Source organism: Luteibacter sp. PvP120 (assembly GCF_054055715.1).
In genome coordinates this window covers 115,344-230,686 of the sequence record NZ_JBSRXP010000001.1, presented here as the reverse complement: position 1 = coordinate 230,686, position 115,343 = coordinate 115,344, and the positions used below count along the sequence as shown (strand labels likewise).

At 65.7% G+C, this 115,343-nt stretch carries 100 protein-coding genes and 3 pseudogenes (1 of these 103 only partly in view); 50 read left to right on the top strand and 53 right to left on the bottom strand.

Features of this window, described 5'->3' with window-relative positions:
- Positions 1–534 precede the first annotated feature (534 nt).
- Positions 535–1,620, bottom strand: a complete 1,086-nt coding sequence (locus ACVKN3_RS01005; protein WP_354513104.1) for an acyltransferase family protein — start codon at positions 1,618–1,620, stop codon at positions 535–537.
- 119 nt (positions 1,621–1,739) lie between these two features.
- On the opposite strand from ACVKN3_RS01005, the gene ACVKN3_RS01000 reads away from it, so the two are divergent.
- Positions 1,740–2,963, top strand: coding sequence for a PQQ-dependent sugar dehydrogenase (locus ACVKN3_RS01000; protein ID WP_354513106.1), 1,224 nt, complete (start codon positions 1,740–1,742; stop codon positions 2,961–2,963).
- A gap of 26 nt (positions 2,964–2,989) precedes the next feature.
- Here the strand turns inward: ACVKN3_RS01000 and ACVKN3_RS00995 are convergent, their stop codons facing one another.
- Positions 2,990–3,568: a helix-turn-helix domain-containing protein gene (locus tag ACVKN3_RS00995; RefSeq protein ID WP_036141387.1), complete on the bottom strand. Its 579-nt coding sequence runs from the start codon at positions 3,566–3,568 to the stop codon at positions 2,990–2,992.
- Between the two features lie 2 nt (positions 3,569–3,570).
- Positions 3,571–4,020, bottom strand: coding sequence for a YybH family protein (locus ACVKN3_RS00990; protein WP_285404818.1), 450 nt, complete (start codon positions 4,018–4,020; stop codon positions 3,571–3,573).
- A gap of 302 nt (positions 4,021–4,322) precedes the next feature.
- Between ACVKN3_RS00990 and ACVKN3_RS00985 the strand changes: the two genes are divergently transcribed.
- Complete coding sequence (locus tag ACVKN3_RS00985) at positions 4,323–6,632, top strand: TonB-dependent receptor (protein WP_354513108.1); 2,310 nt, start codon at positions 4,323–4,325, stop codon at positions 6,630–6,632.
- Positions 6,633–6,636: 4 nt separating this feature from the next.
- Here ACVKN3_RS00985 and ACVKN3_RS00980 read toward each other — a convergent pair whose 3' ends face one another.
- The 4 genes from ACVKN3_RS00980 to ACVKN3_RS00965 all read right to left on the bottom strand — a co-directional run bounded on the left by ACVKN3_RS00980 (position 6,637) and on the right by ACVKN3_RS00965 (position 10,075).
- Positions 6,637–6,984 carry a zinc ribbon domain-containing protein YjdM gene (locus ACVKN3_RS00980; protein WP_285404814.1) on the bottom strand — a complete coding sequence of 116 codons (348 nt, stop codon included), beginning with the start codon at positions 6,982–6,984 and terminating at the stop codon, positions 6,637–6,639.
- 59 nt (positions 6,985–7,043) lie between these two features.
- Complete coding sequence (locus ACVKN3_RS00975) at positions 7,044–8,141, bottom strand: hypothetical protein (protein ID WP_285404812.1); 1,098 nt, start codon at positions 8,139–8,141, stop codon at positions 7,044–7,046.
- A gap of 62 nt (positions 8,142–8,203) precedes the next feature.
- Positions 8,204–8,377 (bottom strand): hypothetical protein, encoded by a 174-nt coding sequence (locus ACVKN3_RS00970; RefSeq protein WP_185754377.1) that lies wholly within the window; start codon positions 8,375–8,377, stop codon positions 8,204–8,206.
- Positions 8,378–8,494: 117 nt separating this feature from the next.
- Positions 8,495–10,075 carry an SDR family NAD(P)-dependent oxidoreductase gene (locus tag ACVKN3_RS00965; protein ID WP_456991012.1) on the bottom strand — a complete coding sequence of 527 codons (1,581 nt, stop codon included), beginning with the start codon at positions 10,073–10,075 and terminating at the stop codon, positions 8,495–8,497.
- Positions 10,076–10,400: 325 nt separating this feature from the next.
- Between ACVKN3_RS00965 and ACVKN3_RS00960 the strand changes: the two genes are divergently transcribed.
- Both ACVKN3_RS00960 and ACVKN3_RS00955 read left to right on the top strand, forming a co-directional pair.
- Complete coding sequence (locus tag ACVKN3_RS00960; protein ID WP_354513113.1) at positions 10,401–14,357, top strand: amino acid adenylation domain-containing protein; 3,957 nt, start codon at positions 10,401–10,403, stop codon at positions 14,355–14,357.
- A gap of 12 nt (positions 14,358–14,369) precedes the next feature.
- Positions 14,370–15,647, top strand: coding sequence for a glycosyltransferase (locus ACVKN3_RS00955; protein WP_354513115.1), 1,278 nt, complete (start codon positions 14,370–14,372; stop codon positions 15,645–15,647).
- On the opposite strand, the gene ACVKN3_RS00950 is transcribed toward ACVKN3_RS00955, so the two are convergent.
- Positions 15,648–16,298, bottom strand: a complete 651-nt coding sequence (locus tag ACVKN3_RS00950; RefSeq protein ID WP_285404806.1) for a DsbA family oxidoreductase — start codon at positions 16,296–16,298, stop codon at positions 15,648–15,650. It abuts the gene before it with no gap.
- A 91-nt stretch (positions 16,299–16,389) separates the two neighbouring features.
- Here ACVKN3_RS00950 and ACVKN3_RS00945 point away from each other — a divergent pair, with 91 nt between their 5' ends.
- The 6 genes from ACVKN3_RS00945 to ACVKN3_RS00920 are packed head-to-tail and all read left to right on the top strand — an operon-like array spanning position 16,390 to position 22,991.
- A complete protein-coding gene (locus ACVKN3_RS00945; RefSeq protein WP_354513117.1) occupies positions 16,390–17,139 on the top strand; it encodes a class I SAM-dependent methyltransferase in 750 nt (249 codons plus the stop codon).
- Positions 17,140–18,132, top strand: coding sequence for a phosphotransferase enzyme family protein (locus ACVKN3_RS00940; RefSeq protein WP_354513118.1), 993 nt, complete (start codon positions 17,140–17,142; stop codon positions 18,130–18,132). It abuts the gene before it with no gap.
- Complete coding sequence (locus ACVKN3_RS00935; RefSeq protein ID WP_354513120.1) at positions 18,132–18,974, top strand: radical SAM protein; 843 nt, start codon at positions 18,132–18,134, stop codon at positions 18,972–18,974. The genes ACVKN3_RS00940 and ACVKN3_RS00935 overlap by 1 nt, the downstream gene beginning before the upstream one ends.
- A complete protein-coding gene (locus ACVKN3_RS00930) occupies positions 18,971–20,011 on the top strand; it encodes an asparagine synthase-related protein (protein ID WP_285404799.1) in 1,041 nt (346 codons plus the stop codon). The genes ACVKN3_RS00935 and ACVKN3_RS00930 overlap by 4 nt, the downstream gene beginning before the upstream one ends.
- Positions 20,011–21,789: an asparagine synthase (glutamine-hydrolyzing) gene (asnB, locus tag ACVKN3_RS00925; RefSeq protein WP_354513122.1), complete on the top strand. Its 1,779-nt coding sequence runs from the start codon at positions 20,011–20,013 to the stop codon at positions 21,787–21,789. The genes ACVKN3_RS00930 and asnB overlap by 1 nt, the downstream gene beginning before the upstream one ends.
- Complete coding sequence (locus tag ACVKN3_RS00920) at positions 21,786–22,991, top strand: glycosyltransferase (RefSeq protein ID WP_354513124.1); 1,206 nt, start codon at positions 21,786–21,788, stop codon at positions 22,989–22,991. The genes asnB and ACVKN3_RS00920 overlap by 4 nt, the downstream gene beginning before the upstream one ends.
- On the opposite strand, the gene ACVKN3_RS00915 is transcribed toward ACVKN3_RS00920, so the two are convergent.
- Complete coding sequence (locus ACVKN3_RS00915) at positions 22,948–23,637, bottom strand: cephalosporin hydroxylase family protein (RefSeq protein WP_354513126.1); 690 nt, start codon at positions 23,635–23,637, stop codon at positions 22,948–22,950. The genes ACVKN3_RS00920 and ACVKN3_RS00915 overlap by 44 nt on opposite strands.
- Before the next feature lie 14 nt (positions 23,638–23,651).
- On the opposite strand from ACVKN3_RS00915, the pseudogene ACVKN3_RS00910 reads away from it, so the two are divergent.
- Positions 23,652–24,377 (top strand): annotated as a pseudogene (locus ACVKN3_RS00910) (phosphotransferase enzyme family protein); the annotation flags it as partial.
- Positions 24,378–24,613: 236 nt separating this feature from the next.
- Here ACVKN3_RS00910 and ACVKN3_RS00905 read toward each other — a convergent pair.
- Entirely contained in the window at positions 24,614–25,210 is a 597-nt protein-coding gene (locus tag ACVKN3_RS00905) for a polysaccharide deacetylase family protein (RefSeq protein ID WP_456991007.1), read from the bottom strand.
- Positions 25,211–25,242: 32 nt separating this feature from the next.
- The gene (locus ACVKN3_RS00900; protein ID WP_354513130.1) at positions 25,243–26,292 is read right to left on the bottom strand and encodes an SDR family oxidoreductase; all 1,050 of its coding nucleotides are present in this window, start codon (positions 26,290–26,292) and stop codon (positions 25,243–25,245) included.
- A 104-nt stretch (positions 26,293–26,396) separates the two neighbouring features.
- Here ACVKN3_RS00900 and ACVKN3_RS00895 point away from each other — a divergent pair, with 104 nt between their 5' ends.
- Positions 26,397–27,296 (top strand): LysR family transcriptional regulator, encoded by a 900-nt coding sequence (locus tag ACVKN3_RS00895; RefSeq protein ID WP_354513132.1) that lies wholly within the window; start codon positions 26,397–26,399, stop codon positions 27,294–27,296.
- Positions 27,297–27,312: 16 nt separating this feature from the next.
- Here ACVKN3_RS00895 and ACVKN3_RS00890 read toward each other — a convergent pair whose 3' ends face one another.
- A complete protein-coding gene (locus tag ACVKN3_RS00890; RefSeq protein ID WP_354513134.1) occupies positions 27,313–28,890 on the bottom strand; it encodes an adenine nucleotide alpha hydrolase family protein in 1,578 nt (525 codons plus the stop codon).
- 91 nt (positions 28,891–28,981) lie between these two features.
- Entirely contained in the window at positions 28,982–29,152 is a 171-nt protein-coding gene (locus ACVKN3_RS00885) for a hypothetical protein (protein ID WP_185754379.1), read from the bottom strand.
- A gap of 454 nt (positions 29,153–29,606) precedes the next feature.
- Between ACVKN3_RS00885 and ACVKN3_RS00880 the strand changes: the two genes are divergently transcribed.
- A complete protein-coding gene (locus ACVKN3_RS00880; RefSeq protein ID WP_354513136.1) occupies positions 29,607–31,070 on the top strand; it encodes a neprosin family prolyl endopeptidase in 1,464 nt (487 codons plus the stop codon).
- A gap of 11 nt (positions 31,071–31,081) precedes the next feature.
- Here the strand turns inward: ACVKN3_RS00880 and ACVKN3_RS00875 are convergent, their stop codons facing one another.
- Positions 31,082–31,384 carry a hypothetical protein gene (locus ACVKN3_RS00875; protein ID WP_354513138.1) on the bottom strand — a complete coding sequence of 101 codons (303 nt, stop codon included), beginning with the start codon at positions 31,382–31,384 and terminating at the stop codon, positions 31,082–31,084.
- A gap of 342 nt (positions 31,385–31,726) precedes the next feature.
- Between ACVKN3_RS00875 and ACVKN3_RS00870 the strand changes: the two genes are divergently transcribed.
- The 5 genes from ACVKN3_RS00870 (at position 31,727) to ACVKN3_RS00850 (ending at position 39,106) form a co-directional block, all read left to right on the top strand.
- Positions 31,727–33,001: an MFS transporter gene (locus ACVKN3_RS00870; RefSeq protein WP_354513397.1), complete on the top strand. Its 1,275-nt coding sequence runs from the start codon at positions 31,727–31,729 to the stop codon at positions 32,999–33,001.
- Complete coding sequence (locus ACVKN3_RS00865; protein ID WP_354513140.1) at positions 32,998–33,711, top strand: TorF family putative porin; 714 nt, start codon at positions 32,998–33,000, stop codon at positions 33,709–33,711. The genes ACVKN3_RS00870 and ACVKN3_RS00865 overlap by 4 nt, the downstream gene beginning before the upstream one ends.
- 163 nt (positions 33,712–33,874) lie before the next feature.
- Positions 33,875–35,011 carry a phosphatidylinositol-specific phospholipase C1-like protein gene (locus ACVKN3_RS00860; protein WP_354513141.1) on the top strand — a complete coding sequence of 379 codons (1,137 nt, stop codon included), beginning with the start codon at positions 33,875–33,877 and terminating at the stop codon, positions 35,009–35,011.
- Between the two features lie 85 nt (positions 35,012–35,096).
- Positions 35,097–37,832: a TonB-dependent receptor gene (locus ACVKN3_RS00855; RefSeq protein ID WP_456991003.1), complete on the top strand. Its 2,736-nt coding sequence runs from the start codon at positions 35,097–35,099 to the stop codon at positions 37,830–37,832.
- Positions 37,833–37,846: 14 nt separating this feature from the next.
- The gene (locus ACVKN3_RS00850) at positions 37,847–39,106 is read left to right on the top strand and encodes a histidine-type phosphatase (RefSeq protein ID WP_354513143.1); all 1,260 of its coding nucleotides are present in this window, start codon (positions 37,847–37,849) and stop codon (positions 39,104–39,106) included.
- Here ACVKN3_RS00850 and ACVKN3_RS00845 read toward each other — a convergent pair.
- Entirely contained in the window at positions 39,085–40,719 is a 1,635-nt protein-coding gene (locus ACVKN3_RS00845) for a Na/Pi cotransporter family protein (RefSeq protein WP_354513145.1), read from the bottom strand. The two genes, ACVKN3_RS00850 and ACVKN3_RS00845, sit on opposite strands and share 22 nt — an antisense overlap.
- Before the next feature lie 386 nt (positions 40,720–41,105).
- Between ACVKN3_RS00845 and ACVKN3_RS00840 the strand changes: the two genes are divergently transcribed.
- The 10 genes from ACVKN3_RS00840 to ACVKN3_RS00795 all read left to right on the top strand — a co-directional run bounded on the left by ACVKN3_RS00840 (position 41,106) and on the right by ACVKN3_RS00795 (position 53,971).
- Positions 41,106–41,558: a hypothetical protein gene (locus ACVKN3_RS00840; protein WP_354513147.1), complete on the top strand. Its 453-nt coding sequence runs from the start codon at positions 41,106–41,108 to the stop codon at positions 41,556–41,558.
- Between the two features lie 147 nt (positions 41,559–41,705).
- Positions 41,706–42,545 (top strand): tetratricopeptide repeat protein, encoded by an 840-nt coding sequence (locus tag ACVKN3_RS00835; protein WP_354513149.1) that lies wholly within the window; start codon positions 41,706–41,708, stop codon positions 42,543–42,545.
- Between the two features lie 142 nt (positions 42,546–42,687).
- Positions 42,688–44,478, top strand: a complete 1,791-nt coding sequence (locus ACVKN3_RS00830) for a peptide-N4-asparagine amidase (RefSeq protein ID WP_354513151.1) — start codon at positions 42,688–42,690, stop codon at positions 44,476–44,478.
- Between the two features lie 105 nt (positions 44,479–44,583).
- Entirely contained in the window at positions 44,584–46,455 is a 1,872-nt protein-coding gene (locus ACVKN3_RS00825) for a beta-ketoacyl-[acyl-carrier-protein] synthase family protein (RefSeq protein WP_354513153.1), read from the top strand.
- Positions 46,456–46,570: 115 nt separating this feature from the next.
- Positions 46,571–47,089, top strand: a complete 519-nt coding sequence (gene pilV / locus ACVKN3_RS00820; RefSeq protein ID WP_285404760.1) for a type IV pilus modification protein PilV — start codon at positions 46,571–46,573, stop codon at positions 47,087–47,089.
- On the top strand, positions 47,086–48,378 hold the full coding sequence (locus ACVKN3_RS00815) for a PilW family protein (RefSeq protein WP_354513155.1): 1,293 nt from the start codon (positions 47,086–47,088) through the stop codon (positions 48,376–48,378). The genes pilV and ACVKN3_RS00815 overlap by 4 nt, the downstream gene beginning before the upstream one ends.
- A complete protein-coding gene (locus ACVKN3_RS00810) occupies positions 48,375–48,959 on the top strand; it encodes a pilus assembly PilX family protein (RefSeq protein WP_354513157.1) in 585 nt (194 codons plus the stop codon). Before ACVKN3_RS00815 ends, ACVKN3_RS00810 begins: the two co-directional genes overlap by 4 nt.
- 8 nt (positions 48,960–48,967) lie before the next feature.
- Entirely contained in the window at positions 48,968–52,924 is a 3,957-nt protein-coding gene (locus ACVKN3_RS00805; RefSeq protein WP_456990998.1) for a pilus assembly protein, read from the top strand.
- Between the two features lies 1 nt (position 52,925).
- A complete protein-coding gene (locus tag ACVKN3_RS00800) occupies positions 52,926–53,357 on the top strand; it encodes a type IV pilin protein (protein ID WP_354513161.1) in 432 nt (143 codons plus the stop codon).
- Between the two features lie 5 nt (positions 53,358–53,362).
- On the top strand, positions 53,363–53,971 hold the full coding sequence (locus tag ACVKN3_RS00795; protein ID WP_354513163.1) for a GspH/FimT family pseudopilin: 609 nt from the start codon (positions 53,363–53,365) through the stop codon (positions 53,969–53,971).
- 9 nt (positions 53,972–53,980) lie between these two features.
- On the opposite strand, the gene ACVKN3_RS00790 is transcribed toward ACVKN3_RS00795, so the two are convergent.
- Positions 53,981–54,517 (bottom strand): YaeQ family protein, encoded by a 537-nt coding sequence (locus ACVKN3_RS00790; protein WP_036141506.1) that lies wholly within the window; start codon positions 54,515–54,517, stop codon positions 53,981–53,983.
- 114 nt (positions 54,518–54,631) lie between these two features.
- Between ACVKN3_RS00790 and ACVKN3_RS00785 the strand changes: the two genes are divergently transcribed.
- Together ACVKN3_RS00785 and ACVKN3_RS00780 are read left to right on the top strand one after the other, a co-directional pair.
- Positions 54,632–55,474, top strand: coding sequence for a class I SAM-dependent methyltransferase (locus ACVKN3_RS00785; protein ID WP_354513165.1), 843 nt, complete (start codon positions 54,632–54,634; stop codon positions 55,472–55,474).
- A gap of 70 nt (positions 55,475–55,544) precedes the next feature.
- A complete protein-coding gene (locus tag ACVKN3_RS00780; protein ID WP_354513167.1) occupies positions 55,545–56,297 on the top strand; it encodes a hypothetical protein in 753 nt (250 codons plus the stop codon).
- Here ACVKN3_RS00780 and ACVKN3_RS00775 read toward each other — a convergent pair.
- Positions 56,268–56,816, bottom strand: coding sequence for a DUF2878 domain-containing protein (locus ACVKN3_RS00775; RefSeq protein ID WP_354513169.1), 549 nt, complete (start codon positions 56,814–56,816; stop codon positions 56,268–56,270). The genes ACVKN3_RS00780 and ACVKN3_RS00775 overlap by 30 nt on opposite strands.
- Positions 56,817–56,966: 150 nt before the next feature.
- On the opposite strand from ACVKN3_RS00775, the gene ACVKN3_RS00770 reads away from it, so the two are divergent.
- Positions 56,967–59,525 carry a bifunctional diguanylate cyclase/phosphodiesterase gene (locus tag ACVKN3_RS00770; RefSeq protein WP_354513171.1) on the top strand — a complete coding sequence of 853 codons (2,559 nt, stop codon included), beginning with the start codon at positions 56,967–56,969 and terminating at the stop codon, positions 59,523–59,525.
- 27 nt (positions 59,526–59,552) lie between these two features.
- Positions 59,553–60,209, top strand: coding sequence for an HAD-IA family hydrolase (locus tag ACVKN3_RS00765; RefSeq protein WP_354513173.1), 657 nt, complete (start codon positions 59,553–59,555; stop codon positions 60,207–60,209).
- Between the two features lie 69 nt (positions 60,210–60,278).
- Here the strand turns inward: ACVKN3_RS00765 and msrA are convergent, their stop codons facing one another.
- The 3 genes from msrA to zwf form a co-directional block, all read right to left on the bottom strand.
- The gene (msrA, locus tag ACVKN3_RS00760; protein ID WP_285404743.1) at positions 60,279–60,779 is read right to left on the bottom strand and encodes a peptide-methionine (S)-S-oxide reductase MsrA; all 501 of its coding nucleotides are present in this window, start codon (positions 60,777–60,779) and stop codon (positions 60,279–60,281) included.
- Positions 60,776–61,237: a peptide-methionine (R)-S-oxide reductase MsrB gene (msrB, locus tag ACVKN3_RS00755; RefSeq protein WP_354513175.1), complete on the bottom strand. Its 462-nt coding sequence runs from the start codon at positions 61,235–61,237 to the stop codon at positions 60,776–60,778. The genes msrA and msrB overlap by 4 nt, the downstream gene beginning before the upstream one ends.
- A gap of 97 nt (positions 61,238–61,334) precedes the next feature.
- Positions 61,335–62,822, bottom strand: a complete 1,488-nt coding sequence (gene zwf / locus ACVKN3_RS00750; protein ID WP_354513177.1) for a glucose-6-phosphate dehydrogenase — start codon at positions 62,820–62,822, stop codon at positions 61,335–61,337.
- Between the two features lie 193 nt (positions 62,823–63,015).
- Between zwf and ACVKN3_RS00745 the strand changes: the two genes are divergently transcribed.
- The gene (locus ACVKN3_RS00745) at positions 63,016–63,762 is read left to right on the top strand and encodes a glucose 1-dehydrogenase (protein WP_354513179.1); all 747 of its coding nucleotides are present in this window, start codon (positions 63,016–63,018) and stop codon (positions 63,760–63,762) included.
- Positions 63,763–63,833: 71 nt separating this feature from the next.
- Here the strand turns inward: ACVKN3_RS00745 and ACVKN3_RS00740 are convergent, their stop codons facing one another.
- The 3 genes from ACVKN3_RS00740 to ACVKN3_RS00730 all read right to left on the bottom strand — a co-directional run bounded on the left by ACVKN3_RS00740 (position 63,834) and on the right by ACVKN3_RS00730 (position 68,262).
- Positions 63,834–65,744, bottom strand: coding sequence for a methyl-accepting chemotaxis protein (locus ACVKN3_RS00740; protein ID WP_354513181.1), 1,911 nt, complete (start codon positions 65,742–65,744; stop codon positions 63,834–63,836).
- Between the two features lie 80 nt (positions 65,745–65,824).
- Entirely contained in the window at positions 65,825–67,465 is a 1,641-nt protein-coding gene (pgm, locus tag ACVKN3_RS00735; protein ID WP_354513183.1) for a phosphoglucomutase (alpha-D-glucose-1,6-bisphosphate-dependent), read from the bottom strand.
- A 104-nt stretch (positions 67,466–67,569) separates the two neighbouring features.
- On the bottom strand, positions 67,570–68,262 hold the full coding sequence (locus tag ACVKN3_RS00730) for a response regulator transcription factor (protein WP_285404731.1): 693 nt from the start codon (positions 68,260–68,262) through the stop codon (positions 67,570–67,572).
- Between the two features lie 72 nt (positions 68,263–68,334).
- On the opposite strand from ACVKN3_RS00730, the gene ACVKN3_RS00725 reads away from it, so the two are divergent.
- The gene (locus ACVKN3_RS00725; protein ID WP_285404729.1) at positions 68,335–69,174 is read left to right on the top strand and encodes an ATP-binding protein; all 840 of its coding nucleotides are present in this window, start codon (positions 68,335–68,337) and stop codon (positions 69,172–69,174) included.
- A 33-nt stretch (positions 69,175–69,207) separates the two neighbouring features.
- Positions 69,208–70,029 (top strand): NAD-dependent protein deacetylase, encoded by an 822-nt coding sequence (locus ACVKN3_RS00720; RefSeq protein WP_354513401.1) that lies wholly within the window; start codon positions 69,208–69,210, stop codon positions 70,027–70,029.
- A 15-nt stretch (positions 70,030–70,044) separates the two neighbouring features.
- Here ACVKN3_RS00720 and tadA read toward each other — a convergent pair whose 3' ends face one another.
- The 6 genes from tadA to ACVKN3_RS00690 form a co-directional block, all read right to left on the bottom strand.
- Entirely contained in the window at positions 70,045–70,533 is a 489-nt protein-coding gene (gene tadA, locus ACVKN3_RS00715) for a tRNA adenosine(34) deaminase TadA (protein ID WP_354513185.1), read from the bottom strand.
- Positions 70,534–70,607: 74 nt separating this feature from the next.
- Positions 70,608–71,180, bottom strand: coding sequence for a DNA-3-methyladenine glycosylase I (locus ACVKN3_RS00710; protein WP_354513187.1), 573 nt, complete (start codon positions 71,178–71,180; stop codon positions 70,608–70,610).
- 30 nt (positions 71,181–71,210) lie between these two features.
- A complete protein-coding gene (locus ACVKN3_RS00705) occupies positions 71,211–71,672 on the bottom strand; it encodes a nuclear transport factor 2 family protein (RefSeq protein WP_354513189.1) in 462 nt (153 codons plus the stop codon).
- Positions 71,673–71,795: 123 nt separating this feature from the next.
- Positions 71,796–72,959, bottom strand: a complete 1,164-nt coding sequence (locus ACVKN3_RS00700) for an NADH:flavin oxidoreductase/NADH oxidase (protein ID WP_354513191.1) — start codon at positions 72,957–72,959, stop codon at positions 71,796–71,798.
- An 85-nt stretch (positions 72,960–73,044) separates the two neighbouring features.
- The gene (locus ACVKN3_RS00695; protein WP_354513193.1) at positions 73,045–73,554 is read right to left on the bottom strand and encodes a helix-turn-helix transcriptional regulator; all 510 of its coding nucleotides are present in this window, start codon (positions 73,552–73,554) and stop codon (positions 73,045–73,047) included.
- A gap of 477 nt (positions 73,555–74,031) precedes the next feature.
- Positions 74,032–74,958, bottom strand: a complete 927-nt coding sequence (locus ACVKN3_RS00690) for an AraC family transcriptional regulator (RefSeq protein ID WP_036141543.1) — start codon at positions 74,956–74,958, stop codon at positions 74,032–74,034.
- A gap of 95 nt (positions 74,959–75,053) precedes the next feature.
- On the opposite strand from ACVKN3_RS00690, the gene ACVKN3_RS00685 reads away from it, so the two are divergent.
- On the top strand, positions 75,054–75,803 hold the full coding sequence (locus ACVKN3_RS00685) for an SDR family oxidoreductase (protein ID WP_354513197.1): 750 nt from the start codon (positions 75,054–75,056) through the stop codon (positions 75,801–75,803).
- 27 nt (positions 75,804–75,830) lie between these two features.
- On the opposite strand, the gene ACVKN3_RS00680 is transcribed toward ACVKN3_RS00685, so the two are convergent.
- The 5 genes from ACVKN3_RS00680 to ACVKN3_RS00660 form a co-directional block, all read right to left on the bottom strand.
- A complete protein-coding gene (locus ACVKN3_RS00680) occupies positions 75,831–76,076 on the bottom strand; it encodes a DUF4166 domain-containing protein (protein WP_354513199.1) in 246 nt (81 codons plus the stop codon).
- A 1,057-nt stretch (positions 76,077–77,133) separates the two neighbouring features.
- The gene (locus tag ACVKN3_RS00675) at positions 77,134–77,793 is read right to left on the bottom strand and encodes a competence protein CoiA (protein WP_354513201.1); all 660 of its coding nucleotides are present in this window, start codon (positions 77,791–77,793) and stop codon (positions 77,134–77,136) included.
- Between the two features lie 43 nt (positions 77,794–77,836).
- On the bottom strand, positions 77,837–79,636 hold the full coding sequence (locus ACVKN3_RS00670; RefSeq protein WP_354513203.1) for an ATP-dependent helicase: 1,800 nt from the start codon (positions 79,634–79,636) through the stop codon (positions 77,837–77,839).
- A gap of 2 nt (positions 79,637–79,638) precedes the next feature.
- On the bottom strand, positions 79,639–81,777 hold the full coding sequence (locus ACVKN3_RS00665) for an AAA family ATPase (RefSeq protein WP_354513205.1): 2,139 nt from the start codon (positions 81,775–81,777) through the stop codon (positions 79,639–79,641).
- A 217-nt stretch (positions 81,778–81,994) separates the two neighbouring features.
- Positions 81,995–82,255: a hypothetical protein gene (locus ACVKN3_RS00660; protein WP_354513207.1), complete on the bottom strand. Its 261-nt coding sequence runs from the start codon at positions 82,253–82,255 to the stop codon at positions 81,995–81,997.
- Between the two features lie 145 nt (positions 82,256–82,400).
- Here ACVKN3_RS00660 and ACVKN3_RS00655 point away from each other — a divergent pair, with 145 nt between their 5' ends.
- A complete protein-coding gene (locus ACVKN3_RS00655; protein WP_354513208.1) occupies positions 82,401–84,002 on the top strand; it encodes a hypothetical protein in 1,602 nt (533 codons plus the stop codon).
- A 28-nt stretch (positions 84,003–84,030) separates the two neighbouring features.
- Here the strand turns inward: ACVKN3_RS00655 and ACVKN3_RS00650 are convergent, their stop codons facing one another.
- Positions 84,031–85,179 carry a DUF3800 domain-containing protein gene (locus tag ACVKN3_RS00650; protein ID WP_354513210.1) on the bottom strand — a complete coding sequence of 383 codons (1,149 nt, stop codon included), beginning with the start codon at positions 85,177–85,179 and terminating at the stop codon, positions 84,031–84,033.
- A gap of 570 nt (positions 85,180–85,749) precedes the next feature.
- Between ACVKN3_RS00650 and ACVKN3_RS00645 the strand changes: the two are divergent.
- A pseudogene (locus ACVKN3_RS00645) lies at positions 85,750–86,025 on the top strand (TrbI/VirB10 family protein); the annotation flags it as partial.
- On the top strand, positions 86,022–86,276 hold the full coding sequence (locus ACVKN3_RS00640) for a DUF2274 domain-containing protein (RefSeq protein WP_287756447.1): 255 nt from the start codon (positions 86,022–86,024) through the stop codon (positions 86,274–86,276). The pseudogene ACVKN3_RS00645 and the gene ACVKN3_RS00640, both read left to right, overlap by 4 nt.
- Here the strand turns inward: ACVKN3_RS00640 and ACVKN3_RS00635 are convergent.
- Positions 86,265–87,395 carry a hypothetical protein gene (locus tag ACVKN3_RS00635; protein ID WP_354513212.1) on the bottom strand — a complete coding sequence of 377 codons (1,131 nt, stop codon included), beginning with the start codon at positions 87,393–87,395 and terminating at the stop codon, positions 86,265–86,267. The genes ACVKN3_RS00640 and ACVKN3_RS00635 overlap by 12 nt on opposite strands.
- Before the next feature lie 19 nt (positions 87,396–87,414).
- Between ACVKN3_RS00635 and ACVKN3_RS00630 the strand changes: the two genes are divergently transcribed.
- Positions 87,415–87,801 carry a helix-turn-helix transcriptional regulator gene (locus ACVKN3_RS00630; protein WP_354513214.1) on the top strand — a complete coding sequence of 129 codons (387 nt, stop codon included), beginning with the start codon at positions 87,415–87,417 and terminating at the stop codon, positions 87,799–87,801.
- Positions 87,802–87,809: 8 nt separating this feature from the next.
- Here the strand turns inward: ACVKN3_RS00630 and ACVKN3_RS00625 are convergent, their stop codons facing one another.
- The 6 genes and pseudogenes from ACVKN3_RS00625 to folD all read right to left on the bottom strand — a co-directional run bounded on the left by ACVKN3_RS00625 (position 87,810) and on the right by folD (position 94,326).
- Positions 87,810–88,334 carry a helix-turn-helix transcriptional regulator gene (locus ACVKN3_RS00625; RefSeq protein ID WP_014160867.1) on the bottom strand — a complete coding sequence of 175 codons (525 nt, stop codon included), beginning with the start codon at positions 88,332–88,334 and terminating at the stop codon, positions 87,810–87,812.
- Between the two features lie 3 nt (positions 88,335–88,337).
- A complete protein-coding gene (locus ACVKN3_RS00620) occupies positions 88,338–88,613 on the bottom strand; it encodes a hypothetical protein (RefSeq protein ID WP_287756445.1) in 276 nt (91 codons plus the stop codon).
- Between the two features lie 63 nt (positions 88,614–88,676).
- A pseudogene (locus tag ACVKN3_RS00615) lies at positions 88,677–89,930 on the bottom strand (tyrosine-type recombinase/integrase).
- A 300-nt stretch (positions 89,931–90,230) separates the two neighbouring features.
- A complete protein-coding gene (guaA, locus tag ACVKN3_RS00610) occupies positions 90,231–91,787 on the bottom strand; it encodes a glutamine-hydrolyzing GMP synthase (protein ID WP_354513216.1) in 1,557 nt (518 codons plus the stop codon).
- A gap of 119 nt (positions 91,788–91,906) precedes the next feature.
- Positions 91,907–93,361, bottom strand: coding sequence for an IMP dehydrogenase (gene guaB / locus ACVKN3_RS00605; RefSeq protein WP_036141552.1), 1,455 nt, complete (start codon positions 93,359–93,361; stop codon positions 91,907–91,909).
- A 71-nt stretch (positions 93,362–93,432) separates the two neighbouring features.
- Positions 93,433–94,326, bottom strand: coding sequence for a bifunctional methylenetetrahydrofolate dehydrogenase/methenyltetrahydrofolate cyclohydrolase FolD (gene folD, locus ACVKN3_RS00600; RefSeq protein WP_354513218.1), 894 nt, complete (start codon positions 94,324–94,326; stop codon positions 93,433–93,435).
- Between the two features lie 81 nt (positions 94,327–94,407).
- Here folD and ACVKN3_RS00595 point away from each other — a divergent pair, with 81 nt between their 5' ends.
- The gene (locus ACVKN3_RS00595; RefSeq protein ID WP_354513220.1) at positions 94,408–95,001 is read left to right on the top strand and encodes a GNAT family N-acetyltransferase; all 594 of its coding nucleotides are present in this window, start codon (positions 94,408–94,410) and stop codon (positions 94,999–95,001) included.
- Here the strand turns inward: ACVKN3_RS00595 and moeB are convergent.
- From moeB to ndk, 8 genes are all read right to left on the bottom strand, one after another.
- The gene (gene moeB / locus ACVKN3_RS00590; RefSeq protein WP_354513222.1) at positions 94,962–96,131 is read right to left on the bottom strand and encodes a molybdopterin-synthase adenylyltransferase MoeB; all 1,170 of its coding nucleotides are present in this window, start codon (positions 96,129–96,131) and stop codon (positions 94,962–94,964) included. The genes ACVKN3_RS00595 and moeB overlap by 40 nt on opposite strands.
- Before the next feature lie 26 nt (positions 96,132–96,157).
- Entirely contained in the window at positions 96,158–97,555 is a 1,398-nt protein-coding gene (gene der / locus ACVKN3_RS00585; protein ID WP_354513224.1) for a ribosome biogenesis GTPase Der, read from the bottom strand.
- Positions 97,556–97,578: 23 nt separating this feature from the next.
- Positions 97,579–98,778 carry an outer membrane protein assembly factor BamB gene (gene bamB, locus ACVKN3_RS00580; protein WP_285404706.1) on the bottom strand — a complete coding sequence of 400 codons (1,200 nt, stop codon included), beginning with the start codon at positions 98,776–98,778 and terminating at the stop codon, positions 97,579–97,581.
- Entirely contained in the window at positions 98,775–99,425 is a 651-nt protein-coding gene (locus ACVKN3_RS00575) for a YfgM family protein (protein ID WP_036141569.1), read from the bottom strand. Before ACVKN3_RS00575 ends, bamB begins: the two co-directional genes overlap by 4 nt.
- A gap of 151 nt (positions 99,426–99,576) precedes the next feature.
- Positions 99,577–100,554 carry a helix-turn-helix domain-containing protein gene (locus tag ACVKN3_RS00570; RefSeq protein ID WP_081916901.1) on the bottom strand — a complete coding sequence of 326 codons (978 nt, stop codon included), beginning with the start codon at positions 100,552–100,554 and terminating at the stop codon, positions 99,577–99,579.
- Positions 100,555–100,643: 89 nt separating this feature from the next.
- Complete coding sequence (gene pilW, locus ACVKN3_RS00565; RefSeq protein WP_354513227.1) at positions 100,644–101,414, bottom strand: type IV pilus biogenesis/stability protein PilW; 771 nt, start codon at positions 101,412–101,414, stop codon at positions 100,644–100,646.
- A complete protein-coding gene (gene rlmN / locus ACVKN3_RS00560) occupies positions 101,404–102,528 on the bottom strand; it encodes a 23S rRNA (adenine(2503)-C(2))-methyltransferase RlmN (RefSeq protein ID WP_285404700.1) in 1,125 nt (374 codons plus the stop codon). Before rlmN ends, pilW begins: the two co-directional genes overlap by 11 nt.
- Before the next feature lie 8 nt (positions 102,529–102,536).
- Positions 102,537–102,962 carry a nucleoside-diphosphate kinase gene (ndk, locus tag ACVKN3_RS00555; protein WP_036141578.1) on the bottom strand — a complete coding sequence of 142 codons (426 nt, stop codon included), beginning with the start codon at positions 102,960–102,962 and terminating at the stop codon, positions 102,537–102,539.
- Between the two features lie 244 nt (positions 102,963–103,206).
- Between ndk and ACVKN3_RS00550 the strand changes: the two genes are divergently transcribed.
- The 3 genes from ACVKN3_RS00550 to ACVKN3_RS00540 are packed head-to-tail and all read left to right on the top strand — an operon-like array spanning position 103,207 to position 107,548.
- A complete protein-coding gene (locus ACVKN3_RS00550; protein ID WP_051938820.1) occupies positions 103,207–103,881 on the top strand; it encodes a TetR/AcrR family transcriptional regulator in 675 nt (224 codons plus the stop codon).
- 37 nt (positions 103,882–103,918) lie between these two features.
- Positions 103,919–106,288: a 3-hydroxyacyl-CoA dehydrogenase/enoyl-CoA hydratase family protein gene (locus ACVKN3_RS00545; protein WP_354513229.1), complete on the top strand. Its 2,370-nt coding sequence runs from the start codon at positions 103,919–103,921 to the stop codon at positions 106,286–106,288.
- 51 nt (positions 106,289–106,339) lie between these two features.
- Positions 106,340–107,548, top strand: a complete 1,209-nt coding sequence (locus ACVKN3_RS00540; RefSeq protein WP_036141583.1) for an acetyl-CoA C-acyltransferase — start codon at positions 106,340–106,342, stop codon at positions 107,546–107,548.
- Between the two features lie 250 nt (positions 107,549–107,798).
- Here the strand turns inward: ACVKN3_RS00540 and ACVKN3_RS00535 are convergent, their stop codons facing one another.
- The gene (locus tag ACVKN3_RS00535; RefSeq protein ID WP_036141586.1) at positions 107,799–108,134 is read right to left on the bottom strand and encodes a tRNA-binding protein; all 336 of its coding nucleotides are present in this window, start codon (positions 108,132–108,134) and stop codon (positions 107,799–107,801) included.
- A 229-nt stretch (positions 108,135–108,363) separates the two neighbouring features.
- Between ACVKN3_RS00535 and ACVKN3_RS00530 the strand changes: the two genes are divergently transcribed.
- Positions 108,364–108,888: a 3-hydroxyanthranilate 3,4-dioxygenase gene (locus ACVKN3_RS00530; RefSeq protein WP_354513231.1), complete on the top strand. Its 525-nt coding sequence runs from the start codon at positions 108,364–108,366 to the stop codon at positions 108,886–108,888.
- Positions 108,889–108,961: 73 nt separating this feature from the next.
- Here ACVKN3_RS00530 and ACVKN3_RS00525 read toward each other — a convergent pair whose 3' ends face one another.
- The gene (locus ACVKN3_RS00525; RefSeq protein ID WP_354513234.1) at positions 108,962–109,525 is read right to left on the bottom strand and encodes an NUDIX hydrolase; all 564 of its coding nucleotides are present in this window, start codon (positions 109,523–109,525) and stop codon (positions 108,962–108,964) included.
- Positions 109,526–109,666: 141 nt separating this feature from the next.
- On the opposite strand from ACVKN3_RS00525, the gene ACVKN3_RS00520 reads away from it, so the two are divergent.
- The 3 genes from ACVKN3_RS00520 (at position 109,667) to ACVKN3_RS00510 (ending at position 113,884) form a co-directional block, all read left to right on the top strand.
- On the top strand, positions 109,667–110,638 hold the full coding sequence (locus ACVKN3_RS00520; protein ID WP_354513235.1) for a hypothetical protein: 972 nt from the start codon (positions 109,667–109,669) through the stop codon (positions 110,636–110,638).
- Positions 110,639–110,855: 217 nt separating this feature from the next.
- Complete coding sequence (locus ACVKN3_RS00515; RefSeq protein WP_285404693.1) at positions 110,856–112,352, top strand: amino acid permease; 1,497 nt, start codon at positions 110,856–110,858, stop codon at positions 112,350–112,352.
- Between the two features lie 89 nt (positions 112,353–112,441).
- Entirely contained in the window at positions 112,442–113,884 is a 1,443-nt protein-coding gene (locus ACVKN3_RS00510; protein ID WP_354513237.1) for an amino acid permease, read from the top strand.
- Between the two features lie 224 nt (positions 113,885–114,108).
- On the opposite strand, the gene ACVKN3_RS00505 is transcribed toward ACVKN3_RS00510, so the two are convergent.
- The gene (locus ACVKN3_RS00505; RefSeq protein WP_354513239.1) at positions 114,109–114,441 is read right to left on the bottom strand and encodes a high-potential iron-sulfur protein; all 333 of its coding nucleotides are present in this window, start codon (positions 114,439–114,441) and stop codon (positions 114,109–114,111) included.
- A 168-nt stretch (positions 114,442–114,609) separates the two neighbouring features.
- Here ACVKN3_RS00505 and ACVKN3_RS00500 point away from each other — a divergent pair, with 168 nt between their 5' ends.
- Complete coding sequence (locus tag ACVKN3_RS00500) at positions 114,610–115,254, top strand: methylthioribulose 1-phosphate dehydratase (protein WP_354513241.1); 645 nt, start codon at positions 114,610–114,612, stop codon at positions 115,252–115,254.
- A protein-coding gene (locus ACVKN3_RS00495; RefSeq protein WP_285404689.1) for a 1,2-dihydroxy-3-keto-5-methylthiopentene dioxygenase crosses the window boundary here: on the top strand, positions 115,251–115,343 show its beginning. The gene runs 483 nt beyond the window's last position; the window shows 93 of its 576 coding nt (coding positions 1–93); its start codon is at positions 115,251–115,253; its stop codon lies off the right edge, out of view. Before ACVKN3_RS00500 ends, ACVKN3_RS00495 begins: the two co-directional genes overlap by 4 nt.

Below are 115,343 nucleotides of genomic sequence, written 5' to 3'. Positions count from 1 at the left end.
CGTCGACATACGCGTGATGTCTTCGTGCCAGCTCTGTACGGCTTGCGGAAGCACCATCGATGGCGCTTGCGCCGTGTCGTCGCCGAGAGGTGCCGCGAAGGCGGCGGGTACGCAGGCTGCACAGGCAAGGCTGGCGACGACGGCGAGCTTAATACGTCGAACAGCAACGGAAAGGATGTTCACTGGCACGTTGTTCTCCCGTGGAAACGCGTTGGTTTAGCGGTGAAAGCCGGATGATCCGGACCCCCCGTTGTTTCCGACATAACATGCGGCCCTGAAGTGCACCTCCTTGTGCGCCGGGATGTAACCACGAAATATCGACGTCACGCCACGCGCCTAAAAACGAAAAATGTTCCGTTTTAGGCGTAAAAATATGATGTCACGAACGTATTCAGCACTTTTGAAAGTGCTGCCGGCTGAATTGGCGATCCACGCCGCGGAATAATGCCTAGCCGTCGCGACCTGGCGTTTCGCGTCGGTTTTTTGGCAACGTGCGCGTGCCGAAAAAGCTTCGAACTTGTTGCTCTCCCCCGATCACCGGCTCCTGTTCATCAGGTATCGCCTCAACGGAAGATCGAAGTACCTCATGACCACGTAAGCGAAAGCGATCAGGGCAACCGTGCTTACGGCGATCACCAGCGTCAGTGCCCCGGCGTCCGGCTTGGTCGACCGATAGTAATCGCCGAAGATATACATGACGGAATAGTGGGTCATGTACAGCGGATACGAGATATCCCCGGCGATTTTGCAGAATCTCACCGACAATCGGTCGAGCACGGATCCCGCGCCCAGCATCACGATGAGCGGAAAATAGAGGACGATCACAACGACTTCGCGAATCCACCCGCGGTCGGCATACGGCATGACGAGGGGCAGGATCAGAAGCAACGCCAGGCCCGGAAAGCCAATACGCGTCCGCAGCATCCATTTCCGGCGGTATACCAGCAGACCGGCAAGAAAGGAGAACGTCACCCTTGCAACACCGACCCAGAACGTGTCGCCATTGAAGCCGCCCCACAGGTTACCTTCGTGATAGCCCACAACACACAGGACGATCGCTGCGGCTGCCGTGGCCACGCCCAGCGAGCGGCGACCCAACCGGCACAGCACGAGCGCATAAGCGACGTTCGCCATGTATTCCGAGAACAGCGACCAGGCGGGCGAATTCAGGCCGAAGAGACTGAACCCGGCCTCCGGCATCGTCGGATAAGGAATCAGGAAGATCGACGTCAGTAGCAGGAGCGCGAGCGAACCGGGATCGTACGGCAGCGGATCGACGCGAAGAGGATTCGCGCACAGCGTGAGCAGGCCCAGCAGCGAGCCGAACACGACCATCGGATGCAGGCGTATCAACCGGACCTTGAAGAAGCCCCAGACACCCATCGATCCGACGCGGTCGTCGTAGGCGTAGCCAATGACGAATCCGGAAAGACAGAAAAAGAAATCGACGGCCAACCACCCATGGCCGATGAAGAGATGGCTGTAGTCGCCGTTCACCATTTCCATGAAGTGAAAGATCACCACGGCGACGGCGGCCACGCCGCGCAACCCGTCGAGGGCCGGGAAGTGCTGTTTGGTGGAAGGCCCTGACTGGGTGCGCGAAGCATCCGCGATCGTCATCGTGTGATCGTCCTGTCTGTCGTCATCTGGAATAGATGCATTGTAGATCGGCGGATGGCAGACTGAACCTTGCGACCATCCAGGCCAGGCGCAGACGCCGGCCGCGAGGAAACATGCCCATGAAGCACCTGACGAACGCGCTCCTGCTTGGCGCCTTGCTCACCGGCGCCGCCGCCCATGCACAGACCAACGCAGGCGACCAGAAACCCGATCCCGACCTCCCTTTCACTGTTACGAAGGTAGCCAGCTTCGACCTGCCCTGGCGCATCGCCTTCCTGCCCGATGGCCGGATGCTGGTCACCGAAAAAGTCGGCCGGGTCGACCTGGTGACCCAGCAGGGCGCCAAGACCGAACTCAAGGGCGTTCCGTCCAGCTACGTCGAAGGCCAGAACGGCATGCTTGGCGTGTTCCTGTCGCCGCATTACGCCAGCGACCACTACGTCTACCTCACCTACGTCGCCCCCGGTGATTACGGCGGCGGCCTGGCCATGGGGCGCGGCCGCCTGGTCCTGGATAACGACCAGCCGCGACTGGAAGGCTTCCAGGTGCTGTGGCAGCAGATGCCCACCGGCAAGGGCGGCCAGCCCGGTGCCCAGATCGCGTTTTCACCCGATGGCAAGTACCTCTTCCTCACCGTGGGCGACCGGCAGCGTTTCACCCCCGCGCAGGACCCCGACCAGCCGGAAGGCAAGATCCTCCGCCTTACGCTGGATGGCAAACCCGCTCCAGGCAATCCATGGGCAGGCAAGGTCGGTGCCCGCACCATCCCGCTGATCGATCCGCCTGCCGATACCGAGGCGGCCAAGACGGCGCCGGTCGTCAGTACCTATACGTTCCCCGGTCCCAACCTCACCCCCGCCGAAACCTGGAGCACCGGGCACCGCACGCCGTACGGCCTGGCCTTCGCTCCCGATGGTCGGCTCTGGGAGCTCGAGCACGGCCCCTTCGGCGGTGACGAGCTGAACCTGATCCAGCGTGGCAAGAATTACGGCTGGCCGCTGGTGTCCTATGGCGCCAACTACAACGGCGTGCCTATTCCCAGCCCGGATACGCGCCCGGATCTCGTCAAGCCGGTCATCTACTGGAAGCCGGTGATCGCGCCGGGCAACATCATGTTCTACAAGGGCGACCTGTTCCCGGACTGGAAGGGCAGCGCGCTGATCAGCGGCCTGGTCAGCAGCGGACTCATTCGCGTCACCGTCGACGACAAGGGCGGCGCCACCGCGGTCCAGCGCTGGAGCATCGGCAAGCGCATCCGCGATGTCGAGGAAGCGCCGGACAGCTCGCTCTGGCTGCTGGAAGACGCGCAGCCCGGCGGCCTGTACCGGCTTGCCCCGAAATAAGCTTCGGGGATTCGTGAGGGCGCCGGTCAGTCCCTGAAGATGGCCGGCGTTCCTACCCAGATCATCCGAACCTCGTCCTTGCCTGCATTGCGCATGCTGTAAGGATGCCGCTGGTCGAAGTGGGCGCTGTCCCCCGCGTGCAGCACGAACGTCTTCCTGCCCACCGTCATTTCGAGCGAACCACTGAGGAGGTACCAGAACCCCTCCCCTTCCCTGTGGATCGTCGGCGCCACGAGCCCTGCCGGCACGGTCAGGCGTAACGCTTCCATCTTGCGCTCGGCATGTCGCCCGCTCAGGCGTTCGTAGACCACGGGCGACTCGAGGTCGATCCGGTCGTGCTCATCGGCGCGACAGACGATCTGCCCTGGTGTGGGTACCCCGACGAAGTAATCGACGTCCACCTCCAGGGCATGAGCGATGGCCTCAAGCGAGAGCAGCGAGGGATGGGCGAGGTTCCGCTCCACCTGCGACAGGAAAGGAACGGATAGCCCGGAGCGGTTGGCCAGGGCTTGCAGGGTCAGGCCCAGGCCACGTCGTCGATCCCGGATCGCGGAGCCTATGCTCAGGCCATCGGCTTTGTCCGGCGTCCCCTGCGCGCCCGCCATGATTAGGAGCTGTGGTCGCTGCTGATCAGCCAGCGCGTGCCGACCTTGTGGAACAGCAGCGAAGTGAAGCCCGAGACCTCGCCACCGGTATCCGGCTTGAGGTGGTAACGCCCGATGACGAAGGCGTATTGGGTGCCCAGGGGCTTGACGTCGACGATGTCCACGGTCAACTTGCCCAGGCCGGCACCGGGTGTCCGGAAGCGTGACGCGTACATCGCCTCGATCGCCTCGTACCCTTCGACGATACCGCTCGAACCCACGTAGCGCGTGCCTGGCGCGCGCTCGTAGCACTCCATGAAGGTCTTCAGGTCGCCGGCGGACCATGAGGCGGCACTGGCATCGAGTGTCTGCTTGATGGCCTGGGCGACCGGTTCGGCTGGGGCTTCAGCCGCCATGGAGGCAGTCGTCACCACGGCGCCCAGGGCGCAGAAAAGAACGGACAAGGTTTTCATGGCACCCCTGGAACATGTGGGAAGTTGCCCTTCCGCCGACACCGGCAAGCATGGCCGGATGGCAGCGGTCGGTCCGTTGGCAGACTAACGTAAAAGCTTGACTCCATCAAAACTTTTTGATCTGATCGAAACAGGGCTCGCTGCACTGCCGCAAAAAAGCGGTTCAGACGGCTATACGTCCGGCGCCAGGGGGCGCAACGCACACTTGCTCGAGAACACGCTCGCCATGGCGGCGCGCGTGCGCGAAGGGTATGCCTGTTTCTCAAGACCGTCTTCCATCCAGCCGATCGGCAGGGGCTTCCATGAACCAAGATCTCAAGCGCACGCTGCTCTACACCGCCCTGCTCTCCGTGGCGCTGGCCACGGGCGCGGCCGCCGCGCAGGACGCCACCGATCCGGCCAACGGCAAGAAAAAGACCCAGGCGTCCGACACCCCGCAGAGCCTCGAGGGCATCACGGTCACCGCCGCCAAGCGCGAGCAGGACATCCAGAAGGTGCCTATCAGCATGACCGCGCTGACCGGCGAGCAGCTCGAACGCCAGGGCGTGACCAGCCTCGTCGACCTGGCGCGTATCGCGCCGTCGCTCACGGTCGCCTCCTCGGGCCCGGGTTCCAACAACCTGATCATCCGCGGCATTTCCTCGAGCGCGGGCTCCGCCGCCACGGTGGGCTATTACCTCGACGACGTGCCCATCGCCGCGTCGAGCAATGCCGCGCTGCTGTCCACGCGTGGCGTCATCGATCCCTCGGTGTTCGATATCGAGCGGGTGGAGGTGCTGCGCGGGCCCCAGGGCACGATCTACGGCTCCAGTTCGATGGGTGGCACGGTCAAGTACGTGACCAACCAACCCGACCTGGACTTCGTCGAGGCGCGCATCCGAACGGACGTTTCGGGCACGTACCATGGCGGCCCCAATGCCAACGTCAATGGCGTGCTCAACGTGCCGCTGATCAAGGACACCGTCGCGCTGCGCGTGTCCGCCTACTACCGCGACGACGACGGTTATATCGATCGCTACCCGATCTCGCCCGCCAACTACCTGGCGGCGGACCCGGATGGCAGGAAGAAGGACAACGTCAATACGTACAAGACGTATGGGGCCCGCGTGGCCATGCTGATCAAGCCGGACGATTCGCTGACGATCACGCCCAGCGTCATCTACCAGTATTCCCGACTGGGTTCTCCGTTCACCTACGACAAGATTCCCGCGTCGCTCGACAACCCGTACCAGGTGCGTGACGTCAACGAGACCAACATCCAGAAGTCGACGATCTCCAACATCGCCATCCACAAGCAGTTCGACGCTTTCGAACTGATGTCGTCCAGCTCGTACTTCACCCGCGACATCAGCATCCGTGACGACAGTTCCAAGGTGATCAACTACTTCTTCGGCCTGCCCAGCGTCTACCCGACCACCATGTACGGCAGCTACAAGAACAAGGAGTTCACAGAGGAAGTCCGCGCCACCAGCAAGTTCGATGGCCCGGTGCAGGCCATCCTGGGTGCGTTCTACCATGACGTGCGCGCGCCGCTGAACTCGTCCATTCCCTACCCGGGTGGCTTCAACCAGACCTTCGGCACCCCGTTCCCGGCCTACTCCACCATCTACCAGGGCGGTCGCAACGCCACCCTCGACGAGTATGCGGTGTTCGGCGAGTTGTCCTGGAACATTACCGACAAGCTGAAGGCCAGCGCGGGCATCCGTGCTTTCGAGGTCAAGCAGGGCTTCTCGCAGACCGGCGATGGCCTGCTTAACGGTGGCCCGAGCGCGGTACAGAGCAAATCGAAGGATTACGGCAGCACGCCCAAGTTCACGCTGCAGTACCAGGTCACGCCCGACGACATGGTCTACGCCACGGCCTCCGAAGGGTATCGGCCCGGCGGCCCGAACAACCCTGCCCCGGCCACGCTGTGCGGTTCGGAGGTCTCGGGGCTGGGCCTCAGCCAGTCGCAGCTGAACAAGTACAACCCGGACACCCTCTGGAACTACGAACTGGGCTTCAAGAGCGCCTTGCTCGACCGCAAATTGCTGGTCGACGCGTCCGTGTATCACATCGACTGGAAGCACGTGCAGCAGCAGATCGTGCTCGGCTGTGGCTACAACATCACCGCCAACTTCGGTAGCGCGGTCAGCCAGGGCGCGGAACTGGAACTGAAATTCCTGCCCGTCAATGCCGTGACCCTGAGCGCCGGCTTCAGCTACAACGATGCCTACCTGAAGAACGACGTGCCCGGCACCTCGGCGAAGGACGGCGACCGCCTGGTCAATGTGCCCCGCTTCACCGGCTCGCTGGCCGGCGAGTATCGCCACCGGGTCAACGCGCAGTACGACGGCTTCATGCGTGCTGACATCAGCTACGTGGGCGACTCCAACTTCCTGTACGACCGCGAAAGCCCGTTCTACCGTCGCAAGGGCTTTGCCACCACCAATATCCGCGTGGGTATGGAAGGCCGCAACGGTTTCGATATCTCGCTGTACGCCACCAACCTGTTCGACAAGCGCGGCGAGACCGACCTGCCGGTGGCCATCTCGGCCGACCTGCCGACGACGCGCCGCGTGGCGTTGAACCAGCCGCGCACCATCGGCGTGACGATGCAGTACCAGTATTGAGCGATCAGGCTTTCTTCAAGAAGCACACCTTGAGCACCAGCCCCTTGATCTTGTCCGAGCTCCCTTCGATGTGCTCCGCGTCGCCGTCCACCAGATGGATGTTGCGTATCACGGTGCCCTGCTTCAACGGGATGGAGGATCCCTTGACTTTCAGGTCCTTGATGACGACGACGGAGTCGCCTTCGTTGAGCACGTTGCCGTGGACGTCGCGCACGACAGCTACGCCTTCGTCGGCAGCAGCCGACTGCTGCGGCCACTCATGGGCGCAGTCCGGGCAGATGTACATCTCGCCATCGGGGTAGGTGTTTTCCATGCCGCAGACCGGGCATGCGGGGATATCGGAGTTCGGCACGAGGCGGCTCGCTTACAAAAAAGGTCGAGCCCGCCATTATACGGGTCAGCGCTGCCAACCTACTCCACCGTAAACAACACCCGCTCCGGCGGCGCCTCATCGACCGCCTCGCGCAACCGGTCGAACCGATCCGACGCCCAGAAGCCCTTCATCGAAACATCGCCGACGTCATCCAGCGCATAGTCCACCCGCCCGGTGACCAGCATCGCCGTCATGGCCCGCAGGATCGGGCAACCCGGCAGCATGTCCTCGACGAAGAGGAACTGCCCCGCCTGGTTCACTTCAAGGAAATGGAAGCCGCCCTCGGCGTCCATCACCAGGTCGATGCAACCGAAAACGAGCCCCAGCTCCCGCATGAACGCCCGCAGTCGCGCCTCCAGCGCCTCGGGCAACACGATACCCTCCGCGCGCAGCTCGGGATCGCCCGCATGCGTGCGCCAGTCCACGAAGCCGCCGCCCTGGTCCTTGCGGATGGCCAGCGCGAACATACGGTCGCCGATCACGGTGACGCGCACGTCGCAGGTCTTCTCGATATAGCGCTGGTAGATACCCGGGCACACGGCGATCGCCTCCGCCGGCAGGTCGCTGTCGCCGTCCAGCAAGGTGACGCCGACCGCGTGCATCTTCCCGCTGTCTCGCTCTTCCCACTGGTGGACCAGGAAACTCTTGAAGACGATCCGGCCCCAGCGCGCGCGCATGGCGTGTACCTCGGCCGCGTCGGTGGTCACCACGGTGTCGGGGAAGGGAATGCCCAGGCGCCGGCACACGCTTAGCTGCACCAGCTTGTTCTCCGCGTGGCGCGCCGCGTCCATCGGGTTGACCCAGAGGGGGCGCGCAAACGTGCTGTCCAGGCTGAACACGCTGCGCTGGAACATTTTCCATTCCCAGGCGGCGAAAGTGCGGTCCGCCTCCGCGCAATGCGGCTTCGGCTCCTGGAACCGTCGGTTCCACACGGCCGTGATGCCCCCGGCCAGGTCGAACGGCGCATCCATCGACTCGCCGTCCGCGTCGATGTGGAAGCGGTAATGCGAACCAGGCGCCGTGGGCAGGGCCGCGAACCACAGCGGCTCCACACCCTGCTGCTCGATCGCCCACGCCAGCGCGCTGGCGTGCGGATCGCTGTGCGGCGCGAGGATGAGCGGACGTGTCCCGGTCATGCTGTCTCTCCCTAAACGAATGCGCCCCGCGAAAGGCGGGGCGCAAGGTGCGGACAGGTGAATCAGCCGCCGATGATGCCGACTTCCGGCTCGGGTCGATCCGGATCGGTATAGACGGTGAGGAATACGTTGCCGCGGTTCTCTTCCTTCAGCGTGGGGGTGACTTCCGTGGCACGAAGGCGGGCGAAGGCGCGGGGAGCGGAAAGATCGTGGGACGACGAGGCATGGCATGTCATGGCAAAACGTCTCCTGGGAGCGGCGGAAGGGCCGCGATTCACCCTAAGCGATCCCCGGAAGCCATGCGTGAAAGCCTGCCGAAAATGCATGGTGGTCCCAGGCGACGTCCCCTGCGCTTACCAGTCCGTCGGCCGATAGTCCTTGAGGAATTGCCCCCATACATGCTCGCCCGTGTTGATCCCGCTGATGATCGGATCGACGATACGCGCGGCCCCGTCGACGATGTCCAGCGGCGGGTGGAACCGTTCTTCCCGCACCTTCTTCGCCGCCAGGTCGGCCGGATCTTCATCGGTCACCCAGCCGGTGTCGACGCTGTTCATGTGGATACCGTCGTTCTGGTAATCCGTAGCCGAGGTACGCGTCATCATGTTGAGCGCCGCCTTGGCCATGTTGGTGTGCGGATGGCGGGTGGTCTTGAAGTTGCGATAGAACTGCCCCTCCATCGCCGAGACGTTGACGATGTGCTTGTCGCGCTCGGGCGTGCGCAGCATCAGCGGCTTCAGCCGCGCGTTGATGATGAACGGCGCGATGGCGTTGACCAGCTGCACCTCCAGCAGTTCCACCGACGGCACCTCGGCCATCAGCAGGCGCCATGAGTTGCGCTCGCGCAGGTCCACCTGCTGCAGGTCCTGGTCCAGCCGGCCCTCCGGGAACAGGTGGCTCTGCGCCAGCAGTTCCTCGGGCAGCAGCGGTAGCTGCGAGAGCTCGGCGGCCCGGGTCAGTCCCGGCAACGGTGCCCGCTGGCCGGCGAGCCCACCGGACGAGGCGGCGGCATCGGGCAGGATGTGCGAGCCGCGCAGGCCCTCGTAATGACCGACCAGCTTGCGCACGTGCTCGGGCATGTCGTGCAGGGCGGCCGTCTCACCCTCCATCATGTGCGCATAGAAGTCCGGCGGACGACGCACGGTCTGGCACGCATTGTTGATGATGAAATCCAGGCGTGGCCGCGTGGCGACCAGTTCCTGGCAGAACGCTTCCACACTGGGCGTGTGCCGCAGGTCCAGCCCGTAGACCTGGAGGCGGTGGCCCCATTCGCCGAAATCCGGCTCTTCGGCGTAACGCGCCGCGGAATCCCTCGGGAAGCGCGTGGTGACGATCAGCTCGGCGCCGGCACGCAGCAACTTCAGGCCGGCCTGGTAGCCGATTTTCACGCGACCGCCGGTCAGCAGCGCCACGCGACCGCGAAGGTCCACCAGCTCGGTGCGCTTGGCGTAGTTGAATGCCGCGCACGTGGGGCACAACTGGTCGTAGAAGAAATGGATGGCCGAGTATTTCTGCTTGCACACGTAGCAGTGCTTCGGTTCGATCGACTCGCGCGGTTGCGCGGCATCGGCGTCGGGCCCGATATCGTTGGCCTCGAACCCTTCGGGTGCGAAGACGTTGGGCGTGGTGAACACCGGCTTGCGCCGCAGCGCACGGATGCCGGTCTGGTTGAGCACATCGTCCTCGGCCTTGATCTTTTCGGCATGACGCGCTTTTTGGGCAACTTTCAGCTTGATGCGGCGCTCACCCGGGTCGGGGTGATAGACCTGCGCCACCGCCTGGTACAGGCGTTGACGATCGTCGGCTGGCAAACCGTCAAGCAGCAGCCTGTCGGCCGCGACGGACTCGAGCAGCTGCGTCGCCGCACGCAGACGCTCCAGCAGCGCGGTATCGGCGGTGACGTCGGCCAGGGGGGCGGTAGTGTCCAAAAGCATGATCCGTAAAGAGAAAGAGGAAAACCGGAGCGATGCGCCACACAGCCGTGGAGCGCGTCCAACCCGCTATTTTGCCTGTAATGCCACCCAGGGTGGTAACCGCGCGATCAAGCCGTTTCGGCAGCACGCCGGAAAACGCTTATACGCCACGACTACCCGATTCGCCGTCTGCATGGCGGCATGCCGTGACTGTGATGCGCGACACAGCGTCCGACCACGCAGTGTCATATTCACTCTCAACACTACTTAAGAAATCTTTTTTCTTTCAGACGGCCAAACGAGATCGGCGGATATCGTCCTGCCTGTCGTTAACGCGGGGAACACCATGCATACCGAACGACAAGGCAAGCTGCCGCTGACCACGGCACAACGGGGACTGTGGGTGGGACACAAGGTCGGTGCACCCGGCTCCACCATGAATATCGCGGAGTTCGTGGAGATCGAGGGCACGCTGCACCTGGAGCATTTCAGACGAGCGCTGCTCCAGGTGACCGACGAAGCACAGACGCTGCGCGTGGGTATCGACGAAGACAATGGACGTCCGTTCCAGTTCGTTCGCGATGTCTATAACGGTACGTTTCCATGCATCGATCTTCGCGGCGTGACCGACCCACGCACGGCGGCTGAGGCGTGGATGCTCGACGAGCTGAGCCAGCCCGTCGACCTTGCACGCGATCCGTTGTGGGTCAGCGCGATTTTCCTTCTCGACGGCGATCGCTTCTACTGGTACCAGCGTGCCCACCATGCCGTGTACGACGGCTACAGCGGCGGCAAGGTAGCGCAGCGCGTGGCGGAGCTATACACGGCGTTCGTGCGGAATGAGGCTCCGGGTCCCTGCCACTTCGGTGCGCTGGCGGAACTGGTCGATGCGGAGGCCGCATACCGATCGTCGTCCCGCTTCGGACGCGACCGCGACTACTGGACGGCGCAACTGGCAGGACTGCCCGATGCCGTGACCCTCGCCCGCAGGCGACCGCAAGGCAGTGCGGGCGGCTTGCTCCGGAGTGTGGGCCATCTGTCCAGCGCCACGGTGGATCGCCTGCGCCTGCTGGGTCAGCAGCATTCGACCAGCCTGCCCCAGGTGCTGATCGCCCTGGTCGCCGCCTACTACTACCGACTGACCGGCGCCGAAGACCTGGTGTTCGGCATGCCGGTGTCCAGCCGGATGGGCGATGTGTGGCGGCGCACGCCCGGCATGGTGGCCAATGCGGTCACCATCCGCCTGGCGCTGTCGCCCGAGATGACGGCGGGCCAGCTCTTCGCCCAGGTGGCCACCACGGTGCGCAGTGCGCTGCGGCACCAGCAGTACCGCTACGAGGACGTGCGGCGCGACCTGGGGCTGGTCGGCCAGGGCCAACACCTGGCCCGGCTGGGCATCAATATCGAGCCCTTCGATTACGCGCTGGATTTCGCCGGTGGATCGGCCAAGGCGCACAACGCATCGAACGGGTCCGCCGAGGATCTGACCGTGTTCGTTTATGACCGGGGCAACGGCGCCGACCTTCGTTTCGATTTCGACGCCAGTCCCGCGCTGTACGACATGGCCGAGCTGGACGAGCACCGGCATCGACTGGTCCGGATGATCGATGCGGTGCTCGACACACCTTCGCAGCCGCTCGCCGCGATCGACCTGCTCGAGCCCACCGAGCGTCGGCGACTGATGCACGACTGGAATGCGACGACATGCCCTGTCGATGCGCGCCCCCTGCCGCAGCTGCTGGCGGCGTGGTCGGCGCGCACGCCGGATGCCGTGGCCATACGCTCGGAACGAAGACAAGTGACCTATCGCCAGTGGCACGACCGCAGCGCCGCGTATGCCCAGCAGCTCATCGACGACGGCATCGAGCCGGGCGACATCGTGGCACTGGCGCTACCAAGGGACGAACGCCTGCTGGTGCTGCTGCTGGCCGTCATGCGTGCGGGAGCGACTTACCTGTTGCTCGATCCGGAGGGACCGGTCGAGCGCGTGAACGACATGCTCAACGATGCGAAGCCGCTGGCCCTGGTGACCACGCGGGACATCGGCGAGCGGCTGCCGCATGGCGGCATGCTGCTCGTCCACGTCGAGGACGAACCCCTGCCGGTATCGCGGCATCCCGACCGGTGCCAGGCCAGCGGCATCGCCTACGTGCTTTACACCTCCGGCTCGACCGGCAAGCCGAAGGGCGTGCAGGTGACCCACTCGAACCTGTCGCATTTCCTGCAGGCGATGGTCCATGCGCTGGCGCCGGAACAGCGTGAGTGCTTCGTCGCACTCACGGGGGTGACCTTCGATATCGCCGGATTGGAGTTCTACCTGCCGCTGGTGGTGGGTGCGCAGGTGGTGGTGGCCGATACGGCAACGCTCCGGCAGCCGGCCGCCGTGGCACGGCTGATCGACGAGGAAGGCGTCACCGTGGTGCAGGCCACCCCGTCGTTGTGGCGGATCCTGCTGGCCCACGCGGCGTTGCGGCTCGACACCGTGCACGCACTGGTCGGCGGCGAGGCCCTGACCGAGGACCTTGCCGCCCGACTCTTGCAGCGCGCGCGCAGGGTCACCCAGCTCTACGGCCCCACGGAAACCACGATCTGGTCCACGGTGGCCGACCTGGATGCCGGCGATATCTCGCCGCCGCCGATCGGTCGTCCCATCAGCAACACCCAGGTGTATGTCCTCGACCGCCAGCGCCAGCCGGTGGTACCCGGTGCCACCGGCGAGCTGTACATCGCCGGTGCCGGCGTGGCGGCGGGTTACCTGCGCCGCGCCCCGCTCACCGCCGAGCGGTTCGTCGCCGATCCCTTCGCGGCAACGGAAAGACGGATGTACCGCACCGGCGACCTGGTGCGCTGGCGTGACGACGGCCAGCTCGAATTCGTCGGTCGTGTCGACCAGCAGGTCAAGATCAACGGCTACCGGATCGAGCCGGGCGAGATCGAGCACCGCCTGCTGGCCCTGCCGGGTGTGCACATGGCCGCGGTAGTCGCGCGTCCGGACGAGTCCGGCAAGACCGTGCTGGTGGCTTATGTCGTGCCGTCCGCGGATCGCCCCTTCGACGAGGCCCGGTTGCGCATGGGACTGGCGCGCCACCTGCCCGAACCGGTCCTGCCCGCCTATATCCTCCGCCTGGACAGCATGCCGTTGACGGCCAGCGGCAAGCTCGACCGCGCGGCACTGCCGGCGCCGACGCTGCTGCGCCAGGCCACCTACGAGGCGCCGCGCACCCCCACGGAAGAGCAGTTGGCCGGCCTGTGGCGCGACATCCTCGGCGTGGAGCGGATCGGTATCCACGACAACTTCTTCGCCCTGGGCGGCGACTCGCTCGCCGCGGCGGAGATGGTCGCGCGCTGCTCGTCCCAGTTGGGAACCGAACTGTCGCTGGCCAGTCTCTTCGACGCATCCACGATCGCCGGGCTCGCCCGTGTCCTGGAGCGCGCCGAACATCACGACGCCAGCCCGCTGGCGCCCCTGCTCCGGTTGCGTGCCGGCGGTGACGTCCGGCCCCTGTTCTGCATCCATCCCGCCGTGGGAATCAGCTGGAGCTACGGTGGGCTGCTACGCCACCTGGATGCCCACCAGCCGGTGTTCGGCCTGCAGTCCCGCGCACTGGTCGCTGCCGCCACGCACGACACGATCGAGGACGTGGCCGACGATTACGTCGCGCAGATCCGGCAGGTGCAGCCGGAGGGTCCGTATCGGCTGCTGGGCTGGTCCATGGGCGGACTGATCGGGCATGCCATGACGGCGCGCCTGCAAGCGGAAGGCGAGTCCGTCGAGTTCCTGGCGATGCTGGATGCCTATCCCTTCACCGCATCCGACCTGCCCGTGGACGACGCCGACGAGGTACGCGCCGTGCTGCATTTCCTCGGTCTGCACGAGTTCGCGGGCGAGGATGCACCGGTGTCGATGGATGCGCTGGCCACGCTGCTATGCGATTCCTACGACGTCTTCAACCTGCCGGTGGTGCGAGCCCTGAGCCAGCGCGATCCGGACCTCATCGCCCGTGTCATCGCCCTCACCCGCCAGCACCTGGCCATGGCCCGCCGCTATCGACCGGCCCGTGTGGATACCGACGTCATCTTCTTCCATGCGACACGCAAGACCGCGATCGCGTCGTCCGAGGTGTTTCATCAGCATCCGGACGCCTGGCAGCCGTGGGTCGGCGGCAACTTCCATGTCCATGACGTCGACTGCCACCACCAGGCGATGCTGGAGCCCGCCCCCGCCATGGAGATCGCGCGGCACCTACGCCATCGGCTGGGCGAAGCGCGCTTTTCCCCGGCGCGCGTCACCGCCACCACCTGAGGAGGCGGTCCGGTGATCGTTCTGTTCACCCTGGGAACGCGGGGCGACATCCAGCCGTACGTGGGGCTCGGTGTCGGCCTGCAGCGCGCGGGCCACGCCGTGCGCATCGTGACCAGCGAGTCTTTTGCGCCGATGATCCTCGCGGCCGGGCTGGCGTTCGCGCCGCTCACCGGCGACTTCAAGGCGACACTGGCGAGCGACCCCACCCTGTCCGCGCGTCCCGATCGGCTTGTCACGGTGGCCAGGATCTTTCGCGCCCGCTACGCCCAGTGGGCCCGTGACTGGATCGCGCAGGGCCGGGAGGCTTGTCGCTCGGCCACGCTGCTGATCGGCTCGGGCAGTGCCACCCTGCTCGCACGGTCCCTGGCCGAGGCGCACGACCTGCCTTTCGTGGCGGTGCAGTTGCAACCGCTTGCACCCTCGCGGCGGCTGCCGCCGCTGACGTTGGGGGGGAACGGGTTATCCCTGCCCGGCGGCGTCAACCTGGCCCTTTACCGCCTGCTGCGCCTGCTGGTGTGGCGGGTCATGTGCCCCGCGGTGAACGGCGTGGTGCGCCCGGCGCTCGGTCTGCCCCGCTTTCCCTGGCGTGGGCCGCCGCAGGACGGCGTGCATGGGCACGACAAGGTGCTCTACGGCTTCAGCGAGCAGGTGCTGCCCCGTCCGGACGACTGGGAAGATCGCAGCCAGGTGGTCGGCTACTGGTTTCATGACGATCCGTCCTGGGCACCGCCGTCCGCGTTGCAGGCGTTCCTCGATGCGGGGCCGCGTCCGGTCTACATCGGTTTCGGCAGCATGGTCGGTGCGCGATCCCGCGAATTCACCGACACGCTGCTGGACGGCCTGCGCAAGAGTGGGCAACGCGCCGTCCTCGTGACCGGCTGGGGCGGCCTGTCGCCACCGGAGGACATCGACCGCGAACGGGTCTTCGTACTGGACCATGCGCCGCACGACCGACTGCTGCCGCTGATGTCCGCGGCGGTTCACCATGGCGGGGCGGGCACGTCGGCGGCGGCCGCGCGCGCGGGCATTCCGTCGGTGGTGATTCCCTTCTTCGGCGACCAGCCGTTCTGGGCCAGGCGATTGCACGGCCTGGGCGTGGCGCCGCCCCCGCTAGACCGGCGCCGGTTCACCGGCGACGACCTTGCGCACGCCCTCCGCACGACGCAACAGCCCACCATGCAAACGGCGGCCACGACGCTCGGGCAGGCCATCCGGGCGGAAGACAGCGTGGCGCGAACCATCGACCAGCTTCATCGATGGCAGCTGCTGCCGGCCCACGCGGTCGGTTAGTCAGGGCGACTCCTGCGCGATCTTGCGCAGCTGTCGCTCGAATTCCTCCGGCGGCTGCCCGCCGGAGATGAGGTAACGGTCATTCACCACCACGGCCGGCACACCGGTGATGCCACGGCTCTGCCACAACGCTTCGTCGCGACGCACGTCCTCGGCGTAGCGCCCCGTGTCGAGCACTTCCCGCGCCGCCGCGGCATCCAGCCCGACCTCCGCCGCTGCCGCGACCAGCACGTCGCGGTTGCCCGGATCGGCCTGTTCGGTGAAGTTCACTGCGAGCAGCCGCCGCTTCAACGCGTGCTGCATGCCCTGTTCTGCGGCCCAGGCGAGCAGGCGATGCGCATCGAAGGTGTTGTAGATGCGGCTGTCGTCGGAGGTGTTCATGGCGAACCCAACGTCGGCGGCGCGCGCCGTGATGCGTTCCCGGTTCATCCGTACGTCGTCCACCGACATGCCGTACTTGGCGACGATGTGTTCCAGCGTGTTTTCCCCGCCGGGCGGCATCTGCGGGTTGAGCTCGAAGGGATGGAAGGTGATCTGTGCGTCGACCTCGCCGGCCAGCCGCTCCAGCGCGCGCTCCAGCCCACCCAGGCCGATGGCGCACCAGGGGCACGCGATATCCGATACGAAGTCGATCTTCATGGGTTTTGACATGTCGTCACCTGTTCGTCGATGACACGATCGTACACGCCGCGCCGTTATCTTCGATATCATGCCGGCCACGTCACGCAGCCGTCGGCAGGCCATGTCCGCAGGGATTCCACCACTCGACCTGTCGCGTCTGGCTCCCAGCCTCTACGCGCAGGGCACCGAGGAAGCCATCCTCACACGCATCCTGGACCGTGTCGCGCCAGCCAGTCGTTACTGCGTCGATATCGGCGCGAGCGACGGCCTGCGCAACAGCAACACGGCGCTGTTGCTGCGCGAGCAGGGCTGGCTGGGCACCCTCGTGGAAGGCTCGGCATACCGCTTCGGGCGCCTGAAGGAGACCTACGGCGACGCGGGCAACGTGCGCCTGGTCGGCGAGCGCGTCCAGCCCGATACGGTGGACGACCTGCTCGACGCCGCCGGCGTGCCGGCGGTGTTCGACCTGCTCTCGCTGGATATCGACGGCAACGATTACTGGGTATGGCAAGGCATGCAGCGCCATCGCGCACGCCTGGTGGTCGTCGAGTACAACCCGTATTACCCACCGCCGGAGCGCTGGGTCATGGCCTACGACCCCGAACACCACTGGGATGGATCGACTCACTACGGAGCCAGCCTGGCATCGCTGGTGGCCCTGGGCGCCACGCGGGGTTACGAGCTGGTGTGTTGCGACGACATGGGCAACAACGCGTTCTTCGTCGATCGCGCGCTCTACCCCCTGCTGGGCATCGCGAACAACGAGCCGCGCATGCTGTTCCGCCCCGCGATGTACAACCTGCGCTACGTGGGCCACAACCGCTTCCTCACCGGCCATCCCTACCGTTACGGCCCGGGCGAGGCGATCTGAGTGACGTCGTTGCCCACCCTTCCCGCCGCCTACGACCTGCGCCTGCGCGGCGACGGCCAGGCGGTCACCACACGCGTGGCGCGCTGGCGGAGCGACATCGGCGAGGTCGCGGTGAAGACGTTCGCGGCCGCCGATCGGGCACGCGGCGAATGGGAAGCCTGCGTCCTGGCCTTTCTCGGCGAGGGCCCGGCGAGCCCGGACATCCGTGTCCAGACCCTTGTACCCACACGTGACGGTGCAGCATGGGCCGGGCAACCGGACGGTGGCTGCGTTCTGATCACGCAGTGGGAGACGGGCCGTTACCGTGCCTACGACACCTACGCCACGCACGAGTGGGCCGCGCTGGGCCGTGGCCTGGGCGCCCTGCACGCGCGCCTGGACGCGATGCCGGGGCAGGCTCCGCAGACGCTCTCCGCGCGATTGGCCCATATCGATCCCGCGGTGGAGCGCGCGAAGCTGGAGCTGGCGGAGCGCCCGCTTCCTTCCCATCCCCGGATCGACGCCGCCTGGGTGGCGCGCTATCTGGCCCTGTGCCGCGAGATGCTGGCGGCGTGTTATCCCGGGGCCATCGAAGGCTTCCCCACCGACGATACCCAGCGGCCCATCCACAACGACTACAACCAGTTCAATTACCTGTTCGGCGACGCGCTGCCGCCGCTCGTCATCGACTGGGAGGCATCCATCGGCGCACCGCGCGAATTCGAGGTGGTGCGCTGTCTCAACCATCTTCCGCTGCAGGCTCCTGCGCTGGCGCGGGCCTTCGTCCATGCCTATCGGGAACGCCGTCCGCTGCGCGCCGGGCACATGCGCTGGGCGGTGGACGTGGCCTGCCTGATGCACGCCACCAAGCACTGGGTGTTGCAGGGCTGGCTGGACGGCCTGCCGGGCTTCGACCAGCGGCTGCTGGGTGCGATGGAGATGGTGACGCTGCTGGCGCGCGGGCGCGAGCGCCTCGGCGCGTTCTTCGTCGACACCATAGAGGGATCGCACTGATGTCCAGCGAACGGCAACACGTGTTTCCGCCTCCCATGGAGCGGCATTACCCCATCGTGGACGGACGCATCCGCACACGGTCGCTCGAGGCGCACATCGTCGACCACTGCAACCTGACCTGCGTGGAGTGTTGTTCGCTGTCGCCCTTGCTGCCGGCGTGGACAGCCGATCCGGAGACGCTCTGCGCCGACCTGCGCCGCGCCGCGCGCGTGCTGCAACCCCGTGTGTTCAAGCTGGTGGGCGGCGAGCCGACCCTGCATCCCGCGCTTGTCGATATCCTGCAAGCGGTGCGCGGCACCGGCATCGCGCCCACGATCTCGGTCACCACCAACGGGTTGCTGCTGGACAGGATGCCGGACGCGTTCTGGGCCGGCGTGGACGCCCTGACCATCTCGCTGTATCCGCGGCCCCGCCTGTCAGACGAACGCATACGGCACGTGGAAGCCATGGCCGCGCGCTTCGACGTGCGCCTCAATTGGAAGCCGCAGGCGCAGTTCGTCCGGATGACGCGCGACCCCGCCTCCACGGATGTCGCGGAAACGCAGGCGATCTACCACGACTGCTGGCTGCGGGAACGGTGCCACCTGCTGCGCGACGGCATCTTCTACACCTGTACCCGCCCCGCGCATTTCCACACCCTTCACCGCGGGCGCGACGACTTCACGCAGGATGGCCTGCCGCTGCACGATGGCCCCTCGCTCGCCGACGAGATCCACGCGTACCTGTCGCGCGAGGCGCCGCTGCGCGCATGCTTCCACTGCCACGGCGGCAGTGCCGTCATGGAGCCGCACCGCATGATGGGGCGGGCCGAACTCGACGCCGCAAGGGCGCGCTTCGCATGATCCTTCGCGAGCGCGATCCTTTCGGGATCAGGCAGGTCGTCTACCATTCCCGCAGCGCGACGTTCGGCGGCGGCATCCGCGAGCTGTTGCGCCAAGCGCAGCTGCCAACGGGGCCGCTGGACAGCCAGGCGATCGGCGGTTATCTCACCGGCGCACGGTATGCCGATCGCACGATCCTGGCCGACGTCCGGGCTGTGCCTCCCGGCCACGCCCTCGTCGAGGCGAGCGAGGGGCTGGCAGTGATCGAGCGCCCGCTGCGCCGCACCGCGGGCGACCTGGAAACGCTGCTGCTCGACGCCCTGCGCGACGTCCTGGCCGATGGGCGCCCTACCGCCGTCGCACTCAGTGGCGGCCTGGACTCCGCCCTGATCCTGGGCCTGCTGCATGCCCACGGCATCCGTCACCTGCCGGTCTACGTCCTCGCCACCGGCCTGCCCGGCTACGACGAGCGCGAGGCGGCCTGCGACACCGCACGCCGCCGGGGCGTCGAGGTGATCGTGGTCGAGGCCGGTGCGCAGGCCTTCGTCGACGCCCTGCCCGAGGCCATGCGTCATCTGGAGGAACCGCTGTACAACCTGCATCCGGTGGCGAAGCTGCTACTGGCCCGGGCCATGGCGCGCGACGGCATCGTGCGGGCCATCACCGGCGACGGCGTGGACCAGGTGCTGAGGCGTGATCGCTCCGCCGACTACCTGCCTTTGTGCAGGACCCTGTTCGAGGCGGCCGGCGTGCAACTGTCCGCGCCGTTCCTCGCTACGCCCGTGGTGGCGCACCTGTGCTCGTCGCCCGCCGATCCGGACAAGCGCTGCATCCGGCGTCTCGCCCGGCATCACGGTGTATCGCGCGCCCTGACCGAGGGCCCCAAGCGTGCACGACTGGCACCGCCGATGGACCTCGGGCACCTGCTGCCAGCGGCACCCATCCTCGCGCTGGCCTCCGTGCTCGGCCTGCCGTTACCGACACTGGCGACGGATGCGGAACGGGTGCAGTGGGCCACGCTGCTCCTGCTGCTGCGCGACCTGGGCGTTACCGCCTGATGTGCGGCCTGGCGGGGCTGATCCGTTTCGATGGCGGCGCGCGGGGGCAGATCGCGCGCGTGCTGGCCGTGCGTGATCGCCAGCGTCACCGCGGACCGGATGGCGAAGGCCTCTGGCACGACGAGCATGCCGTGCTTGGCCATACCCGGCTCGCCCTGCTGGATGCGCCACATGGCGCCCAGCCCATGGCGAGCCCGGATGGTCGCTACGTGCTCGTCTACAACGGCGAGGTCTACAACCATGACGCCCTGCGCCGCGAGTTGGCGGCGCACTGGTCGTTCCGCTCGTCCAGCGACAGCGAAGTGGTGCTGGCTGCCTACGCCACCTGGGGCGAAGCGTGCGTACCGCGCTTCAACGGCATGTTCGCCTTCCTGGTCTGGGACACGTGGCAACGGCGGGCATTCGCCGCGCGCGATCGCCTGGGCATCAAGCCGTTCGTCTTCATGCAGGACCACGACGAGTTCGTCTTCGCATCGGAAGCCAAGGCGCTCCTGCCCGCCATGCGTACCCGTCCGCGAGCCCACCGGGAAGCAGTGACCGAATACCTGGTGGCGCCGTTCTTCAGCGGCGTGGCGCGACCGATGTTCGACGGCATGGCCTACCTCGCGCCGGGCCACGTGCTGCACCTGACCGCAGACGGCATGCGCACCCGGCCCTGGTGCGTCGAACGCGACCCGCCGCGCACGCGGGCCTCGTGGGCCGACACCGCGCATACGCTGCGCCACCACCTCGACCAGGCCGTGCGGCGCACCCTCATCGCCGACGCGCCGGTGGGCCTGTTCCTCAGCGGCGGGCTGGATTCCACGCTCATCGGTGCGTTGGCGAAGCAGGCAGGCGCGACACCGCAAAGCTTTACCCTCGCCTTCGAGGGGCATGCCACGTACGACTACGCGGCCTCGTTGATCGTCGGTTCGGACGACCAGCCCTACGCGGAACTGGCATCGACGCAGCTGGGCCTGCCACGCACGGACGTCGTACCCCTGCGCGCCACCTTCGCCGACAGCGTGCGTGATGTAGCCATCCAGAACGACGCCCTGCCCGCCTGGGAGCAGGAGGTGGCACAGCACCACCTGGCCCGCACCGCTAGCCGCCGGGTGAAGGCGGTGATGGTCGGGGATGCGGCCGACGAAACGCACTTGGGCTACCACTTCCTGCTCGATCCGCACGCCGTCGCCGATCCGCTGCACGTGTTGCAGCGGCTCACCGGCGATCCGTACCTGCGCCCGGGCCTGCTGGACGCACCACTGGTCCATTTCGCCGGGCTGTATCGCCAGCTGGCCGTGGACGCCGGCCATGCATGGTCGACACCGGGGGATGTCCTGCGCGCCACGCAGTGGCTGGTCCGGCACCGCTGGCTGCAGCGGCTGCTGCACAACGGCGATATCCACGGCATGGCCCATGGCCTGGAAGCCCGCGTGCCGTTCGGCGATACGGATCTGCTGGAGGTCGCCGCATCGGTCTCGCCCGACGACGCGCTGCGCCACGGCGTGGAAAAGGCGCTGCTGCGCGAGGCGGCGCGCGGCCTGGTGCCCGAAGCCATCCGTTGTCGGCGCAAGTCCGCGCTGCCGAAAGACCAGGGCACGGGCGAAGCGATCCGGCGGCACGCGCGCGACACGCTGGCCACCCACGGCGAGCCGGTCGCCGCCGTCATGGACGTGCCGCGCCTGTTGCGCCGCTGTGCGGATGCCCGGCCGCTGGACGAACACGAGCGCGCCGTGATGTTCCGCGCCGCCTCGCTGTCGCACTGGGCGACCCTGCACGACGTGGACATCGCATGAGCCGCATCCTGTTCTGCGTGGTGCCCGAGCGCGGCCACGTCAATCCCTGCATCGGGCCCGCGCTGGCGCTGAAACACGGCGGTCACGCCGTGGCGTTCCACGCACCGGGCGACATTCGTCCACAGCTGGCGCGTGCGGGCGGCTTCGCCTGTTTCGGACCCATCGAATCGCCCCGCCCGGCCGATTGGCGACGTGGCGCCGGCTTCGCCCGGCAGGTACGCGATCCGGCCTGGCTGAGGACGTGGGTCACCTCGCTGTTGCTCGATGGCGTCGAAGCAGAGGTGGCGCGCATCCGCGAAAGCATCCACGCATGGCGCCCGGACGTCGTCGTCATCGATCCGTTGCTCTACGCCGCCGCGATCGCCGCCGGGGCGGAGGGCCTGCCATGGGTCGCGATGTCCAACTCGCTCAACCCCGTGCTTCCGGCGTCGCTGGATTCCGAGCTGCTGCGTACCGTGGCGTCGCTGGCACCACGGCGCGCGGCGTTGTTCGCCGCGCACGGCATGGCGCCCCGGTTCCGCGGCTGCGACGTGCTCTCGCCGTGGCTGACGCTTGCCTTCGCGACCGAGCACTTCGTCGGCGTTGCACCGGCGGGTGTCACGCTGGTGGGCCCGTCGCTTCCGCCGGGCGCACGCGGCGACGAGCCCGCGTTCGACGGCGACAGCCTCGATAGCAGCCTGCCGCTGGTCTATATGTCGCTGGGCAGCCAGATCTACTACCAGCCAGGGATGTTCGCGACGGTGATCGACGCCGTGCGCGACCGGCCGCTGCAACTGCTGCTGTCCGTGGGCGACCTGATCGACACGGATGTCTTGCCACCGTTGCCCGGCAACGTGCGGGCCGTGCGCTACGCGCCCCAGCTGGCGATGCTGGAACGCGCCTCCCTTTTCATCACCCACGGGGGCGCCAATTCGGTCATGGAAGCGTTGTCCTTCGGCGTGCCGATGATCGTCTCCCCGCTGTGCAACGACCAGTTCCACCAGGTGCACTTCATCGAACAGGCGGCGGTGGGACGGCATCTCGACCTGCGCCATGCGTCGGTCGGACAGACCGCACAGACCATCGAAGCGATGCTCGGCTTGCCCGGGCTACGGGAGAACGCTGCAAGGGTCGCGCACGGCTATCGCCGCTCCGGTGCCGACGAGGCGGCGCGCCTGATCAGTCGGCTCGCCGAAGAAACCCGTCGGGCGACAGGGTCATGATCACCCGGTCCTCGATCTCGTGATCCACGACGAAGCGCGGGTCTTCCGCCAGGAACGCCTGAGTGGCCGTGGCCGGGTTGTTGCCCCTGCCGTACGGCTTGCCGGCAAAGGTCTCCGGCGGCAGGTGTTCCATGATCGTATCCATCACCACGACATAACTGCCCGGTGTGACCCAGGGCGCATAGGTGCGCAATTCGCCCAGTACGTGCTCGTGGGTGTGCGTGAGGTCCAGCACGAGCATGACCGGCGACCGCTCACCGACCAACGTCTTCACCGCGGCCACCGTGGCGTCCTCCAGCGGGTGGCCTTCCACCAGGTGTATCCGCTCGGCCAGGCGATGCGCCGCGAGTCGCTCGCGCACCTCGGGGCGAAGCCGCGGCTCGATCGCCACGACGATACCGTCCTCGCCCACCAGCTCCAGCATCGAGGCAGTGAACACCGCACCGCCACCGGCCGCGACGCCGGTCTGCACGATGCAGCGTGGCCTGATGCGCCAGACCAGTTCCTGGATGGCCAGCATGTCGCCCGGAAGATGGAAGAACCGCTCGCCCAGCCAGCGGGTGTGGAACAGGTGATCGGTTTCGCCCGCGCGGGTCAGCCAGGCGAGGGTGAGATCGCGCATGCGCGTGGCGATGCGTTCGGACATGGCAAGGGGCTTCCATGGACGGCGTGACGGAGGGCGCATTGCGCCAGATGCTGCAACGCGCCTGGGGATGGGGCGAGGTGCGTCTGGTCCCTCTGACGGGCGGTCATACTAACAGGTCGTTCCTCGTCCACGGCGACGCCCCGCCCTGTGTCGCGCGCCTGTCGTGGGCGGGGAAAGCGGCGGCCCAGGTGGATCGGGAAGCGCGGATGCTCGCGCTGGTCGCCCAGGGCCTGCACGCGATCGCCGTGCCCACCACCGTTCCCACGCTGCATGGCGCCGGCCATGTCACGACGGCGGCAGGTCAGTGGCTGCACGTCTTCGAACGCATCGAGGGAACCAGCGGCTTGCCGTCCGGCGTGCCGGACGCCTGCGTGCAGGCCATGCGTGCCCTGGCGTCGTTGCATGACGTGCTGGCACGCGCCGACATCGATACCGGCAACCCTGTTGCATGGCTGCTCACCCGCTACCGACGGGTGCGCTCGCGCGGCATGCCGCCCTGCATGGACGGCCTTGTGCCGGGGCGCGAGTACGACGATGTGCTGACGCACGCAGGTGACTGCCTGGCCCGGGCATCGACATCGGCATGGGCCGCGCAGCGGATACAGTGGCTGCATGGCGACGTCCATGCGGGAAACCTGCTCTTCGACGGAGGTCGGCTACGCGGGATCGTCGATTTCGACGAGGTGGGGCAAGGTTCCGCGTGGCTGGAAGCGGCCTTCGCGGCGTTTGCACTCAGCCGCGACGCGACCTGCGAGGACGCCTTCCGCTTCGATGCGATCGCCTGGGAACGATCGATGGGCAGCTACGCGTGGTCCCGAAGCATGGGCGATGTGGCGATGTGGATCGCCCACCGTGATGTCCTGGCTACGCTGTTCTGTGTCGACCAGGTGCTGATCCACCTGGAAGCCGCGCAACGCGGCCTGTGGATACCCGGTCCCGGCATGGGTTTCCTCGGCGGCTGGCAAACGCTGCTGGCTCAGGCCTCACCGGCCAGTGCCGCCGGCGACGCCAGCCAGCGTCGCACCGCTTCGACCGTGACATCCCTCGTCTCGGCGCAGGGCGACCCATCGTGCAGGCAAACGACCGCATCCTCGCCGGCCGCCGACTGATCCGTCACATGCGCACGCAGCCGGCCGGCAAGCTGCGCCGGGCAAGGCGCGGGCTGTAGCCAGTCTTCGAACAGGGCCGTCCACCCGACGTGCTCTCGACCCAGTCGTGCCAGCACACGCAACCGTGTATCGCCGTCCTGCGCCCCATACGGCAACCGCAGGGGAACGACGGCCGGCGGCTTCCTGCCTGTCGCGGCGTAGACACCGTGAATCAATGCATCGGTGGCCGCGATCTCCTCGGCCAGTGACGCGTCGGTCAGTTCGCCATCGCGTGCATGCGACCAAGTGTGATTGCCTATCGCATGGCCCTCGTCGAGCATGCGCACGAGCACGTCGCACCGCTCGGCCGCATGCCGACCGAGGACGAAGAAGGTCGCCTGCCGACCGGTGTCGCGAAGCACATCCAGCAAGGCGGTGGTCGACGGGCCGGGGCCGTCGTCGAAGGTCAGGCGGATCGCTGTCATGCGCTGATGGTAGCGCGCCTCCCGTGCCGCCATCAGGGGATGATCCCGCGCTCCCGGAACCGCGAGAACAGGCGGAAGAACATCGCGGCGGTGTCCTCGTAGGCGTGGAAGCCCGCACGCCGCGCCTTCGAACCGTCGCCGAACATGTCCCATGTCCACGAGAACACGAAGTCCGCGAAGGGCCAGGCCGCCACGTGATCCATGGGCAGCGGCGGCAGGCCATGCCGCTCCCGCAGCGCATCCCAGGTGCCGGCCCTGTCCGGCATCACCTCGGCCAGCGACATCGCCATCGGCGGCGCGGCCTCCATGCCGAACCATGCGGCCAGGCGGGGCCACAGATCGCACCAGCGCACCACATCGCCGTTACCGATGTTCCATGCCTGGTTACCCGGCGCGTCGGTGGCGGCCCAGCATGCCGCATTCGCCAGCAGGCCGGCGTCGGTGAATTCGATCAGGCGGGTGTAGGCCTGGGCATTGCCGGGGAAACGCAACGGCACGTCCAATGCCTTCGACACGGACGCGTAGACGGCGATGGCCAGCGCGAGGTTGAGCGGGCTGCCCACCGCATCGCCGCCGACCACGGCCGGACGCAACGCCGACCAGGTCCATGTGCCGGCGGCGCCGACGCGTTCCAGCAGGCGTTGCTGCGCGGTCATGAACTCCGTCGGCAGGATCGGCGGATCGTCCTCGCGCGCCGGTGTCCGGAACGGCCCCAGGTGGGCACCGTAGACCTTGTAGCCCTGCATGATCGATACGTGGCGCAGGCCGTCCGCCACCGGCAGCAACCCGTCGAGCAGGTTTTCCAGCATCGTCATGTTCGGTCCGAGCAGGCCCGGCCAGGTTGGGCTGTCCTGGTAGGCACTGTAGAAGACGTGGGTCACCTCACGCGCCTCGCGCAGTGCGAGCCGGCTGGCGGAGCGGTCCAGCAGGTCGACGGCCAGGGCATGGTGGGGGCTGTTGGCCTCGCCGCCGCGCCGTGACGCGGTGAGGATCGCCCACTCCGGTTGCGCGGCGAGATGGCGTGTCAGCTGGCTGCCGATGACGCCATGGGCGCCGACGATGAGGGCGGTGTGGGAAGGCATGTGCTTGGTTCCACGGGAAGGAACCGCCAGCGTATTCAGTGGACCTGGCAATGATTAGTGGCCCATCCGGGCTTACACTTATAAGACATTGCAATGGAACACCGATGGATCGCCTTCTCGCCATGCAGGTCTTCGTCCGCGTCGCCGAGCGGGGCAGCTTCTCCGCGGCCGCCCGGGCCATGGGTATCAGCCAGCCATCGGCAAGCCAGCAGGTCGCCGCCCTGGAGGCCGAACTGGGCGCGCGACTCATTCATCGCACCACCCGGCGCCTGACCCTTACCGACGCAGGGTCGCGCTACCTCGAACAGGCGACGGTCGTGCTCGATGCCCTGGCGGCCGCCGACGCCGCCGTGAAAGACGACCCGAAGCAGCTGCACGGTCGCTTGCGCATCCAGGCGCCGAGCGGCATCGGGCAGCAGCTGGTGGCACCGTTACTGATGGCCTTCCAGGCGGAGCATCCCGATGTCCGGGTGGAACTGGCGCTCGACGACCGCATCGCCGACGTCGTGGCGGAGGGTGTGGACCTGGCGATCAGGCTGGGCCCCTTGCCGCCGAATGGGCTGGTCGCACGACACATCGGCCAGGTCGAACGCGCCCTCGTGGCATCACCCGACTACCTTGCCCGGCACGGTACCCCGCGTACGCCGGACCAGCTCCGGCTCCACCCGCACATCCGCTTCAGCGGCAGCGTCGACCACCCGCTCAGGCTCACCGGACCGGACGGACCGGTCACCCTCGCCGTGTCGCCGGGCTTCGTGGCCAACAACAGTTTCGTGCTGATTGCCGCGCTGGTCGCAGGTCGCGGCATCGGTGGCGTGCAGCTGCCGCTCGTGCGTGACGAACTGGCGTGCGGCACGTTGGTACGCGTGCTCGACGGGTTCGCCTATCCGCCGCTGGACATGCACCTGGTGCTGCCGACGCGCCGCCACGTGCCATCGATCGTCAGGGCCTTCATGACGCGCGTCGAAGCGGCCGCCGACGCCGCATGTCGTGCCGGCGCATGACCGGACCCGGTACGTCTCACGCCGTCTGCCGCGCAAGGCGCTCCAGCCAGAGGAAGTTCGCCAGGGCGGAGGTCGCCCCATGGGATCGGGTACGCACCACGGTGTCCAATAACGCGACGACCGCTCGCGGTTCGACCAGCCCGATATCGGCCAGCGCGCACTGGGAGAGTTGCGCGGTCAGCGAAGGGGCATGCCGGGCGATCAACGGCGGCAGGACGTGGGCGAAGGTTTCCTTGCTGTATCCCGGCGGAAACACGTCGGCGCCCAATTGCGAGGCGAGGTAGCGTCGCATCACCTCCCTGCCCCGTCGGCTGGCCCGTGGCAACCGGTGGCAGAACGCCACCAGCTGCGGATCCCCCAGCGGTGCGACGGGCCATTGGCCATGGCGCAACATATCCGGCGCACGACAGGCGTTGGCGAGCAGCGATGTCATCGGTACGGGGCCGGCTGGCGCGTCGAACGTGCGCAGGCTGCGTGCCGATTCGAGCGCCCGCGGCGTAAGCAACCCTGCGGCACAGGTCGCGGCCTCGCCGACCCAGCCCGGGTCTGTCGCCATGCCGGATGACGCTTCGCCGGCGTACGCGGGAAACAGTTCGTCGCCGCCGACGCCGGTGAAAAGGGTATCGCGCCCTTCCGATCGCGCCGACGACCACAGCGCCATGCAGGCTTCGAGATAGAACTCGCGATAGAACCCTTGCGCGTCCAAGGGCGCCATGTCGAGATCGGGAGGCCAGGCGGCAATATCGACGGTAGCATCCGCCAGCCCAAGGCGCTCGACGATGAGGGAGCGACGCGGTACCTGCGCGTCGCGTACCTCGCCATCCAGCAGGATGCCCCGGCTGGCGAGGGGCGGGCCCAGCGATCGCAGGACCGTGGCCACGGTCGCGGAATCCATCCCGCCACTGAGTTCCACCGTCGCATGCTCCCCGACGGGTCGTGCCGCGGCGCTACGCCGCAAGGCGGCCTCGAAGGCGGGCAGGTCGTCCTGCCCCTCCCGATCCTCGCGCGGGACGCTGGGTGCCACCGGGTCGGGATACCGCAGGTTGGCCCTGCCCGGCTCGACGTAAAGCGACGCGCGCTCGGTGAGCATCGTGACGCCGCTGTACGGCTGCCGCGCGGCATACATGGTATGCATCGCCAGACGATGACTGACGACTTCCGTATCCAGGGCCATGGGGAGCGCGGCGAAGTCGGCGGAATCCCACGACACCGTAATCCGGTCCTTCGTCGCCCGTGCATACACGGGGGCCGATCCGAGCATGCCCGCCCGTATCCGCAGGCGGCAGCCGACACGTGCCACCTCCACCATCACGTAATCGAGCGGCCAGAGCACGCACCCCTGGTAAAGGTGATGGAACGCGTCCTCATCCACGTGCCTCGTCGCGCAGGGCTCGCCGGCGAACGCAGCAAGGCCATCGGTGCCCGCCTGTCGTTCCCGCACGACGAGGAACCAGCGATCCGTCGTGACGACCAGGCAGGATTCCAGCATGCGGTGCGCGTAGGGCGTGATCCGGCTGGGTCCGACGACCACCGATCCATCGTGCCAGGATGGCGACAGCGAGAGGTCGTGCAGTGCGATGTCCGCCTTGATCAAACCATGGCCCCCTTCATGAGAAAGCCGCTCCCAGGAGGGAGCGGCCCGATGGTCACGATACCGCGCTGTCGCGCGGATCATCGGCTGGCGATCAGCCCCAGTCGCCACCACCGCGCGATCCGATGCGACCGATATCGCCGGTGTCGTCGATCTTCGGTTCGTGCTTGAACGCCGCCATCGTACGTTGCAGCGGGCCGTCCATCGGTATCCCGAACGGATTCATCATTCCTGTGTCTTGCATGGCGAGATCACGCTGGTCCATGAAAATGCTCCACTGGGTGAGGCCGCGGTAGCGCGGCTCGACGAAGCTAGCACGGGGTATCGCCGACGAACCGCCCCCTGCCTACGGGTTGCTGAAAACCGGCATCCATTGCCGAAAACGTGCTTTTCCGGCCGGACGAGGCAAGCACGGGAAAGCCGTCGTCGCCCGGGGCGTTCGGCACATCCGACGACGATCCGTGCATGACCGCAAACGAAGGCTTTCCCGCGGCTTTCCACGGCACGAAAACGCATACGGATCACCGTGTATCCACGCGCCATGCGAGATCCCGGTCACACTTTCCTACCGGATGGCGGCACTAAGCTCGGCGCGCCTTACACGTCGAAGCCGACGTGCCGGGCATCACCCAGGGTACCCACGATCACCACCACGAACCCCCACCCGGCCTGACGACAGGCGGCCGGTCCCTTCGCTATGCGTCAAAGGATGCCTGACCATGCCTTCCCGATACAGTTCCGGCGTGAACTTCCCGTTCGTCCATCTCACCGCGGCGCTCGCCCTCGCGCTGGCCGTCGGCTTGCCTGCCGCGGCACGTGCCTCATCCGCCGTCGCCACCGTTCACGCCGACTTCGTCGATACGATGATGCCGCCACTGACGTCGCCACGGACGTCGTCGCTGTCCGTCACCCGCCAGGACGCGATTGTCGCCGCCGCGGCACCTGCGGCATTCGTCGCCTTCCTGGACGAGGTCTCCAACGCCCGATACGCCAACGTTTCCCATGCGGCCGGCCTTTCCGAGTCCGCTTTCGATGACATGCGCCACTACCTGCGTAACCGCTACGACGGTGTGACCGTGGTCCGTTCGTTCGCTGAACAGGGGACCTTCTACGACTGTATTCCCACGGGGCAGCAGCCGGCCTTGCGCGATGGCAGCGGTATCGCCGCACCACCGGCGTCGAGTCCGATCGCTACGCATGCACCGAGCACGGCATCGACGGCGGCGTCGACATGCCCGGCAGGCAGCATCCCGCTGGAACGCGTGGGCCTGGACCAGCTCACCCGCTTTCCCAGCCTGAAAGCGTTCTTCGCCAGGAGCCCCACGCCGGGAGCACACCGGCAGGCGTCGCGGTTCGCCACCGCCGATGCCTCGTCGACGCATCACTACGCCTCGATGTTCGCCAGCATGGGTGGCGCGGAAATCGCCGGTGCCGGTGCCGACCTGAATATCTGGAACCCGGCCTTTGTCACCTCGAACGACTACATGTCGATCAGCCAGATATGGCTCGACGGGGCGAGCAGCAGCAACCAGACGCAGACCCTGGAAGTGGGCTGGCAACGTCGGCCCAGCTACGGCACCTGGGGTAACCAATCCATCCTGTTCGTCTACTCGACGCAGGACGGCTACGTCAGCACCGGCTGCCACAACCTGGAATGCGGCGAGTTCGTGCAGGTGGCATCGGGGAATGTGTTCGGCGTGTCCTTCGCCTCCAGCCGTTACAGCAGCACCAACGGTGCGCAGGGCGTGGTGAAGGTGGCCTACCAGCGCAATGCCGACGGCAACTGGTGGCTCAACGTCGATGGCACCTGGGTGGGGTATTACAAGGCGGCGCTGTACTCGGGCGACCTTGCCACGACAAGCACCAACACCGCATTCACCGCCGGCGGCGAGACGTACGCCAATGGTGGCGGCGCAAGCACTCCCATGGGCAGCGGCGTGTTCGCGGCCAATGGCTATCGCAAGGCGGCCTTCCAGGCCAACCACTTCTATATCGACAGTGCCCTTGCTTCGCACGCCGTCACGCAACTGTCGAGCGTGGTCGTCAGCGATCCCGCGTGTTACACGATCGCGTTTGCCGGACAGCGTTACGGGGGCGTCGTGCCCGGGGCCAGCACGATCGCGCCGTCACCGGAAATGACCACCGGTGAAGGTTTCTACTTCGGTGGGCCTGGTTGCCACTGAACGACGAAGACTCAGTCAGGCTCGCCCCGGTGGTCGGTGTCCAGCCAGCCCCGGGGCCGGTTCATCGCCCACTCCACCTCGCGTGCTTCCTCGTCCGTCAGGCCACCACCACCGATCGCGCGTTGCAGCGCCTCGCGCGACAGGCCCAGCAGCTTCGATTTCCGTATACGGGGCTCCAGGCCGTCAGGGCCCAGTTCTTCCATCAGGCTGACGAGGTTCGCACGACGAATGCGCTGCAGATGCAGCATCGAGTCGATGTCCGCCGTGACCTGCGCGGACGGAAATACGTCCGCGCCGGACGACGTTTCCGGCATGGGGGGATGTGATCGGGAAAGATTCATCACGATCTGGCCTGCTGCAATAAGCGGGACTCCGCGCCGCTAAGCTAGCGACATTCGGCAGCGATTGCTCGCCGGAAATAGGCATTACCGCTGCGGACTTCCGCACAGTCGGATAGCTGCTGCGACACGTATTGCAATCGATTGCTCTTTAAGCGAGCCTTCGCGCGGCACGACGGCCCCGCTCAGCCGCAAACCTGTCATCGACAGCGAGCGCACGCTGGACCGTCACTGGCGCTACCCTGTCCTTTCGGTGTCTCCACCATGCGTGCGCGTACTGCCATCCCGTTTCGCCCCCTTGTCGCCGGCCCGCGGACGATGCGGCTATGGCAGATCCTCAACATGAATGTCGGCTTCTTCGGTATCCAGTTCGGGTTCGGCCTGCAGCAGGGCTTCATGAGCCCGATCTACAAATACCTTGGCGCCGACGACGCCTCCCTGCCGCTCCTGTGGCTGGCGGGTCCCGTCACAGGCCTGCTGATCCAGCCCCTGATCGGTGCGCTCAGCGATCGCACGACGTCACGTTTCGGTCGCCGTACGCCGTATTTCGTGGTTGGCGCGATCCTGTGCAGCGCCTGCCTGTTCGCCCTGCCCGGCAGCGGCACCCTGTGGATGGCCGCCGGTCTGCTCTGGGTACTGGATGCGGCCGCTAACGTGACGATGGAGCCCTACCGCGCCTTCGTCAACGACATGCTGCCACCCGCGCAGCACGCCGTCGGGTTCATGGTGCAGAGCGCCTTTACCGGCCTGTCGCAGACGCTGGCCTACCTGATGCCCTCCGTGCTGGTGATGCTCGGCATGCATGCGGACCGGACCAACGCACAGGGCGTGCCGGCCGCGGTGGAAGCAGCCTTCATCATCGGCGGCGTGGTATCGGTGGCCTCCATCGCCTGGTCGGTCTACACCACACGCGAGTCACCCGTGGTGCCCGACGAGGCGACGTCGCTATCGCTGCGTACGGCCGCTCTGGACGTATGGAGCGCTGTGCGCGACATGCCCGCCACCATGCGCCAACTCGCCGCGATGATGCTGTTCCAGTGGTATGCAATGTTCTGCTATTGGCAGTACATCGCCCTGTCCCTCGCACGCACGTTGTACGGCACCACGAATGCGCACGATCCGCACTTCACCGATGCCACGCTGCTGAGCGGACGTATCGGCGGCGCCTATAACTTCGTCGCCTTCGTCATGGCGTTCGCCGTGCTGCCACTGCTTCGCCGTGTAGGCCCTGCACGCCTGCATGCCGCGTCGCTCCTGCTCGGCGGGCTGGGTATCGTGGCAGTGCCCGGCATCACCACACCGTGGCTGCTTATCGTGCCCATGATCGGCCTGGGCATCGCCTGGGCCAGCATGATGGGCAACCCCTACGCGATGCTGGCGTCGTCCATTTCCCGCGAGCGCGCAGGCGTCTATATGGGGATATTCAACACCTTCATCGTCGTACCGATGCTCATCCAGGTGCTCACCGTGCGGGTCTTCTATCGCCTTCTCGGCAACGATCCACGGCACATACTGCTGCTGGCGGGCGTGGCGCTGTGTATCGCGGCTGTTCTGGCCTGGCGTGTGCGTGCCCCGGCGGTCCTCACGGTTTGAAGAAACGAGTTCGCGCGGCCCTGCTCGTCGCCTGTACGCCATTCGCTTTCGACTCGACCCGCGCCTCGGCCGACGCGTGGCACGGGACGGTCGGCGTCAGTTCCCAACTGGTCGGGCTCGGCGTTGCCATGGCCGGGCGAGGCCCGGTCATCCAGGCGAACGAAACGCGCGTCAGCACGTCGGGATGGTCCGTCGGCGCCTCTGGCAGCTACCAGGCCGGGCGCCCCCGCCACGCACTCGAAGCCATTCTCCAGGCCGGCAAGGCATGGGCGCTGTCGGACCGTTGGGATATGCAGGCGGCAGTCGCGCACTACCGCTATCCCACCAGCGATCGCATGTCACGCACGCTCGACCAGACACAAATGGGTGCGACAGCGATCTATCGTGACGTGTTCAGCCTGAGCCTGTGGAGCGTGTCGCTGGCACACGGCTCGCCGCGCCCGCATGCGGAAGTCGATGCGGCGTTCCATTGGCCGCTGACGGCGTATCTTTCGCTGGATACGGCGGTGGGCGAGGCGCAATATCTTGCTCCTCGCCACTGGTATGCGAACAACCAGAGACCGCGGTGGTTCGCCTATGGTCACGTCGGTCTCGACTGGAACCGGATGGCCTGGCACGTAGCGGTGCAGCGCATCGCCAGCAACTTCCATCGTCCGCTGCACGATTATCGTGTGGCGCCGTGGGTAGCGACGGTCAGTCGTGATTTCTGACATGCACCACCGGCATACACGGCCGTATGGATGTCCATTGTCACGATACCTTCGTGCTGGAGTAACAATGCGCCGATAACGTGCATGACTGACTGCTGCGAACCGTCGATCCCCGCCGACAGGTTCCGACAGCGATTCTTCTTGGCCCTGGGGCTGCTCCGTCATGAACGTCCCGTATCACCACCCCGTGCGGATGCTTTCGCTCGTCGGCGTCCTGCTGGCCCTGCTCCCCTGCGCGGCGAGCGCGGAAGCGCCGACCCGCGTCAACGACGTGCAGTACATCGGCAGCCACAACAGCTACCATGCCGGCCTAGCGCCTGGCGAGGCTGCCGTCTGGAAGCAACTCGATCCTTCACTGTTCGCGAAGCTCGACTACGCCCACCCCGCCTTGTCGAAGCAACTGGACGACGGCGTGCGCCAGGTGGAACTGGATGTCTATGGCGACCGCCTCGGCGGACGCTATGCCCACCCGGGTATCGTCGGCCGCGTGACCGCGGCGGGGCTTCCTGCCGATGCGCCGTTCGCCGATCCGCAGGTCATGGCGGCGCCGGGGTTCAAGGTCATGCATGTGCAGGACCTCGACCAGCGCAGCACCTGCCAGCCATTGCAGGCCTGCCTCCGCGAACTGCGCGCCTGGTCGCTCGCGCACCCCGGCCATCTTCCTCTGTTCATCCTGCTGGAAACGGAAGAAGAGTCGTTGCCTTTGTCCGTGCCCTTCGTGCCCGTCGTGCCCGAGCCGTTCGACGCCGATGCGATGAACCGGCTCGACGCCGAAGTCCGCCGCGTCTTTCCCCGGTCGTCCTACATCGCCCCGGACGACGTACGCGGTCAGCACGCCACACTGGACGAAGCGGTGCGTCACGACGGATGGCCCACACTGGCCGCCGCACGGGGCCACGTCATCTTCCTCCTCGACCAGCATTCGGTCGGCAAGGCTTACCTGCAAGGCCACCCTGCGTTGCGTGGCCGCGCCATGTTCACCAACGCCACGCCAGGGGAAGACGATGCCGCCTTCCTCGAACTGAACGACGGACCGGCGGACGAGATTGCAACGCGCGTCCGCCAGGGCTACCTCGTGCGGACACGCACCGATGCCGACCTGGTCGAAGCAACCCACGACGACGTGCGTCGCCGCGATGCGATGCTCGCCAGCGGCGCACAGCTGCTCAGCACGGATTTCCCGGCCCACGAGCCAGCATCCACCGGCTACGTCGTTGCGTTCCCTGGCAACGCGGTGGCCCGCTGCAATCCGCTGCGCCTTCTCGACAGCTGCGCGCGGATGGACCTGACACATCGCTAGCGCGTTCCTGCCCGCCTTTTCCTGCCCGCCTTTTCCTACCTGCCCCCTTCCGTTTGCCCCCTTACCTTCCCTGCCTGAGGTCTCCATGCGCGCGTCCCTTTCTCCCTGCCTGCTCACGCTGGCCATCGTCACCGCCCTCTTTCACATCGCGCCGGCACAGGCGAACGACGTGGATGGCACCACGGACACCAGCGAAACGAAGGTCACGGCCTTGAAGGGCATGAACGTGGATGCCCAGGTGGCCGCTGCCGGCACCGTCGACGAACAGCGCCTGGGCACCGGTGTGACCACGGTGATGAGCAAGCAGCAGATCGAGGCCGTGCCGTCAGCCAACATCGCCGATGTGCTGTCGCACCTGCCGGGCCTGTCGTCCTACAGCGATATGCACCTGGGTCAGGCGGCCACCGGCGAAAGCGAGTACGTGACGATCCGCGGCCTGGATTCCAGTTACAACGCCTACACCCTCAACGGCTTCGCGCTGCCGGAAACCGATGCATCGACACGCGCCATCTCGCTGGACATGCTGGCCCCGTTCGGCATCCAGTCGGTGAAGGTGTCCAAGACGCCCACCAGCGACATGCCCGGGGATGCCATCGGCGGAACGATCGACATGCGCACGCCGACGGCCTTCGACTTCGCCCGCGACACCTATGCGAAGACCACCGTGCAGGGACGACTGAACGACCTGGCCGACCACCGCGGACTGCCGGACAAGGGCGGCGTGTTCCAGCAGGAGTTCGCACACAAATTCGGGCCGTCGAAACAGCTGGGCCTGTACGCGGCCGGCTACTACGGCAAATACGACAACGCCGCCGAAGCGGTCGCGCCCAACGCCCAGTACACGCCGGTGAACACAGCCAACGCCTCGGCGCCCGACCTGTCGACGGCCGGTCCGCTGCAGAGCTCGCAGTACAAGTACAGCGTCTACACCAACCAGATCAAGCGTTACGGCGGCAACGTGTCGCTGGACTGGAACGGCGAGACCACGTCGTTGTTCGCCCGTGCGCTCTACGGCGTGTACGACGTGCAGGGCCAGCAGAATCAGATGTCTGCCCGTAACCAGGGCAGCACGCAGGTGCTGCGTGGCGGCTACTTCGACACGCGCGACATCAAGGAAAAGACCGCTACCCTGCAGCTGGGCGGTAGCAGCACGATCGATGCGCTTACCCTGGGCTATGGCACGTCCTACGGCGTCGGCTCGCGCAATGTGCCCGACTACGTCGAGGCAAGCCTGTATGGCCCGCGTGCCAACGGCCAGTTCGCCTTCGACCTGAGCAACCCGACCTTCCCCAGCCTGGCCGGCAACTCGCCGGCCGTGCGCAACTACGTCTACAACCTGGCGACCGACAGCTTCTGGAAGACCCAGGGCGGGGATGCGGGCAGCCGGGACAACCGCGTCAACGCGCATGTCGACGGCACCTACACCTTCAGCGACCGCGCGATCGAAAACGTCGCCTTCGGCCTTTCGGGCGACACCTCCCGGCGCAACGCCTACGATCATCCCTTCACCCACGACGATAACAATTTCGTCTACGGCGGGCCTTTCTTCGGCGGCCCGAATTATTCATCCGCGGCACCGGGCGGCCCCTCGCTCGCAGCTCTCCCCGGAGACCTGGTGACGAACCCGTTCGGGGGGCGCTACGCCGGTCCGTTCAAGCTCATCGACCGACGCTGGGTGCTCGACCAGGCGGTACCGTACAAGTACCTCGACGATCCCAAGGGCAGCGGGGTGTACACGGCCAACGACTACAACGCCAACACCACCTCGAGCCGGGAGAACATCGTGGCTGGCTACCTCATGGCCACCTTCCGCGTGCAGGACCTGACGATCACGCCCGGGGTCCGTTACGAACTGACGGATTATTCCGCGACATCGTGGCGCTCCAATGGCGACGACAAGACCGGCGCGTTCGTCGACCAGAGCAAGCGCTATGGCGAGATCCTGCCGGGTATCGCACTGAACTATCGCCCCGACGAGCTGACCGTCTATCGTGCCTCGCTACGGCGCAGCTTCAGCCGCCCGGCGTTCGGCCTCATCTCGGGACAGACCACCTATTCGATCGACGACATCAGCGGCCAGGTGGTCGGCATCTCCAAGCCCAACCCGGACCTGCGCCCGACCACGGCCGACAACCTGGACCTGTCGGCGGAGTTCTATGACACCACGGGTGGCATGGTCACCGCCTCGGCGTATTACAAGCGCCTGAACGATTTCATCTTCACCTCGCAATCGTCCACCGGCAACGACAGCACGCTGGGCGGTAACGTGCCCACCGGTACGGTGCTGACGGGCGGCGTGCCGGTCAGCATGCCGGAGAACGGTGGCGCGGCGAAGATCTACGGCATCGAGATGGCCCTGCGCAAGCAGTTCGTCACCCTGCCCGGCCTGTGGAGCCACTTCGGCGTGGGCGGCAACCTGACCGTGCAGCACAGCACCGCGCACAGCGGACGTGAGGACCACCCCGGAACGACCTGGCTGCCGCGTGCACCCGAGCGCATGTACAACGCCGACCTGTTCTACCGCGACGACCGTTTCCATGCGGACCTGATCTACAACTACACGGGTCTTCAGCTGATCGGCCTCAACGGTAACGGGCTGGACTACTACCTGCAGCCCGTCAAGACGCTGGACCTCTCGGCCAATTACGACCTGCCCTATGGTCTGGGTGTCGGCGTGTCGGTGAAGAACCTGCTCGACCATGCCACGTTCTACGAAACCTCCGGCAAGTCGCGCCGCTATCTGGCGTACGATCCGGGTGCCGACGGTGCGTATGTCCAGACCGGGCGGATCTACATGGTCAACCTCAGCTACACCTTCTGAGCCCGGATAAGCACATGCCACCACGTACGTACCGTCGGGCGGGCCGTGCCATCGCGGTGCTGGCCGCCCTGCTCGTCGCCCTGCCCGGCCAGGCGCACGACGACCTGCGTCTCGAGCAGGTCGTCATGGTCTACCGGCACGGCGTACGCTCGCCGCTGCCGGGCGAGATACGGATAGACGAAGTGCACGGCAAACCGTGGCCGGCCTGGCCGGTCGCGCCATCGATCCTGACCCCTCACGGCCGTGAGGGCGTCGTGGCGATGGCGCGCTTCGACCGCGAGCGGCTGGCCGCGCAGGGCCTGTTTCCGCCGGCGGGTTGCCCCGTCGCCGGCAGCGTCGACCTGTGGGCGAACACGGACCAGCGGACGATCGCCAGCGCGCAGGCCTTCGCGGACGGTTTCGCGCCGGCCTGCCCGCTGGTCGTGGGCCACCTGCCCGAAGGCAGCGTCGACCCGGTCTTCAACCCCGTGGCGGCCGACGCCGTGTCGTGGGAAGGCCGCGCCGCGCTGGATGCGATACGGCAGGCCACCGGGGGTCCTGACGTGCTCACCGCCGGATACCGCGAGGCCATGGACGTCTTCGCCCATGTGATGGGATGCATGCCGGGTGACGACCAGGCCGTCTGCCATCCTGCGACATGGAAGGGCTCGCTCGCACTGGCAAACGACGGTCGCGGCATCGCACTGGACGGCCCGATCGCGCAGACCTCGGGCACCGCCGAGGCCATCATCATGGCCTACCTCGAAGGCATGCCGATGCCCAGCGTGGGCTGGGGGCGCGTGGATGCATCGGATTTCCGTGCCTTGTCCCAGCTGCATGCGTTGCTCTTCGCCGTGCACGCGCGACCGGCCTACGTGGCCGACCGCGTGGCCGCAGTGCTCGCGGGCCGCATCGTGACGCGGCTGGAGCACCCCGATGCGCCAAGGCTCAGCCTGTTCGTCGGCAGCGACAACAACATCCTCGCCCTTGCCGGCGTGCTGGGTATCCACTTCCGGATGCCGGGCTATGCCGAGGACGATCCGCCCGTCGGCGGTGCGCTGGAGCTGGCGGTGTGGCGCTCGTCCGCCACACGCCATCGCTATGTCACCGTGACCTATCGTGCGCAGACCCCCACGCAGTTGCGCGAGGGCCAGGCGTTGTCGATCGCGCATCCTCCCGCCGGCGTGCCGCTGGTGCCCGCGGCCTGCCCGCGTGCACCGGCACCGTGCGACATCGGCGTGGTGCTGGACACGCTGCGGCGGGCGGCCGCCCTTCAGCGCACCAGGCGGTCCTGAAGCATGCCGGCTCGTTCCAGCGGGAGGTAGGCGAAGGCGACCACGTGCGAGTGGATGCGCTTGAGGTCGCGCAGGATGCGCAGGTACACGTCGCCCCCGGCGGTGGCATCGCGGCGCTCGCGCAACGCCCGCAGGTGCCGGTCGGCGGCGTCGTTCTCCAGCCGCCAGAGCGTCTCCTTCCGTGCCAGCAGCCCCTGCGCCGCCCGCAGGTCGCCATGCATGAAGACGGCGAAACCCAGGCGCAGGCTCTCCATCAGCTGGCCGTGCATGAGCGCCAGGTCCTGGATGTCGTCCGCGCTGAAGTCCTGTCCCCGCTGCGCCTTCTTGGCGGCGAACTCCATCAGGTTGTTGGCGGTGATGTCGCCGATGTGCTCCACGTTGATGACGAAGGCCAGGATGTCCTGGCTGCGGCGGGCGTCCTCCTCGTTGAGCGCCTCGCTGCCCAGGTCGGTCAGGTAATCGCGAATGGCCACACCCAGGCGATCCAGCCACGGATCCATCTGCCCGATGGTGGTGGCGCGCACGCGATCGTCCTTGCCGAACACCTCGACCACCCACTTCAGCATGCCCTCGACCATGTCGGCCATGCGCATGGCTTCGCGCGTGGCATTGGCCAGCGCCACGTTGGCCGAATCCAGCGCCCCCGTGTCCAGGAACTGCGGCACACCGGGATCGTCGGGACGCGGCGGGTCTGGCAGCAGGCGAACCAGCAGGCCCGCCATGCGCTCCACCGGCAGCAGGAAAACCGCCGCCAGGGCGAGGTTGAACGCGGTGTGGAAGTTCACCGCCATGCGCGCGGGGGAGTCGCCCAGCGGGGCCAGTGCCACGGCGATCGGATGCAGTAGCGGCAGGCAGGCCACGCAGCCGATGCCGCGCACGATCAGGTTACCCAGCGGCAGGCGCCGGGCCACCGGTGTGTCCGCTTCCAGCAGGGCCGGCAGGGTGCCGCCGAGGTTGGCGCCGAGCACCAGCGCCAGGGCACCGGTCGCATCGACCACGCCCGTCCCGGCCAGCGAGGCGACCAGCAGCACCATGGCCACGCTGGAGTGGAACAGCCAGGTCAGCAGCGCCGCCACCAGCACGGCCAGCACCGGCTCCGAGGCGAGACTCTGCGCGATCGCCCGCAGGAACGCGGCGTTCTCCACCGGTGCCAGCGCGCCCACCAGCAGGTGCAGAGAAAGCAACATCAGGCCCAGCCCGATGGCCACGCGGCCCAGGTTCTCGTAGCGCGCGTCGTCGGTGCGCCGGTGGATGACGAAGCCCAGCAGGATCAGCACGGGTGCCACCACCGAGATGTCGAACGACATCACCTGCACGATCAGCGTCGTACCGACGTTGGCGCCGAGCATCACGGCCAGTCCCGGGGCCAGGCCGAGGAAACCGCTCGCGGCGAAGGATGTGGCCATCAGGCCGGTCGCCGTACTGCTCTGCAGCAGCGCAGTGATGCACACACCGAAGGCGAAGGCCGCCGGGCGATAAGCCAGGTAGCGGCCGAGCCAGCGGCGCAACGCGCTGCCGTAGCCGCGCAGCACACCGCTGGTCACCATGTGCGTGCCCCACAGGAGCAGCGCCACGTAGCCGAAAAGATCGAGGAGGCCGAGCATGCCGTTCATGGCGTACCCCGGCGTGGAACACGAGTAAGGAGCTTCACAGCCCATCTCCTGGTAACGGCGCCCGCGGCAGCCGCTCGGAGGGGCCGGGTTTCCTAGTAGCGGAAAACGCCAGCCGACCGGGCGCGATCGCCGGGGGCATGCGGATTGTGGTGAGTCGTCGATGCCCGCAAGGTGCGGAAACCGACGACGCTACTGGGATGAACGTCCATAGGCCTTGGTGTGGGTGGACAAAGATGCGGCACGCGCAGCGGCGTGAGCGCGGGCATTGTCTTGACTGGAACGACCTGCGTCAACCGCGTCGTGTCACCCCTGCTTCATCGAACTGATGCGGCACCCTAACGCGTCGGCACGCATCGTGGCGCCGTCATCCACGCCAAGGAATCGTCATGCCGCAACTTACCGCCCATTTTGCCGATCAGCAGTCCGCGATGGCCGCCATGGACAAGCTCATGGGGCGCGGTCTGGGCCACGCAAGCGTGCAGCCCCTGGAGGACCGGCCTGCCGAGCCCGACGGCCACGATGCATCGCCGGCCGAACTGGGCCAGGCGCGCCTGGCGGTCTACCTCGATGACGGGGCGAGCGAGAGCGAGGTGCGCGATCTGCTCCAGTCGCTCGGTGCGACATCCATTACCGGCAGCGGAACCCGCGACGCGCATTCGGATGCCCCACCCTCGGCCGCCCCGACGCTTCACGGCACGGAAGGTGACCGTGCGGACGATGTCTCGCGGGCCATCGCCGCCAGCGAACGCGGCGCCACCGGCGCGGGCGGCCCTCCGCACGATACGCGTACCGAGCGCAGTATCGACGACAAGCGCACACGCCACGACCCTCATCGTTGAGCAGGTGCCGCAAGGGGCCGGATGCCTGAACGGCGATCGCATGCTCGCAAGAAGTTGCCGGCGGTCGTCGATACACTGCCGCGGACGTCGCCCGAACTTTCGCTCCTTCGGCGAATCGAACCGCCATCCTGCCTTGCGGATACATCCATGAAAAAGACGTTACTCGCGTTTGCGCTGTTCTCCGTCGCCCTTGCCGCGACCGCCGCCGATTCGCCGAAGGATGTCCAGGCGCTGATCGCCCGCGGTGATTACACCGGTGCCGAAGCGATGCTGCGCCAGGCGGTCAGCGAGCATCCGCAGAGTGCCAAGGCACACTACGTGCTGGCCGAAGTGCTCGCACACGAGGGCAACATCGGCGATGCGAAGGCGGAAGCCGGCAAGGCGGCCTCGCTCGATCCGTCCATCCGCTTCACCGATCCGACCCGCTTCCAGCAGTTCCAGAGCAAGTTGAACCAGGCGCTGGCTCCCGCATCGGCCACGCGTGCCGCTTCACGCCAGGCTACTGAAGCTGCTCCGGCCCCGGTGGAGGCTGCGCCCCGGGCGGGTTCGTTTCCCCTGACCGGCCTGCTGGTCATCGGCGGCGTGATCGCGCTGATCGCCTTCCTGTGGTCCCGCCGCCGTCGCGCCATCGCGCCGCCGTATCCCAGCGCACCTTACGGCGCCCCGCAGCAGCCGCCTCCGCCGCCGTACGGCGGTTATGGCAACAACTATGCCCCCCCGCCGACGTCGTCGGGTGTCGGCGCCGCCGTCGCCGCCGGCGTGGGCGGACTGGCTGCGGGTGCACTGCTGGACGAGGCGTTCCGCTCCCACCGTAGCGAGGAAACGACCCGCGATGCCGGTTACGTCGGCGGCGGCAATGAAGCCCCCCAGCCCTCCCAGCAGGCCTACGACGACCTGCGCGACGAGCCTATCGACATGGGCAACAACGACAGCTCGTGGGACCAGGGTGGTTCCGACGACAGCGGAAGCGACGACAACCAGTGGTGATGTTGCGTCCATGAGTCCCGGTAGCGCTCCTACCGACCCGCGTGCCGCCCCCTGTAGAACCCGACACGCCACGGCACTTTTCCGGCCAACCGCTGTGCTAGGTTTAGCCCGCAGGGGGCGAAACACCGGGGAGTAGCGAGAGATGTCTGTCATCCATCGAGCGGGCCGTCACGGCCTGTGGGCAGGGTTGTTCGGTTGTGTGGTCGCTTGCGGCGCGTCGGGCGCCATCGCGGCCACGTCGCCGGGATTCAATGTCGGCTCCGCGAACGTCGCGATCGCCGACCCGCCGGTACCCCGCCCACCGGGCAAGGCGTGCACGGTGCAGCTCTTCAGCGGTTTCACCTTCCGCGATTTCTCCGACCATCCCTACAGCTATGCGCCACCGACCGGCTGCGGCACGTCGTGGTCCAAGGTGGTACTCGAAGCGGATTTCTCGGTCACCGCAGGTCGCCAGTTCGACCGCACCGCGTCGCTGTGGCTGGGCGGCGCGAACGTCTATTTCGGTACCACGCAGGAGCCTTCCGCCACGGTAGCTCCCAGCTGGCACATCGAGCGCGACGTGAGCGACTTCGCCAGCCTGCTGGGCAACCCGCAGACGGGCCAGGCGATCCTGGGCAACGTCGTCGATGGCACCTACACCGGCATCATCAGCGGTTCGGCACGGCTGGTGTTCTATCCCGCCAACGTACTGGCACCGAAGCTGGACGCCCCCGATGCCGTGTTCCCGCTGTCCGACGGCACCGCCGGCGGTACCGTGGCGCTGAACACCGGCGCCGACCTGCTCTCGCGCACGCTGACCCTGCCCACGAACATCGAGCGCGCCTACCTGGACGTGTTCGCGCAGGGCCAGGGCGGCGACGAGTTCTGGTACTCGTGCGTGCCGGATGCGCAGACCAATGAAGCGCAGAGCTGCGGCGGCGGCGCCTACCGCGAGGTGCAGGTGTCGATCGACGGACAGGCCGCCGGCGTCGCGCCGGTGTATCCGTGGATCTTCACCGGCGGGATCGATCCGTACATGTGGCGACCGACGCCCGGCGTGCAAACGCTGAATTTCCTGCCTTACCGCGTCGACCTCACGCCGTTCGCCGCCTTGCTCAACGACGGCAAGCCGCACGCGCTGGCCATCGGGGTCACCGGCGCCAACGGCAACTTCGCGGTAACCGGCAACCTGTTCGTCTACCGGGACCACGGACGCAAGGTGCTGACCGGCGCCGTGACCGCCAACACGCTGCAGGGCCAGCCGGCCACGGCCACCGTCGACAACCGGCTGACCGATAACGCGGGCGTGATCGGCGGATCCATCGCCACGCATGCGTTACGCCGTTTCCGTACCGCCGGCTACCTGGATACCTCGCACGGCAGGATCACCACGGAAGTGAACCAGGCGGTGGCGTTCGACAACACGCAGTCGTTCACCATCGATCCGGCGCATTACCTGCAGGGCATCGACCAGCTCACCAGCGTGGACAGCACGACGAAGACGCGGCAGGGACCGTTCGGCATCGCCGTGACGACGGAAGCCCACTTCGATTACCCGTTGCTGGCCAGCTTCGGCACGAACTTCGACGGCGCGGGTAACGTCACCGGTGCGCCCAGCGCAGTCACGCAGGGCTATTCGCGATCGTTCGTTAAGAAGGTGCGTGGCCTGGTGCTCTATCGCAGCGACGTGGACAACAGCATCGATACCGCCGACACCCTCGCCTTCACGAACGGCGCGGTCACTGGCCACAGCGGCCAACGCAGCACCCAGGTGTTCCGCTTCAAGGACAACCTGGGCAGCTGCTACGGCCGTGACATCGTCACCGCGGCGGGCGTGCTGAGCGCGGCGTCCGACGGCGGCGATTGCGCCGGCGGCCGCAATCGGCTGCTGTGGTTCACCCACCCGGACGGTTCGCCGGACACCTCCCGCACGGAAGATCCGGGCCTGTTCTGATCCACGAGAACGATGTGGCCGGCCCGTCCGCGAGGCGCGCCGGCCACCTCCCCCCACAGGGGGACCTATAATGGCGGATTAGCCCGTATCGGTACCCGCCCGAGCATGTCCAGACTGAAAAGCACCCAGGTCCTCGTGACCGTCGGCACCGCCTGCACCCTGTCGGCCGTCGGCTCCACCGAAACCTACCAGGCCCTCGTGGCCCACTCCGACGAATTCCTGCCGCTGGCTGCCTTCGACGCGGGTCTGGTCGCGCTCGATCCGGACGCGGTCCATGCCGGCGAAGGCATGCGCTGGGCCCATGGCGAACAGGCCGGGCAGCCCGTGACCCTGGAAGAACTGCAACAGCAGCATGGCGACACGCTGCGCGCCAACAGCGGTATCCGCCATGTGCCGCACGTGCGTGAACTGGCCCCCCGTGTCGTCACCGACATCGCCGCACCGCTGCCGCACGACCTGGAAACCGTCGGCCTGCGTCGCCTGGCCGGCCTGCGCTACGAAGATATCCGTGCGTCGAAGCTGAAAGACATGCACGGCCTGTTCCAGGACGATCCCCTGCTCAGCCCCTCGCTGCAGGCGCAGCTGTTCGCGTATGGCGCCCTGGGCGCCCTGGCCGGACTGCCGCGGCCCCTGTCGGAGCTGATCCCGGACCCGTTCGGCTTCCGCGTCGCCTCGGCCACGGCCTTCGGTGGCAACGAAGCGCTCGGCCAGTGGCTCCGTCCGGACGCGCCGCTGCCGGAAGAGGGATTCCCCAAGGACACCTTTGCCGTACGCCTTGCCCATTCGCTCGGCTCGCACGGCCCCGCGCTCGTCTCCACCATGCTCGCGCCGGCGTACAGCATCAGCCGCGTGCTGAAGAATCCCGAACTGCGCGACTCCCTGCGCTCGGACGAAGTCGGCTTCATGCGCGTGCCGCAGGCACCGATGACCGCGGTGGGTGCCTGCGCATCCAGCCTGGTCGCGCTGGCTGACATCGCCCCGCAGCTTCTTTTCGACTATCCCGGTTTCCAGAAGCCGAAGATGGTGCTGCTAACTGCAGCCGATGCCGCCTTGCAGCCCCGGTTCGGCATCCTCGAGGCGTTCGGTGGCGGTGCGCTGATGACCGGCGAGAAACTGGCCGCCAAGAACGCCGCCCACGACGACGGCAACGTGCGCAGCGTCCACGACGCGCTTGCCCCGTTCGATGTGGACGCCGACGGCACGGTGGTCGGCCATGGGGGCTCGGGCCTGCTGGTCACCACGCTGGCCTTCGCGCTCGACCAGCAGCTGGACATCACCTCGATCATCGTCGGCTGGGGCCAGAGCGCAGAAGCCGGCGGCAAGGCGCACTTCGCGGGCGTGGGCTTCGGCGGCGAGAACGCGCTGGTGCAGGCCCTGGACATGGCATTCGTCGGCCACGGCTACGGCGTGCACGATTTCCACTACCTCGCCGCACATGCCACGGGCACGCGCACTAACTCCAAGACCGACCTGGCGACGGCGCTGGCGGGCCTGCGTGGCGCCGCGCAGCGGCAGGACATGCAAGATGAACTGCCGCGCCTGGTGGTCGGCACGCCCAAGGCCGTCGGTGACGGCCACACCATGGGCGAGACGGGGCTGAAGGCACTCTCGCAGGCGCTGCAGTTCGTCCTCGGTCGCAAGGCGCCGGGCGTGCCTACCCTGCGCCGCCTGGACCCCGACCTGGCCGATGTCGCCGGGCATTTCCAGCTGCACGCGCAGCCGTCGGACGGCAACGCCAACGGGGGCGCCATCTGCGCCACGCAGGGTTTCGGTGGCTACAACGGCGCGGTGGCGCTGCGCTCGGCCACGCCGGAAGCCCTGGCGAAGTACGACTGCGATCCCGCCGCCTTGCAGGCGTACCTTGATGCGTGGCCCACGCTGCGGCGCGAACGCGAGACACGTGAGCGCAGCGCACGCCGCAGCCCCGCGCTCGCGTTGAGCATGGCAGAGCGGCATCGCTGGATCGGGCTTGAGTAAAGCCTCACTGATAACATGGCATTGCCGTAAACGCTTAAGCCTTACCGAAATCACGTAAAACGCCCCGCATCCACAGCCTATACCTGAAGGGCATATCCGCTTTTCAAGGTTGTCTATGGTTCTGGCGAGACATGTCAGAGGCGTCTCTCTGATCGAGGTCTTGATGGCGGTACTGGTCTTCACGGTCGGCCTCGTCGGCCTGTCCAGCCTGCTCATCGTATCGTTTCGTTCCAACCAGGTCGGGTACCAGCGCACGCAGGCGGGGTTCATCGCGACGAGCATGGCTGACCGCATGCGCGCCAATCCGCTGGGTGTCTGGGCCGGCGGCTACAACTCGTCGTCGTATCCGATCGACGGTACCCAGGCCTGCACGGCCGCTGCCGCCTGCACGCCCGCCAAGCTGGCGCTTCGCGACCAGTACCTGTGGAGCAGCCAGTTGCGGGCGTTCCTGCCCAACGGCACGGCGTCCATCGCGTGCACCAACGGCGCGACACCGGATACGGCCCAGCTGGCCGTAAGGCCGCCGTACGCGGGCAATTGCGTCATGCGTATCAGCTGGACCGAGCGCGGCGCCGGCGACAGCGACCACCAAGGGGTCGACACCCGTACGTTCGTCTGGAACTTCCAGCCATGACGCGCCTGTCGCGGGGGTTCTCGCTGGTCGAACTGATGATCGCGATGGCGTTGGGCCTCATCGTGGCCGGCGGCATCGTCAGCGTGGTGCTGGCCACGTCCGCCAGCAGCGTGGTGCAGACGCAGCTGGCCAAGTTGCAGGAAGAAGGGCGCTTCGCGGTTGCGTCCCTCACCGCGGACCTGCGCATGGCCAACGCGCAGTACTGTTCCAACGTCGGCGGGCAGTCCTCCCCCCTGTCCAACGGCGTGATGTCGCTGGATCGCTACCTGCGCGCGCCGCAGGTGCTGGTTTCCGGCGCCACGCTGCAGGCCGCCCTTACCGACAACGGCACGAAGTGGGGCAGCACCAGTGGCAGCAACACCTATCCCGTGGCACCGGTTGCCGCCTTCACCCTGCCCGCCTTCCTGGCGCTGCGCGGCTACGACTGCACCGTGAGTGCCTGCACGCCCGCCGATCCGAGCGTGGCCGGGCTTCCCGCGCAGGGCACGACGATCGGCAATCGCGTGCCGGGCAGCGCCGCCATCACCCTGCGCTACCTCGACGGCAGTCGCGGGTGGTCGCTGGACGGTGTCAACAGCACCGTGACCCTGAGCGGTAACGCGGTGGCCAGCATCGCCGTCACGCCGCAGACCGGCGAGCCGCCGTTGACCTCGTACGTGGCCGGCGACCTGATGATGCTGGCCGACTGCAACGCGGCCCAGGTGTTCTCGGCCACGTTGTCCGGCAAGACGTTCACGCCGGCGACCAACCTTGCCGGTGTGATGCGGCCTTCCGGCGTTTCGCCGAAACTGTTCGACTTCAACCGTGACATGCGCACGGTGTCCTATTACCTGCAGGTGGTGAGCGACAACAACGGCAACACCACCGGTGCGCTGATGAAGCGGGTCAACGGCGTAGCTGCCGAAGTGGTCAGGGGCGTAGAGCGGCTCGACTTCCTCTACGGCGTGCTGGATGCCGCGGGCAACACCAGCTACCGCACCGCGGCGCAGATCGATGGGGCGACTACCTGCGCGTCGTCGACGGTGAGCATTGCCGGCAGCGACCCGGGCTGCATGTGGCGATCGGTGCAGAGCATCGAGATCCACCTGCTCATGACTGGGCAGATCCCGCTGTATTCCCTGAAGCCGACCGATCTGCAGTACCAGTACTACGGCGACCCCGCCGTGGCGGGCGCGGCCGCGCCGGGCAACACCGCCCGTGCGGTCATGCCCAGCCAGCAGGGCTTCGACGACCATGTGCTGCGCCGCGAATTCTCCACCGTGGTTTCCGTACGGAACTACAACCCATGAGGCGGCAGCGCGGGGCCGTACTGGTGCTGGCCATGGTGTTCCTGCTGGTGCTGACCATCGTGGCCATCAGCACGTCGAGCCGGTCGTTGCTGCAGGAGCGCATGGCCGGGGCGATGCGCAATGCGCAGCAGGCCGAATGGTCGGCCGAGAACGCCCTGCGCGGCGTGGAGTGGAGCATCTTCAACGGCGTCGGTGTGGCCTGCTACAACTCGAGCAACCCGTCGACGATCAGCGGCAAGGTATCGGCGTTCCGGCAGTCGTCGGTGTGGCTGGTGGACGGTGCAACCGAATACAAAGGCGCCGGCGTGGCCGTCGATTACACGGCCAAGAGCACCGATCCGGCGCTTTCCACCGCCGTTCTGGCGCGCAACCCCTGGTACATCGTCGAGCTGCTGGGCCAGGACCTGGCACCGAACACCGGCACGAGCACGGCGAAGGAAGCCGGATCGTCCGCGTCGGCCACCGCCAAGTTCTATCTCTACCGGATCACCGCGCGGGCGAGCGGTGGCAGTCCCAACACCCTGCGCGTGGTCGAGACCACGTTCGTCACCCCCAACCTTCTCGCGTGCACACTGAGTTGACGATGCCCATGACGGCAAGCCCGCACTTCGCCCGCCGCCTGCGCCTCGTCGCGCTCTGCCTGGTCGCGGCATGCAGCCTGCTGGCGGGCATGGCCGCCGCGACCACGGTCACCGTCAGCCGCACCCCACCGGGGGTCACTTCGAAGGTCGCACCCAACATCGTGGTCACCTTCGACGACTCCGGTTCGATGAACGCCACCTCCATCCCCGATGCGATGGACGGCTTCTACGACAAGAAGTACTACTACTCGTCCAACGGCAACCCGATCTATTTCGACCCGAAGGTCACCTATGTCGTTCCGCCGGACGCCAGCGGCGTGCCCCTGGGCACACCCAGCTACACCGCCGCGTGGCGCGACGGCTACTGCGCCAACACGCTGACGAAGACCTGCTGGTCGCCCAACACCGGCACGTACCTCGCCCCCGTGGTCGTCGACCTGAGCAAGGCCTTCTACGCGGGCTTCCTCGCCAACACGCTGGCCGGCAACGCGCCCTGCTCGCGCAATGCCAACGAGACCATCACCTGGTACACCACCGGTGGGCGCAACGGATGCCAGCAGCAGGACATTCCCGCGTCCGTGCGCGGAACGACCACCGGCAGCACGACGACGACCACGTCCACCACCACCACGTGCGTTCTCCTTTGCCCGCTGGCCTTCATCGGTTTCAACGGCACGCGTACCGTGAACAACAGCGACGGCAGCGTAAGCGTGTGGACCTGCACCTCGACGTTGTTCGTCTTCAGCGGCTGCACCACCGTGACCACGGTGACCACCACGACGACGACCACGACCACCGATACCGGCGGCTTCTACTACGTGTGCACGTCACCGGCGGTCGAGTCCAGTTGTACCTATCACCTGGTCGCCAACGAGTCGGCGGCCATCCAGCAGAACTTCGCCATCTGGTACAGCTACTACCGCACGCGCAACCTCAACGCGCGCGCCGCGGTGGGCCGGGTATTCGGCAGCCTGGCCGACGGCTCGGTGCGCGTGGCATGGCAGACGTTGCAGTCGCAGTCGTCCAGCGGCAGCTACAACGCCTCCGGCGCCTACGCCGGGGCGTCCTACGGTCCGCTCGCCTCGTCCAGCAAGATCCTGGAGCTGACCAACGCGCCGACCGGCTGCACCGCCACCAGTACCACGGACACGTGCTGGCGCAGCCAGTTCATGAACTGGCTGTACGGCGCCCCGGCCAGCGGCGGCACGCCGACCCGCGTCGCGACACAGACGGCGGGCGAGTTCTACAAGCGGCGCCTGGCCACGTCGCCCGCGGCGCAGGATCCCTACTGGAACGGCAGCACCAGTACGCCCGGCGAGCTGACCTGCCGGAAGAACTTCAACATGCTGGTCACCGACGGCTACTGGAACGGCGACAGCCCGGCGACGGCCTCGCCCAACGACAGCGTGTCGCTGACCCTGCCCGACGGCACCACGTACGCCACCAGCGGCACCCCGTCCACGGTGTTCTGGAACCAGGCAGGCACGACCGATCCCTCGCTGGCCGACATCGCCTTCTCGTACTGGGCGAACGACCTGCGCCCGGACCTGTCCAACAACGTGCCCGCGTACTACACCGACCTGACCACCGGCATCACCGGGCCATCCACGACGGTCAGCTCCACGATGCCGGGCAGCAATGCCGAGGTGTATTTCAATCCCGCCAACGACCCCGCCAACTGGCAGCACATGTCCCAGTACATGGTGACCATGGGCATTTCCGGGAGCCTCAACTATCCCGGCGACTACGTATCGCTGCGCAAGGGTACGAAACAGTGGCCGACGCCGGACACCAACGGCGGCGCGAACAATATCGACGATACCTGGCATGCCGCGATCAACAGCCGCGGCGGCTATTTCAGCGCGGCCGATCCCACCTCGCTGGTTAACAGCCTCACGACGATCCTTTCCTCGGTCATCGCCAGCAGTTCGAGCGCGCTCACGCTGGCGCTCAGCACCAACGTGCTGACCACCAACGCGATCGCCTACTACGCCGGCTACAACACCACCGACTGGAGCGGTTCGCTGCTGGCACGCGCCATCGGCGCGAACGGAGGCATCGGTAACACGCTGTGGTCGGCGGGCGACCTGCTGACCGCGCGTAATGTCAGCAGCGATCCGCGGCTGATCGTCACCGCCACGGGACCGGGCACGGGCACCGCCCAGGCCCTGGCCTATACGACGATGACGACGGCACAGAAGGCCATACTCGACTCCTACGACGGCAGTGGATCGATAACGTCGGCGGACGGCCTGGGCTCGCGGCGCGTGGACTGGCTCAGCGGCGTGCGCACCCTGGAAGGCAGCACCTTTCGCACGCGCACGACGCTGCTGGGCGCGATCTTCGGCTCGCAGCCGGCCTACGTCGGTGCACCCGACAGTGGCTATGGCGATACCTTCCCCGCCGGCTCGCCCGAGGCCAAGGCACTGGCCGCCGACAGGACGACCAGTTATTCGGCCTTCCTCAGCCGATGGGCGACGCGGCCCGCCGCCGTCTATGTCGGCGCGAACGACGGCATGCTGCATGCCTTCGATGCGCGCGTCGCCGGCACCAGCGGCGCCCAGCCCGGCCGGGAACTGTGGGCGTACGTCCCGGCCAGCGTCTATCCGAACCTTCCCGCGCAGAGCCGGCTGAGCAACTTCACCTTCACCCCCACCGTCGACGGCAGTCCGGTCACCGGCGACGTGTTCTTCAACGGTGCCGACAGCCAGAGCAAATCGACCGCCGGCTGGCACACGCTGCTGGTCGGTTCGCTACGTTTCGGCGGCCGCGGCGTGTTCGGCGTGGACATCACCGATCCGTCGACGTCGACACTGAGCACCACCAGCGCCGTGGCGTCGAAAATCCTCTGGGAATTCAACAGCGACAGCATCTCGACCGTGGGCACGCCGGCCAACCTGGGGTACACGTTCGGCACGCCCGTGATAACGCGGGTCGCGTTCACCAACACCGACAAGTCGGTGGGTCGCTGGGTGGTGGTGGTGCCGGGCGGCTATTTTCCGGATGGCAGCACGGCCGCCGCAGCCGGCAACACCTACAGCTCCCTGTTCGTCCTTGACGCCCAGACCGGCACGCTGCTGAAGGAAATCCGCACGCCCTCGGGCAGCGGCAGCACCGCCAGCCACGGCCTCACCACCCCCGCCGTGGGCGATTACGACGGTGATCAGGTGGCCGACGTGGCCTTTGCCGGCGACCTCGACGGCAATATCTGGCGCATCGATCTCTCGGCGGCGACGCTGGGCGCGGCGGCAGGGTCACAAGGCGTCAGCCTGCTGTTCAAGCCCGCCGTGGCCAACGCGCAATCGGTGACCACGTCGCCGCGCCTGCTGGCCGATCCCACCTCGTCCAATTTCCTGGTGGTGTTCGGCACCGGGCGTTATCTGAGTACCGCCGACACGGCCGACACGACGCTGCAGTCGTTCTACGGCCTGCGCGATCCGGGTACGACGGTCGGCGTCCCGATCACCGTGGCCGGTGGCAACCTGGTGATGCAGTCGATGGTCCTGGACAGCCGCAGCGGCGCGATCGGCGTGACCAACAACGCCGTACCCGCGGGCAAGTCGGGCTGGTACCTGCCACTGACCAGCGCGGCGGGCGAGCGTGTCGTGGTCACGCCGGCACTGGACTCCAGCAACAACACGGTGACCTTCAGCACGCTGATTCCCACCGCCAGCGACCCCTGCACGACGTCGAGTTCGGGCTCGGTCATCGCCCTGGACGGCACCACCGGCGGCGCGGCGTTCGGCGTGTCGATCGGCACCGCGGTGACCTTCGGCCAGGGCTACACGCTGGCCGGTGCGCAGGTCAGCGGGGCCGCCAGTTCCGGTGCCTTGTACACGGCGGCCAGCCTCAGCGGCGGCACCTCGTACCTGCCCGGCCAGGTCACCGCGTCCGGAGCGACGGCTGGCACCAGCATTCCCACCGCGCGCCGTCGTTCATGGCGCGTCCTCAACAGCGGTAACTGATATGCCCACCTTCCGAAACCGCGGCTTCACCCTGCTGGAACTGATGATCGTGCTGGTCGTCATGGCGATCCTCGCAGCCATCGCCGTCCCCTCGTACACCAAGTACGGTTACCGTGCACGACGCAGCGACGCCCAGAAGCTGCTGCTGAGCATCGCCAACGCGCAGGAGCGCTATTACGCCCTGCACAATGCCTACGCTGACCTGGCCACCATCGGTTATGCCGCGACCACCACGGCCACGTCCGAGGCGGGCTACTACACCGCGTCGGTCGCCGTCACGGCGGTGGCCTCGCTGGATGCCCAGGCGTATACCGCCACCGCCACGCCCGTTGCGCAGGGTGCGCAGGCGCGCGATGTCTGCGGCGCGCTGTCCCTGACCAGCACGGGCGTCAAGGCGCCCACCGGCACGACCAGCAACGGCACGTGCTGGTGAAACGCATGCGCATGCGACGACACGGCCAGCACGGCTTCAGCCTGCTGGAACTCGTCGTGGCGATCATCGTCGCGGCGATCCTTGCCGCCCTGGCCGTGCCGTCGTTCCGCACCATGGTGCAGAAGCACCGCCTGCGCGCCGCGACGGACAGCCTGCAGGCGGCGGTGCAGTACGCACGCACCGAGGCCGTCGTGCGCGCCAATTACGTGTCGGTATGCGCCAGCGCGGACGCGGCCACGTGCTCGTCGAGCAATCGCTACGACACCGGCTGGCTGGTCTACGTGCACCCGGTGGCGACCACGACAGCGACCGATGTCTATACGGCTAACGCGTCGGCCGGCATGCAGGTGCTGCGCACGGCGACTGCCTTCAACGGGATCTCCGCGGTCGCCAGCGACGCCGCCGTGGTGACCTTCGGCCAGCAGGGGCAACTGGTGCCGCTGGCCTCGCGCACCAACCCCAGCCAGCCCATGGCCTTCGTGCTGTGTGCCGGTGCCACCGGCACCACCACGGGTGTGAACACCGCCGCCGTACCGGGGTCCCGCATCGGGGTCAGCCCCTACGGCGGCATCGCCTCGACCAAGCTGGCCGGCACGGATGCATGCACGCCGTAACCCGCTTGCTCAGGCCAGGACGTTCAGCTCGACGGGAATCACCGCATCGCCGCTGATCACCTGCGCCTGGCCGTCCTGCATCATGAACTGGATCTGCATCGTGCGCTGGGTGAGTGCCGCCAGTGCTTCGACGGTGGCGGGCGCCACGTCGACCACCGACACGTTCTTCGTGCGTGCCACGGCTGCGGCCGTCTTCTTCCACCACACTTCCGCGCCACGACCGCTGTAGGTATAGACGATGACCCGGTTGGCGCGACCGGCCGCGCGACGGATGCGCTGCTCGTCGGGCTGGCCCAGTTCGATCCACAGGTCGACCTCGCCGGTAAGTTCCTTGCGCCACAGGTCCGGTTCGTCGTCGGCGCTGAGCCCCTTGCCGAACACCAGCGCGTCGTCCGCGTTCAGGGCGAAGGCCAGCACCCTCACCATCATGCGCTCGTCGGTTTCCGACGGATGCTGGGCGAGTGTCAGGGCATGGGCCTGGTAGTAATGCCGGTCCATGTCGCTGACCTGCAGGTCGGCCTTGAAGACGGTGGATTTGAGTGCCATGGGAGTGCGCTTCGCTTCGGGTCAGCCGCAAAGCGTACAGGAAGCCCGGCAGCGCCATGCGCGGAGCACGTGCCGTGGTTAAAATGACCGACTGCCCGTCGAAGGATACCGTCCGTGCCCCATTACCCCGGCCCGTTGCTCACGCGCCCCGTCGTCGAGGCGTGGGATGCGGCACTTGCCCGTGGCGAGGACGCCTGGCACGGCTCGCTGGACCTCGGTCGCTCGGACGACGATGTGCGCCTGCACGGCGGGACCTGGACCTGGCATGGGCGGTCGTTTCCCCACCCTGGCAAACTGAAGGACCGCACCATCTACTGGTGGGATGGCGATGCGTTCGCCCCGGTCTCGCGTTTTTCCGGGTCGCTGATCAAGCTCGTTCCCACCCCGTGGGGCGCACCCACCTTCGAGATAGACGGCATCAAGATGTTGCCGACCGCCAGGGAATCCCCGCTCGACGATGCCCGCCGCAAGGTGGCCCTGGTCCAGCCGCGCGGCAAGGTGGTGCTGGACACCTGCGGTGGCCTGGGCTATTTCGCCGCCTGCTGCCTGGACGAGGGCGCGGCGCGGGTGGATTCGTTCGAGAAGAACGACGACGTGCTGTGGCTGCGCACGCTGAATCCCTGGTCGCCCGATCCCGATGCCCCGGGCCATGGCGGGCGCCTGCGGCTATCGCACGCCGACGTGTCGGTGGCCATCGCGGGCATCGCCGATGCGTCGGTGGACGCGCTGTTGCACGACCCGCCGCGTTTCGGCATCGCCGGCGAACTCTACTCGCAGGTGTTCTACGGGCATTTGGCCCGTGTCCTGCGGCGTGGCGGCAGGCTGTTCCATTACACCGGCAGCCCCAACAAGCTCACCAGCGGACGCGACGTGCCCCGTGAGGTCGCAGCACGCCTGGACAAGGCCGGTTTCAGGGCCGAGCCCGCGCTCGATGGCGTGTACGCGACACGCCGCTGACGCGGAACGCGCATCCCGTCGCCGTCGCGGCCCGTATGATCCTCACGACGCCCCGTCCCCGTGAGGCCCCATGCCCGTTACGTCCGCTCGTCCCGTGCTCGTCCTTGCCGCCTGCGCCCTGGCGCTGCCCGCCGCCGCCATGGAACGTTACGTCGGTACCGCTTACGCGCGCGCTGGCGCTGCGGTGCTCTATCGCGAGGTACACCTGGGCGATGCCTCGCGGCACCTCATCGTGTTCCAGTGCCCCGACGGCAAGCCCTTCGCACGCAAGCGGCTGCAGGCCGGCACGATACCGACGCAGCCGGACTTCGATTTCACCGATGCGCGCAACGGGTACGAGGACGGCGTACGCGGCGACGGCGCACGACGTGTCGTCTACGTACGCCGCGTCGGTGGACAGCGCAGCGAGCAGGCCCTGACGGTACCGCCGGATGCCGTCATCGATGCGGGATTCGACGCGTTCCTGCGCGCCCGTTGGGACCAGGTGGTGGATCGCGGCGCCTCCGCGCCCTTCCTGATGACCGGCAAGGGCAAGTTCTTTCCGGTCAAGGTCGTCGCGTCCGATCGGGACGGCGCAGAGCGCCGCATCGAGCTGAAACTGGATGCCTGGTACGGCTTTGCCGCACCGACGATCAACGTGACCTACACCGAAGCCACACGACGCCTGCGTCGCTACGAAGGGCCGGGTACGATCCGCGACGCACGCGGCAAGCCCGTGGACGTACGCATCGAGTTCCTGCCGGCCGACCGCACCGATGGCGTGCCCGATACGGCATGGGACCAGGCCCTGGCCCTACCCCTCGACGGACGCTGCCCGACCTGACCCAAGACGCTCCAGCGCGACGGCGAGCGCTGCCATGGCCAGCGCCCAGGTGACCGCCAGCCACGTATAGCCATGCCACGACGGCGCGGTGAGCAGCACGGTATGCCAGCCGCGCGCCGCACCGGCGTAGGACAGCGGCCCGCCGATGGCGCCCAGCAGGGCCGCCGGCCAGGGCCTGCCCGCCAGCCAGCGCATCGGACCCGGCATGGTCGCGGCGAACGCGGCCCACAGGCCGAGGATCCAGCACGGCGGTCCACCCGGCCACGGTGCCGGCATATCGGCCGCGTAGCGCACGAAGCCCAGCGCGGTGGCTCCGCCATCCACGACAGCACCGAACACGACAGCCAGGCAGGCGAGCCGGAGCATGAGGCGACGCTCGCGCGCCATCGCGACCTGCCAGGCGACGAAGGCCACGGTAAACCCCGAGGCCACCCAGCCGTGTTCGCCGCCGGCGGCGATGACCACCGCGAACCACAAGGCTTCGTAAACGATGAAAGTGACGATCGGGGAACGCAGCAAGGGCTTGTCCGGAAGCAAACGTTAGCGTTGTCTACGTGACGGCGCCCGCCAAGGATGCACCCATGGCACTTAGCGGTACAGGTGACGATTGCGGGCGACCCCACGAGGCTGTTAGCGTCCTGTCTCCCGGGGGATAGGCGTTCCATCGCCGTGGTCAACGAGTTCAGGAAAACATCGGCGCTGGTACAGACCATCGGCTTTGCCGTGGGCGTCATCATCGGCGTCGGCCTCGCGGTGGTCCTGTTCCAGGACTACCAGCACCGTGTCCAGGCGGCCCATGCACAGGCGCGGACACTGGCCGATGGCGCGCAGCGCCTGATCGATGCGCGCCTGAGGCAGCTGGAAGTCGCGCTGATGGGTATTTCGGCCAGCGCGCACGACCTGACGCTCACGGTGCCCAACGAGGCGAAGCCCCTGCTGGCGGACAGCCTCAAGGACGCGATCGCGCGCCACGACCAGGTGGAGAGCATCGTGCTGCTCGACCCGGCGGGCCAGGCGGTGGGACCCGGTGACGGCGAGCCCGCCATCATGCAGTGGATCGGCTCGCCGGCAGCCGGTACCGACCTGCGCATGGGGCCCATCGAGCGACACGGGAAGGGCTGGGTCATTCCCCTGGCCGTGCCGTTCGTGGACGGCGGCTGGCTGCTGGCACGCATGAACCAGGAGGACCTGCAGGATGTCGTCGACAACCTCCACGCGGGGTCGCAGGATGTCGCGACGGTCGTCGACCTGCACGGCACGATCGTCGCCCGCACCGGCAACCATCCCGAGCTGATCGGCAAGCCGGTCGACATCCTGTTCGATCCCCAGGATACGCGTGCGGGCCGCCGTATCAGCCAGGTCGACGGCGTGGATCGCGTCATCTCGCTGGCAGCGCCCGGCCGCTATCCGCTACGGGTGGGCTTCGGTGCGGCCAGTGCCGCCCTCCTCGGCAACTGGTACCCCGTGGTGGCGCTGACCGCCGCGCTGTACCTGCTGTACTGGATCGCGCTGTGGTACATCCTGCGCCGGATCGGCCGCGCCGAACGTGATCACCTGCGCTATGTCGGCGAGATCGAAACGGCCGAGCGGCGCTTCCGCATCATCTTCGACAAGAACCCCATGCCGTCCTGGGTGTACGACACCGACACCATGCGCTTCCTGGTGGTCAACCAGGCGGCCATCGATGCCTATGGCTATACGCGGGAACAGTTCCAGGCCATGACCCTGCTGGACATCCGGCCCGCCACCGATGCGCGTGCTCTACGGGCGGCCGTCGAGGGACGTGGTGGTGGTGACGCCGTCGACAGCCGCCCGTGGACGCACCGCCGCGTCGACGGCAGCCTGTTGCAGGTGCTGGTCCATGGGTCCGACATCGATTTTCCCGGCCACGTGGCCCGGCTGGTGGTGGCCGAGGACGTCACCGAGCGGCTGCGCAACGAACGGGTGCTGCGGCACAGGGCCACGCACGACGCGATTACCGGTCTGCACAATACCGACGCCCTGCTGGATTTCCTCGACGAGGAACGTCGCCGGGCCGGCGGCTACGAGCTGGCCTTCGTGCAGCTGCGCGGGCTGGAACTCATCAGTGACACCTTCGGACAGGCCGTGGGCCAGGACGTGCTGCGGGTCATGGCCGACCGCTTCGCGGCCCTCAAGGGCCCCGGCACGGCCGTCGCCCACCGTCCGGCGGAAACCTTCGTCATGGCGATCATGGACGAAGCCAGGCGCGGCGAGACGCTGGCCGCGCTGATGCGTGCCGTGACATCACCCGTCAGCGTGCACGGCATGCTGCACATCCTGGAACCGCGCGTCGGCCTGGCGGTGCATCCCCGCGACGGCGACCGCGCGGAGAAAGTGCTCGGCGCTGCCGCCCTGGCGGCGCAGATGGGCAGCGGCGCGCCCGGCACGTGGCACGTATTCGAGGCGGCCATGGCCGCCGCGTCCATCAACCGCCTGAAGATGGCGGCGCAGATCCGCAGCGCGCTGGACGACGACACCTTCACCGTCCATTTCCAGCCCATCGTGCGCAGCAGCGATGGCGACATCGTCAGCATGGAGGCCCTCATCCGTTGGCCGTTGCCGGATGGTAGCTTCGTCGCTCCCGACGTCTTCATCCCGCTGTGCGAGGAAACCGGGCTGATCGTGCCGCTGGGACACCGGGTGCTGCGGGAGGTGGGGCGTGCCTACGTCCGCATGGCACACGCGGGTTTCCCGAACGTCGCGCTCGCGGTGAACGTATCGGCCGTGCAGTTGCAACGCGACGACATCGTGGCAGCGATACGACAGACCATCGCCGAGCACGACCTGCCACGCGGTGCCATCCAGGTCGAACTGACCGAAAGCGCGGTCATCGGCGACCAGGCACTGCGTGCGATGGAGGCGCTCAGGACGCTCGGTGTTCCCGTGGCGCTGGACGACTTCGGCACGGGGTTTTCCAGCCTCGCCTACCTGCGCGACCTGCCCATCGATGCGCTGAAGATCGACCGCGCCTTCGTCGCCGAGATCGACTCGGAGGTGCGCTCGGCATCCGTATGCGAGGCCATCATCACCCTGGGCCGTACGCTGGGGCTGCAGGTGATCGCCGAAGGCGTGGAGCGCGCGTCGCAGGCGGAGTGGCTGGTCGCGCACGGCTGCGATTACCTCCAGGGCTATCACGCCGCCGTACCGATGTCCGTTGACGACGTCATTGCCTTCCTCCAGCATCGACGCAAGGCACCCCAGGCGTAGAATGAGTGTTTTTTGCCGGAGCCTGCCGTGACGTTCCCGTTCTCCCTGGTCATCTTCGATCTCGACGGCACCCTGGTCGACAGCGCCGCAGCCATTGCCGCCGCGGTCAATCGCACGCTCGAGGACTGGAAGCTGCCGCGCGTGGACGATGCGCGCATCGTCGACTGGATCGGCGAGGGCTCTCGCCAGTTGATCACCTATGCGTTCCGCGACGCCGGCAGCGAGGCGGACATCGACGCCGTGATGCCGGGCTTTCTCGTGCATTACGCCGAAACCGCGCTCGACGGCGACGCTTATAATGGCGTGGTCGACACGCTGCGGGCACTGCACGACCAGGGCGTGACCCTCGCCGTGTGCACCAACAAGAACGAGGAGTTCGTGCGGCCGCTGCTCGAGGCACGCGGCATGCTGCCCTTCGTCGACGGCATCGCCGGAGGCAACACGCTGCCGCAGCGCAAGCCGAGCGGCGCGCCCCTGCTCCACCTCGCCCGGCAGGCGGGGGTCCCCATGGCGGATGTGCTCATGGTGGGGGATTCGGAAAGCGACGCGCTGGCCGCGCACGACGCGGGCGTGGCCCTGGTGATGGTGAGCTACGGTTACCGCAAATCGCTGGACCTGGCGACAACCGGCGCGCTGGCGGTCATCGATCGCATGCCCGACCTGCTGGACATACGCCGCGACTGACCACGTCAGACCCCCGTTTTGCCGCCTGCCTGACAACGACCAGACGGACCGCACAACGGGGGCGGAAGCTTACGCGCCGCGGCTCGGTAGCACCCAGTCCGGGCGGATGAAATGGCAGGTGTAGCCGTTGGGAAACTTCTCCAGGTAATCCTGGTGCTCCGGCTCGGCTTCCCAGAAGTCGCCGGCAGGCGCCAGTTCCGTCACCGCCTTGCCCGGCCAGAGGCCGGACGCGTCGACATCGGCGATCGTGTCTTCCGCAACCTTCTTCTGCTCGTCGTCGAGGTAGAAGATGGCCGAACGATAGCTGAGGCCGCGGTCGTTGCCCTGGCGGTTGGGCGTGGTCGGGTCGTGGATCTGGAAGAAGAATTCCAGGATCTTGCGGTAGCTGAGCACGGCGGGGTCGAACTCGATCTCGATGGCCTCCGCGTGCGAGCCGTGGTTCCGATAGGTGGCGTTGGGGACGTCACCGCCCGAATAACCCACGCGGGTGGCGATCACGCCCGGCTGCTTGCGGATCAGGTCCTGCATGCCCCAGAAGCAGCCGCCTGCCAGGATGGCGCGCGAGCTCATGCCTCACCCCCGTCACGGGCGGCAAACTGTGCCGCATAGTCCGCATACCCTTCCTTTTCCAGGTCGGCCACGGGAATGAAGCGAAGCGAGGCGGAGTTGATGCAGTAGCGCAGCCCGCCCTTGTCACGCGGGCCGTCCGGGAACACATGGCCCAGATGGCTGTCGGCATGGGTGGAACGCACTTCCGTGCGGATCATGCCGTGGGTGATGTCGCGCTTCTCCGCCACGTGCTCGTCCTCGAGCGGACGGGTGAAGCTGGGCCAGCCACAGCCGCTGTCGAACTTGTCCAGCGACGAGAACAAGGGCTCGCCGGAGACGATATCGACATAGATGCCGGGTGCGTGGCTGTCGTGGAACGCGTTCTGGAACGGGCGCTCCGTGCCGCTCTCCTGGGTGACGCGGAACTGCTCCGGCGTCAGCCTGGCAACGGCTTCGGGGGTCTTTCGGTAGTCGGCCATGGGGCACTCCTCGAGGGGGATGGCGGCGTTCCACCGATAATGCGGGCAGCTTGCGTGGATGCAATGGCAACGCGCTGCCCGCCCCTGCCCGGCCCGTTCAGCCGGCGCTGTCCTCGATCCAGCGGTGCCCGGCGCGACGGAGCAGCTCGCGTGCCGCATCCGGACCCCAGGTGCCTGCCTCGTAGGGATCGGGGCCCTGCGTGTCCTTGCCCCAGGCGTCGAGGATGGGCGTCACCCAGCGCCAGGCGGCCTCGGTCTCGTCCTTGCGCACGAACAGCGCCGGGCTGCCCTTCACGGCGTCCAGCAGCAGGCCTTCGTAGGAATCGCGATAGACCACGCGCGAGGGATCGTTCAACGTCGACAGGGCATCGACCTCTTCCAGGGCGAAGCGGTCGCCCGGCTGCTTGACGAACAGCGGCAGGCGGATGCTCTCGTTGGGCTGGATACGGATGCGCACGCGGCTGCCCGGGCGGGCGTCGCCGAAAAGCCCGGCCTCCGCGGCACGGAACTGGATGACGATCTCGGTGAGTTTCTCCGGCATGCGCTTGCCCGAGCGCAGGTAGAACGGCACGCCCTGCCAGCGGGGGTTGTCGACCTCCGCCTTGAGCGCGACGAAGGTTTCCGTCGTGCTGGCCGAGTCGTCCCCGAGTTCTTCCCGGTAGCCCGGCACCGGCTTGCCGTCCTGCTTGCCTTGCACGTACTGCCCGCGCACCACGCTCGTCGCCAGGTGGTCGCGGTCCAGCGGCTTGAGCGAGGTCAGCACGCGCACCTTCTCGTCACGCAGCGCATCGGCTTCCAGCGAGGCGGGGCGTTCCATGGCGACCACGGTCAACACCTGCAGCAGGTGGTTCTGGATCATGTCGCGCAGTGCGCCGGAGCCGTCGTAGTAGCCGCCGCGCCCTTCCAGGCCCACCGTTTCCGCCGCGGTGATCTGCACGTACTCGATGGACTCGCGATCCCACATGCGCTCCAGCATCGGGTTGGCAAAACGCAGCGCGATGATGTTCTGCACCGCCTCCTTGCCCAGGTAATGATCGATGCGGAAGATCGTGTTCTCGGGAAAGTGGCGGCCGACGCCCTCGTTGACCTTGCGCGCGGTCTCCAGGTCGGTGCCGATGGGTTTCTCGAGCACGATGCGCGAACTGGCGGTGCGCAGGCCCTTTTCGTCGACGTTGCGTGCGATGTCGCCGTAGAGGTCTGGCGCCGTGGCCAGGTAGAACACGCGTACGCGATCCTCGGCGGCATCCTTTTCCAGCAACGACTTCAGGCCGTCCCAGTTGCCGCCCGCTTCCGCGCCGTTGAGGCTGACGTAATGCACGCGCTCGAGGAAGCGACGAACCGTATCGTCGGCGTATTCGTCCTCGCGGATGAATTCCTTCAGGGCCTTCTGCGCGCGTTCGCGGTACGAGGCATCGTCCAGCGGCGAACGCGCCGTGCCCACGATCCGCGCGTCGTCGGGGATCTGGCCCTCGGCGAAACGCCGGTACAACGCAGGCAGCAGCTTGCGCATGGTCAGGTCGCCCGTGGCGCCGAAGATCACGTAGTCGAACGAATCGACGGGTTCGAGCGGGGTCGAAGTAGTCATGGTGCGTATTCCCGGAAGTGTCCCGATCATCAATGCGGCATTGCATCATGGATTCAAGGCCAGCGCACCCCCGTCACTGTTGCGCGCCACGCACAAATGTTTTGACCGGCGACCTATGACACGCGCGCACCTGTCACCCCCATGCAAGGGGACAGCGGCGGCCATACCGGCGGTCGATCACGGGAAAACAACCATGAGCAAGCTGAAAGACAAGGTCGCGCTGGTGACCGGCGCGTCCAAGGGCATCGGCGCGGCCATCGCACGCACGCTGGCCGCCGAAGGTGCCTCCGTGGTGGTCAATTACGCCTCGAGCAAGGCCGGTGCCGATACGGTGGTCGCGGCGATCGAAGCCGCGGGCGGCAAGGCGTTCGCCGTGGGCGGCGACGTGTCGAAGCAGGCGGATGCGGAAGGCATGGTGGCGGCGGCCATCGCGCAGTTCGGCCGCCTGGACATCCTGGTCAATAACGCGGGTGTCTACCAGATGGCCCCGATCGAGGAGACGACCGAGGCCCTGTATCGCCGCATCTTCGACATCAACGTGCTGGGTACGCTCCTGGTCACCCAGGCGGCATCCCCCCATCTCGGCCAGGGCGCCAGCGTCATCAATATCGGCTCCACGGTGACGCGGATCACGCCGCCCGGCAGCGCCGTGTATTCGGGGACCAAGGGCGCCGTGGACGCCATCACCGGCGTGCTGTCGCGCGAGCTGGGCGCCCGCGGTATCCGGGTCAACTCGGTCAACCCGGGCATGGTCATCACCGAGGGCGTGCACACGGCGGGTTTCGCCGGTGGCGACTTCGAACAGTGGGCGGTCGGCCTGACCCCGCTGGGTCGCGTGGGCCAGCCGGACGACATCGCGCCGGTGGTGGCATTCCTCGCGTCGGACGAGGCCAAGTGGCTCACGGGCGAGCTGATCATCGCCTCGGGCGGCATGCGCTAAGACGTCCGGGAAGCCCCTGGACGGAACGACGCCGGCGCCCCCATCGAGGGCGCCGGCGCCGGCGTTATCCGTCAGAGCTTGAAGCCGCCCACCACCGACTCCAGCGTGCGGGTCTGGTCTTCCAGGGCCTTGGCCGCGGCCGCAGCTTCCTCGACCAGGGCCGCGTTCTGCTGGGTCATGTCGTCCAGCTGCGTGACCACGCCGCTGACCTGCTCGATACCCTGGCTCTGCTCGTTGCTGGCGGCCATGATCTCTTCCATGAAGGTAGCCACATGGGCCACGTTGCCGGTCAGTTCGCCGATGCGCTGGCCCGCCACGCGGACCAGCGACGAGCCCCGATCCACATCGTCCACGGAATCCGCGATCAGCGTCTTGATGTCCCGGGCCGCCTTTGCCGAACTCTGGGCCAGGCTGCGCACCTCACCGGCCACCACCGCGAAACCGCGTCCCTGCTCACCGGCACGCGCCGCTTCCACCGCCGCGTTCAGCGCCAGCAGGTTGGTCTGGAAAGCGATGCCGTCGATGACCCCCACGATATCGGCGATGCGGGCGGACGACCGGGTGATGGCATCCATGGTCACGACCACTTCGTCCACCGTGTCACCGCCGCTGCGTGCCGCGGCCGCCGCATCGCGGGCCAGCGTATTGGCCTGGCGGGCGTTGTCGGCATTCTGCCGGACCGTGGCGGTCAGCTCTTCCATCGACGCGGCGGTTTCTTCCAGGGAGCTGGCCTGCTCCTCCGTGCGCTGGGAAAGATCGAGGTTGCCGCTGGCGATCTGCGTGGCCGCCGAGGAAATGGCCGCCGAGCTGTCACGCACCTGCCGCATCATGCCCTGCAGGCGAGCGATGAAGCCGTTGAAGCTGTCCACCACGCCGTTGTATTCGGTGCCCTTGCCATAGCTGAGCCGGCGGGTGAGATCCGCTTCGCCGGAATTGAGCTCGTCGATGTTGGTCTTCAACGTGGCCAGCTGGTTCATCAGCGCGCGGATGCCCAGCACCAGCGCGATGAGCAGCAGCGCGGCGAGCGGCACCTGCACCGCGGCCAGCTTGGTCAGCACACGGGTGCTGTTCTCGGTGAGCAGATGGGTCGGCAGGCTGGTGGCCAGCACCCAGGGCGTCCCGGCGATCGGCTTGAGGAACAACGTATGCGATTCGCCGTCGACGTCGTAGTCCCGCTCGACCTGGCCACCCTTGGCCACGCCCGGGAGTGCGTCCCTCACCTGGGCGATCATGGTCGAACTGCCGGCCAGGTCGGCGATCTTCTTCAGGACGATGTCGTCCTTGATATAGGTGCTGTTGCTGACCACGGTGCCGTTCGGCTCCACGATCAGGATCTGGCCGTGTACCTTCTTTTCCATGTCCGCCACGAGGCGGTTGAAGAAGCCCAGCGTGACGTCGACGGTGGAGACACCGAAGATCTCGTCACCCTTGTAGATGGCCATGGCGCAGTTGGTCCGCGGCTGTGCGCTCGCGTCGTCCTTGTAGGCATCGGCCCAGAGACAATGGCCGCGTGGCGCATTCAGGCCATTCTTGTACCAGCTCTGCTCCCAGTACTTCAGGGCGTCGGGCTGGTTCCAGTGCGTGTTGACCGCCAGCTTGCCGCTGGCATCGCGGGCGAAGAAGGTGCTGTCGCGTTCCTTCGTGGCCTCGCGCTTGAACGGCAGCGGCCAGATGCCGCCGCCGAACACGTCGGCATCGCCGTACTGGTCCACCAGGCCGGGTTGCAGCCGGTCGATGGACGGGCTGTCCATGAGCGCCACCGTCTGGGTGATGCTGCGCTGCTGCGCCTCCACCTGGTGCAGCTTGTTGGTGATGACCGCGCCGATCTCGTCGACGTTGCGCCCGACCAGTTCGGCTTCACTGGCGCGCAGGTCCGGGCTGACGAAGAGGCGGATCACCACCAGGGTCAGCGCCACCAGCACGAGGAAATAGGCCGCTACCGCCACCGTGTAGCGGGCCTGGGTCGATTTGAAAAGAGTCACGCGGGGCGCCCGGAATGAAGGAGACACTTCCTTGACGGCGTATTCGGCACAATCTTTAGGCGCCCACGGCGTTTTTTTGACTAGCCGAGGGCCTTGTCTACCATGGCCTGCGCTTCGGCCAGCACCTGGGCGAGATGGTCGGGACCGCGAAAACTCTCGCCGTAGACCTTGTAGATATCCTCGGTGCCCGACGGGCGTGCCGCAAACCAGGCTTCGGCCGAGCTGACCTTGATCCCCCCGATGGGCTGGCCACCGGCCTGGTTGACCACCGCGACGATCGGGTCGCCCGCCAGGGTCTTCGAATCGACCCGATCCGGGGAAAGCTTCGACAGGGTGGCCTTTTGCGCGTGCGAGGCGGGCGCGTCGATGCGCGCGTTGGCCGGGTCGCCCAGCTCGGCGGTGATCCCGCGATAGATCTCGCCAGGGTCGCGCCCGAGCCGGGCGGTCATTTCGCCGGCCAGCAGCGCCGCGACGATGCCGTCCTTGTCGGTCGACCAGGCCGATCCGTCCCTGGACAGGAAGGAGGCGCCCGCACTTTCCTCGCAGCCGAAGCCGAGGCTGCCGTCGTAAAGGCCGGAGACGAAATACTTGAAGCCCACCGGGACCTCGCGCAGCGGCCGCCCCAGGCTCGCGGCGACGCGATCGAGCAGGCCGGTGCTGACGGCGGTCTTGCCGACCGCGGCATCGGGGCGCCAACCGGGCCGGTTCTGGAACAGGTACCACGCCGCTGCCGCGAGGTAATGGTTGGCGGGGAGCAAACCGGTGCTGGGCGCCACGACGCCGTGGCGATCGTGATCGGTGTCACAGGCGAAGGCGACCTGGAACTTGTCCTTCAGCCCGATCAGGCGCTGCATGGCATAGGACGACGACGGGTCCATGCGCACGCGACCGTCCCAGTCCAGCGACATGAAGGAGAACGTGGGATCCACCACCTCGCTGACCACGGTGAGGTCGAGCGTGTAGCGCTCACCGATCGCACGCCAGTAATGCACACCGGCGCCGCCGAGGGGATCGACGCCCATGCGGACGCCCCTGGCACGAATGATGTCCAGATCCAGCACGTCGCCGAGATCGCTCACGTAACGATCGAGGAAGTCGTACTCGGTCGTGGTGGAGGCCTTGATCGCCTGCGCGAACGGCTGCCGCTTCACCTCGCGCAGCCCGCCCTCGATCAGCGCGTTGGCGCGCTGGGCGATCCATGACGTGGCGTCGGTATCGGCGGGGCCGCCGTGCGGCGGGTTGTACTTGATGCCGCCGCTCTCGGGCGGATTGTGCGACGGGGTGATGACGATACCGTCGGCGAGGCCGCTGTCACGCCCGCGATTGAAGACGAGGATGGCATGTGAGACCGCTGGCGTGGGCGTGAATTCGCCGCCACGGGACACGTAGGTCGCTACCCCATTCGCGGCCAGCACTTCTACCGTGCTTTCGAACGCGGGAGCGGACAGCGCGTGGGTGTCGATGCCCACGAACAGCGGACCGTCGATGCCTTCCTTGCGGCGATACTCGCAGATCGCCTGGACCACGGACTGTACGTGCGATGCATTGAACGAGCGGACCAGCGACGAACCGCGGTGGCCGGACGTGCCGAACACCACGCGCTGCTCGGGCACCGACGGATCGGGCTGCAGGTCGTGATAGGCGGCAAGCAGGGCGGCGACATCCACCGGGGTGGCTTCCGTGGCGGGTTTGCCCGCCAGCGGGCTGATCTTGGCACTCACCGATACGTCTCCTTGGGTGGCGCCGCCGTGGCACCGGACCGTCACATTGTAGGCATGACGCCTGAACGCCGATGTCAAACCAGCGTGCACTTTTGAGATTTTTTCTATGTCCCGCCCGTGCGGCTGCGACTATGTTGACCGGCCGCCTGTACCCCGGCCGGCGGAAGTCGCAGCCTTTCGATGTATTCGAAGATCTCCGCATCGGTTTCCAGCCGCAATTTGCGCATGGCGTTGGTCTTCTGTTGGCTTATGGTGGACAAGCCGCGTCCCGTGGCCCGGGCTATGTCGGTCACGCTGTTGCCCGCGGCGAACAGGCGCAGGATTTCCAGCTCCCGCGGCGAAAGGTCGGCCAGCGTCCCGGTGCCGATGGGCTCGCCCTGCGGTGTGAAAATCATTTCGCGAACGGAGGCTCCCAGGTAGACATGGTTCGACAGGATCTGCACCAGTGCCTCGGGAATCTCCCGCGTATCCCCCGACTTGCCGATCAGTCCGCGCACGCCGGCCTCGAGGATCTCGCGGTACAGGGCGGGATTGGCCAGGGTGGTGATCACCATGACCGGCAGATCGGGGTAGAGCCGGCGGATTTCCGCCAGCAGGGCCAGCCCGTCGCGGCCCGGTTCGGGCATGCTGAAGTCGGTGATCAGCGCGTCACAGGGCTCCCTGGCCAGCACGGCGAGCAGTTCGTCCGGCGACTGTGCCTCGCCGACCACGTCGGCCAGGCCGTCCTTCGTCAACGCCAGGCTGATGCCCTTGAGCACGACGGGATGATCGTCCGCCAGGATGACACGGTGAACCATGAGTAATCCTTTCTCGATAACCAGTCCAGGCCGCCATGCGCCCTTCCGGGGCGCCGTCGGCGGGGCGCAGAGTTGAGCACATCGCGCCCATCGCTGCCACTGCGACGACGCCTGCGTGCACGGCTGCTGGCAGGCTACGACCGCATCGCGCTCGCGTGCGCGAGCATCAGAGAATGCCGTGACCTGCCCGCGCTGCTGACTCGCATCGGCCAGCACTACGCCCGCATCGCGCGACGCCACGGCAGCGAGCTGGAGATCGAGGTGGACCCGGCGCTGGCGCACGATCTGGTCGGCCCGTACGCCATGCTGGGCCGCGTGCTGTGCCTCCTTCTGGACAGGGCGTTCGCGGTGCCCGGCAGCGTGCGGGTCGCCTTGCAGGTGGACGTGGTGGGCGATGATCCGGACGGCCAGCTCGTCCATATCACCGTGGCGGACACCGGCAGCGCGCTCGACGAGCACTGCCCGCGCCTGGCCACGGCCCAGGCCATGGTGGCGACACTGGACGGCGTCCTGCATATCGAGTGCGCCGCCGACCGTGGTACCCGCATCATCGTCGAGATTACCCTCACCCTGCCCCGCCTATCCCCGCGCATCGACATCGAGACACTGCGCACCACGCTCGGCGGCACGTCCGCGCTGCGCGAGGTGATCGCGGCGCTGGATCGCTCGCTCAGCCGCGACCTGATCCAGCTGCACCTCCTGCTCGCGCAACCCGGCACGGCCGACCTGCAGGCCTGGCTGCACCGCGTGTCCGGCGCGCTGGGCATGGCCGAGGCGACGGACCTCGCGCGCATGGGGCTGCACCTCGAGCGCCGCCTGGCCGAGGAGCGCAGCCCCACCCTCGACGCGGCCATCCGGCGCTTCGGCGAGGACGCCGCCTGCGTGCTCGAAGTGCTTCGCAAACACACCTGACCGATCCGCTATAGTTCGCGCATCGTGAGCACCCTGTCCGCCATCGCCTCCGCCGACGATCCGCTGCGCGCCTTCGTCGATGCCCACCCCCGCCTGTTCGTGTTGACCGGCGCGGGTATCAGCACGGACTCCGGCATCCCCGATTACCGCGACGGCCAGGGGGCGTGGAAACGCCGTCCCCCGATGACCCTGCAGATGTTCATGAGCGGGCCGCCGGCGCGTGCTCGCTACTGGGCCCGCGGCATGATCGGCTGGCGTCATTTCGCCGCCGTCAGCCCGAATGCGGCTCATCGTGCGCTTGCGCGGATGGAACAGGATGGCCGCATCGCGCTGCTGCTGACCCAGAACGTCGACGGCCTGCACGAGGCGGCAGGCAGCGTCGAGGTGGTGGACCTGCACGGGCGCCTGGACCGCGTGCGCTGCATGCAGTGCGGCGACATCACCGGGCGCGACGCCATGCAGAACCGGCTGATGAGCGCGAACCCCGCATGGCTGGCGCGGCAGGCCACGATCGCACCCGATGGCGACGCGGACCTGGACGAGGTGGACTTCTCTTCCTTCGTCATTCCGGCGTGCACGCTCTGCGGCGGCATTCTCAAGCCGGATGTCGTCTTCTTCGGCGAGAACGTGCCGCGTGCCCGCGTGGACACCGCCTGGGAACGCCTCGGCCAGGCCGACGCCATGCTGGTGGTCGGCTCGTCGCTGATGGTCTATTCCGGTTACCGGTTCGTCCTGGAAGCCTCGCGGCGTGGCCTGCCCATCGCCTCGCTCAATATCGGCGTCACGCGCGCCGATGCCCTGTTCGACCTGAAGATCGAGCGTTCGGTGACCGAGGTGCTGGCACCCTACGCCTAGCGGCACTCACGAAAGCTAGCGGCGCGCGCGGAAGAACGCGCGCAGCATCGCGCTTGCCGTCTCCGCTTCCAGGCCGCCGACCACGGTCACGCGATGGTTGTGCAACGGGGAAACCAGGGTGTCGAAGACGCTTCCCGCCGCACCTGTCTTGGGATCGGTCGCGGCGTACACCACACGGCCGACGCGCGCATGGATCATGGCCATGGCACACATGGTGCAGGGCTCGAGGGTGACGTAGAGCGTGGAGCCGGGAAACCGGTAATTGCTCACCGCCTGCCCGGCCGCGCGCAAGGCCTGGATCTCCGCATGCGCGGTGGGATCGTTCAGGGTGATGTTGCGATTCCAGCCTTCGCCGATGACGACCTCATCCGATACCAGCACCGCTCCGACCGGGACTTCGCCTTCCGCGTCGCGGGCGTGCGCGGCCAACGCCAGCGCACGCCCCATCCAGCGGCGGTCGGCTACCGAGAACGTGTCATCGCTGGCGACATGCGGAGTGGACAAGGCAGAGCATTCCCGGGACAAGGGGCGGATTCTACGTCGTTTGCGCGGATCGGACGATGCGCCCACGCAGCCGGCTACGCCCCGGCTGGCTGAGGCTTACGCCGGAAGCACGTCGCGGCATGATCGTCCACGATGCCTACCGCCTGCATCCAGGCGTAGGTAATGGTGGGCCCCACGAACTTGAAGCCGCGCTTCTTGAGATCCTTGGAAATCGTCACCGACAACGGGGTCTGCGCCGGCACGCTGCGCCCATCGCCCCGGATCACCGTGCCGTCGGTGAACGACCAGCAATACGCATCGAAGGTTTCGCCACGGGCGCGCATCTCTTCGTAGATCCGCGCGCCGTTGATGGTGGCTTCGATCTTTGCCCGCGAGCGGATGATGCCGGCATCGTCGAGCAGGCGGACGATGTCCTTCTCGCCGAATCGCGCCACCTTGGCCGGATCGAAGCCCTTGAAGGCTTTACGGAAGTTTTCCCGCTTGCGCAGGATGGTGATCCAGGACAATCCGGCCTGGAAACCTTCCAGCATCAACTGCTCCCAGAGCATGCGCGAGTCGTGCAGGGGCACGCCCCACTCCGTGTCGTGGTACGCGGCATAGAGCGGGTCGCTGCCGGCCCAGGCGCAACGCGTGGGTTCGTCGCTCATGCTATTTCCGTCATGGTGAGCACCATCGAGTTACAGACCCAGGTCGGACAGGCCCGGGTGGCCATCGGGACGACGCCCCTGTGGCCAGTGGAACTTACGATCGGCGTCGGCCAGGGGAAGATCGTTGATACAAGCGTAACGGTGGGACATCTCGCCGTCGGCGCTGAACTCCCAGTTCTCGTTGCCGTAGGAACGGAACCAGTGGCCGCTGTCGTCATGCCACTCGTATGCGAAGCGCACCGCGATACGGTTGTCGGTGAACGCCCAAAGCTCCTTGATCAGCCGATAATCCTGTTCCTTGAGCCACTTGCGCGTGAGAAACGCCACGATCTGCTCGCGCCCGGTAATGAACTCGGCACGGTTACGCCAGTGACTGTCGACGGTGTAGGCCAACGAGACTTTTTCCGGGTCGCGGCTATTCCATCCGTCCTCGGCCAGGCGGACCTTCTGCAGCGCGGATTCGCGCGTGAACGGGGGAACCGGAGCGGCCATGGTCTGACGCCTGATGAGAAGGCTTCCATTGTACCGATGGGTACAGGGCACGCCCTGGAAAAAAAATGCCGCAGGTCCGGAAGAGCGCCTGCGGCATCCGCCGTGCCTTACGAACCAGGCGTGCTACCGGTAGCCACCGTCCTCGTCACGAATCCAGGCCGCCTGCGGCCCGATGCCTCCCGACGAACCGAACAGGTTCCGGTACAGCGAGGGTTGCGACCGCAGGTACTGCTTGGGCGGACGAACGGTGGCACCCAACGCTGCGGCAGCATGCCAGGGCCAGCGCGGGTCGTAGAGGATCGTGCGGGCCAGCGCGACCATGTCCGCGTCGCCGGTGGCGACGATGGCTTCGGCCTGCTCGGGGCTGGTGATCAGACCTACTGCCACAACCGGAATGCCAACCGCCTGCTTGATGCCGCGGGCGAACGGCACCTGGTAGTTCGGTCCCGCCGGGATGGCCTGGCGCTCGTCGAGGCCGCCGGTCGACACGTGGATGGCGTCGCAGCCGCGGGCCTCAAGCGCCTTGGCAAAAGCGATCGTCTGCTCCAGATCCCAGCCACCCTCCACCCAATCGGTGGCCGATACCCGCATCGTTACCGGGCGATCGGCGGGAAACACCGCGCGCACGGCGTCGAAGACTTCCAGCGGGAAGCGCATGCGATTCTCCAGCGAGCCGCCGTACTCGTCGGTGCGCTGGTTGGACAAAGGCGACAGGAACTGGTGCAAGAGGTAGCCGTGCGCGCCATGGAGCTGCACGAAGGCGAGGCCAAGCCTGGCAGCCCGCTCGGCCGCAGCGGCGAAGGCGTCACGGACGCGGGCCAGGCCGGCTTTGTCGAGCGCCACGGGCGCATGATCGCCTGCATGGAAAGGCACGGCGGATGCGCCGACCGTCTGCCAGCCATGCTCGTGATCGGGCGCAAGCTGGTGACCGCCGGCCCAAGGCGTTTCCGTGGAGGCCTTGCGTCCGGCATGGCCCAGCTGGATACCGATCGGCATGTGCGACCAGCGCCGGACGCTTTCCAGAACGCTCCCCATGGCGTGTTCCGTAGCGTCGTCGTAGAGGCCCACGTCGCCCCAGGTGATGCGGCCTTCCGGTTCCACCGCGGTCGCCTCGATCGTGAGCAGCCCCGCGCCGGACAGGGCCAGCTGGCCGAGGTGAATACGGTGCCAGTCATTCATGCGGCCGTCGTTGTCGGCCGAGTACTGACACATGGGTGCGATGACGATGCGGTTGGCCAGTTCGAGGTCACGCACGCGTAAAGGCTTGAAGAGCGCCGGCTGGGCCATGGAACATACTCCGGGGAAGGCAAGAAGAACTCCGAGATGGTGACGGATTCCCTTACACGCAAGCCGGACTTATCCGGCAGCTTTATCAGCCCGGCGCAGTATCGGTGGAAGCCAGCCGCGCATGCTCTTTGGCGATGTTGACCTCCATCGCCGCCAGCGCCGTCTCCATGACCGTGGGATCGACGGTATAACCCTTGCGATCGGCCAGCCATGCGAGCACGTCGGACAGATGCCACAACGCACTTGACCCGTCGTGAAGAGGGGCCGGAAAGCGACCGGCATGCGTAAGCATCAGTTTGCGCATGTTCTGCCGGGAGACACCGGCGACTTCCGCGATATCCGTCAGACCGACGACATCGGGCGAGGCCTCGATCAATACCGCTGCGGGCACGACCTGTCGCACGTCCTCGAGTGCCGACCGCATGGCGTCGACCGCCGAGTCCGCGTCCCGGCTGAACGCCAGGGCCAGGCGCCCCGGCAGGCCGACGCCGAGGGTGGCATCGTCGCAGCCCGCTTCGCCCAGCCGCTCGACAAGCGCATCCATGTCGGTTTCATCGGTGGGCAGGCTGTACTTGAGGGTGAATACGTATTCCATGGAACCTCCTTGGTTCAACGGCTTCGACCGCCCGGCTTGCGAATCGCATTGCAGTGATCCACCACGCGGCGTAGCGCCCGTGCGTGACTTGCCGGATTTTTGGGCGTACTCCAGATGCTGGTGATGCAGAACTCACCACAGCGGCAATCCCGATCGTTGTAGGGGCAATACAACTTTCCCCAGGCATGGCTGCCGCCGGTGCTGACCCGCCAGCCGGAACGCTCCGCGTGGCGTAGTGCGTCTTCTATGTCTTTCTTCGGATGGCTTCGTCGGGACATCCTTGACTCCAAGCTTCGTCTTAAAACCAATGGTTGTCAATAGACAACCGATCATCCCTCTGCGCTACGCAGGTGGTGCTTCAAGAGTTAACAGAAGGCAGAAGAGAAAGCGGCGGCAGGTCTGGTAAGCAGGCACCGCGACGAAGCAGGCGTAGCCCTTGCGCCTGCGCATAGGCCCGATGAACAGCGCCTTCGAGCGTTATCGGTGGTCCCGCTCCGACGATGCCGGGCTCAACGCGTGCTGTGCGTAATGGGTCGGCGGCAGACCGACATACCGCGTAAACGCCACACTGAAGGCGCTGGCCGAGCGGTAACCGACACGCTCGGCGATGGTCACCATGCCGAGGTCGCCCGAGCGCAGCATCTCCTTCGCCAGTGCCATGCGCCACGATGTGAGGTACGCCATGGGAGCCATGCCGATCCGTTCGCTGAAGCGTTCGAAAAACATCGAACGTGACAGTGCCGCGATGGCGGCAAGACGGTGCACCGTCCATGACTCGCCAGGACTTTGATGCATCCGGCGCAACGCGAGCGCGAGCCGTGGATCGGCAAGTCCCCGGACCAATCCCGGCGAGGCCGCTGTTCCGGCGGAACGTAGCGCCTCGATGAACAGGAGTTCGAGCAGATGCGCCAGGACGACCTCACGCGCGGGCCGATCAGCTCGCGATTCGTCGCGCAGAAGCCCCACCAGCGCGGCCAGCCGATGCTCGCCGCTCACGCGCACCACATCGGGAAGCAACGAGACCAGAAGACGGGCATCCGACGACCGGAACGTACACTGGCCGATCAGGTACTCGACCTCAGACGGCGCGTCGACCGTGCCGAGACGATATACGCCGTCGGACCCTACGACAGGCAAGGTATCTGCCTCCCCCGCAGCCGGTGGAATCAGGCTCGATATCGTGAAATCGAACAGCTGCGGAATCAGCAGGAAATCACCCGCGACCAAGGTCATCGGTGGCTTGCCGTTCGTCTGCACACGGTTCGAGCCCCCGAGGATCACGCAATAGAACGCTTGCCCCGCTTCATGCCGGCGAACACGCCACTGCCCCGCCCCGCTGATTGCCTTGGAGAAGATCGGCCTGGGCTGCAGAAGGGTAACCATGTCGGCGAGCGGGTCATTCACCGGACTTTCTCTAACGAATAATGGACTAATTATTATAGTAAGTCCGGTGAACGCTCCGTAGTGTGGTGCTCCTGCTCACCCACCCAGGACATCCCATGAAAACGATCCTCGTCACCGGCTGTTCGTCGGGCTTCGGCCGCGAGATCGCACGCTACTTCCTCGAGCGAGACTGGAAGGTCGTCGCCACCATGCGTAAGCCGCAGGAAAAGCTGCTGCCCGCCTCCGACCGCCTGCGGATCATTGAACTGGATGTCACCGATGCCGCCAGCATCGATCGCGTAGTCGCCGCGGCCGGTCCGGTGGACGTGCTGGTCAACAACGCCGGCATCGGCATGCTCAATGCGCTTGAAGGCACCGCCATGGATAGTGCGCGCGAGGTATTCGAAACCAACACGCTCGGCACCATCGCCATGACCCGCGCCCTGGTACCGCAGATGCGCGAGCGCCGCGACGGCGTGATCGTCAACGTCACCTCCACCGTGACGCTCCGCCCGCTGCACCTGCTCTCGGTCTACACGGCAAGCAAGGCGGCCGTGAACGCCTTTTCCGATTCGCTCGCGCTGGAGTTGGCGCCGTTCGACATCCGCGTACGTGTGGTGTTGCCCGGCCGCGCACCGGATACCCGTTTCGGCGAGAACGCAAAGCCGCGGATGGCGGCTGGCTTCCCCGAAGCCTATGCCGGGATCGCCAAGGATGTTTTCGCGCAATGGCAGCAGGAGTCGGCGATCACGCGGCCTGTGCCGGTGGCCGAGGCGGTATGGCTGGCCGCGACCGATCCGGGCAGTCCGGCACATATGCCTGCGGGCGACGATGCGGTGGCGTTGGCGTTGGCGGCAGCAGGTTGAACCCGTACCTGTCCCACACGTTTCGCCTCAGGCTTCCGGATCGAGCAAACCGCGACGGGCGACAACGAGGCCGACAAACGGCAGCACGATCTCCATAGGGAAGCGAAAGAGCCCCGCTTCCTCGGATTCGACCATGCGTCCCCGCGGCAGGAAGCTTGCGGGCATGGGAACGCCGAACAGCGACCATCGGCGCGGCACGAAGTGCAGTCCGACGGCCTCGACGACCATGGCCATGGCGAAGGACGCCACACCGAAACGCTCCACCAGCAACATCCAGATGGAATTCGCCTTTGACCTAGGTGGCGCGCCGGCCGCCCATCTGGATCAGCACAGGCAACGGCGCCAGGGGCAGCACGCCATAGGCCCGAGCCAGCCAAGCGGCCCCGATGGGATCTGAAGGCAAATCAGTCATGAGGCGTCCCATCGAGCGAGGTGCATCGAATGCGCAAAAACAGTTTTACGCCCCTTTTTCCTGTGAAATAGCGATTAGGGATGAATAAAACTAGTTAGATTGATCGAATTTTGCACAAAACCGATTAGCCGGCAACCGACTCCCTTACCCACATTCCATCATCAACAGGCCGCCTAAACCCGCGTGGTTAAAGGACTTGGCTGTGATCGACATGGGTCTTTACCGTCGCTTTTACCGTCAGAAGCGCGCGTCTTTTGCTGGCGCGGAAGATAGAGCGATCCGTGAGGGAGCTACGTTTTCGACATCATCATCAATCACGCCTAAGCATACTGGATTGCCTTCTGGACGTCAGCTAGAGCCAGTGACGTCCCCCCACATAGAACAGTCTATGGATGCCCTGCTGCTCGCTCTTCCTCCCAGAAGCGCTGCATTGCCTCAAACGCTGTTCGCTCCGCCTTTTGAACTCGTGTCAGATCGGCGGACTCAGGTACGGGCCGGAAGCTCGAAGAGACCTGCTCAACTTCTCTTCGAGCGGTTAGCCAAGCTTGAAGCAACGGCTGCCACTGCCGATCCCAGTGGGTGAATGGCCGAGAGTCCGGTGATGAGACTTTGCGTAGCGCGTGATGCGCGACTGCTCCCGCAGTCCGCTTGGCATCATCCCACTTGACCGGAACACTCCAGCCAGCACCGCGAACGCCGCTGACGCTCCGAGAATCCGGTCCGACCATCGCTACGGGCGCTCCGACAACTGTGCCGAAACCAAACAGCTTGTGATCAATGCGATCTCCTTCTTCAAATGGGCAGTTAGGCAACGCCATCAATCTCTCCTGTTGTGCAAATCGGGGGAACGCCGAATGTTCTGTAGCGCAGGGCTCTTAACTCGCGACAAATTTTTTACACAGTAGTCTCAGCATCTTTTCAAAGTGGTGAGGCTGGGCCACCTTGAGCGATGAAATCCGTCGAACCTGAGCTAGCAACCTGGACGAACGCTTCTTTGTTTACAATTAGCGCAACCCCGCGTTTAGTCTTCGGGTTGTAGTGCGCTATGCGCCAGAATCCGGCCTTTCCGAAGTCAATAAAAACAGGCTTCTCGGTATGCCAACGCTCGAAAAGCTTACTTCGACCGAACACCGCGAACTGAGCTAACCCGTGCTCGTCCGGCCGGCCTCTCCAGTTGCTGAAATTTATCGGATCGAACTCATTCTTGCATCCGTCTATTACCCAGATCATCTTTCCGTAGTAGTTCTGACGCGCCAGAACTTCGTCAGGATGAATGGTTGAACGTTGGAATTCAATGAACAAACCAGCTGGTGTGCGTATGTCCGCAACATGGCGCTCGCCAGTTGAACTTTGATGGGGGATTTCCTGCCATTCCTGTGGAAAGCGGTCCTTCCAGCTGCGGTGCCACTCTCCTTCCGATTCCCACCAAGGGTCACAGTGCTCGCGCGTTTTGTGCGCCCAATGCCAGATCTTGTAGTTCCCGCACTTTGCCGTAACAGGCGCACCGCAACTAGGACACTGTCCCTGCAGACCTGGCGCCGGCGCATGTCTCTTCCCTTCAAATAGTGCAAGCTTCATTAGTCGCCCTAAATATGAGTCCTACGGCACACAGCAGCGGTTCCTAGGGAATATCGTCATAGCCGAAACCGCAATCAGCAAGCTTGCGGGTAACTTGATACTCCTGGCCTGAGTACTGACGAACACGATCTCGCTCTGAGATCAGGTGCAGATTCTTTCTAGCGCGCGACCCGATGACATACAGCAATTTCATCGCACTTTCTTGTCCGTTCGGATCATTGAAGTGCGGCACCATGTCCTCCAACAGGGCATAAGCAATTACCGTATCGAACTCTGCACCCTTCACGCCGTGGATTGTGGAAATCGTAATCCCAGTTCGGTGCTGAAAAACCTTCCTGAACGTTTCAATGTCGCCTATGAATTCGCTGCCTTCGCTCTTCAGTCGATCAACCCTTGCTTGCGAGCTATCGAAGAACGCGACGTGATGCTCCTGGAGCAATATGAAGAGTCGAAAATTGATGGATAGGTTTTCGAACAACATCTCAAAAAACGTGCGGAGGTACGCCAGCCCATCCGCTTCATCGATCTTGATTGCGTTGCATTCTCTCAGCAAAGACTTCCGTGTGATTTTCGACACGCTCGCGCCAGCCGCCTCCAAATCATTCAGAATCTCTCCAGCCCAACGGAGTCTACGGACATACATGCCAGGCGACGCCTGTGTAAGAGCAATCTTTGAAAGTCTGTACCAGAAATTTTCAGGATCTCTTGCAAAAGGAACCATGCCAGGGCCATCGAATGAATACTGCGGCATGCTGGCCACTAGGCGTCGAGTCATGCTTGCCAAATGCATCCATTGAGGGGCAAGCACGCACACCTCATGAGGTGCGATGCCAATCGTCTCGATGTTGAATCGAATCAGTCGGATCAACTCCGCCTCAAGGTCCGTCTTGCTTACCGTGTCGTTGAATGAGACGAGGCTCGGATACGCTTTGTCGTCGGATGCGGCCTCGATGTTGGTAGCGTAGACGTTGTAGTTTCCGAAGTAATCGATGATGCGCTCTGACGAACGGTAGTTCTTCGACAGCTCGAGTTCCTCAAGGTCGATACCAGCCATCGCCTTGAAATCCTCGAAGGCAATTGGATATCCGCCGAGCGACTGGTAAATTGCTTGATTGGGATCCCCAACAACAAAGGCCTTGGTCGCGCCTCGGCCGGATTTCAGGATGGCGGTGATGATCGAATATTGAATTCTCTTGGTATCTTGGTATTCATCAACCAATACGAAAGAGAACAACTGCCCGAGGAGCTCACTGATTGCAGGACGACTCGCAATTAGCTGGTATGCATAGTAGAGAATGAGTTCAAAGTCGATCTGCCGACTCTCGCGCAGCCGCTCAAAGTATTGCTCTAGTATGGCGTGCAGCCCGGGATGCTTCCAATCTTGGGGACAAGAAAGCACATAACCAGTCTCGGTGAAGTAAAACTCACAATCCCAGAATGTTATTTTTGGCTTCTGGTATGGCTTGCATAGCGCCTCCAAGATCTTCTCGCGCTCATGCTGATCAATAACTCGAAATCCGCGAGCCAACTCCTGGTGATAGATGCCGTAGGGCTTCAATATCCATTCAAGACAAAATGAGTGGATCGTTCCGATCCATAGCCGGGATGTGTCCACCCCCAGACTCTCGATGCGCTCATGGATTTCGTCGGCAGCACGGTGCGTATACGTGATCGCGACAACAAACTGCTTGTTCGATTTCAACCTGGACAGTTCATATGCAATCTTGTAGGTCAGCGTGCGAGTCTTCCCGCTGCCGGGACAAGCGATGAGAAAAACGCTCCCCGGCGTCAGAATGGCAGCCTCCTGCTCGGGATTCAGGTCGTCTTTGTCCCACATGAACATGGTTAGAAGACCTCAAGGACGTCGTTGATGCGGTCGTCGGGGAATGTGGCAAGCATCTCGTTGCGGATGCCTACGAAGTCGATGTCTCCATTTCTGAAGGCCAGCAGCTTGGCCCTGAAGTCCACGAAGACTGCGGCCGCAGTGACAATATCCTCTGCATCGATGTAGTTCACGCGGTAGCTCAGTATGTTGAACCAGACCTCCTTTGTGACTACGGGGTGCGCAAAAGCGATCGCGTCCAGGATGTACTTCGGGATAGCGGTCTGCGGATCGATCTTCTTTCCCAGCAAGATGGCAAACCATCCTTTTCCATAGTTGTCCGCCATGGTCAGCGCGCGCTGGCCATAGATCGCGATGGCCGCGGACTCAAGCTCTGTCTTGGCCGTCGCGATGGTTGGAGCATCCTTGTAGACATCCGGAAGGATCCCGACCACCTTGCGCGCATTGCCGGCAGCAACGAATTCAACCTCGAAGGTATGGGGGGCAAAGAAAGGGGCGACCCACGGGTTGTCCTTGAAGGTATCTTCCAGTAGCGCCTTCCTGGCGACCCCCTTATTCTGAGATGCTTGGTACTTGCTCTTGCGCCGGAGCAGCCCTTCGGAGTCTCCCGCCGCCGGCGTTGTGTCAATGATCGACCTGTCGAGATCCGTGACTACGCTGCATCGCTTGCGGATTCGGTCATCGTGAAAGAGAACCGCGACGTTCTGGAAACCGGTGCTGCGGATATTGATCAGGCTGATACCGAGTTCATCAAGGCTGATGCCCAGCACGCTCTTGACCAGGATCGGAACGAGAATTTCTTCGGCATCGCCCTCCACCAGAATAACGCTCTTGGCAAACAACAGATTGCTGCGGACAGCATCCAGATAGCGTTGGATGTTGCCGATCTCTTCTGGGTTTAGGCCAACGGCAGGTTGGTAGGCCTCACACCGGTCACGCTCCCTGCCCAGGATGTTCACGTTCTGAACATTGCTGACCTCGGAGATATGCGTCGAATGGGTCGAATAGATGATCTGAGTGTCGTCGTACTTGAGCTTGTCGAACAGCGTCTTCTGGATGTGCGTGTGGATGTGGGCTTCCGGCTCCTCGATCAACAGGAAGTTGGCAATCGATTGCTTGGCCTTCTGATACTTGAATTCGAGCAGTTTCAGGGTGAGGAATATCAGGTTCGCTCCACCCAGGCTCAGCTCGTGGATTGGCCCTTCGTGATCCTCTCCCGATTCGCCGACAAACAGCTTGAGCGACTGGAATAACTTGTCAGCTTCGTCCGGCAGATCGGATTTGATGGAAAGGGACGACGGAGAGTACGCCTCGCCAGCTGCGTCCTTGATGGTGTCTCGGATATCCGTCCGGACGACCTGCACGTCTGGCAAGGCCTCGATGGAGTCATTCAACGCCTTTACCCCGTCGGTGATGGCCTTGAACGCCACGGGGTCGATATCGCCGCTCTTGCCCTTTAACAGCGAAAAGAGCGGATTGGTTCGGTTGTTGTGGAATTCCGAAACAACGTCTCGCAGAGCCTGGACGAAGGTGAAGGAAATTTCCTTGGAGACGGACAGCACGTTCGGAATTTTGGTGCCGATTGCGGGGAACTCGATTTCTTCGCTAAACCGGACATTCTCGAAGTCACCGACCACCTCTTTGTAGAAGGCTGCGTCGTTGAAGTCGGCTTCACTCCGACCCGTGAAGAGGGTCTCATAGTCATCGAGAGTGACTGGATTCAGGATCGCATCGAGGCCAGCTTGGTCGCCATCGTCCAACTGAGAAAGTCGTAGCCTGATTTCCTTCTTGGGACGAAAAATGAGGTTGTAGGTGGCCTTTCCGTTGGCCTCTTCGTCGATGACACCTGTCCCATGCCGGAATAAGGCCTGTACGGCCTCGTCTGCCGAGATTTCCTCGAACTCAAGACTGATGATGATCCAATGTCCCTGCCAACGCCCGAGGCCGCGATGAAAGTCAGTTTGCTCCAGCCGGTAGGCGGAGCGGATCATGTTGTCATCTAGCAGCAGCCTAATAGCCCGAAACAGGTTGGTCTTACCAGACCCGTTCTCGCCGATGATGGTGTTGATGCCCTTTTGGAACAGCAACTTCGTATTGGCGAAGTTTCTGTAGTTGATCAGGCTGAGCTGGGAGATGTGCATGGAAGGCCTTGTTTTCTTGTCGACGCAGCCCCTGCTCTAGTGCGGGGTCGCATCTTGGAATTCAGGCCATGTTACAAGGTGTTCGTCAGACATTGATCTTATCCGGACCTTGGGGTTTCCTACTGGGCATCCGGCTGGATGCCCATCCCGGCCGCGCGTTGCTTGGCGCCCCTGACAAGCGGCGGACCAAGCTGTGCCTGCTCGGTCGGAAACACAGTCACCGAAAGGCTAGCCGGAGGCTACTGGATCCATCGCGTTCACGTTGACTGAGGCGCTTCACGTACGGGCCATCGACCAGGTCTTCTGCACCCAGGTCGAACACGCAACTCCCCAAAGAAACGAGCATGCTATCGATGGATTTGAAGTCATTGGGCATTCGGCCATCGTTGCGCTCGCCGTTCTCGCCGATGCCGGCTAGCAGCGCCTTGATGAACTCGACCCGGGATGGACGCGAGGCCATCGCGTCGGCCGCGGTCACAGGTCTGTAGCCTCCAAGACTGCGTTCTCGATATCAGTGGAGAAGCACGGTAAAGGACAACGGCCAGAACGGGGAGCAACTGCCCCAGCGACCTCCATGGCGTGTAATCTCTGCCAGTAAACAATAGGACGCATAAGACTAGGCGATGACAGCTTCTGCCCAAATCGATACCACCAGCTTGCTGACCATATTGGGCGTTATCGCCGCAGTGTGGGCGCTGATCACTCCTGCCAGCAGACTTCGACTTCGCTTCTGCATGGCCTGGGGGGATTGGGCAGTCGGTGGCGTAGTTTTCCTCCTCATCCACTACTTGGTGTTTGCTCCCGCCTTGGAAAGGCTCGGGCTGTACTACAGCCTGGGGCCGTGGAAACGGGGGCTCGATAGTTCGAGCGCGGTCTACCTGCTCCTTCTCTCTGTCGTGTTCTACTTTTTCTGGCGAACGAGATCTCCCACGCTGGTCCGGGGAAGAATCCGCGTCTTTCGCGAATTGATTGAGAACTTGCATCTCACCAAGCGCTACGACGAGCTGGTGTTGCTGCTCGAACCACAACTGCCGAAGCTGATTCTCCTAACCAAGCAGCAGTCGCTGCTTGCCGGCTGGGTTGATCGTCTCGATCCGCCCAACATTGACATGGCCGCACTCTTGCGCGGGGAGACGGCTCGCGCAAGGCCGGCTTGGCGACAGCGCTGGAGTGCCGGGCTGCAATCTTTGAAGTCCTGGATCTTGGAGCGTGACGAAGCCAGCACGCAGGCCCGCGAAGTCCTCTTGAATCTGGTCACCTCTCCCGAGCTGACCATCCACTTGGCCGCTGCCCACCCGCACTTCTGCCTCAAGCTCCTTGAAGCTGACGAGGCGATACGCTCTGATTTCATCGAGCACTACATGGATGCACTACTTGATGCGCCAGGTAGCCGTCTTTATGTGGAACTGAAGAACAATCAGAATCTGAATGGCGGGATTCGCCTGTTCCTGCCGAAGAACAACCGACTGCTTCACTTGTTTTTTTCCGATGCCGCTGCGGCGCTAAAGAATGGCTTGGACAAGGCTATTGGCGACGCGGTATGCCGGCGACTGGATGAAGACCGCAAACTGGTCGAGAAGCTCAACGAATCGTTGGGCTCCTACTACGATGCAGGGAGATTCCGTTGCCCGATCAATTCGGGCATAACGCTCTTTGAGATCATGGTTCACGAGGGCATCCACCAGGGTCTGCAAGACCATATGTGGCTGCACTATTTCGGGCACTTCGCGGAAAAGAGCCTGAAGCAGATGTCTGTGCCACCTGACGAAGAGGCCTATCAGGAATGGCCGACGCCGTTTCACTATCTTCTCTACCGCATGGTCAGCGTCGCCACAGATTGGGCCGAACAGTGCGCGCGCATCGATGATTCAGAGATTCCCGAGGCCACGCGTACCGCCGATGGCTTTGACCGGCACTACATTTCAAAAGAAGCCACCAAGGTGCTTGGCGCTATGCTGGAAGACATCATTCCAAGCGAAAAACTTTCTGTATCGTTCAAGACCTATCTGCTGGAAGTTGCCATTCGCGGTCACATCAAGCTTCAGGGTGACCGCAAGCTGGCTGACGTTGCATCCTCATTCATGACCGCAGTGATCCGGGGCGCAGCTTCTCCGACAGAGGCCTCCTATCGGGTTGAGCTTCGGAATGTGTTTGAAAAGATGGACCACAGGATGAGGCATGAGGCAGCGCAATTCGAGGAAGCTTTGGACGCATCGCTTGCATGACGTCCTAGACGCATAGCATCTGAGTGCGTCAGCGCGAGCCCCTCGGCGCCCGAGGGCTGGAAATTGAAGTATCAAAGCCTGCGTTGCGGACATTCGCAGTTGGCACGACTTGATTGAGGCCGTAGCCCGTCCGCTCATCCCCTTCGGAGATGAGCCGCATCATAGCCTCGCGCAGCTCGTGCGACACAGGCGTGCCAGCATCCGTGTCACGGAAGAAGCGCATCGTGGCTCCAGCCACGATATCGGCCAGTTGCACGCCGATCACCTCGTGCGACTGCGCAAAATCAATGCTGGCTTCTTCCTCAAACCGATAGTCGGACTGTGGCGTGTAGGGCAGCTCCATGGTGCGGCCCAGGTGCTCGGCGGTGGCCTTGCCCTGGCGCAGGATGCTTTCCACCTCAAACTGCTGGTCATGCACCAGCCGGATGCCAGCCAATCGCCGCCCATAGTAGCGATTCATTCGGGCGTAGATACTCGTGAAGGACGTGAGGTTGGGTAGCATCCAAACCTGCTTTGAATGCTTGTTGAGATCGGGAGGCGGAAGAAACCGCCGCCAGGGCTCGCTTTGAGCATCACCTAGCTCGCGGTACTCGGCTTCAGCCACCTCAACCATGTGGGCGACCCCTTGGGCGATTTGCACTGCCGCCCCCTCATAGTTCGATTGTTTTTCCATTTCGCGCAGGCTCGCGAACGACGCACGCAGTGTCGCGTCATCCGGCGTCAGGCAGGACGCGACGAACGTGTCCAGTACGTGCTCTGATGCGTGGAAATGCAGGAAATCGGCAACGGTGTTTCTGAGGAAATGCAGCTCGACCGACTCCGGGTAGCCGAGACAGGGTGCGAGAAGCTGGAACGACGTGATGCTCATGCAGATGAAGTAACGCTTGTCGACCAGCTCAACGAAAAGAGGCGCTTGGCGGTCCAGTAAGGCGCTGATCACGTCAGCGGAAAATTTAGGCTTGGAGACCAGTGACTTCGACTTGAGTTCACCAGGAGCAACGCGGTGGCGACTTCGCAGTTCACTGACGAGGCCTTCCCAATCATGGCCATCTTCAAGTCCGACGCCGGCCAATGCAAAGTAAGGCTGGCCTTTGAAGTCATAGCCATTACCGCTGTTGATCATGTCGCCGCTGTGGCCGCTTTCATCGATATAGATGGTGGTCATGGTGCCGGTCATGTTCTCCGCAATAAGTTTTTTCTACATCTGCAATATCTTTTTTGACGCTTCCGGCCAAGATTACACGGCCGGCCGCGCTGTCGTGCTACGCATCGAGCCACCTACGGCGTCTCGCCCCATTCGGGCTTCCATAGTTCCCTCACTCTGCTCGGCTGACGCCTCCGGCCCGTGATTCGGACCTGCGCGCTGCGCTTGCCGAAAAACGGGTGTGTGCGGTGGACGGTATGTGGGGCGGTCTTGCTGTTCCCTTCACCGTATCACGGCGTTCTCGCCGTCAAGGGCTTCGCGCCTTTGGCACTTGCGGCCGTGGCCGTCTTCGACCCCTGACTGCTTGCGCTGCGCCGTGCTGCAGCCGGTTCCGGGCAATTCCGCCCGAACAAATGGAGCGCGATCATGTCGCAACTTTCCTTGTCACTCGATTCTTCCCTGCTGGTGCGTGACGACCAGGGGCGTTATCTCATGGCGACGGCCGACCAGATCTTGGAAGCCGCACGACAAATCATCGACCAGAAGACCAGACGCGGCGCCTCGTTCACGTCGCCGAGAGATGTCAGGGACTATCTGAAGGCCATCTTCGCCGGCGCGGCGTTGACCACGCTGCTAGGCGTCGGTGCCGAGCTGGCCGCGCCGGAGAACCGCCAGAACGGTGATCGCGTCATCATCGCCGGGCGCGATAGCGCGCAGGACAGCATCAATCAGGTCGGCCAGGAGATGACCCGCCGCAACATGAACATCCAGCCCACGCTGACCGAGCGGCCAGGCCTGCCTGTTCGCATCATCGCCAACCGCGACTTGGTGCTGCTGCCCTACCAGCCGTTGTTCTTCAACAAGGGGACTTCACGATGACGACGCGCAAGCTGCGGCTCGGGCCGCTCCCGAAAACGGAATCCACGAAGTTGACCTTTGCCTGCCCGGCCAGCCTGAAAGCCGACCTCGACCGCTACGCCGCGCTGCACGCGCAGGCGTATGGCGAGGCGGTCGATGCCGTGACACTGATCCCGCACATGCTTGAGGCGTTCATCGCGGGCGATCGGGGATTCAGGAAAGACTCGACCCCTGCTATCCCAAAGCCGCAGCTGCGGAACTCACCCCCGTAGTTCAAGCGCGTGTCGCTGCCGAGTATCCACGGGCGTCTTCACGTAGCTGATTCCCGGATTTCCAAGAACTGCCACCAGCAACCGGCACACCATCGCCTGCATTTGCAGTGTGATGTTGCCCGGATCTGCTGCGGGCTGGTTGCCACCGTAGATCGAAAAGCCCAGCGGCCCATCGAAGAACAAGGCTTCATGAACGGTGTCGTTTCGGACGACGGATAGCGGCGAGGGAGTCGCCTTGTCGCTCTTGGCCCAATCGGGTACGGGCATATCGAATTTCTCGCACATCCACTGGACGCGCCCCGCATGTGGCACAGAAGGCTTTTGTGCCTCCTTGACTACGACGAGCTTGAAGCAGGCGTCCAGCGCCATGTAAAGGTATTGGAACTGCTCGAAGGGAAGGCTATGCGGATACTGCGCCAGGAACAAGGCATGGATGACAGCCGCAACCCGCGTGGGCGCACGTGAATCGCCGCCTTCCGAGTCCAGGTAGTCCAGCGCTAACTCGATGACGTCAGCCACAGTGCAGCGAACCAGGGCGAAATCAACAAGCACCCCAGATTTAATGGGCGTCGCATCGAGAAAGCCCGCCTCCGTTGTCGTCAGCCGCATGCCGAAAAAGAAAGACAAACACCACACCACGAAATCGAGCTCTTCTCGGCTCCTGCCTTCATGTAGCGTCAGGACATGGGTCTTGGGCAGGCTGAAGACTCGGGCGCTGTACGGCATCGAGCGAACGTTTCCGCTCATGAAATCCCGCTGCTGCTGCGCACCCGGATAGATCCAGTCCTTGAGGGAATTGGGGTCCCCGGTAACGGTGGCCACGCTACTTTCGTGATCACGGAGCGTCTGGACGGAGAAGCGGCCGGTCGCGATGTCGCAGGGCTTGGGGTAGTAGCCGAACTCCATGGCAATCCCATTGAGCGGCGCTTTGAGTGGTTGCTCCATCACAGTACAGGTGGCCTCATGAACTTTGTTTCGTGAATTATCTAAAACGACCATGCTCTGACCTAACAATTCATGGGCAATTTTTGTTAGCCAAGTTGGATGGCGCCCTCCCCGCTTCGCCCCAGCGAGTTGTTCCGATTGCTGACGATAGTCACCATAGATCCATACGAACACAGTGCCTTAGGAACCTTTGATGCCCGCTCACGTTCAATGCACCGATGCAGTCGATACCGCCTTGCCGCCGAAAGCATCCATTCCTCATCCGGGTACGGATGGGTACGAAGACCTTCCGCAGTTTTCGGCCAAACTTCCCCTCCCCTTCCGTCGCACCATTCGCCGCCAAGATTTGCACCAGATCGTCCCTTTGGCGGACACGACGATCTATGGAATGGAGCAGCGTGGCGAGTTTCCACGCCGATTCAATCTGACCTCGCGCTGCGTTGTCTGGGATCTGGAGGAAGTCGAAGCTTGGATCGAAGCTCGCAAGCAGTCCTCTCGATCCGGTGCCATCACCAGGTCCAACGGACCTGATGTCAGGCTACGTAAGCGCCGACCCGTGCGCGATGTAGCTTCAACGTAGCAACGTGGCTAGGCGATCAGCAGTTTGAGCTCTCGCACCGCTGCCACGGGCAGTCGGTGAATTTCCTTGGTCAGATTAACTTCCAACGCTGCACGCGCGGTTTCCAGCATCTTTCGCTCAAAGGCATAACCCCCCTTCTCTTCCAGCCAGCCCAGCACTTCGGCCAAGTGCCAGATCGAGGCGCTGCCCTCGTGCACCGGTGCTGGAAAAGTCGCAGCATGAGAAAGCATCACCTTACGCATTGCTTGGCGCGAAACACCCACCAATTCGGCGACATCGGTCAGCCCAACGAAATCCGGTGCCGCCTCCACTAGCTTCGCCAAAGGGACGGCACGCTTCACGTCGGCCAGCGCACTGCGCACTGCGGCCTGCGCGCTCTTGGCTTCGCGGGTGAACTCGAGCGCCATTCGGCCCGGCTGCCCAATCCCCACCAAGGCATCGTCGCAGCCAGCTTCACCCAACCGCTCTACCAGCGCATCGGGATCGCTTTCGTGCTCGGCAAGCTGGTACTTCAAGGTGAAGGTGTATTCCATACGTCATTCCTCGGATGAAGGGTCAGCTTCGTTTCGTGGCTTGTGCGTCGTGCAGTTGTCCACGACGCGCCGCAGCGCTCGGGCATGGTTGCCGGGGTTCTTCGGCGTGCTCCATACGCTGGTAATGCAGAACTCACCGCAGCGGCACTCATCGTCGTTGTACGGGCAGTAAATCTTGCCCCAGGCATGACTGCCACCGACCGTGACGCGCCAGCCCTGCGTTTCCGCATGTTTGAGCGCCTCTTCGACCTCCTTCTTTGGATGAGAGGAACGGGCCATTCATGGTCTCCAGTATGGGGATGAATTGCCAGGTTGTCAACTGACAACCTGGCGTGAAGTGGCTCAGACCGATGCGCTCAGTACCGGCACGACCGTATTGCTCGGCAACAGCGTGGGCGCGTAGGCGCCACCCTCCACCCAGGCATCGACCATGTTGGCCCACTCCTGCAGCATGTGGCGGCGCGGCTCGGCGTATTCGGCTTTGTTGTAGACCGAGCGCGAGGAACGGCCGTCTTCATGGGCCAGGCACTTCTCGATCCAGTCGCCGTTGAAGCCGACCTCGTTGAGCAGCGTCGAGCCGGTGCGGCGCAGGTCGTGCACCGTAAAAGGCTAGCGGTAGACCAGCGGCCTTGGCGCGCTCGGACACGATCTGGTCACGCGGTTGAGCGTCGCCTTGGACATGCAACGGTCGGCGTCGTACCGCGACGGCAGGACGAACTTGGACCCTGCCGCGCAGGTGTGGAGCGCAACGAAGATGTCCATGGCCTGCCGCGACAGATAAACGACGTGCGGATTGCGGCCTTTCATCCGTGACTTCGGGATCGTCCAGGTCGCGTTCTCGAAATCAACCTCGGCCCATGTCGCCTCGATCAACTCGCTCTTGCGTACCAGCGTCAACAGAATCATGCGCAACGCCAGGCGAATGGTCGGATAGGTGGCCACCGATTCCATCTGCCGGTACATCAGACGGATCTCCATCGGTGACAGCGCTCGATCCTTGGGCACGAAGGTCGCGATCGAAGCCGCGCCCACGCCATCGGCCGGGTTGTCGACCTTTTCGCCGTGCAGGATGGCGAAGGCGTAGACCTGCTTCACGATGTCGCGCACGTGGACGGCTGTGGCGGGGGCGCCGCGCGCCTTCACCTTGTTGCACAAGGCGCGCAGGTCGTCGGAGCTGACTTCGTTTAGCAGCCGGTTCTTGAACGCCGGCAGGATGTCCCGGTCAACGATGCTCTAGCGCATCGCTCGTGTGCTATCGGCCATCTTGGCATCGGCAAGCCATCGGACCGTCATGTCGCCAAAGTTCTTGGCGGCAGATAGTCGACGCTTCTCGCGCTGCTTTTCATGCGCCGGGGACTTGCCCTGGGCGACTGCCCTCTTGGCGTCTAGGAGTATTTCACGGGCCAAGGCCAGTGAGATGCCGGCTGGCCCGTAGCGACCGATGGTCAGCGTTTCCCGCCGTCCATTGAGACGGTAATCGTAGCGGAAGGTGACGGTACCGGTGGGCGATACCGTCACGTACATGCCGTCACGGTCGGACGCCTTGTAAGTCAACGACTTAGGCTTGAGGTTGCGCAGTGCGGTGTCGGTAAGCATCGAGGTTTCTCCTCCTGTTCTTGACGGCTTTTACCGTCAGGGGTCAGGAGACCTGCTGATGCCTGGAAAGCCGCATGAAACAAGCTTTCCAGAGGAGGCATTTACCGTCAAAGACCGGTTTGGTCTCAATAGTAAACGGGAAGGTCTTAATCAGACCTCCAGTTCTACCGTCAGTTCTACCGCCAACCTGCTTTGCTGGCCGGCGATAGCCACCGATAGCTTCCGCAACGTATTTCTTTATAAATCAACACGTTAAGGCAGTTTTTCGATAGTTGGCGATAGTCCCCGAAGGACCTGATTTCACTCCCACTCAATCGTCGCCGGCGGCTTCCCCGAAATATCATAAACCACGCGAGAAATACCGCGCAACTCATTGATAATCCTAGTCGAGCACTTATCGAGGAAATCATAAGGAAGGTGCGCCCAATGCGCCGTCATGAAGTCGATCGTCTCCACCGCCCGCAGCGCAATCACCCACTCGTAAGCCCGGCCGTCACCGACCACGCCCACCGAGCGCACCGGCAGGAACACCGCGAACGCCTGGCTCACCCGGTCGTAAAGCCCATGGCTGCGCAACTCCTCGATGAAGATCGCATCCGCCCGCTGCAGCAGGTCGACGTATTCCGCCTTCACCTCGCCCAGCACGCGCACCCCCAGGCCCGGGCCCGGGAACGGGTGGCGGTAGACCATGTCACGCGGCAGGCCCAGTTCGACACCGATGCGGCGCACCTCGTCCTTGAATAGCTCGCGCAGCGGCTCGACCAGCTTGAGCTTCATGTGCTCGGGCAGGCCACCGACGTTGTGGTGGCTCTTGATGACGTGGGCCTTGCCCGTCTTGCTGCCAGCCGACTCGATGACATCCGGGTAGATCGTGCCCTGGGCCAGCCACTTCACGCCGTCGAGCTTGGCCGATTCCTCGTCGAAGATCTCGATGAACAGGCGGCCGATGACCTTGCGCTTGGCTTCCGGGTCTTCCACGCCGGCCAGGGCGTCGAAGTAGCGCTGCTTCGCATCCACGCGGATGACGTTGACGCCCATGTGCTCGGCCATGGTCGACATCACCTGGTCGCCTTCCTGGAAGCGCAGCAGGCCGGTATCGACGAACACGCAGGTCAGCTGGTCGCCGATCGCCTTTTCCAGCAGCGCGGCCACCACGGAGGAATCGACGCCACCGCTGAGGCCCAGCAGCACACGGTCAGTGCCGACCTGCTCGCGCACGCGGGCCACGGCGTCCTCGATGATATGGGCGGCGTCCCACAGCGTAGCCGAGCCGCACAGGTCGACGACGAAGCGGCGCAGCAGCTCCATGCCACGCTTGGTGTGGGTCACTTCCGGGTGGAACTGCACGCCATAGAAACGGCGGGCGTCGTCGGCCATGGCGGCCAGCGGCAGGCTGGGCGTGGAGGCGACCACAGTGAAGCCGTCCGGGATCGCGGTGACGCGGTCGCCGTGGGACATCCACACGCCCAGCAATTCGCCGTCCTCCACCACCGTCTCGAACAGGCCGCACTGGCCGAAGGTGATCGTGGCGGGACCGAACTCGCGGTGATGACCGGCCTCCACCTTGCCGCCGAGCTGCTCGGCCATGGTCTGCATGCCGTAGCAGATGCCCAGCACGGGCACGCCAAGGTCGAACACCTGCTGCGGCGCGCGCGGGGACTGGTCCTCGGTCACCGACTCCGGGCCGCCAGAGAGGATCACGCCCTTCGGGTTGAACCCGGCGATCTCATCGGGCGCGTGGTCCCAACCCCAGACCTCGCAGTACACGCCGATCTCGCGGATACGGCGGGCGATCAGCTGCGTGTACTGCGAACCGAAATCGAGGATGAGGATCTTGTCGCTGTGGATATCGGTCATCGGTGACTGCCTGCCGTAAGGAATGGGGAACGCCCCGCGCCGTGCGCGTTGGGCTGAAAAAGCAGAACACCCGCTTGCGGCGGGCGTCCTGGGTCACCGGGGCTGCACGCGCGGGCGCGTCAGTCCCGGCGGTAGTTCGGTGCTTCCTTCGTGATCTGGATATCGTGCGGATGCGCTTCGAGCACGCCCGCGCCGGTGACCTTCACGAACTGGGCCTTCTCATGGATCTCTTCGATCGACGCCGCGCCCATGTAGCCCATGGAGGCGCGCAGGCCGCCCATCATCTGGTGGATGATGTTGCGCAGCGGGCCACGGTAAGGCACGCGGCCTTCGATGCCTTCCGGCACCAGCTTGTCGGCGTCCGCCTCGTCCTGGAAGTAGCGATCTTTCGAGCCCAGCTGCATCGCGCCGATGGAGCCCATGCCACGATAGCTCTTGTACGAGCGGCCCTGGAACAGCTCGACCTCGCCCGGGGCTTCCTCGGTGCCGGCGAACATGGAACCGAGCATCACCGAGGATGCACCGGCGGCCAGCGCCTTCGGAATGTCACCGGAATAGCGGATGCCGCCATCGGCAATGAGCGGGATCTCGCCCTTCAGCGCCGTGGCGACCATGTCGATCGAGGTGATCTGCGGCACGCCGATGCCGGTGACGATACGCGTGGTACAGATCGAGCCCGGGCCCACACCCACCTTGACCGCGTCCACGCCGGCGTCCAGCAGTGCGCGTGCCGCCTCGCCCGTGACGATGTTGCCGGCGATGACCTGCACCTGCGGGTAGCGCTTCTTGACCCAGCCGGCACGGTCGATCACGGCCTGCGAATGCCCGTGCGCGGTGTCGACCACCACCACGTCCACGCCGGCTTCAACCAGCAGCTCGATGCGGCGCTCGGTGTCGCCGCCGACGCCCACCGCGGCCCCTACCACCAGGCGCTCGTGCGAATCCTTGGCGGCGTTCGGGTTGTCGCGGGCTTTCTGGATATCCTTGACGGTGATCAGGCCACGCAGCTGGAAGCCGTCGTTGACCACCAGGACCTTCTCGATGCGGTTGCGGTGCAGCAGTTCGAGCACTTCGTCGTGCGAGGCGCCTTCCTTTACCGTGACCAGGCGATCCTCGCGGGTCATGATGTTGCGCACCGGATCGTCGTGCTTGCGCTCGAAACGCAGGTCGCGGCTGGTGACGATGCCGACCAGCTTCTCGCCGTCCACCACCGGTACGCCGGAGATGTTGTGCGCCCGCGTGAGCGCCATGACCTCGCCGATGGAGGTATCGGGGCGCACGGTGATCGGGCTGCGGATGACGCCGGCCTCGAATTTCTTGACCAGTCGCACTTCGGCGGCCTGGAGTTCGGCGGACATGTTCTTGTGGATGATGCCGATGCCGCCGTTCTGGGCCATGGTGATGGCGAGGCGGGCTTCGGTCACGGTGTCCATGGCGGCGGACACGATGGGGATGTTCAGGCGCAGGCCGCGCGTGAACCGCGTTGAGGTGTCCACATCGCGCGGCATGACCGTGGAGTGGCCGGGAACCAGGAACACGTCATCGTAAGTGAGTGCCTCGGCAAGGATGCGCATAGCATTATTCCCGCGAGTAAATCGCGGCATTATACCCCGCAATGCAGCACTCGGATAGGCGCGCGACGCGACTACGCGGCGCCGTGCACGCCGCCGTGCTCGCGAGCGAGCAAGGCATCCAGCGCGTCGGCCGCCTCGAGCGTGTTTTCCATCAGCGTGGCCACCGTCATCGGGCCGACGCCACCGGGCACCGGGGTGATCCACGAGGCCCGTTCCGCCGCTGGCGCGAACTCGACGTCGCCGACCAGACGGCCGTCTTCCAGCCGGTTGATGCCCACGTCCACCACCACCGCACCCGGCTTGATCCACTCCCCGCGCACCAACCCCGGCTTGCCGGCCGCGACCACGAGGATGTCGGCCTGGCTGACGAAAAAATCTAGATTCTGCGTGAACTTATGGCAGCAAGTCACTGTACTTCCTGCAATAAGAAGCTCAAGCGCAAGCGGACGACCGACGTGATTGGAGACGCCGACGATCACCGCATGCTGGCCGCGCACCGGCCGATCGGTGTGGCCGAGCAAGGTCATCACGCCCTTGGGCGTGCACGGGCGCAGGCCGAACCGACGCAGGGCCAGCCGCCCGACATTGACCGCCTGGAAGCCGTCCACGTCCTTGCCGGGATCGATCCGGTCGACCAGCGCATCCTCGTCGATGTGGGCCGGCAACGGGGACTGCACCAGGATGCCGTGCACGGCGGGATCGGCGTTGAGCCGGTCGATCAGCGCAAAGAGTTCGTCCTGCGACGTGCTGGCCGCGAGGTCGTAGCCGAACGACTGGAAGCCTACCTGCTGGCAGGCCTTGCGCTTGTTGCGGACATACACCGCCGAGGCCGGGTCCTCACCCACCAGCACCACGGCCAGGCCGGGCGCGCGGCGACCCTCGGCCACCCGCTTGGCCACGCGGCGACCGATGTGCTCGAGAAGTTCCTGGGCGATGCGCTTGCCGTCGAGAATACGTGCGGTCATGGGGTGTCGCCCTGCGGAAACCGCGCATTATCCCCTGAACCCCGCGTGCGGAGAAGAGTCGGCTCTTGCATACTTTCCGCCATGCACACCGCACCGATCCCCTACCCGCACGACGTGAGCGATGGCCACGTCGTCCTACGCCCGCATCGCATGAGCGATGCCCCCGCACTTGCCGAGGCCGTTCGCGAATCGGTGGCTACCGTCGGCCGCTGGCAGGACTGGTGCCATGCCGGGTACAGCGAGGCCGATGCCACGACATGGATCGATATCTGCCGTCGGCACTGGCTCACCGGCGAGGGCAACGAGTTCCTGGTCTTCGACGCCATTACCGATACGCTGCTCGGCGGCATGGGGGTGAATCACCTCAACTACGAGCACCGGTTTGCCAACCTCGGTTACTGGGTGCGGGAATCCGCCCAGGGCAAGGGCATCGCCACACGCGCCGGACGACTTGCCGCGCGATTCGCGCTCGAGACGGTAGAGGTGTCACGACTGGAAATCGTGGCCGCCCACGACAACCTGGCCAGCCGGCGCACGGCTGAACGCATCGGAGCTTCTTTCGAAGGAATACTTCACAACCGTCTGTTCTTGAAAGGAATTTCGGTCGACGCGGCGATGTATTCGATCATTGCCGATCAGCCGGCCGACGCACACATCCGCTCGATATCCACATAGCCATCGAACCGGGCTGCCGGCCCACAGCCCGGACAGTGCGGATCGCGATGTAGCGCAAGCTCGCGAAAGCGCATGCCCAGCGCGTCGTAGGTCAGCAGGCGTCCGACCAGCGGCTGGCCGATGCCCAGCACCAGCTTCATCGCCTCCGTGGCTTGCACCAGTCCGACCAGCCCGGGCAATACGCCGAGCACACCGGCCTCACTGCAGTTGGGGGCGTCCGCTGCCGACGGCGGTTCCGGAAACAGGCAGCGATAGCACGGTGAATCCTCTCGCCGCGGGTCGAACACGCTGGCCTGGCCGGTAAACCGTTCAATGGCGGCGTAGACCAGGGGCACGCCGAGCCGCCGCGTGGCGGCGGCCAGCAGGTAGCGCGTGGGGAAGTTGTCGGCCCCGTCGATCACCACGTCGTGGCCGTCGATCAGGGCCTCGACATTCTCCGCGCGCAGCCGGTCGACGACGACGCGCACAGCGACCCGGGGATTCAGGGCCAGCAAGGCCATGCGCGCGGAGTCGGCCTTGCTTACGCCGACACGGGCGTCCGCGTGGACCACCTGGCGATGGAGGTTGGATCGCTCCACCCGGTCGTCGTCGATCAGGGTGAGGTGGCCGACGCCCGCGGCGGCCAGGTAGAGCAACACCGGCGAACCCAGGCCACCGGCACCGATCACCGCTATCCGGGCGGCGCCGAGCCGTGCCTGGCCTGCCTCGCCGACCTGGGGCAACCGCACCTGACGCGCATAGCGCTCCGCCGCATCCGCATCCAGTCCGGGGGCTGTCACGGGGAGACCCGCCGCCTTCCACGCGCCCATGCCACCGCCAACGGACGACACGTGTCGGTAACCCATGCGTTGCAACGCTTCGGCAGCCAGTAGCGACCGCTGGCCGCTACCGCATAGCAGAAGGATGTCGCCCTGACGATCGGGCGCCACCTGCTCGATACGCAACTCGAGGAAACCGCGGGACAGCCCCAGTGCGCCTTCCGGCAGGCCGGAGGCGCGCTCGCCGTCCTCACGCACGTCGACCAACAACGCCCCGGCGAGCTGCCGGACGCGTGCATCGGTCGCGGGAATCTCGGGCACGCGCTGTCGCAGCGCGGCCAACCACTCGTCCCTGCCCATATCGTCGGTCATGCGAGGCACCTCGACGAGGGCGACGCTTACTTCTCGCGTCGCTTCGCGTTGCGGATCATCTCCCGCCGGCGGCGCTGCTGGCCTTCCGTCAGGACGTTCTTCTTGCCAGCGTAAGGGTTTTCACCATCACGGAAGTCGATACGAATGGGCGTGCCTTCCAGGCGATAGCGCTTGCGGAAGAAGCCCTCCAGGTAGCGCCGATATGCCGGCGCAATGTGCTTGGTACGGCTGCCGTGGATGACGATCGTCGGTGGGTTGAACCCGCCCGGATGCGCATAGCGCAGCTTCGGCGCATGACCGCGGACCAGCGGCGGCTGGTAGGCCTCGTAGGCCTGCTCGAGCGTTCGCGTCAGCTCGCTGGACGTCAGCACCTTGGTTGCGGCGTGATGCGCACGAACCACGGCCTTCATCAACTCGCGCAGGCCGGAGCCGTGCAGTGCGGAGATGAACACGGTCTTGGCCCAATCGGCGAAGACCAACCGGCGCTCGAGCGCCTTCTGCGTCTGCTCGCGGGCGTAGGTATCCATGCCGTCCCACTTGTTCACCGCGATGACCAGCGCGCGGCCCTCCTCGATGGCGTGGCCAATCAGAGTGAGGTCCTGGTCAGCCAGGTTCTCGCGGGCATCGATCAGGACAACCGTAACCTGCGACGCAGCAATAGACTGCAATGTCTTGATAACGCTGAATTTCTCGACCGCTTCTTCGACGCGGGCGCGGCGACGCACGCCAGCTGTGTCGATCAGGGTGTACTTCTTGCCGTCGCGTTCCAGCGGCACCCGGATCGGATCGCGGGTGGTGCCGGCCACGTCGGAGACGATCAGGCGATCTTCCCCGAGCAGGCGATTGATCAGCGTGGACTTGCCGGCGTTGGGCCGGCCCACGATGGCGACGCGGATACCTTGGTCGTCCAGGCCGGGATCGTTGTCCCGCTCGTCTGGCAGGTAACCGATGGATTTTTCCACCAGCACGTCGATACCGCGATTGTGTGCCGCCGACATCGGCAGCGTTTCCGCGATACCGAACGAGGCGAACTCACCCATGGCGACGGCTTCGTCCACGCCGTCGGTCTTGTTGACCACGACGATGACCGTCTTGCCGCTGCGACGAAGCTCGGCAAGGATGCCGGCATCGAGCGGCAGGACGCCGTCGCGGGCATCGACGACGAACACCAGCAGGTGCGCTTCGCCAATGGCGAGACGGACCTGCGTGGCGGTGAGGCCTTCAATGCCCTCGTCACTGCCGGACATACCGCCGGTATCCACGACCACGAAGGGCCGGGGACCGAGACGGCAGACACCGTAGTGTCTGTCACGGGTGACGCCGGGCATATCGGCGACGAGGGCGTCCCTGCTACGCGTCAGCGCATTGAAGAGGGTCGACTTACCGACATTGGGACGGCCGACCAGAGCGACGACGGGCAACATGGGAGATACATCTATCCTGTGAATCAGTTCGTGGCGATGCGGTAGGCGCCGATGTGGCCCTCGACATCTTCAACGAACACGGTGTCACCCACCACGACGGGCTGGGCACGAATGGCTTTCTTGGACAGGCGCTCGCGGGCGACGATCTTGCCGTCGGCCGCGGCCATCCAGTGGATGTGGCCGTCGAGGTCACCGACCACGACGTAGTTGCCCTGCACGGCAGGGCCGGTCAGCCAACGGTATTTCAGGTCGGCCTGCTTCCAGATGTTGGCGCCGCTGCTCTTGTCGAAGGCGAACACCTGCGACTGGTCGTCCACGCCGTAGACCGCGTTGTCCTTCACGTCCAGGGAGGTGAACGTGGAGAACCCGTGGTTCCACAGCGGGCGACCGCTGGGGCCGTCGATGGCGGTGAGGTTGCCGTGGTAGGCGGCGCCGTAGATCGTGGTGCCGTCGAGCACGAGCGCACCGTCGGCATCGTTGAGGCGATCGATCTCGGTACGACCTTCACCGCTGGACAGGGTCTGTTCCCAGAGCTTTTCGCCGTTGTCCAGGCGGATCGCGACCAGCTTGCCGGCATCGCTGCCGAGGAAGACCACGCCGTTGGCGACCAGCAGGCGGCCGTTGCCGCGCAGGCTGAGCAGCGGCACCTGGGACTGGTCGTACACCCAGCGACGCTCGCCGTTGGCGGCGTCGATACCGTAGACACGGCCGTCGTTGCAGCGGACCACCACGATGTCACCGGCGATGACCGGCGCGGCGATGACTTCCGAGGAGAGCTCCGCCGACCAGCGACGCGCGCCGTCCTTGGTGCTCATGCCATAGAGGTGGCCATCGAGCGTGCCGATGGCGAGCAGGTCGCCGGCAGCGCCGGGGCCGCCGGAGAAGCGGGCGTCCTCGCGCTTGGCGTCGCCCCAGCCGAACCAGCCGTGCTGGCGGGTGCTCTTGGACCAGAGGGTCTTGCCCGTCGCGGCGTCGAATGCCGCGATCTTGCCATCCGTGCTGGCGGCGTAGACCACGTTGTCGACGACGGCCGGACGCATGCGCACGCCGGATTCCGCCGCGCCATCACCGATGCCGGACTTCCAGAGGCGCTGCACCTTCAGGGTCGGCTCGAACTTCTTGTCGAGCGGGGTCGGCGGTTCGACGTTTTCCTTCTTGAACGAATGGCAGCCGGCCAGAACGACCAGCGACGAAGTCAACGCGATTGCCCAGAAACGTTTCATGCACCCTGCTTCCCGGCCACTGCCAGATCATCGAGCTTGGTTTGAACGACACCGCGTTGCGGTGCACTGTCGCCCATCGCGGCGATCGCCGCCTCATAGGCCTTGCGTGCGTCGTCGTGGCGTCCAAGCTTGACCAGCGCATCGCCGCGGAGTTCCTGCGCGATCGCCACGAAGGACTTGCCCTGCATCGCGTCGAGCGAGCTGATGGCGTCCTGCGGCTTGCCCTGGGCAAACTTGAGTTGCGCGACACGAAGCTGCGCGAGGGTTTTCAACGCGTCGTCCTTGGCGTGGGCCACGGCCCAGTCGAGGTCGCCGGATGCCTTGTCCAGCTGGCCGGCCATGACGTTGCGCTGCGCACGCTCGCCAGCCGCGAACACCGACCAGGCGGTGTCCGAGTAATCCTTCAGCAGGGTCTCGGTGCGCAGATCGATCTCGTTGGCGCGATTCTGCGCCACGGCCGCCTGCAGCGCGGCGTATTCGCCCGCAGCGGCCTGCTCGTGGCCGGCGCGATGCGATTTCCACTGCTGCCAGCCGAAGATCAGCACCAGGCCGAGCGCGATGCCGACGGCGATCGACACGCCGTTCCTGCGCAGCCATTGCTGGACGCGTTCACCCTGTTCGTAATCGTCGTATACGTCGAATGACATGCAATCACCCACTGCGCTCCGCGCAGCACATCCTGGAGGGAACAAGCCCGCACCTGCCATCGGGACGATGACGGGACGGATCAATAGGCAAGGATAACCGAAAAGCGCAGGCCGGCGGCGCCGCGCTGAGACGGCGCGGCCTTAGCGGCGATCAGTTCGCGATCGGCGTGGCCTTGCCGTCGCGGATATCCACGCGGAAACGCGCCACATTGGCCCGACGGAAGGCATCCAGCGAGACCGCCTGGCCGTCGACCGTGGCCTGGGCACCGGTGGCGTTGCCGATGCGGACCTCGAGCGGGCTGTCGCTGCGGTAGGACTTCTGCGTGCCCGCGGGCAGGATGCCGTATTCCAGGCGCGAACCATCGGCGGCGGTGACTTCCACCCAACTGGCTGACGGCAGCGAGAGCGACAGGCTGTGTGCACCCTGCCCCTTGGCCGCGTCTTCGGTTACCGGCGCGGCGGCGGACGTCGCCAGCGGTGCCTTCGCCGCGCTGCGATCCAGCGGCGGGAACATCGCCATCGATGCGAGCAGGGGCTGCTGGTCCTCGACGCGCGATTCCGCGGCGGGAGCGGCGGCGGGACCACCGGCCGGCGTAGCGGAAGCGACGGCGCTGGATGTGCTCGGCGCCGGTGCGTCCTGCTGGGCGACGGGCGACGCGTCCAGGGGCGACAGACGCGGCATGTCACGGTCGAGCGTGCCGCGCACGCCCAGCCAGACCATCGGCACGACGATCACGGCCGTCAGCACCACATAGGTGGCGGCAGTGACGTAACGGTCGAGGAGGTAGCGCGAGTGCGAGATGCCGCCCGTGACCACCAGTTCCGGCTGACGGGGCGCCAACGTGGCCAGCTCGGCCTGGATGGCTTCCGGATCCACACCGAGGTGGTCGCCGTATTTGCTCAGGTAGCCGGCCAGGTAGACCTGGTAGTCGATGCCGCCGTACTCGCCGGCTTCCAGCTGCCTGAGAAGGCGCGACGGCAGGCGCAGGGCCTGGCCGCAGGCTTCGATCGTGTAGCCGCGGGCCTCGCGGGCCGCCCGCAGGCGGGCGCCGAGCCCGGCGCTCCCGGCGGCGTGATCGATGAGGACACGACCGCTCTCATCGGCGTTCACGTCGAACTGGGGTTCCATGGCGTGCTCCGTAGGTGCATTCGGCGCGATGCCGGCGAACAGGTCCTGTTCGCGGTCGTCCCGACCGGAATTATTCGAAGGTACGGATGTCATTGACGTGCGCTGGCTTCGAGGGTGTGCGCCTGTTCCGAATCCGGGAACTGCGAGCGCAGACGTTTGGCGTAGTCCTGGGCAACCTCCCCGTTGCCCAGACGGAGCTCGATGTCATGACCGAGCTTCAACGAATCCGGACTGGGCTTGCCCAGCGCTTCATAGCGCTGCAGGAAGGCCCGTGCCCGGAAAGCATCGTTCTTAAGGTACAACAGGTCGGCCAGCTGATACAGGGCATCGGCGTTATTGGGGTTACGCTGCAGCGCCTTGCGGAAGTAATCCTCCGCGGCCGGATAATCCTTCGCCTGCATCTGGCACGTACCCGCGTTGGTCAAGGCGAGGTCAGGCGTTTCGTAGAAGGGATCGGCCAGGGCGCGATCGAAGAACGGCCGGGCTTCCACGCCGCGCCCCTGCTTGCACAGGAAAACGGCCAGGTTGTTGTTGACCGAGCCCTTCTTCGGGTCGAACTCGATCGCCTTGCGGTAGTGCAACTCGGCATTGACAGGATCGTTGATCCGCTCGTAAAGCACCGCGATCACCGTGTGCGCCGGCACGTACTTGGGATCGAACTGGAGCGCCTTCTGCAGCTTTTCCATGGCGCCCTGGAGGTCGCCATCCTGCATGTAGCGCTGGCCCAGTTCCGTGTGGACCTCGGCGCCCTTGGCGCGCTCGTCGGCGGCCGACGAGGGCTTGAGCCCGGATTCGCCGGCCACGCAGCCGGCGCAGGCCAGCACCAGTGCCGCCAGCAAACCCCAACGCTCAAGCCGCATTCACCGCTCCCTCTTCCAGCTTCCGGCGGAACTCGGCCTGGCGGCGCGTGCGGTCCACCACCTGACCCTTCAGCTGGCCGCAGGCGGCGTCGATGTCGTCGCCACGCGTACGCCGCAACATGGTGAGCACGCCGGCATTGAGCAGCTGGGTCTGGAAATTGCGGATGTCGTCCGGGCTGGAACGCTCGAACCGCGTGCCCGGGAACGGATTGAACGGGATCAGGTTGACCTTGTTGGCGCCCGGCAGGCGGCGCATGAACTTGACCAGCTGCTTCGCGTGCTCCGGCCGGTCGTTCACGCCCTTCATCAGGGTGTACTCGAAGGTGATGGAGGTTCGCGGCGCGCGGTTGATGTAGCGCTCGCAGGCAGCCATCAGTTCGGCCAGCGGGTAGCGCTTGTTCAGGGGCACAAGTTCCGTGCGCAACTCGTCGTTGGCCGCATGCAGCGATACGGCGAGCGACACGTCGCTCTCCGCCGACAGCTTGTCGATCATCGGCACCAGGCCGGCCGTGGACAACGTGACCCGCTTGCTCGCCAGGCCGAAGCCCAGGTCGTCGCGCATCAGGCTCATCGCCTTGACCACGTTGTCGAAATTGAGCAACGGCTCACCCATGCCCATCATCACCACGTTGGTGATGCGACGCTGCTGGTGCGGCACGTTGCCGAGATGTTTGGCCGCGACCCATACCTGGCCGATGATCTCGGCCGTGGACAGGTTGCGGGAGAAGCCCTGGGTGGCCGTGGAGCAGAACTGGCAATTCAGGGCGCAGCCGACCTGCGACGACACGCACAGCGTGCCGCGGGTCGGCTCCGGGATGTAGACGGTCTCGATGGCGTTGCCGCCATCCATACCCAGCAGCCACTTCTGGGTGCCGTCGACCGCGGTCTTCTCGAACGCGGTCTTGGGCGGGCCCACGTAGCAGCTGGCACTGAGCTTTTCGCGCAACGCCTTGCCGACATCGGTCATATTCTCGAAATCGCTTTCGAGACGGTGGTAGATCCACTTCATGACCTGTTCGGCGCGATAGGGCTTCTCGCCGAGCTGGGCGAAGAAATCGCGCAGGCCGGCGCGATCGAAATCGAGCAGGTTGACCTTGTCGGCGGGCGTGTTCACGGCGTGCCTCAGTGCGAAACGACGTCCGAGTCGTTGAAGAAGTACTTGATTTCGTTGGCGGCATTCTCGAGCGAATCCGAGCCGTGGACGGCGTTGGCGTCGATCGAGTCGGCGAAGTCGGCGCGGATCGTGCCCGGCGCGGCGTCCTTCGGATTGGTGGCACCCATCAGGTCGCGGTTCTTCAGGACCGCGCCCTCGCCTTCCAGCGCCTGGATCATCACCGGACCGGAGATCATGAAATCGACCAGGGCGCCGAAGAACGGACGCTCCTTGTGCACGGCGTAGAAGCCTTCGGCCTCTTCGCGGGTCAGCTGCTTCATCTTCGCGGCAACGATCTTGAGACCGGCCTTCTCGAAGCGAGCGAGGATTTCACCGATGACGTTCTTCTTGACGGCGTCGGGCTTGATGATCGAAAGGGTGCGCTCCAGCGCCATACGGATGCTCCGGGAAATGGAAAAAAGAAAGACAAGTATGCCGGGGCCCGCGGGGACGCCCGGTGAAAGTTTGAGGCCAAAGCCGTCAGGAATGACTGACTTAGCTCACGAAATCTTGACAGATTCTAGCTCAATCGCAAGCTGCTTGCAGCCATGTGCGGTCGCACATTGACCCTTTCGAGTGCCCGGGCGTATTCTCAAACGATCGTTTGATTCAAACCCTGCCGCCTGCGGAGTCCGCCGAATGACGAACGCCCCCTACGCGTCGCGCGAGCGCAGCACCAAGGAACGTATCCTGGGTGCTGCGGAGGCCCTGTTCGCCACCCACGGCTTCGCCGGTGCGTCGCTGCGCCAGGTGACCGCCGCGGCCCGGGTCAATCTCGCCGCGGTGAATTACCACTTCGGCTCGAAGGACAAGCTGATCGAGGAAGTGTTCCGTCGCCGCCTCGACGAGCTGAACAGCCGGCGCCTGGCCGCCCTGGGCAAGGTGGCCGGTGGCGAAGGTACCCGCCTCGAGGATGTCCTCGACGCCTACATCCGCCCCGCGCTGGACCTGTCCCGCAACGATGGCGGTGGCGCCGCCTTCGTCCGCGTGCTGGCCCGGGCGTATGCCGAGCATAACGAGACCCTGCGGCGGTTCCTGTCCGAGAACTACGGCCACGTGCTTCGCCAGTTCGCCGGCGAGTTCGCCCGGCTGCTGCCGGGCCTGCCCAAGGAAGACATCTACTGGCGGCTCGATATCGTCACCGGCGCCCTCACCTACGCCATGGCCGATTTCGGGATCATCCAGCGCAAGACCGACGTGGCCGAACGCGACCACCGCGAAAGCGCCGCCGAGCACCTGATCCGCTTTGCGGCGGCCGGCCTGCGCAGCCCGGCCGTCTCGCCCGCCCCATCGCCTACCCCCGCCGCTCGCTGACCGCGGGACGCATCCTCACGCATCACCGGAGATCACCATGACCGCAACACCGTTACGCATTCGCAAGGCCGCGGTACTCGGCGCCGGCGTCATGGGCGCGCAGATTGCCGCGCACCTGACGAACGCCAACGTGGAAACCGTCCTGTTCGACCTGCCCGCCAAGGACGGTCCCAAAAGCGGCATCGCGCTGAAGGCCATCGCCAACCTGGCCAAGCTGTCGCCCGCGCCCCTGGCCGAAAAATCGCTGGGCGCCGCGATCATCCCGGCCAACTACGAAGACGACCTGGCCCAGCTGGCCGACGTCGACCTGGTGATCGAGGCCATCGCCGAGCGCATGGACTGGAAACTCGACCTCTACCAGAAGATCGCGCCGCACGTGTCGAAGACCGCCGTGCTGGCCAGCAACACCTCCGGCCTGTCCATCAACGGCCTGGCCGAGGCGCTGCCGGAAAACATGCGCCACCGCTTCACGGGCGTGCATTTCTTCAATCCGCCTCGTTATATGCACCTGGTGGAGCTGATCCCGACCCGTCTCACCGACGGTGCCGTGCTGGAAGGCCTCGAAGCCTTCCTCACCACCACCCTCGGCAAGGGCGTGGTCTACGCCAAGGACACCCCGAACTTCATCGGCAACCGCATCGGCGTGTTCTCGATGCTCTCCACCATGCACCACACCGAGCAGTTCGGCCTGGGCTTCGACACCGTCGACGCGCTGACCGGGCCGGCCATCGGCCGCCCGAAGAGCGCCACCTTCCGCACCGCGGACGTGGTCGGCTTGGACACCCTGGCCCACGTGGTCAAGACCATGGGCGACACCCTGCCGGACGACCCGTGGCACCGCTATTTCCAGCCGCCCGCCTGGCTGAAGGGCCTGATCGACAAGGGCGCGCTCGGCCAGAAGACCGGCGCGGGCTTCTACCGCAAGGCCGGCAAGGACATCGTGGTGCTCGACCTGCAGAAGCACGACTACCGACCGTCCGAGCCGAAGGCCTCGGAAGAAGTCTCCGCCATCCTCGCCATCCGCGACCCGGCCGAGAAATTCGCGAAGCTGCGCGCCTCGTCCGACCCGCAGGCACAGTTCCTGTGGGCCGTCTTCCGTGACCTGTTCCACTACACAGCCTTCCACCTGGCCGACGTGGCCGAGACGGCCCGTGACGTCGATTTCGCCATCCGCTGGGGCTACGGCTGGAAGCTGGGGCCGTTCGAGCTTTGGCAGGCCGCCGGCTGGCAACAGGTCGCGGGCTGGATCGCCGAGGACATCGCCGCCGGCAAGACCATGAGCAGCGCGCCCCTGCCCGCCTGGGTCACTGACGGTCGCACCGGCGTGCATGGCAAGGCCGGCTCCTACTCGGCCAGTGCCAACGCCGAGCAGCCGCGCTCCACGCACCCGGTCTATGCCCGCCAGGCGTTCCCCGACCCCATCCTGGGTGAAACCTTCGACAAGGGCACCACGGTCTGGGAGAACGAAGGCGTGCGCCTGTGGCATGCGGGCGACGACATCGGCGTGATCTCGTTCAAGACGAAGATGCACACGGTCAACGACCAGGTGCTCGACGGCATCCAGCACGCCATCGGCCTGGCCGAGCAGCAATTCCGCGGCGTGGTGCTGTGGCAGCCGTCCGAGCCGTTCTCGGCCGGTGCGGACCTCAAGGGCGCGCTGGGCCTGCTTCAGGCCGGCAAGCTGGCCCAGTTCGAGGCCATGGTGGCGAACTTCCAGGCCACCAGCATGCGCATCAAGTATTCGCTGGTGCCGGTGGTCGCCGCCGTGCGCGGGCTGGCCCTGGGTGGCGGCTGCGAGTTCCAGATGCACTCGGCGCGCACCGTGGCGGCGCTGGAGAGCTACATCGGCCTGGTCGAGGCCGGCGTCGGCCTGCTGCCGGCCGGTGGCGGCCTGAAGGAATTCGCCGTGCGTGCCGCACAGGCCAACCCGGAGGATCCGTTCGAGTTCCTCAAGAAGATCTTCGAGACGGTGGCGATGGCCAAGGTGTCGACCAGCGCGATCGAGGCAAAGGCCATGGGCCTGCTGCGCAAGGACGATATCGTGGTCTTCAACACGTATGAAGTGCTCCACGTGGCCAAGGCGCAGGCCCTGGCCATGGCGGAATCCGGCTACCGCCCGCCGATGCCCGGTCGCGCCATCCCGGTGGGCGGCGACGTGGCCACGGCCACCTTCAAGGCGTCGCTGGCCAACCTGGCCGAGGGCTATTTCGCCTCGCCGCACGATATCGACATCGCCAGCCGCATTGCCGACGCCCTCGCAGGCGGCAAGATCGAGCGCGGCTCGCTGGTCGACGAAGCCTGGCTGCTGGCCTTGGAGCGTCGCCACTTCGTGGAACTGGCGCAGACCGAGAAGACCCAGGCCCGTATCGCGCACACGATGACGACGGGAAAGCCGCTGCGTAACTGACGCGCCACGCGCTCTCACGCATTCGACTTTCCCCCTTAAAGGAACCACCCCATGAGCAAGCAAGTGCAAGATGCCTACATCGTCGCCGCCACCCGCACCCCAGTGGGCAAGGCGCCGCGCGGCGTGTTCCGCAACACCCGTCCCGACGACCTGCTGGCGCACGTCATCCGCGCCGTGATCGAACAGGCGCCCGGCATCGATCCGATGCTGATCGCCGATGCCGTCATCGGCTGCGCCATGCCGGAAGCCGAGCAAGGCATGAACGTGGCCCGCATCGGTGTGCTGCTGGCCGGCCTGCCGGAACAGGTGCCGGGCGTCACGATCAACCGTTTCTGTTCGTCGGGCGTGCAGGCCATCGCGATGGCTGCCGACCGCATCCGCCTGGGTGAGGCCGACCTCATGCTGGCCGGCGGCACCGAGTCGATGAGCATGGTGCCGATGATGGGCAACAAGATCGCCATGAACCCGGCCATCTTCGAGAACGACGAGAACCGCGCCATCGCCTTCGGCATGGGCATCACCGCGGAAAAGGTGGCCGAGCGCTGGAAGGTCAGCCGCGAGGACCAGGATCGCTTCGCCCTGCAGTCGCACGAGCGCGCGTTCGCGGCCATTGCCGCCGGCGAGTTCAAGGACGAAATCACGCCGTTCCAGCTCGACGACCGCTACCCGGACCTAGCCAACCACAGCGTGCGCGAGGATCGCCGCGTCATCGATACCGACGAAGGCCCGCGCAAGGACACCACGCTCGAGGTGCTGGGCAAGCTTCGTCCCGTGTTCCGCAACGGCCAGTTCGGCGGCTCGGTCACGGCCGGCAACTCCTCGCAGATGTCCGACGGTGCCGGCGCCCTGCTGATCGCCAGCGAGAAGGCGATCAAGGACTACGGCCTGACCCCGCTGGCCCGCTTCGTGGGCTTCTCGGTGGCCGGCGTGGCGCCGGATGTCATGGGTATCGGCCCGAAGGAAGCCATCCCCAAGGCGCTGAAGCAGACCGGCATCACCCAGGACCAGCTCGACTGGATCGAGCTGAACGAGGCGTTCGCGGCACAAGCCCTCGCCGTCATTCGCGACCTCGGCCTCGACCCGTCCAAGGTGAACCCGCTGGGCGGCGCCATCGCCCTCGGCCACCCGCTCGGCGCCACCGGCGCCATCCGCGCCGCCACACTGATTCACGGCCTGCGTCGCCGCAAGCAGAAGTACGGCATGGTCACCATGTGCATCGGCACCGGCATGGGCGCCGCCGGCATCTTCGAGGCGCTGTAACGACCCCACCGGCCCGGCCACCCGCCGGGCCGGGCCGGGCCGGGCCGGGCCACCGTGCATGCCCGGTAGGAGCGCACGATGTGCGCGATCCCTCACCCTCACCCATGGCGAACGAAGTCACGCGCAACAACCGCGCCGGCGTTTCCGACGCCCACCGAAACCCGGATTCGCGCACATCGTGCGCTCCTACGGCAGCTGTGTGCCGTTGTCGCATGTCGTTACGCCATCCGTGTGCCGTCGCCGCATGCCGTTACGCCATCCGCGTGCCGTTCGGCACCGGTCTCTCCGTGGTCGTGATGACCACGCCCTCGTCCGTGTGGAAGCCGGTCAGCAGGAACTGTGAACGGAACGGGCCGATCTGCTTCTCCGGGAAATTGATGACCGCCACGATCTGCCTGCCGACCAGGTCTTCCGGCCGATAGATCGCCGCGACCTGCGCGCTGGTCTTGCGCTCGCCGTGCGGGCCGAAGTCCGCCCATATCTTGTAGGCGGGCCGTCGCGCCTCGGGAAACACCTCGGCACGCACGACGGTACCCGCCACGATCATCACCTTCTCGAAATCGGCCCAGCTGATCTCGTCGTCCATCCTCGTCTCCTCATCCATCATCGTCTCCCGTGGCGCCACGCCTGCGCAGGAGCGCACGCCGTGCGCGATAATCCGCACGAACCCACGCATTGGTAGGAGCGCACGATGTGCGCGATGATCCCCCAAGACCCCCCACGTTGGTAAGAGCGCACGATGTGCGCGATCCTGCGAGACCGGGTAAAAAGCATCGCGCACATCGTGCGCTCCTACACACAGGATGACGCCGACCATGAGCCTGCTGCCGCCGATCGACCTGCAACGCTGGATTGCGGAAAACCGCGCCCTGCTCAAGCCGCCCGTCGGCAACAAGTGCATCGTCGACGGCGACTTTATCATCATGATCGTCAGCGGCCCCAACGCCCGCACCGACTACCACTACGACGAAGGCCCGGAGTTCTTCTACCAGCTGGAAGGCGAGATGGTGCTCAGGGTGCAGGACGATGGCCAGGCACGCGACATCCCCATCCGCGCCGGCGAGATCTTCTATCTTCCGCCGCGCACGCCGCATTCGCCGCAACGCATGCCGGATTCGGTTGGCCTGGTGGTGGAGCGGCGGCGCCTCGCGGGGGAGCGCGACGGCCTGATGTGGTTCTGCCAGAACTGCAACCACACGCTGTTCGAGACCTATTTCACCCTCGACAGCATCGAGAAGGATTTTCCACCCGTGTTCGACACGTTCTACAGATCGATCGACGCGCGCACCTGCAAGCGGTGCGGCACGCTGCATCCGGCACCGGACAGGTACAAGGACTGATCGATCCCGTGGCGCAGATCGGCCTGGGGAGCGAATCGTCCGTGTCCGCGGCAACGCCGGTAACGCTTACGGATCAGTCCGTGACCAGCGGATGCCCGGCAGCCAGCCACTTGCCCGCCATGCGCCGCAGCGACGGTTCGACGCGCTCGTCGTGCGCCAGGTCCACGATGGGCACCCAGGCAAGCGACAACGATTCCGCATTGGCGACGAACGCCTCGTCGGCTCCCGCGACCACGACGTAACGCACGTCGTAATGCCAGTGTTCCGGCTCGTGGCCCCGCGCGGGAATCCGATGGGCATCCACGTCGAAGATCTCCCGCCGCACCGCGAGCCCGCGCAGGCCGGTTTCCTCTTCCGCCTCGCGTAGCGCTACCGCCGCCAGGTCCGGATCGCCATCGGCGTGGCCGCCCGGCTGCAGCCACCGGCCGAGCTTGGCGTGCAGCATCAGCAACACACGCGTGCCGTCGCGGCTGACCAGCCAGGCCGAACCGGTGAAATGACCTTCAAGGCTTTCGCGCTCGAACGGCCGTTCACCACGTTCCAGCCAGGCGACGCAGCGGTCGGCATCGGGCTCGTCCGGCTGACGTTCGCCGTATCGGCGCAGGGCGGACATCAAGGCAAGGCGATCGGTAGACATGGGCGGGCTTGGCGGCGGTCAGGCTGCTGATTGTCGCACGTCATTTTCAGACTAATCCGATGTTATCGGGCGGGCGGAGCCGCCTAGGATGCATTTCAAGCGCATGACGCGCCTGGCAGATCTCCACCCGCAAGGAATCGCATGAACGCTCACCTCCGCGCCGCCACCGCCCTCTCGTTAGCTCTTGCAGCACCGCTCGCCCTCGCTGCGCCGTCCGACACGCCGCACGCGTCGCCCGACTTCACCGGCCCGCTGGTAACGCCCGCTGTCAACACGATGCCGGCCGGCATGCTCAACGTCGAACCCTACCTCATCCATACCAACACCCGCGGCACCTACGATAACGACGGGCACCGCCGCGAACAGCATGCGATGTACCGTCAATGGCAGGTCGCCGTGCCGGTCACCTACGCGCTGACCGACAGCAGCGCCGTGCAACTCACGCTCAACGCCTCGCGCACCTCGGGCGCCGGCCGCCATACCGACGGTCTGCGCATGGGCGACACCGTGGTGCGAGTGCAGCAGCGCCTGCGGGCACCGGCCGCGGATGGTACCGGACTGATCCTGGCCCTGGCGCTCGCCCAGCGCCTGCCGACAGGCAGTTTCCAGCGACTCGACAACAACCCGTTGAACGCCACCGGCAACGGTGCGGCCCGCACCACGGTCAGCCTCGGCGCCCAGCAACTCCACTGGCTGGCCAACGACCATGCGATGCGCTGGCGCAGTCAGCTGGCGTGGAGCCCCTCGCCCGGCCATGTACGCGTCCGCGACAGCAGCGTCTATGCCACCGACAGCGGCTTCCGCGGCTTCGCGCGACCGGGCCAGGCCTGGAACGCCACCTTCGCGGCCGAGTATGTACTCGACGGGCGCTGGGTGCTGGTCGGCGAAGCCATCTGGAACCGGGCCAGCGCCGTCGCCGTGGCAGGACACGACGGACACGGGCAAAACATCCGACACCGCGTACCCGCAAGCCACGACATCGGCCTGGCACCGGCCCTGGAGTACCACTTCAGCCCGACCGTCGGCCTGATCGCCGGCGTGCAGTTCACGGTGGCCGGGCGCAACGCGGGCGACTACGTGGCCCCGCAGGCCGCGCTCAACATGGTGTTCTGATGGAGCAGCATCGCGTCATGCACAACCGCCGTAAGTCATGCTCGACATTCCCACCGGTACGTGCAGCGCCTTGGCGCGCCTCGCATCGCAGCTTGTACGCCCAATGCCCGCTGGGCTATGGTGCCGTGCCAGCGCTTCCGGGCAGCGGCGTGTCCACCGTGACTCACGCGGCGGTCCCAAATAATAAAAGGCTACATTCCGGCAGTAGGGGAGACACATGTTGAAACACCTGTTCGCGACGCATCCGATCGAGGCCGCGCCGCACGTAGACGCCGGTGAGCACATCGACACCGGCGCCCACGGTAACGGTAACGGCGAGCTCAGGCGCGTACTCACCGCCAGGCACCTCATTCTTCTCGGTGTCGGCGCCGTCATCGGTGCAGGTATCTTCGTGATCACCGGGCAGGCCGCTGCCCTGCACGCCGGCCCTGCCCTGGTCATCAGCTTCCTGATCGCCGGCTTCGCCTGCGCCCTGGCCGGCCTGTGCTACGCCGAATTCGCGGCCATGCTTCCCGTCTCCGGCAGTGCCTACTCCTATTCCTATGCCACGCTGGGCGAGTACGTCGCCTGGTTCGTCGGCTGGAACCTGGTGCTCGAGTACCTGTTCGCCGCCGCCACCGTCGCCGCCGGCTGGTCGGGCTATTTCAACGAAATGCTCGGCATGATCGGGCACATGGCCAACATCAACCTGGCCCTGCCCGCGGCACTGGCCTCGGCGCCGTTCCAGTTCGTCGACGGCCACATGCAGGCCACCGGCACGCTGATCAACCTGCCGGCGGTCTGCATCATCGCCGCGCTGTCGGGCCTGTGCTACGTCGGCATCACGCAGTCGGCCTTCGTCAACTCGATCATCGTGGCGATCAAGGTCACCGTGATCCTGCTGTTCCTGGCGTTCGCCGTGCAGGTGATCAACCCGGCCAACTGGCACCCGTTCATTCCCGCCTCCGAAGGCCCGGGCACGTACGGCTGGGGCGGCATCTTCCGCGCCGCCACCATCGTGTTCTTCTCGTACGTGGGCTTCGACGCGGTATCGACCGCCGCCGGCGAAGCGAAGAACCCGCAGCGCGACATGCCCATCGGCATCCTGGGTTCGCTGGCCCTGTGCACCGTGCTCTACATCGCGGTGGCGCTGGTCCTCACCGGCATCGCCCCGTTCCGCATGCTGAACACGCCGGAGCCGGTGGCCACCGCGCTCAGCCTCTACCCGCAGCTGTCGTGGCTGAAGGCGCTGGTGATCCTCGGCGCCATCACTGGCCTGTCGTCGGTCATCCTGGTGATGCTGATGGGCCTGCCGCGCATCTTCTTCTCGATGGCGAAGGACGGCCTGCTGCCGCCTACCATGGCCAAGGTGCATCCGAAGTTCCGCACGCCCTATGTCGGCACCGTGATCGTCGGCGTCGCCGCGGCGGCCATGGCCGGCCTGTTCCCGGTCAGCGTGCTGGGCGAGCTGGTCTCCATGGGCACGCTGCTGGCGTTCGCCACCGTGTGCATCGGCGTGCTGATCCTGCGCTACACACGCCCCGAACTGAAGCGCAGCTTCCGCGTGCCGTTCGTGTGGCCGATCTGCATCATCGGCGCGCTGGCCTGCATCTACCTGTTCTGGCAGGCGTTCGAGGAACACTGGCGCCTGATGTGCGGCTGGATCGTCATCGGCCAGGTCATCTACTTCGGCTATGGCTACGCGCACAGCAAGCTGCGCAAGTCGCTGGCCTGATCCTCGCGCGAACGTAAAAGGCCGGCGGGCTCCCGCCGGCCTTTTACGTTTACGGCTATTCTTTCCACGTCACTTCCTCCGGGCCGCCCATGCTCACCCAGCTACTCGCCAAGAAAGCTCCCCAGGCCGAACCCGACGACGCTCACGGTCCCGCGCTGAGGCGCACGCTCGGCCCCTGGGGGCTCACGGCACTGGGCATCGGTGCGGTCATCGGCGGCGGCATCTTCGTCATCACGGGCGTCGCCGCCGCGGAACACGCCGGCCCGGCCATCATCATCTCGTTCATCCTGGCCGCCATCTGCAGCACGTTCACCGCACTGTGCTATGCCGAGTTCGCCTCGATGATCCCAGTCTCGGGCAGCGCGTATTCGTATGCGTACGCCACGCTGGGCGAAGGCGCGGCGTGGTTCATCGGCTGGAACCTGATCCTGGAATACGGCGTGTCCGCCTCGGCGGTGGCGGTCAGCTGGACCGGCTATTTCGTCAGCCTGCTCGATCACGTCGGCATCCATATCCCGACCGCGCTGACCAACGCCCCGCTGGATTTCATCGACGGCCATTTCGTCTTCACGGGCGCGTTGTTCAACCTGCCGGCGGTCGGCATCACCCTGGCGCTCACCTGGCTCTGCTATGTGGGCATCAAGGAGTCCACGGGCATCAACATGGCGATGGTGCTGCTGAAGACGGCGCTGATCATCGTCGTGATCGTGGTGGGCGCCAGCCACATCGACACGGCCAACTGGCACCCGTTCATCCCGCAGAACCAGGGCGGCGACAAGTACGGCTGGGCCGGCATCCTTCGCGGTGCCTCGATGGTCTTCTTCGCCTACATCGGCTTCGAGGCAACCTCCACCGCCGCGCAGGAATCGAAGAACCCGCAGCGCGACATGCCCATCGGCACGCTGGCCTCGCTGGCCATCTGCACCGTGCTCTATATCGCCATGGCCGCCGTGCTCACCGGCCTGGTGCCCTTCGCGGAACTGGGCACCTCCGAGCCGGTGGTCACGGCCATTCGCCAGCACCCGGAACTGGGCTGGCTGCGCGGCATCGTGGAGGTCGGCGCGCTGATCGGCCTGTCGTCGGTGGTACTGGTGATGATCATCGCCCAGCCGCGCATCTTCATGATCATGGGTCGCGACGGCCTGATGCCGAAGGTGTTCACCACCATCCATCCGAAGTACCGCACGCCGCACATCAATACGGTGATCACCGGCGTGGGCATCGCCCTGCTGGCGGCGGTGTTCCCGCTCAACCTGCTCGGCGACCTCACCTCGATGGGCACGCTGGTCGCCTTCTGCGCGGTATGCGCGGGCGTGATGATCCTGCGCAGGACGGCCCCGGGCTTGCCACGGACGTTCCGGGTGCCGTTCGCCCCGGTCACCTGCGTGCTCGGCATCCTCAGCTGCGTCGCCCTGCTGTGGTCGATGGGGGTGCGTAACTGGGTGCTGATGGGCGTGTGGACCGTGCTCGGCTTGGTGATGTACGTCGCCTACGGCTATCGCCACAGCCGACTTCGAGCCGGCTCGAAGTAGGTTTTACAAGTTATTGATTTTTTGAATTAAATGAGTCGGGTGTGACTGTCATTTAACTGCCATTGGCCGGCTGCGGCGGGAGGGGAGTATGATCCTCAGTCCGCGGGTAAATCACTTGGCAGTGGGCCCCGGATTGCCGCCCGGCGCGTCGGGAGGGTCAGCTCCTCGACCCACGCGCCGGGCGGCATTTTGCTTTCCAGGGAGCACCCTGCCCGGCTTCCCCCTCAGATCATGACGGCGTGGGACACGCACCAGCCCTTGCTGGCCACGGCCTTGCCGGGGAACAACTGGCACGGCCCCCAGGCGGCATCGGCCTTGCCCTGGTAGAAGTTGCAGTTGAAGCAGGCATCCTTCGGGGTCGCCCGGCCGGCGGCCTTGCTGGCGTCCTCGGTGTACTTCAGCGCGGCGGCTGTCGGGTCGGTCGGGGCCAGATGGGGCAGGTCCTGGGCCCGTGCGGCGCGCGGCAAGGTGCCCAGCACGGCCGCGGCGGCCACGCCGCCCACGGCGGCCTTGAGGAAGCGGCGACGCCCCTCCATGTTCTCGGTGTCTTGCGACATAGGTGAACCTCCGTCGATGATGATCCGGCCCGCGGGCCGTACGGCCGGGATCGTACGCGTTTTGCCGAAAGGCAGTGGTTCGCATTACGCGCCTGACCGTGCACGGGCTGCCGCGGGGCCGTCATCCCCGCGTGGTACACTCCCCATCCGTTTGGACGTCCAAATCCCATGCCGACCAGCCTCTCCCCCATCGACCCCGCCCTGCTCGCCGATCGCGCCGACGCCATCGCGGACGCCGCACGCGAGCTGGCGTCGTTCGGCTGGACGCCCGCGACCAGCAGCAATTTCTCCATGCGCCTGGACGATACGCTGGCGGCCATCACGATCTCGGGCCGCGACAAGGGCCGGCTGGGCCGCGACGACATCATGGTGGTGGACATGCAGGGCCAGGCAGTGGGCTCGGACAACCGGCCTTCCGCCGAGACGGGCCTGCACACGCAGGTGTACCGCCGGTTTCCCGAGGCCAACGTGGTGCTGCATACCCATTCGCGCACGCAGAGCGTCTGCTCCCGGCTGTTTGCCGCCGAGGGCCGCGTGCGCCTGGAAGGATGGGAGCTGCAGAAGGCCATCACCGGCTACACCACCCACGAGAGCGTGCTCGAGATCCCCGTCTTCCCCAACACCCAGCACATGCCGGAGCTCGAAGCCCGCGTGGACGCCTGGATCGATGCCGGCAAGCCCCTGCCTGCCTACCTGATCGACGGGCATGGCATCTATACGTGGGGTCGCGACATGGCCGAGACACGCCGGCACCTGGAGGCCCTGGAATTCCTGCTGGGCTGCGAACTCGACCTGAGGAGGCTTTCCCCATGAGCCGTCTGCGTATCTACGACGACCACACCCACGATGCACCAGTCACCGTGCACGACGACCACGCCGCCATTGCCGCCGCCCTGCAGGCC

Excerpts from the sequence above, each read along its gene's own strand:
- ACVKN3_RS01005 (WP_354513104.1), bottom strand. The coding sequence starts at position 1,620 with ATGACGATCGCGGATGCTTCGCGCACCCAGTCAGGGCCTTCCACCAAA.
- ACVKN3_RS01000 (WP_354513106.1), top strand. The coding sequence starts at position 1,740 with ATGAAGCACCTGACGAACGCGCTCCTGCTTGGCGCCTTGCTCACCGGC.
- ACVKN3_RS00995 (WP_036141387.1), bottom strand. The coding sequence starts at position 3,568 with ATGGCGGGCGCGCAGGGGACGCCGGACAAAGCCGATGGCCTGAGCATA.
- ACVKN3_RS00990 (WP_285404818.1), bottom strand. The coding sequence starts at position 4,020 with ATGAAAACCTTGTCCGTTCTTTTCTGCGCCCTGGGCGCCGTGGTGACG.
- ACVKN3_RS00985 (WP_354513108.1), top strand. The coding sequence starts at position 4,323 with ATGAACCAAGATCTCAAGCGCACGCTGCTCTACACCGCCCTGCTCTCC.
- ACVKN3_RS00975 (WP_285404812.1), bottom strand. The coding sequence starts at position 8,141 with ATGACCGGGACACGTCCGCTCATCCTCGCGCCGCACAGCGATCCGCAC.
- ACVKN3_RS00970 (WP_185754377.1), bottom strand. The coding sequence starts at position 8,377 with ATGACATGCCATGCCTCGTCGTCCCACGATCTTTCCGCTCCCCGCGCC.
- ACVKN3_RS00965 (WP_456991012.1), bottom strand. The coding sequence starts at position 10,075 with ATGCTTTTGGACACTACCGCCCCCCTGGCCGACGTCACCGCCGATACC.
- ACVKN3_RS00960 (WP_354513113.1), top strand. The coding sequence starts at position 10,401 with ATGCATACCGAACGACAAGGCAAGCTGCCGCTGACCACGGCACAACGG.
- ACVKN3_RS00950 (WP_285404806.1), bottom strand. The coding sequence starts at position 16,298 with ATGTCAAAACCCATGAAGATCGACTTCGTATCGGATATCGCGTGCCCC.
- ACVKN3_RS00945 (WP_354513117.1), top strand. The coding sequence starts at position 16,390 with ATGTCCGCAGGGATTCCACCACTCGACCTGTCGCGTCTGGCTCCCAGC.
- ACVKN3_RS00935 (WP_354513120.1), top strand. The coding sequence starts at position 18,132 with ATGTCCAGCGAACGGCAACACGTGTTTCCGCCTCCCATGGAGCGGCAT.
- ACVKN3_RS00930 (WP_285404799.1), top strand. The coding sequence starts at position 18,971 with ATGATCCTTCGCGAGCGCGATCCTTTCGGGATCAGGCAGGTCGTCTAC.
- asnB (WP_354513122.1), top strand. The coding sequence starts at position 20,011 with ATGTGCGGCCTGGCGGGGCTGATCCGTTTCGATGGCGGCGCGCGGGGG.
- ACVKN3_RS00920 (WP_354513124.1), top strand. The coding sequence starts at position 21,786 with ATGAGCCGCATCCTGTTCTGCGTGGTGCCCGAGCGCGGCCACGTCAAT.
- ACVKN3_RS00915 (WP_354513126.1), bottom strand. The coding sequence starts at position 23,637 with ATGTCCGAACGCATCGCCACGCGCATGCGCGATCTCACCCTCGCCTGG.
- ACVKN3_RS00905 (WP_456991007.1), bottom strand. The coding sequence starts at position 25,210 with ATGACAGCGATCCGCCTGACCTTCGACGACGGCCCCGGCCCGTCGACC.
- ACVKN3_RS00900 (WP_354513130.1), bottom strand. The coding sequence starts at position 26,292 with ATGCCTTCCCACACCGCCCTCATCGTCGGCGCCCATGGCGTCATCGGC.
- ACVKN3_RS00895 (WP_354513132.1), top strand. The coding sequence starts at position 26,397 with ATGGATCGCCTTCTCGCCATGCAGGTCTTCGTCCGCGTCGCCGAGCGG.
- ACVKN3_RS00885 (WP_185754379.1), bottom strand. The coding sequence starts at position 29,152 with ATGGACCAGCGTGATCTCGCCATGCAAGACACAGGAATGATGAATCCG.
- ACVKN3_RS00880 (WP_354513136.1), top strand. The coding sequence starts at position 29,607 with ATGCCTTCCCGATACAGTTCCGGCGTGAACTTCCCGTTCGTCCATCTC.
- ACVKN3_RS00875 (WP_354513138.1), bottom strand. The coding sequence starts at position 31,384 with ATGCCGGAAACGTCGTCCGGCGCGGACGTATTTCCGTCCGCGCAGGTC.
- ACVKN3_RS00870 (WP_354513397.1), top strand. The coding sequence starts at position 31,727 with ATGCGGCTATGGCAGATCCTCAACATGAATGTCGGCTTCTTCGGTATC.
- ACVKN3_RS00860 (WP_354513141.1), top strand. The coding sequence starts at position 33,875 with ATGAACGTCCCGTATCACCACCCCGTGCGGATGCTTTCGCTCGTCGGC.
- ACVKN3_RS00855 (WP_456991003.1), top strand. The coding sequence starts at position 35,097 with ATGCGCGCGTCCCTTTCTCCCTGCCTGCTCACGCTGGCCATCGTCACC.
- ACVKN3_RS00850 (WP_354513143.1), top strand. The coding sequence starts at position 37,847 with ATGCCACCACGTACGTACCGTCGGGCGGGCCGTGCCATCGCGGTGCTG.
- ACVKN3_RS00845 (WP_354513145.1), bottom strand. The coding sequence starts at position 40,719 with ATGAACGGCATGCTCGGCCTCCTCGATCTTTTCGGCTACGTGGCGCTG.
- ACVKN3_RS00840 (WP_354513147.1), top strand. The coding sequence starts at position 41,106 with ATGCCGCAACTTACCGCCCATTTTGCCGATCAGCAGTCCGCGATGGCC.
- ACVKN3_RS00835 (WP_354513149.1), top strand. The coding sequence starts at position 41,706 with ATGAAAAAGACGTTACTCGCGTTTGCGCTGTTCTCCGTCGCCCTTGCC.
- ACVKN3_RS00830 (WP_354513151.1), top strand. The coding sequence starts at position 42,688 with ATGTCTGTCATCCATCGAGCGGGCCGTCACGGCCTGTGGGCAGGGTTG.
- ACVKN3_RS00825 (WP_354513153.1), top strand. The coding sequence starts at position 44,584 with ATGTCCAGACTGAAAAGCACCCAGGTCCTCGTGACCGTCGGCACCGCC.
- pilV (WP_285404760.1), top strand. The coding sequence starts at position 46,571 with ATGGTTCTGGCGAGACATGTCAGAGGCGTCTCTCTGATCGAGGTCTTG.
- ACVKN3_RS00815 (WP_354513155.1), top strand. The coding sequence starts at position 47,086 with ATGACGCGCCTGTCGCGGGGGTTCTCGCTGGTCGAACTGATGATCGCG.
- ACVKN3_RS00810 (WP_354513157.1), top strand. The coding sequence starts at position 48,375 with ATGAGGCGGCAGCGCGGGGCCGTACTGGTGCTGGCCATGGTGTTCCTG.
- ACVKN3_RS00805 (WP_456990998.1), top strand. The coding sequence starts at position 48,968 with ATGACGGCAAGCCCGCACTTCGCCCGCCGCCTGCGCCTCGTCGCGCTC.
- ACVKN3_RS00800 (WP_354513161.1), top strand. The coding sequence starts at position 52,926 with ATGCCCACCTTCCGAAACCGCGGCTTCACCCTGCTGGAACTGATGATC.
- ACVKN3_RS00795 (WP_354513163.1), top strand. The coding sequence starts at position 53,363 with ATGCGCATGCGACGACACGGCCAGCACGGCTTCAGCCTGCTGGAACTC.
- ACVKN3_RS00790 (WP_036141506.1), bottom strand. The coding sequence starts at position 54,517 with ATGGCACTCAAATCCACCGTCTTCAAGGCCGACCTGCAGGTCAGCGAC.
- ACVKN3_RS00780 (WP_354513167.1), top strand. The coding sequence starts at position 55,545 with ATGCCCGTTACGTCCGCTCGTCCCGTGCTCGTCCTTGCCGCCTGCGCC.
- msrA (WP_285404743.1), bottom strand. The coding sequence starts at position 60,779 with ATGAGCTCGCGCGCCATCCTGGCAGGCGGCTGCTTCTGGGGCATGCAG.
- msrB (WP_354513175.1), bottom strand. The coding sequence starts at position 61,237 with ATGGCCGACTACCGAAAGACCCCCGAAGCCGTTGCCAGGCTGACGCCG.
- zwf (WP_354513177.1), bottom strand. The coding sequence starts at position 62,822 with ATGACTACTTCGACCCCGCTCGAACCCGTCGATTCGTTCGACTACGTG.
- ACVKN3_RS00745 (WP_354513179.1), top strand. The coding sequence starts at position 63,016 with ATGAGCAAGCTGAAAGACAAGGTCGCGCTGGTGACCGGCGCGTCCAAG.
- ACVKN3_RS00730 (WP_285404731.1), bottom strand. The coding sequence starts at position 68,262 with ATGGTTCACCGTGTCATCCTGGCGGACGATCATCCCGTCGTGCTCAAG.
- ACVKN3_RS00710 (WP_354513187.1), bottom strand. The coding sequence starts at position 71,180 with ATGAGCGACGAACCCACGCGTTGCGCCTGGGCCGGCAGCGACCCGCTC.
- ACVKN3_RS00705 (WP_354513189.1), bottom strand. The coding sequence starts at position 71,672 with ATGGCCGCTCCGGTTCCCCCGTTCACGCGCGAATCCGCGCTGCAGAAG.
- ACVKN3_RS00700 (WP_354513191.1), bottom strand. The coding sequence starts at position 72,959 with ATGGCCCAGCCGGCGCTCTTCAAGCCTTTACGCGTGCGTGACCTCGAA.
- ACVKN3_RS00695 (WP_354513193.1), bottom strand. The coding sequence starts at position 73,554 with ATGGAATACGTATTCACCCTCAAGTACAGCCTGCCCACCGATGAAACC.
- ACVKN3_RS00685 (WP_354513197.1), top strand. The coding sequence starts at position 75,054 with ATGAAAACGATCCTCGTCACCGGCTGTTCGTCGGGCTTCGGCCGCGAG.
- ACVKN3_RS00680 (WP_354513199.1), bottom strand. The coding sequence starts at position 76,076 with ATGTTGCTGGTGGAGCGTTTCGGTGTGGCGTCCTTCGCCATGGCCATG.
- ACVKN3_RS00675 (WP_354513201.1), bottom strand. The coding sequence starts at position 77,793 with ATGAAGCTTGCACTATTTGAAGGGAAGAGACATGCGCCGGCGCCAGGT.
- ACVKN3_RS00670 (WP_354513203.1), bottom strand. The coding sequence starts at position 79,636 with ATGTTCATGTGGGACAAAGACGACCTGAATCCCGAGCAGGAGGCTGCC.
- ACVKN3_RS00665 (WP_354513205.1), bottom strand. The coding sequence starts at position 81,777 with ATGCACATCTCCCAGCTCAGCCTGATCAACTACAGAAACTTCGCCAAT.
- ACVKN3_RS00655 (WP_354513208.1), top strand. The coding sequence starts at position 82,401 with ATGACAGCTTCTGCCCAAATCGATACCACCAGCTTGCTGACCATATTG.
- ACVKN3_RS00650 (WP_354513210.1), bottom strand. The coding sequence starts at position 85,179 with ATGACCGGCACCATGACCACCATCTATATCGATGAAAGCGGCCACAGC.
- ACVKN3_RS00640 (WP_287756447.1), top strand. The coding sequence starts at position 86,022 with ATGACGACGCGCAAGCTGCGGCTCGGGCCGCTCCCGAAAACGGAATCC.
- ACVKN3_RS00630 (WP_354513214.1), top strand. The coding sequence starts at position 87,415 with ATGCCCGCTCACGTTCAATGCACCGATGCAGTCGATACCGCCTTGCCG.
- ACVKN3_RS00625 (WP_014160867.1), bottom strand. The coding sequence starts at position 88,334 with ATGGAATACACCTTCACCTTGAAGTACCAGCTTGCCGAGCACGAAAGC.
- ACVKN3_RS00620 (WP_287756445.1), bottom strand. The coding sequence starts at position 88,613 with ATGGCCCGTTCCTCTCATCCAAAGAAGGAGGTCGAAGAGGCGCTCAAA.
- guaA (WP_354513216.1), bottom strand. The coding sequence starts at position 91,787 with ATGACCGATATCCACAGCGACAAGATCCTCATCCTCGATTTCGGTTCG.
- guaB (WP_036141552.1), bottom strand. The coding sequence starts at position 93,361 with ATGCGCATCCTTGCCGAGGCACTCACTTACGATGACGTGTTCCTGGTT.
- folD (WP_354513218.1), bottom strand. The coding sequence starts at position 94,326 with ATGACCGCACGTATTCTCGACGGCAAGCGCATCGCCCAGGAACTTCTC.
- ACVKN3_RS00595 (WP_354513220.1), top strand. The coding sequence starts at position 94,408 with ATGCACACCGCACCGATCCCCTACCCGCACGACGTGAGCGATGGCCAC.
- moeB (WP_354513222.1), bottom strand. The coding sequence starts at position 96,131 with ATGACCGACGATATGGGCAGGGACGAGTGGTTGGCCGCGCTGCGACAG.
- der (WP_354513224.1), bottom strand. The coding sequence starts at position 97,555 with ATGTTGCCCGTCGTCGCTCTGGTCGGCCGTCCCAATGTCGGTAAGTCG.
- bamB (WP_285404706.1), bottom strand. The coding sequence starts at position 98,778 with ATGAAACGTTTCTGGGCAATCGCGTTGACTTCGTCGCTGGTCGTTCTG.
- ACVKN3_RS00575 (WP_036141569.1), bottom strand. The coding sequence starts at position 99,425 with ATGTCATTCGACGTATACGACGATTACGAACAGGGTGAACGCGTCCAG.
- ACVKN3_RS00570 (WP_081916901.1), bottom strand. The coding sequence starts at position 100,554 with ATGGAACCCCAGTTCGACGTGAACGCCGATGAGAGCGGTCGTGTCCTC.
- pilW (WP_354513227.1), bottom strand. The coding sequence starts at position 101,414 with ATGCGGCTTGAGCGTTGGGGTTTGCTGGCGGCACTGGTGCTGGCCTGC.
- ndk (WP_036141578.1), bottom strand. The coding sequence starts at position 102,962 with ATGGCGCTGGAGCGCACCCTTTCGATCATCAAGCCCGACGCCGTCAAG.
- ACVKN3_RS00550 (WP_051938820.1), top strand. The coding sequence starts at position 103,207 with ATGACGAACGCCCCCTACGCGTCGCGCGAGCGCAGCACCAAGGAACGT.
- ACVKN3_RS00545 (WP_354513229.1), top strand. The coding sequence starts at position 103,919 with ATGACCGCAACACCGTTACGCATTCGCAAGGCCGCGGTACTCGGCGCC.
- ACVKN3_RS00540 (WP_036141583.1), top strand. The coding sequence starts at position 106,340 with ATGAGCAAGCAAGTGCAAGATGCCTACATCGTCGCCGCCACCCGCACC.
- ACVKN3_RS00535 (WP_036141586.1), bottom strand. The coding sequence starts at position 108,134 with ATGGACGACGAGATCAGCTGGGCCGATTTCGAGAAGGTGATGATCGTG.
- ACVKN3_RS00530 (WP_354513231.1), top strand. The coding sequence starts at position 108,364 with ATGAGCCTGCTGCCGCCGATCGACCTGCAACGCTGGATTGCGGAAAAC.
- ACVKN3_RS00525 (WP_354513234.1), bottom strand. The coding sequence starts at position 109,525 with ATGTCTACCGATCGCCTTGCCTTGATGTCCGCCCTGCGCCGATACGGC.
- ACVKN3_RS00520 (WP_354513235.1), top strand. The coding sequence starts at position 109,667 with ATGAACGCTCACCTCCGCGCCGCCACCGCCCTCTCGTTAGCTCTTGCA.
- ACVKN3_RS00515 (WP_285404693.1), top strand. The coding sequence starts at position 110,856 with ATGTTGAAACACCTGTTCGCGACGCATCCGATCGAGGCCGCGCCGCAC.
- ACVKN3_RS00510 (WP_354513237.1), top strand. The coding sequence starts at position 112,442 with ATGCTCACCCAGCTACTCGCCAAGAAAGCTCCCCAGGCCGAACCCGAC.
- ACVKN3_RS00505 (WP_354513239.1), bottom strand. The coding sequence starts at position 114,441 with ATGTCGCAAGACACCGAGAACATGGAGGGGCGTCGCCGCTTCCTCAAG.
- ACVKN3_RS00500 (WP_354513241.1), top strand. The coding sequence starts at position 114,610 with ATGCCGACCAGCCTCTCCCCCATCGACCCCGCCCTGCTCGCCGATCGC.